The sequence below is a fragment of the Saccharomonospora sp. NB11 genome (genome assembly GCF_015910535.1).
Taxonomy (GTDB): domain Bacteria; phylum Actinomycetota; class Actinomycetes; order Mycobacteriales; family Pseudonocardiaceae; genus Saccharomonospora.
Genome location: NZ_JACBJG010000002.1, coordinates 57,672 through 171,818 on the forward strand (window position 1 = coordinate 57,672; position 114,147 = coordinate 171,818).

A 114,147-nucleotide genomic window follows, 5' to 3' on the forward strand; every position below is an offset into this window, starting at 1 on the left:
TCACGGGCGTTGGTCACCTCGGGCGCCGAGTACTCGGGGTGGGCGTGGTCGACATAGAGGCGGGCGCCGTTCGTGAGGATCACGTTGGCGGCACCGAGGTCCTCCATGTCGGGGTCCTGGTTCTGCTGGGTCGGTCCGGCGAGGTCGAACCCTCGCGCGTCGCGCAACGGCGACTCCACCTCGTAGTCCCATCGAGCCCGCCGGGCTCGGGGGATGTCCGCAGCCGCGGCGTAGGCCAACACCACCTGGGTGGACGTCAACACCGGGTTCGCTGTCGCGTCACCCGGGACCGCGATCCCGTACTCCACCTCGGTTCCCATGATCCGGCGCATATCTCAAGCCTACGGGGCATGAGCCCGAAAGCCCCGCCGAAAAGCGGTCGCGGACGGATAACGGCGCGATTCCCTCCGCCGCCGTGGAGTTGTCCGTGGCTCGCCTCAACGCCACGCCAACGACGACCGGTCCGCCCAGTACCGGGTGGGCGACACCGCCGTCGCGCCGAGCGCGTCGAGCTCGTCCGCGGACAACTCCACGGCGGTCCCGGCCAGATTGGCCCGGAGTTGCTCCACGCTCGCGGGACCGCACAGGACGACGTCGGCCCACGGCTGGGCGTACACCGCCGCGAGCGCCACCGCGTCGGCCCCCACCCCGTGGCGGCGAGCCACCTCGGCGACCGCATCGGGCGGGTCCACGGCCAGCCTGCCGTTGGCCAGTGTCTCCTTCACCTGCACCAGCGCACCCGCCTCGTGGGCCTCGCGCAGGGCGGCACCCACCGAAGGCTCCAGGAGATTCCAGGTCGACTGCACGGCGGTGAACACCGGGCTGCCGTCGACCCGCAACGCCAACGCCCTGCGAACGGTGTCCGCCTGTCGTGGCCCCGAGGTGGAGAATCCGACGCGCACTCCCTCGTCGGTCAGCGCCGCGAGCGCCGCCAGCAGAGCGGGGTCGTCGAACAGCGGGCTGTCCGGCGTGAGCGAGTGGACCTGGTACAGCGACACCGCGTCGCCCAGCAACGAGCGGGTCTGCGACCACTGTTCGCGGAAGCGGGCCAGCGAGTGTTCCTTCACCTCGTGGACGTCGGCGTCGAGCCGCCAGCCTCCGACGTAGGCATAGCCCCACTTGCTCGACACGACGACGTCGTCGGGCCGGCGCGCCTCCAGCCACCCGGCGAGGAACTCCTCGGCCCTGCCGCAGGACCTGGCGACGTCCACCCGACGCACTCCCGCGGTGTACGCGGCGTCCAGCACCGCGAACGTGCGCTCCCGCAGAGCCTCGACGTCACGCCGGGCGGGCAACACCGCGTCGCGGCCGAGGTTGATGTAAGCGGGCCTGCCGATCGCGGCGAGACCCACGGCCGTGCGTGCCAGGGTGTCCATGGCCGCCACCGTAGTCGGCCTCGACGTCACCTGTTGCCCATGCGGCGTCGCATGAGTTCGAGGAACTGCTCGGACGACAACACCTCGCGGTGCAGCTTCTCCAGCCGTGCCGCGGGGGCGCGCACGTAGCCCTTGCCGAACACCGGCGCGATCTGGCGCAGGCTCGCACCCGCCTCGCGGGCGGCGAGCAGCGCCCAGTCGGAGGCGTTCGCACAGGCCGTGGACGCCTGGCGCAATTGACCCAGAAGGTCGATGAGGGCGGGCGCGTCCAGCTCTCCCGAGCGCGCCGCCTCGGCGGCCTGTTCCAGCCACTCCAGGACGTCGGCCGCCGTGACGGGAGCCCTCAGTGATGGTTCGCCGGTCGCGGAGACGGGCGTCGAGTCCTCTGCCATGAGCCGAAGCGTATAGGACGTTATACGGACAGCATCGGTGCGACACACCGGCCACACGAAACGGGGCTCCCGCGGCGAACCCGAAGGCCACCGCGAGAGCCCCGCACACGGATCAGAGGTACTGGCCCGTGTTGGTCGCCGTGTCGATCACGCGGCCCGACTCCTGGTTCTTGCCCGTGACCAGGGTGCGGATGTACACGATGCGCTCGCCCTTCTTGCCCGAGATCCGTGCCCAGTCGTCCGGGTTCGTCGTGTTGGGCAGGTCCTCGTTCTCGGCGAACTCGTCGACGATGGCGTCCAGCAGGTGCTGCACCCGCAGCCCCGGCTGGTCGGTCTCCAGCACCGACTTGATCGCCGACTTCTTCGCCCGGTCCACGATGTTCTGGATCATCGCGCCGGAGTTGAAGTCACGGAAGTAGAGCACTTCCTTGTCCCCGTTGGCGTACGTGACCTCCAGGAACCGGTTCTCGTCGGTCTCCTCGTACATGCGCTCGACGGTGTTCTGGATCATCGCGTCGATGGTCGCCTGCCGGTCGCCACCGAACTCCCGCAGATCGTCGGCGTGGATCGGCAGGTCGGGCGTCAGGTACTTCGAGAAGATGTCCTTCGCGCCCTCGGCGTCCGGACGCTCGATCTTGATCTTCACGTCGAGTCGGCCCGGGCGCAGGATCGCCGGGTCGATCATGTCCTCGCGGTTGGAGGCGCCGATGACGATGACGTTCTCCAGCCCCTCGACACCGTCGATCTCCGACAGCAACTGGGGAACGATCGTGGTCTCCACGTCGGACGACACACCGCTGCCCCGAGTCCGGAAGATCGACTCCATCTCGTCGAAGAACACGATCACCGGAGTGCCGTCGGACGCCTTCTCCCGCGCCCGCTGGAAGATCATCCGGATGTGCCGCTCGGTCTCGCCCACGAACTTGTTGAGCAGCTCCGGCCCCTTGATGTTGAGGAAGTACGACTTCGCGTCCGCCTCGCCCCGGGCCGCGGCCACCTGCTTGGCGAGCGAGTTGGCCACCGCCTTGGCGATCAAGGTCTTGCCGCATCCCGGAGGGCCGTAGAGCAGCACGCCCTTGGGCGGGCGCAACTGGTACTCCGTGTAGAGGTCGGCGTGGAGGAACGGCAGCTCGACCGCGTCCCGGATCTGCTCGATCTGCCGGAACAACCCACCGATGTCCTCGTACCGCACGTCGGGGACCTCCTCCAGCACGAGGTCCTCGACCTCCGCCTTGGGCACCCGCTCGTAGGCGTAGCCGGCCTTCGAGTCGACGAGGATCGAGTCGCCCGACTTGAGGGTCTGCTCGGCCAACGGGTCGGCCAGCCACACCACCCGTTCCTCGTCGGCGTGACCGACCACGAGAGCGCGAGCGCTCCCGCCCTCGGTGTCGGGAGCCAGCAGTTCGCGCAGGGTGCACACCTCACCCGTGCTCTCGAAGCCGCCGCTCTCGACCACGGTCAACGCCTCGTTGAGTCGGACGCTCTGCCCACGCCGCAGCTCCTCGACGTCCACGGAGGGAGAGACGGCCACGCGCATCTTCCGACCCGAGGTGTACACGTCGACGGTGTTGTCGTCGTAGGCGCCGACGAACACGCCGTAACCGCTGGGAGGTTGCGCGAGTCGGTCGACCTCCTCACGTAGCGCGAGAAGCTGGCTCCGCGCCTCGCGCAGAGTCTCGACCAGCTTGTTGTTGCGCTCGGTGAGCTGGCTCACCCGCTCGTTCGCCTCGGCCAACTGCTGCTCCAGCAGTCGGCTCTGGCGGGGCGAGTCGGTGAGCTTGCGGCGGAGCAGCGCCACCTCCTCCTCGAGAAAGCGAATCTGACGCGCCTGCTCGCTCGACGGGATGTCCGTGCCTCCGGCTCCGCTCATCTCTGAAGAGTCGGCCTCCTCGTGCCGACCTCCGGGAAGGTCGTGTTGCATTTCGGCACCTCCTCGGAATGCATTTCTTTCCACGGTACCGGCGATCACCGACATGAAAAGCCCTATCCGCGTTCCGGGATCGGCGCGTCGTCCGGTTGCGGCGGAGTACCCGCTCACGCTCGGCGCGACTCCGCCGTGCCGGGCTCATCCGCATGTCACAACGCCGGTGACACCACGTGACCGAACGGTTCGGCGGGAGTAGACCGAACGAGATTCCCACACCCGGGCGTGTAAAAAATGCGTTTACTCCCTTCTTTAGGATTCTTCAGACCCGCCGGCCACACGGCGGCGCGATCCAGGAAGGGACGACGTGACTTCTCCTCCACCTCAGTACCCGGGCGGCCAGGGCTGGTCGGACCCGTCGGGCGGCTTCGGCCAGCAGGGCCAGCCCGAGCAGCAGGGCTACGCCCAGCCCTATTCCGGCGGCTACCCGCAGCAGCCCGGGTATCCCCAGCAGGGTTTCCCGGGGCAGGGCTACCCCGGCACCGACCCTCAGTTCGCTCAACAGGGCCAGCCCGGGCAGCAGGGCTACCCGGAGCAGGGCCAGTTCGCCCACCCGGGCCAGCCCGGACAGCAGCCACCCGGTGCCTGGAACGCGGCACCGCAGTTCGGGCAACAGCCCGGAGGCCCGGCACCGAAGAAGAAGACCGGCCTCATCGTCGGCATCGTCCTCGCGGTCGTGCTTCTCGTCGGTGGTGGTGTCACAACGGTCCTGCTGCTGAGCAATGGCGGAAGCGACGAAGACCAGGTCAACGAGCTCGCGGACGAGATGGTCTCCGCCTTCAACTCGCGAGACTTCGCAGCGGTCGAGGGCATGCTGTGCGGCGGCTTGGACAAGGAGCCCAACGTTCCCGACGGGGTCACGATGCAGCGCAACGGTGAGCCGACGATCAACGGAGACACGGCGAAGGTCCCCATGACCTTGAGCGACTCGACTCACCGTGAGGACGGGGAACTCAAGGCTTACAAGCAGAACGGCGACTGGTGTTTCGACATGTGACGACACGGTGATCGTTGCGTGTCGCCATAGTCGGGTCGAGGACCGAGCTCTCGGAGTTCCCGCGCCGCCGGCCACCGGACACGCTCTCGGCAGGCCTTCCGCCTGCCTCGAATGTGTCGGGTGACCGGGAGTGCCGGCTCAGCCTCGGCTCGGCCTGCGCTGCGGACGGGGCGGCGTGACCCCGTCCGCCAGCCGCCGGGCGGTGACGAGAAAGGCCGTGTGTCCGATCATGCGATGCTCCGGGCGCACGGCCAGCCCCACCACGTGCCACGGGCGGACCAGCGACTCCCACGCCTCGGGCTCGGTCCAGCACTTCTGCTCGCGCAACGCCTCGACGAACGTCGACAGCTGCGTCACCGTGGCCACGTAGCCCACCAGCACGCCGCCGGGGACGAGCGCCGCCGACACGGTCGGCAGCACCTCCCACGGCGTCAGCATGTCCAGCACGACACGGTCGACCTCGCCGGTGTGCGAGGCGAGGTCGGCGACGTGCAGGGTCCAGTTCGCCGGGCGCTCGCCGAAGAACTTCTCCACGTTGCGCACGGCGTGCTCGGCGTGGTCGTCCCGCACCTCGTACGACGTGACGCTGCCTTCCGGTCCGACGGCACGGAGCAGCGAGCACGTCAACGCACCGGAACCCGCTCCGGCCTCCAACACGCGGGCGCCGGGGAAGATGTCCCCCCACATCACGATCTGGGCGGCGTCCTTCGGGTAGATGACCTGCGCCCCGCGCGGCATCGACAACACGTAGTCGGGCAACAGCGGCCGCAACGCGAGGTACGAGGTCCCCTGCGTCGAGGTGACCACCGATCCCTCCGGCGCCCCGATGAGCGCGTCGTGCGACACCGCTCCCCGATGCGTGTGGTACTCCTGTCCCTCCGCCAGGACGATCGTGTAGTGCCGTCCCTTCGGATCGGTCAACTGCACCCGGTCACCCGCGCGAAACGGCCCTGCTGACACCGCACCTCCAGTCCACACTCGCCCGCGATCGTGGGCGAGAACCGCTCGCGATCGTCGCAGATCCGGCGAAACGGGGTCTCACCCGGTCCGGAACGGACGGACAGTGCTCGTCCCGTGTCCCTCCGGCGCCGTGAGAGCGCTGTGCAGGTCCTCCAGACACAGCACCCCCGTCGGCCGTCCTTCGCCGTCCACGACGAGGAACTGCCACGTCCCCACCTCGTTGACGTGCTGGGCGATCTCGTCGGGCGAGTCCGAGGTGAGCAGCACGATCTCGGCCCGGATGGGCTCCGCCGCCAACTCCGCGGGCGACTCCGGCTGCGCCGAGGCCAGGCGCACGGCTGCCTCCGTGTCCAGCAGCCCCGCCGCCACGCCGTCCGCCCTGACCAGCACCACTCCCCGGCCTGCCGACGCGGCGAGCGCCGCCGACACCGGGCTCTCCGCAGGCAGCTGCAGGACGGGACGCATCAGGTCGGTCACCGACAACCCCTCCGGCCACGACCTGCGGTCGTCCGACGTGAATTCGGCGGTGGCGCCCATGGCCACGAACCACGCGGTCACCACACCGACACCGAGCCGGAGCCACCGGTCGTCGCTTCCCGATGCGAGCCCCCACAGCGCCCAGACCAGCAGCCCGACGGCCACCACCGCTCCCCCGACGACCGCGACGCGAGTCCCGGCCGATCGGGTGCCGCGACACGCCCACACCCCGGCCCGCAACAGGCGGCCCCCGTCGAGGGGAAGGCCGGGCAGGAGGTTGAACACGCCCACCGCCGCGTTGGCCACCGCGCACTGGGCCACGAGGAGCCAGGTTGCCCCTCCCTCGGGCACGGCCAGCAGCAGCGCCCAGCACACCAGCGCCAACGTCAGCGACACCGCGGGTCCGGCCGCGGCGATCAGTGCCTCCTGTCCGGGCCGGCGGGGCGCGCGCACCACCTCCGACAGCCCGCCCAGCAGGAACAGCCGGACGCGACGCACCGGTACCCCGAGCCGCAACGCCACGACGCAGTGTCCGAGTTCGTGGGCGAGGACCGACAGTCCGAGCAGGACCGCGAAGGCCGCCGCCAGCACGACCGACGTCGTGACGTCGGCCTCGGGCAGCAGCGCCGACACGAGCGGCGTGTAGAGAGCGACGACGAGCAGTGATCCGAACCACCACGACGGCGCGAGCCGGACCGGGACGTCGCCCACCCGAAAGAGCAGCATGCCGCCGTCCGCGGGATGAGCACCCCGGGACCGGCCGTCGCTGTACTCGCTCGTCGCGCGCACGCCCCGAGGGTAGACCGGATCGTGTTGGACGCCCGTGATGTCCGGCGTGTCGGGCGATCCGCCGCCGGACGCGCCGGGCCACGGGCCGCGAGGATGTCGTGGGGCCCGGTTACGCTGCCCGGCATGGCGAACGGGAGTACGACCACCGGCACGGCCCCCGAGACGACCGACGCAGCCGCGGCACCACGCACGGAGGTGCGTCGCCCGGCGCTGTCCCCGTCCAGGGCCGGTGACTTCAAGCAGTGCCCCCTGCTCTACCGCTTCCGCGCCGTCGACCGGCTCCCCGAGACGCCCACCAAGGCGCAGGTGCGGGGAACGCTGGTGCACTCGGTGCTGGAGCGACTGTTCGCGTTGCCCCGAGGTGACCGGACCGTCGAGGCCGCCCGCGAGCTGCTCCGTCCTACGTGGTCCGAGCTGTCCACCGAGAGTCCGGAGTGGATGGAGATCTTCACGGACGCCCGGTCGACGGAGGAGGTGGCCGAGTGGCTGACCTCGGCGGAGAAGCTGCTCGACTCCTACTTCGCACTGGAGGACCCACGCACGCTGTCGCCCGAGGCGTGTGAACTCCACGTCGAGACCGAACTGGACTCGGGAGTACGACTGCGGGGCTACATCGACCGCCTCGACGTCGCCCCCACCGGCGAGATTCGCGTCGTCGACTACAAGACCGGAGCCGCGCCGAGGGAGATCGGCGAGGCGAAGGCGATGTTCCAGATGAAGTTCTACGCCGTCGTGCTCTGGCGGTTGCGCGGCGTGGTCCCCCGGCAGCTCAAGCTGCTGTACCTGAGCGACGGGCAGGCGCTCGCGTACACGCCCGATGAACCCGAACTCGCGCGGTTCGAACGGACCCTCGAAGCGATCTGGCAGGCGATCCTGCGCGCCGGACGCACGGGAGACTTCCGTCCGAACCCGAGCAAGTTGTGCGGCTGGTGCTCGCACCAGCCGCTGTGCCCGTCCTTCGGCGGCACCCCGCCGGAGTACCCGGGCTGGCCCGAACCCGACCCCGGCGAGGAGTCGGCTCTCGATCGCGCGGACTGATCCCGCGTCGACGAACGAAAGTGACACGAAATCTGATGGAAACCTTCTACCTGTCCCGTGGTGACGGGCGTTACCTGCCGACCCAGCACACCGCCGGTCCCTGGAACCCGGACTCGCAGCACTTCGGACCGCCCTCGGCGCTGCTGGTGCGCGAGCTGGAGTCGCAACCCCACTCCGGCGACCGCGCGCTCGCCAGGGTGACGGTGGAGATTCTCGGCCCCGCACCGCTGTCGGAACTCACCGTCACGTCCGAGGTGGTCCGCTCCGGACGATCGGTCGAGCTGCTCTCGGCGACGCTCGCAGCCGACGACCGCGTGGTGGCGCGTGCCTCGGCCTGGCGGTTGGCCGTCGGCGACACGGCGGAGGTCTCGACCACCTCGATCGAGCCGCTGCCGCCCGTCGACGAGTGCCCGGAGGCCGCGTGGCCCGACGCCTGGCACGGCGGGTACCTCGACGCGATGGAGTGGCGCGCGGTACGTGGCGCCGTCACGTCCTCCGGCCCCGCCGCGGTCTGGGCACGGCAGCGGGTGGCGCTCGTGGACGACGAGACCCCGAGTCCGCTGCAACGCGTGTTCGCGGTGGCCGACTCCGGCAGCGGTGTCTCCCAGGAACTCGATCCGCGCGACTGGCTGTTCATCAACACCGAGCTGACCGTGCACGTGCAGCGCGAGCCGGTGGGCGAGTGGATCGGGCTGGACGCCGCGACCACAGTGGGGCCTCGGGGCGTGGCGACGGCGCGCAGCACGCTGCACGACGTCGACGGGCCGGTGGGAGCCGGGGCGCAGGCGTTGTTGGTCCGCCATCGTTGACCGGAGGACGACACCGCGTCACCATTTCTCCTCCGATACGGTGGCTGACTTTCGCCATGTTGATCCACTAACCTGCTCGGAGATCACGAGACGGGAGCTGGGCACTGTGCAGATCACTTCGGTGGTCAACCAGAAGGGCGGGGTCGGGAAGACGGCGCTGAGCGTCGGCACGGCCGCGGCCCTGGCCGAGCGCGGGCGACGGGTGCTGCTCATCGACCTCGACCCCCAGGGACACGCCACGACCGAGATGCTCGGGTTGTCAGAGCCGCCCCCGGAGGCGCCGAGTCTCGCCAAGGCTCTGACCAAGACCTGGCGCGGACCGATCGAGGAACTGGTGGTCCCGCACCCCCGGGCCAACGTCGGCCGGGGTGGCGCCTTCGACGTGATCCCCACCTCGCCCGGCATGTTCGACCTGATCCGGCGGTTGGACCAGTTCCGCGTGCCCGGCTGGCAACTGGCGCGAGTCATCCAGTTCGCGAACTACGACCACGTCGTCATCGACTGCCCGCCCGCGCTCGACGTGCTGACGAACAACGCGCTCGTGGCCAGTCACGGCGTGCTCGTCCCGGTGCAGCCCGATCGCACCAGCATCCGCGCCCTGCGCCTGATGCGGGAGCAGATCGGCTACCTGGAGGCGACGGTGGGCCGTCCGCCGCTGGTCTACTACGGGCTCGTGCCCGGCCTGTACCGCAGGCCGGTCTCCGCCTACGCGGCCGCGGCGCTGCGGGAGTTGGAGAGTTTCGGCATTCCGGTTTTGGCCCACGTCCCACTCGGGGTGGTGGTGAACGAGGCCGCCTCGCGCGGCACCCCGGTCACCACGTTCGCCCCGGAGACGGCTCAGGCGGCGGCGTTCCGGGAGATCGCCCGGGTCCTCGACTCGGGCGCCGCGGCCGAGGCCACGCCGCCGAATCCGCCGGAGCAGGAGTTCGTGTTCGAGGAGTTCATCGCCGAGGTGTCGAGTGCCCGCTCGGCCAACGACAGCGGGGCTCGTCGCAGGCTCTACGACCTGTTGCCGAAACGGCACCGCCCCGACTGATCCGTCGGGAACGGTGCCGTTCGGCACGCGGTTGGTCGTGCCCGCCTCAGAGGCGGCTGGCGCGGATGTCGGAGGCGAGCACCGCCCGCGCTCCGACGGCGGCGAGTTCGTCCATGATCGCGTTGACCTGCTTGCGCGGCACCATCGCCCGCACGGCGACCCAGTCGGTGTGGGCGAGCGGCGACACCGTCGGCGACTCCAGTCCCGGTGTGATGGCCGTGGCCTTCTCCAGCAGCTCCCGCGGGCAGTTGTAGTCGAGCATCATGTACTGCTGCGCGAACACGACGCCCTGCAACCGCGCGGTGAGCTGCGCGATCTTCGCCGACTTCTCGGCGCCCCGACGGTGGACCAGCACTGCCTCGGACACGCAGATCGGGTCGCCGAACGCCACGAGGTTGTGCTGCCGCAGGGTCCGCCCCGAGCCGACGACGTCGGCGATCACGTCGGCCACGCCGAGCTGGATCGAGATCTCCACGGCACCGTCCAGCCGGATCACCTCGGCCTCGACGCCGTGCCTTGCGAGGTCCTCGCGCACCAACCGCGGGTAGGACGTGGCGAGTCGCTTGCCCTGCAGGTCGGAGACCGACCATTCCCGGCCCGCCGGTGCCGCGTAGCGGAACGTGGAACCGCCGAAGCCAAGCGACAGCGCCTCCTCCACCGGTGCCCCCGAGTCGAGCGCGAGGTCACGGCCCGTGATCCCGAGATCCAGCTCTCCGGACCCCACGTAGATCGGGATGTCCTTCGGCCGGAGGAAGAAGAACTCGACGTCGTTCGCAAGATCGGGCACGGTCAGGTCGCGCCGCTCATGTCGCTGCCGGTAACCCGCCTCACCGAGCATCTCCGACGCCGGTTCTGCCAGCGCTCCCTTGTTCGGCACTGCGACCCGCAGCATGTTGGTGTCCTTCCTCACTAACCGAATTGACGCGACGCCGTCACGAGACGGCACGCATGCGTTCACTGTCACCGGTGGGCGGCACTCGCCGCCACCCGCGGACGCGAGACGGCGCTCACAGGTGGCGGTAGACGTCCTCGAGCGTGAGTCCACGGCCGAGCATGAGCACCTGGATTCGGTACAGCAGTTGCGAGACCTCCTCGGCCAAGCGCTCGTCCGACTCGTGCTCGGCGGCGATCCAGACCTCTCCCGCCTCTTCCAGGACCTTCTTGCCCTGGGCATGCACTCCCGCCGCCAGCGCCTCGACGGTGCCCGATCCCTCGGGGCGGGTGCGGGCCCGCTCGGTCAACTCGGCGTACAACTCGTCGAAGGTTTTCACGGCTAGAATCCTCGCATCCTGCGCGGCTTTCCCGTCGAGCGACCCAGGCCCCGGGAACAGAGTGCCGCAAGGCACGGTTGACTTGGCTGACGCGATCCACTTTGCTGAATTCGGCTCGTCACCGTGCGACAACGAAAGGTCGTGGTATGGAGAACGAGAGGCTTCCGGACGAGACCGTCGGCTCACAGCGCCGACACGGGCAGTTCGACGTGCGTCTACCCGACCACGTCGAGCGCATCGACCAGGACACGGAGTACTGCTCGGTCCTGTTGGACGGCGACTGGCAGAAGATCAGATTCCACGACTACGACCGGATCTTCGCTATTCCGGGACTGTACGAACAGCTATTCCACGACATTCTCGACTGCCGTTCCCCTGACGTCGTGGGCAAGCTGCTGAAAGAAGAACTGCAACGCAGCAATGTGAGTCCTTCGTCACTTCGCGTCCTGGATCTGGGGGCCGGCAATGGACTCGTCGGCGCGCAGATGCGCACTGTGGGGGCAGGGCATCTGGTGGGCGTGGACATCATTCCCGAGGCGCGGGCCGCGGCACTGCGCGATCGGCCGGAGGTCTACGACGACTACCTCGTGCTCGACATGACCGACCTGGCGGAACAGGACCGGGCCGCACTGGCACAGCACCGGTTCACCGCGCTGTCGTGCGTGGCGGCACTCGGCTACGGCGACATTCCGCCGGAAGCCTTCCGGACCGCCTTCAACTTCGTCGCCGACGGTGGCTGGATCGCCTTCACCATCAAGGATCGATTCCTTTCGGAGGAAGACACCTCCGGCTTCGCCAGGCTCATCGAACGGGCCAAGGAGACCGGGCGGCTCGACGTGCGGATGTCGGAACGCTACCGGCACCGCCGCAACGTCCGGGGTGAGCCACTGCACTACGTCGCCGTGGTGGGCAGGAAGCAGGCCGACCTGCCTGCCGACCTGCTGTCCTGACCGACGCCGTGCGGCGTCGCCGACCGGCTCAGACCGAGCGCGCGAGCGCGGTCAGAGTCGGGACGTCGACGCCCACGAGCGACGAGCGGAACACCCGACGCCGCCCGGGCGGCACCGGAACCTCGTGGGGAACGACGAGGACCGTGCAGCCCGCGGCGACGGCGGACTCCGCCCCGACCGGCGAGTCCTCCACCGCGACACACCGTGCGGGATCGACGCCGAGCAGCCGTGCCGCACGAAGGTACGGCTCGGGGTTCGGCTTGTTGAGTCCGTCCACCTCGTCGCCGCAGACCGTCACGTCGAACTTGTCGTGACCGATGGTGCGCAGGGCCAGTTCGGTGATGTCCCGCTCGGTCGAGGTGACCAGCGCGGAGGGAACACCCGCCTCGCGCACGGCGAGCAACGCCTCGTTCGCGCCCTCACGCCACGGGATCTCGTCGGCGAACAACGTCTTGACCCTGGTACGAATCCACTGGGCCACCTCGGCCACCGCCTCGTCGTCGACCGGTTTTCCGGTCACGCGCAGCAGTTCCCGGCACGTCGCCGTCATGTTCGACCCGACGAGCGCGGCTCGCTGGTCTGTCGTCAGCGTGCCGCCCAGCCACTCCACGGCCTCGTAAAGCGCGACCGTCCACAGCTTCTCCGAATCGACGAGCGTGCCGTCCATGTCCCAGAGCACGGCGGCGATTTCGTCCACAGCGGACACCTCGTCCACGTCATCTCCTCGGTCCTCGATCGATCGGCGTCGACACCGGCCACGCTGCCCGCCGACGACGTACGCCACCGCCGCACGGGCTGTGGTCGCAAGCATTCCCCGACAGCCTACGGTGATCGCCAGGGGCCGGGCCTTCGCGTCGACCCGGGGCGACGGCGCCGTGGGCCCGTCGTGGCACCGGCGAAGCCCGACGCGTGCCGAAATCACTCGCACAGCGCCGTAGGCTGGGGGACGTGAGCACGCCCTTCGACGAGACGACACAGGAGCGATCCGACCGGAAGCCGGTCATGGTGCTGGCGTTCGAGGGTTGGAACGACGCCGGTGACGCGGCCACCACCGCTGTCGAGCACCTGCAGCTGAACTGGGACGCCAAGCCTCTGGCGGAGATCGACCCGGACGCCTACTACGACTTCCAGGTCAACCGCCCCACCGTCCGCCTGGTGGACGGTGTCACGCGCCGCGTCGAATGGCCGACCACCCGGCTGGCGGTGTGTCGACCGGAGGGCTACGACCGGGACGTCGTGCTCGTGCACGGTCCGGAGCCGAACATGCGGTGGCGGGCGTTCTGCGACGAGCTCCTGGCTCACGTCGACCGGCTGGAGGTCTCCAGCGTCGTCACACTCGGTGCGTTGTTGGCCGACACGGCGCACACACGTCCGGTCCCCGTCACCGGAACCGCCTACGACGCCGACGCGGCGGCACGGTTCGGGCTGGAACGCAGCCGCTACGAAGGGCCCACGGGCATCGTGGGGGTGTTCCAGGACGCCTGTGTGAAGGCCGGGGTGCCCGCCGTCTCGGTCTGGGCCGCCGTACCGCACTACGTGTCCCATCCCCCGTCGCCGAAGGCGACGCTCGCGCTGCTGCGGAAGCTGGAGGACGTTCTCGACGTGCGCATCCCGCTCGGCGCGCTGCCGGAGCAGGCCGAGGAGTGGCAGCAGACGGTCACGGAGATGACCGACGAGGACGACGAAGTGAGCGAGTACGTGCGCAGCCTGGAGGAACGCGGCGACGCCGAACTCGTGCTGGACGAGAACAGCGGTGACAAGCTCGCGGCCGAGTTCGAGCGCTACCTGCGTCGGCACGGCCGGGGCGGCACCACCGGCGACGGCGGCACCGGGGGCCCGTCCGGCCGCTGACCGCGCGTCCGGTCAGAGCCGGTCAGAGCCGGTCAGAGCCGGTCAGAGCAGCTTGCGCACCGGCACCGCGCCCCGCGCACGACGACGCCACTCACGGGGATACCCGAGCGAGACCTCCTCGAAGCGCACCCCGTCGACCGTCGTGGTGCGCGGGATGTGCAGGTGTCCGTACACGGCGAGTTCGGCGCGGTACCGCACGTGCCAGTCCTCCGTCTCGCGCGTCCCGCACCACAACACGAACTCCGGGTAGTAGAGCGGCTCGGTGGGGTGGCGGTGCAGCGGCCAGTGCGACACCAACACGGTGCCGTGGTCGTCGGGGATCTCGGCGAGCCGCTTCTCGCTGTACTCCAGTCGTCGGGCACACCACTCCCGGCGGCTGGCGTACGGCTCGTGGTGCAACAGGTATTCGTCGGTGCAGACGACACCCGCCTCCCGCGCCTGCCGGAGCGCCTCCTCGACGGACTCCCCTTCCGCCGAGGGGGCTCGCCAGCTGTAGTCGTAGAGCACGAACAGGGGCGCCACCGTCAGCGGCCGCTCCGCGTGCGGCCACACCGGGAACGGGTCCTCGGGCGTGAGGACGTCGAGCTGCCGGCACCGTCGGACGAGTTCGCGGTAGCGCTCCTCGCCGCGGTGCTGGTCGGGGTCCTGCGCGGTCGTCCACAGCTCGTGGTTGCCGGGCACCCAGATCACGGTGGCGAAGCGTTCCCGCAGCCGGGCGAGCGTGTCGACGACGGTCCCCATCCGTTCGCCCACGTCACCGGCGACGATCAGCCAGTCGTCGGGACCTTCCGGCACGATCTGGTCGACGAAGGCTTCGTTTCCCCGGTGCGTGACGTGCAGGTCGCTGGTCGCGTACAAGTTGGGCACGCGCCCACGGTAGCCGCGCTCGACGCCGCGACGGCAGCGACGTTCGGAAAATCAGTGGCGACCCCGGCGACGTGACGTTAGAGTCGATTCCGCCATGAAGAACTGACACCGCGTCCGCACCCGCGTCCGAGGCAGCGCCCGGCGGGTGATTCCGTCTTCCCTCACGGGCCGGTGATTTCTCATGTCTTCGTCTCTCGTCATCGAGGTGCGCGACCTCTCCTTCTCCTACTCCGACCGCGTCGTCTTCGACGGACTGAACCTCACCCTCGGCGCAGGGCGCCGACTCGGCCTGGTCGGCGAGAACGGTGTGGGCAAGTCGACGCTGCTGCGGCTGCTGGCCCGGCAGGAACAACCGCAGGCGGGCGAGATCAGCGGCGGTGGGGACATCGGCTTCCTGCACCAGGAGCTGCCGTTCCCGCCCACCGCCCGGTTCTCCGACGTCCTCGACGACGCCTTGCGGGACATCCGGCAAGCCCTCGCGCGGCTCGACGTGCTCGCCGAACGGCTGCAGGACCGTCCGGACGATCCCGACCTGCTCGAGGAGTACGGCCAGGTCCTCGACTGGGCGCAGGCGCACGACGCCTGGGACGCCGACCGGCGAGCCGAGCTGGTCTGTGCCGGGCTGGGACTGTCGACGCTGGCGCCCACCCGCCCGTTGCACACGTTGTCCGGAGGCCAGCGTTGCCGCCTCGCCCTCGCGGCGCTGCTGATCCGTGCGCCCGAGACTCTCCTGCTGGACGAGCCGACCAACCACCTCGACGACGACGCGTTGGAGTTCGTCGAGAAGCACCTCGCGTCGGTCTCGGGCATCGTGGTGCTCTCGTCGCACGACCGCGTCTTCCTCGACGCGGTGTGCACCGACATCGTGGACCTCGATCCGGCGTTGGGCGGGCCCACACGGTACGGCGGTGCCTATTCCGAGTACCTGGAGTACAAGCGAGCGGAACGGGTGCGGTGGGAACAACGCCACGCCGAGGAGCAGCGGCAACTGAAGCAACTGCGCTACGACGTGCAGGTCACCGCCCGGCAGGTGGCCCCGAACCGAGCCCCGCGGGACAACGCGAAGATGGCCTACGACTTCGCGGCCGGACGGGTGCAGAAGCAGCTCTCACGCCGAGTCAGGGCCGCCCGACTTCGATTGTCCGAATTGGAGCGAAACCAGGTACGGAAGCCACCACCCCCGTTGCGGTTCAGCGGCGAGATCACCGGCGACCTCGGTGCCGGGCCCCGACGCCTTCTCGCGGCGCGCGGCGTCACCGTCGCCGGTCGGCTGGCGCCGGTGTCCGAACTGGACCTGCACCTCGGCGGCGACGGCTCCGCCACGCGGCTGCTCGTCACGGGAGGCAACGGGGCGGGCAAGTCCACCCTGCTCTCCGTCCTCGCCGGTCGACTCACCCCGGACGCGGGCACGGTCGATCGGGCCCGCGGGGTGCGGGTGGGACTGCTGGAGCAGGACGTGACGTTCCCCGATCCCTCGAAGACGCCCCGGCAGCTCTACGACGCCGCGACCGCCCACCGCGCGGTACCGACGTTGACGTCGCTGGGACTGGTCGCGCCACGGGAGATCGACCGGCCGATCGGGGCGCTGTCGGTGGGGCAACGTCGGCGGGTGGCGCTCGCCCTGCTCGTCGCCCACCCGCCGCACGTGCTCCTGCTCGACGAGCCGACCAACCACCTCTCGCTGACCTTGGCCGAGGAACTCGTCGAGGCGCTCGACACCGCGTCGCCCGCCGTGGTACTGGCCTCGCACGACCGCTGGCTCCGCCGCCGGTGGACCGGGGCGGAGCTGTCACTACGTCCGTTGTGACGGGCGCGGGTGCGCCTAGAGCACCACGCCCAGCAGCGAGTCGACCGCCGACCGCACGAGCGCGGGGGCCGTCTCGTCGCGGCCCCCGTAGCGGAGGGTCTCGTCGGCCCAGGCATCGACGGCCAGCAACGCCTTGGGCGTGTCGAGGTCGTCGGCGAGGTGGTCACGCAGCCGGTCGATCGTGGCCTCCGCAGCGGGACCCGACGGCGCCGAGGCCGCCTCCCGCCAGCGCGCGAGCCGCGCCTGAGCCTGTGCGAGCAGATCGTCGGTCCACGTCCGGTCGGTCCGGTAGTGCCCCGCGAACAGGGCGAGCCGGATCGCGGACGGGTCCACGCCGTCCGCCCGCAGCCGCGAGACGAAGACCAGGTTGCCCTTCGACTTCGACATCTTCTCGCCGTCGAGGCCGATCATCCCGGCGTGCACGTAGTGGCGCGCGAACGGATGCTCCCCCGCCAACGCCTCGGCGTGCGCGGCGCTGAACTCGTGGTGCGGGAAGACGAGGTCCGAACCACCGCCCTGGACGTCGAAGCCCAGGCCGAGACGGTTGAGAGCGATCGCGCTGCACTCGATGTGCCATCCGGGTCGCCCCCGACCGAGGCTCGTGTCCCAGGCCGGTTCCCCGGGGCGCTCGACCCGCCACAGCAGGGCGTCGAGCGGGTCACGCTTGCCCGGCCGGTCGGGATCACCGCCTCGCTCCGGGAAGAGCGTGCGCATGGTGTCCTCGTCGTAGTTCGACTCGTAGCCGAACCGACCGGTGAACGACCGGTCGAAGTAGACATCGGGGTACTCCGGATCGTCGACCCGGTAAGCAGCTCCGCTCGCCAGCAGCTTCTCGACAGCCTCGACGATCTCCGGGATCGTCTCGACCGCGCCGACGAAGTCGCGTGGCGGCAGCACACGCAGTGCTTCCATGTCCTCGCGGAAGAGCGCGGTCTCCCGAAGCGCCAGCACGACCCAGTCGTCGGAGTCGCGTTCGGCCCGCTCCAGCAACGGATCGTCGATGTCGGTGACGTTCTGGACGTAGTGGACCTCGTGACCCGCGTCCAGCCACAGTCGGTACACGAGGTCGAAGGCGAGGTAGGTCGCGGCGTGCCCGAGATGCGTGGCGTCGTACGGCGTGATGCCGCACACGTACATCCGGGCGACCCGGCCCGGCGCGGTGGGCCGACGCTGACCGGTGGCCGTGTCGTGGAGCCGCAACGGGCGTGGGCTACCGGGAACACGGGGAACGGCGACCGAGGACCAAGTCTGCATACCTCAACCCTATGCGCGTGGGTGCCTCACCGGTCCGCATGGTGGACGGGCTTCCAGACGTGCGTCACACCCTCGCGAAGCTCTTCACCGGTCGGCGCTTCCTCGGGATCGAGTATCCACTGGACGGCGAGACCGTCACAGACGGCGACGACGAACGCGGCGACCGCTTTCACCTTCGGGTCGTCGGGCGTGCTGCCGTCCCCGAGGGAGCGGGCGACGAGTTCGGCCACCGTGGCCCGACAGCGGCGGTACTGCCGCGCGAACTGCTCCCGCAACATCGGATCGCGTTCCGCCTGCGCGAGGGCCTCCAGATGTGAGACGACGAGTTCGCGCTGGGCCACGAGCCCGTCGAGCAGAGCAGACCACGCGGAGAAACCGCGTTCGGCCGTCGTGGCGTCGGGATCGGCCATCGCGACCCGGGCCAACGCCGCCGTCCACTCCTCCACCGCCTCGCCGATGGCCTCGTTGAGCAGTCCCTCCTTCGAGCCGAAGTGGTACCCGATGGAGGCGAGGTTGGTGTTCGACTCGGCCACCAGATCGCGAGCGGTGATTCGGGCGTAGCCCTTCGTGCGCAGCAGTCGGCGCGCGGCGGCGAGCAACTCTTCCCGATGACTCACGGTGTCGAGCCTACGACACGCTGGACAGCCGATTTATACGAGCGTATAAGACACTCATGGCGACCGACACCTCACGGACTGTCATCCGACTCGACGACGTCACCGCGACTCGGGAGCCTCCCGGCCCCCGCCTGCCGATGCTGGTCCAGACCATATTGTTCGGCGGGTTCCGCCGGTACTGGCTGCCGCACCTCCGACGCCGCTACGGCGAGGTGTTCCGCCTGCGCCTCTACCCGGGGCGCTCCGTCGTCCTCCTCACCGACGTCGAGCAGATCCGCGCGATCTTCGCGGGCCCGACCTCGGTGTTCCACGCGGGCGAGGGCAACGTGATCCTCAAGCCCGCGATGGGCGACCACTCCGTCCTGCTCACCGACGAGGACGTGCACCTGCGCGCCCGCAAACTGTTGATGCCCGCCTTCAACGGCGCCTCGCTGCGGGGCTACCGCGACATGATCACCGAGCTGGCGGAGGCCGAGGTACGGCGTTGGCCCGCGCACCGTCCGTTCTCCGCCCACGCCCGGACGCAGGCGTTCACCCTGGAAGTCATCCTGCGCGTGGTGTTCGGCGTGTCCGACGGCCCGCGCCTGGACGAGTTGCGGCATCTGCTCGGCAGGATCGTCGACATCGGCCCCATCCAACTGATCGGCTGGTTCAATCCGGACCTCCAGCGCACCGGCCCCTGGAAGCGGTACGCGCTCACCCAACGTCGGGTCGACGAGCTGCTGTACGCCGAGATCGCCGAACGACGCCGGGCCACCGACCTCGCCGACCGCCGCGACGTCCTCTCGCGCCTGCTCACGGTATCCGCCGACTCCGACGAGCCACCCCTGACCGACGCCGAGCTCCGCGACCAATTGATCACCCTGCTCCTGGCCGGACACGAGACCACGGCCACCGCCCTGGCGTGGACACTGCACGAGCTGGCCCGCGACCCGGACGCCCTCGCGAGAGCGACCCGAGCGGCCGACGAAGGCGACGAGAAGTACCTCGAAGCCGTGGTCAAGGAAGCCTTGCGCCTGCACCCGGTGATCTCGGAGGTCGCCCGGAAAGTCACCCGGGACATCCAGATCGGCGACATGCGCATTCCTGCAGGCCACACGGTGATGCCGTCCATCGGCCTCGTACACGCCGATCCCACCCACCATCCCGAGCCGGACCGGTTCCGACCGGAACGGTTCGTCGACGCCAACCCACCCACGGGAACCTGGTTCCCGTTCGGCGGTGGTGTGCGTCGCTGCCTCGGCGCGGGATTCTCGCAGCTCGAATCAGTCATCATGCTGCGCGCGGTGCTGAGCCGACACCACGTCACACCCGAACGACTCGCGCCGGAGTATCCCAAGGCCCGCAACATCACGACGGTGCCCGCGCGCGGAGCCCGCATCGTCACCACACCCCGCAGTTGATCACCCTTTGTGACAACTCAACCCACATAGCGTAACGACATGGTGACGTTCCCCACATAGGCTGGTGCCTTCCACGGACGCTCCGACAGGGCGCCGAGGGTCCACCGAGGTGAAAGGGGTGCGTGATGTCGACGACGAGCGCGACGGGCAGCGGTGACACGGGAACCGGCCGCTACCTGGTCCTTCTGCAGGAGGACTCGGCCGCGGCGGGGCTACGCACGATGGCACGGGTCGCGGGTCTCCGGGCAGCCAGCACGGCGGACGTCAGCAGCTTCCGCACCGCGGACGCACTGAGCGGCGCGGACGGCCTGCTCTTCCACGATCTCGGCGTCGCCGTGGTCACAGCCGCTCACGACCAGGCCGACGCGCTGCTGCGCGCCATCGCCGATCGGGGCCCCATCGCCCGGATCGAGCCGGAACGCACGGTCCACGCCTACACCGCACCGCCGGGCGAGAGCGACGAGGACACCGTGCAGGGCCGCGGCCCCACGCTGGCCGAGGCGTCGTTGACGTGGGGCCTGCGGGCACTCGGCATCGGGGACGACACCGCGACCGGTGCCGGGATCCGCGTCGCGGTGCTCGACACGGGCTTCGCGGTCGACCATCCCGACTTCGCCGACCGCGACGTCGAGGCACGGTCCTTCGTGGACGGCGAGGACGTCGACGACGGGCACGGCCACGGCACCCACTGCATCGGCACGGCGTGCGGGCCCCGCGCTCCGGAGGAAGGGCCAGGATATGGGGTGGCCCCCGGGGCCGAGATCTACGCGGGCAAGGTGTTGAGCAACGCGGGCAGCGGCACTGACGGCGACATCCTCTCCGGCATCGCCTGGGCGGTGAACAACGGATGCGCGGTGGTGTCGCTGTCGCTGGGAGCTCCGACCCAGGCCGGGGAACCGCACTCAGAGACGTTCGAGACGGTGGCCCGTCGGGCCATGCAACGCAACACGTTGATCGTGGCGGCGGCGGGCAACGACAGCGACCGCGCGGGCGGGACGATCGCCCCGATCAGCCACCCGGCCAACTGTCCGTCCGTGCTCGCCGTGGGCGCCGTCGACGCGTCGATGGCCGTGGCCAACTTCTCCTCAGGGACGGTGGACCCGAACGGTGCCGTGGACGTCGTCGGACCGGGGGTGAACGTGCACTCGAGCTGGACGATGCCCGAACGCTACAACTCGATCAGCGGCACCAGCATGGCCACGCCGCACGTGGCGGGTGTCGCGGCGTTGATCGCCGAGAAGCACGGCGCCCGGGCCTGGGAGCTGTGGGCTCGCCTCGGTCAGTCGGCGCAGCGACTGCCGCTGCCGTCCACCGACGTGGGCGCGGGCCTCGTCCAAGCCCCGTGAACCCGGCGTGTCCGCAGCTCCGGTACGCGTGTCCGCAGCTCCGGTACGCGTGTCCGCAGCTCCGGTACGCGTGTCCGCAGCTCCGGTACGCGTGTCCGCAGCTCCGGTACGCGTGTCCGCAGCTCCGGTACGCGTGTCCGCAGCTGCGACGCGAGGACGCGTACGCAGACTGCGGACACGCCGACACCCGGTGCGGACACACGTCGCTGAACCGCGGACACGATGCGAGGCGGCGGCGGGCTCCCCACCTCAGGCGCCGGCCGCCGCCTCCACCTTCGCGACGACGGCACGCTCGACCGCGTCCTTGTCCAGCCCGAGCCCGGACAGCGGCCCCGTCCCGTCCTCGTCGTCCAACAACGCCAGCAGGACGTGCTCGGTCCCGATGTAGTTGTGCCCCATGCGCAGGGCCTGCCGGGACGTCAACTCCAGGACCTTGCGGGCGTTCTGGTCGTACGGGATCAGCTCGGGCACCTCGTCCTCGCGCGGCGGCAGGACCGAGCTCACGGCCTCGCGCACCGCACTCGCGGTCACTCCCTGGTCCTCCAGCACCATGGCCGCGATCGCCTGAGGCTCGCTGAGCAGGCCCAACGCCAGATGCGCGGGGGTGATGAGGGAATTACCCGCCGCCCGCGCTTCCTCCTGCGCAGCCATGATCGTCTTACGGGCACGCGGAGTGAAGCGCTGGAACCCTTCGGACGGGTCGAGCGTCAGCGGCTCCGACTTCGGCACGAACCGTTTCTGGGCGGCCTGCTTGCTGACCCCCATGCTCCGGCCGATGTCGGTCCAGGACGCACCCGACCGCCGCGCCTGGTCGACGAAGTGGCCGATGAGGTGGTCCGCCACGTCGCCGAGGTGCTCGGCCAGCAACACCGCGTCGGAGAGCTGTTCGAGGATGTCGGGACGCGTCTTCTTGATCGCGTCGATGAGGTCGTCGAGCCGGATCGTCGGGGGCTTGATGGACTTGTCCGTCATGCGTCAACGATAGGTTGACGATCCTGCTATCGTCAACCTGGTGTTGACGCCATTCACGACGCGGACCTCGACTTCGACGAGCTGGCCGCCCGACGCGCCGCCACGAACAGTCCCAGCGCCACGATCCCGGCCACGGCCGCCACGACGGGAAGCTGCGCGAGGCCACCGGCCCCGAGCACCGCACCACCGATCGCCCCTCCCGCGGCGACACCGAGGTAGGTGCCCGACGTGTTTAACGCGAGCGCCTGCGTGGCCACCGGTCCCGCGAGCAGATGGAGCCGCGCCTGGACCGCGGGCGAGTTCCAGAAGGCGGCCCCACCCCACACCGCCACCACCGGCACCAGCAGCACGACCGGCACCGGTCGCCACGGCCAGAGCGCCAGGAGCGCCGCCATCGCGGCGACGAAGGCCGCGACCCCGGCGATCAGGGCGCGGTCCGGACCCCATCGATCGGTCGCGACACCGCCCGCCCAGATGCCGAGCATCCCCGCCGCACCCGACACCGCGAACAGCACACCACGCTGTCCCGCCCCGGCGTCGGCCAGCGCGTCGACGTAGGGCGCGAGGTAGGTGAGCACCATCATCGACCCGAGCATGAGCACGAGATTCGCCGCGAGCCCGAGGGACACGGCGGGACGCACCAGGATCGCGAGCTGCTGCCGCACGGGCAGCGCCTCCCGCACTCCCGTGCCCGGCGGGAGAACGAACCGGGCCGCCACGCCGAAGACCAGGCCCGCGACGGCCATGAATGCGAACGTCGTCCGCCACCCGAACGCTCCCCCGATCCACGTGCCCACGGGCACGCCCACGGCGATCGCGCCGGTGACCCCGAACGCCACCACCGCCACGTACCGGCCCACCCGCTCCGCCGGCGCGAGCGCGGCCGCTGTGCCGAACAGCACGGGCGTCGCCGCGGCGGCCGCCAACGCGGCGAGCACCCGCAACGCCACCAGCGTCGGATAGTCGGGCGCACCCGCGGCGAGCGCATTGGCGAGGGTGAACACCGCCGCCGCCGTGCCCAGGAGGGCACGCCCGCAGATGCGCGCGGCCCCGATCGCGATGACCGGCGAGGCGATCGCGACGGTGAGGGAGAAGGCGGTCACCAGCTGCCCGGCCACCGCCTCACTCACCGCCAGGTCGGCGGCGATCTCCGGGATGACACCGGCGATCACGTAGTCGTCGGTGTAGAAGACGAGGGCTCCCACACCGAGCACGAGAAGCCAGACGGGCACCGTCGGAGAGTACTCACCACCGCCGACGCACCGCACGCGATTTCCGTCGCTCCGGGGCGGGGACACCCGCACGCGTGCGAGAAGTGCGGGCACACGTTCGCAGAGCGCGGACACGCGTACGGGAAGTGCGGACACGCGTGCGCAAGGCGAGGACACGCCTGGGCGACGTCAGGCTCGACGGTGATGCAGGTAGTTGCTCACCACGGCAGCACCGAGGCCGTCGAGGTCGGGTGCCACCACCCGTCCCCCACCGCGCCGGGCGAGCAGCTCGACGAACGCCGTGAGTCTGGGGTCGTCGCCGAGGCGGAACACGGTGAGCGAGGCGCGGAGCCGGGCCAGTCGGTCCACTTCGGAAAGTGTCTTCGCCAGGGTGCGGGGGCTCGGCGGGTAGGAGAACTCGGCCTCGCCGTCCCCCTCCAGGTGTGCTGTCGGCTCCCCGTCGGTCACCAGCAACACCACGGGCACGGCGTCCGGGTGCCGCCTCAAATGCCGCTCGGCGAGCAGCAGTGCGTGGTGGGCGTTGGTGCCCTGTTCCCACGTACCCTCCAGCCCCACGAGCTCACCGATGCGCACCGACTGCGCGTACCGGCCGAACGTCACGACCTGCAGCGCGTCGCCGCGGAACCGCGTGGTGATCAGGTGGTGCAACGCCAACGCGGTGCGTTTCATGGGCAGCCACCGGCCCTCGGACACCATCGACCACGACGTGTCCACGCACAGTGCCACGGCCGCGCGCGCCCGATGCTCGGTCTCGGCGACCTCCACGTCGGCCACGTCGAGCCGGATCGGGCCGGAACGGTCGCTCGCCGCGGTGCGCAGCACGGCGTTGCGCAGGGTCTGCGACACGGCCCACGGTTCGCTGTCCCCGAACTCCCACGGCCGCGTGGATCCGGTGGGTTCTCCCGCCGCGCCCGCCGAGGCGGTGTCCCGTCGGCCGGTCCGGCTCCGCAGTACACGGACGACGTCGGCCAGCGCCGTCTCGCCGAGTCGGCGCAGCGCCCTCGGCGTCAGGCGTAGCGTTCCGTCGGGAGCACGCTCGACGACGCCCTGTTCCCGCAACGCTCGTTCCAGTTCGGACAGTCGGCGCGCTGCGACACCGGCGTCCGGTCCAAGCTGCTCCTCCAACGCCTCAATGTCGATGTCCTCCAGCCGAGCCCCCGGATACGACTGGGAGAGCTGCTCGGCCAGCGCGTCGAGCTCCGAGAGATCGGTCATCGCACGGACGCCGTCGGCCAGCCCCAGCGGGTCGTCGCCACGGAAGCGCTCGGCCGACGTCCAGTCCTGGCCGGGGCGCAGGTCGCGCAGCAGCGAGTCGAGCTGCGCCACCTGCTGCGCGATGCGCGGGTCCCCGAACGCCTGTGCGGAGAGCTCGGCCAGTTCCTGTCGCTGCTCGGGGGTCATCGAGTTCAACGTGCGCTGGGCCGCGGAGGCCCGGCGCGCGAGCACGTCCACCAGCTCGTCGATCGTTCGCGGGTTCTCGGGGAAGAACTCCCCGTGCCGTCGCATGAACTCGGCGAATCGTTGCTCCACGTCGCCGTAGCCCTGGGCGTGCGCGGCGAGGAGAGCGTTGAGGTCGGCGAGCATGCGACCGACCCGCTCGACGTCCTCGGGCGAGGTGGACCGCAGGGCGTCCTTCATGCCCTCGAACCGCGACTGCAACAACTGCTGGCCCAGCAGCTCCCGGATGCGTTCGTAGTCCCGTCGACCGGTCTCGGTGGCCCACTCGTAGTCGGCGAGTTCGCTGACGGCGGCAGCCGTGCCCGAGGGCAGCGCATCCAGTTGCGCCTCGCGGAATCGCGCCTCATCGGACGGGTCGGCGAACGCGGCACGCCGCTCGGCCGCCACCGCCTCGTCCAGCAGGCGTCGCACCTCCTGGAGCGTGCCGTCGAGGCGGTGCCGACGCTGGATTTCGGACCGCCGCTGCCAGAGTCGACGGGTCAGCTCGTCCAGTCCCGGCGTCGACCGGGTGCCACGACGCAGCAGTTCGTCGAGCGCCGCACGCGGCGACGCGCCCGCCATCACGTCGGAGCCGAGCGCGTCGACCGCTTCCCGCAAGTCCGGCGGCGGAGCCAGCGGATCGGGACCGCCGTGGTAGGGACCGTACGAATAGGACTCGGCCATACCCGCTCCTCGCTAGGGGCCGTACACCGCGGTGGAGCCGTCGACGTCCTTGGCGACCCGGCGGGCCAGGTACAGCGATTCGAGCGCGAGCTCCACAGCGGACGCCAGGCGTGGGGCGGGCTCGTCGGCCGAGACGCCCGCTCGCTGCGCCACCTCGTGCAGCACGGGGAGTTCCGGCAACGCGGCGAGCAGCTCGGCACCGGTGACCCGCTCCCCGGTGGCGACGAGGTGCCCGTCGGCCACCGCGTCGGCGAGAGGTCGCAGGTCGAGGCCCGCGAAGAGTTCGCGGGCGGTCTCCGCGACGGCCCGTCGCAACAGATGCACCAGGTGTTCGTTCTCGCGCCCTTCCTCGCCAGGCTCGAACTCGATCTTGCCGCGCACCACGTCGGGGACGGCGTCGAGATCGATCGGCCGGGCCACGGCGGGTCGCTCCCCCGTGAGCGCCGAACGTCGGAGCGCGGCGGCGGCCACGGTCTCGGCCGCGGCGACCGCGAACCGCGCCGACACTCCCGATCGCTGGTCCACCACCGTCGAGTCGCGCAGGTTGCGGACGAACCGCGCCAGCACCGACACCAGCGGGTCGCCGACCTCGGCCACGAGCCGGGCCTCCTGCCGCACCACGTTCACCTCGGCGGCGACGTCGAGCGGGTAGTGAGTCCGCACCTCGGCTCCGAAACGGTCTTTGAGCGGCGTGATGATGCGCCCGCGGTTCGTGTAGTCCTCGGGGTTGGCGGTGGTGACCAGCAGCACGTCCAACGGCAGCCGGAGCGTGTACCCGCGGATCTGGATGTCGCGTTCCTCCATCACGTTCAGCAGCGCCACCTGGATCCGCTCGGCGAGGTCGGGCAGCTCGTTCACCGCGACGATGCCCCGGTGGGCCCTGGGCACGAGGCCGTAGTGGATGGTCTCGGGATCGCCGAGACTGCGGCCCTCGGCGACCCGGACGGGGTCGACGTCGCCGATCAGGTCACCGACGGAGGTGTCCGGGGTGGCGAGTTTCTCGGTGTAACGGGCCGACCGGTGCAACCACGCCACGGGCAGCTCGTCCCCCAGTTCCTCCGCGCGGCGACGCGACACGGGCGTGATCGGGGCGAGCGGGTGTTCGGCGAGTTCCGAGTCCTCGATGACGGGGGTCCACTCGTCGAGCAGCCCGGCGAGCGTGCGCAGCAGGCGGGTCTTTCCCTGCCCCCGCTCACCGAGCAGGATCACATCGTGCCCGGCGAGCAGTGCCCGTTCGAGCTGAGGCAACACGGTGCGGGAGAAACCGACGATCCCCGGCCACGGATTCTCCCCGGCGCGCAGGGCAGCCAGCAGGTTCTCGCGGATCTCGCTCTTGACGCTCCGGGGCCGGTACCCGGCAGCACGTAGGTCACCCGCCGTGCGGGGCAGGTCCGCGGGAGGGGAAGGCGAGATCGAGGACTGTGGAGACGTCACGACATCGACGCTACTGCCGCCCTCGCCACACGTCGACGTCGACCCGCGGCCGGTAGGCTCGATCCTCGTGTGTTGTCCCAGTGCGACTCTCGCCGTGTGGTCGTCGGCCTGGCTGTCCGGCTCGGCCGCGCCCGACGACGTGCTCGACGCCCTCGCGGTGTGGGGTGAGGCCCATGAGGTGGTGGCTCACGACTCGGCGACCGCCGCAGCCTTCGACGTCCCGGTGGACGGCGAGGGTGCCGCCCCGCCGGCACGGTTGCTCGCCTCGCTCCGGACGCTGGGCATCACCGACGGACGCCTGGTGCTGCCCGTGGCGGGCGACGTCCGGGGACTCGGCGCGGGCGGACCGTTCGCCTCGGCGGCGTTGCGCGCGGGTGAGGCGCTGGTCTTCGCCGACCTCGGATTCGGGGTCGTGCCCCGTCACCTCGCGGAAGGGCTGTGGCGCTGGACCGTGTACGCGCTGGCCGACCATCCGACCACCGGACGGCCCGTGCCGGAGTACGTGCCGCTCGGCGAGGCGGAACACGGCCTCACGGATGCGGTGCGGGACAGCGCGGGAACGTTGCAGGCGTTGGACGTGGCCCGCGAGCGTCCCGGTGTCCGGGCGGAGTTGGCGGCCCGGTTGCGGGCCCGCCCCAGGCCGGACTGGCCCGCGGGCATGCCCGGTCGAGCACTGCGGGTGCTCCAGCGGGCCGAGGAGGTCGCGGCGATCCTGGACCTCGCGAAGGCCGACGAGCCGGGCGGCGCGGTCTCGGCGTCCGGGGCCGCCCGTCGCGCACAGGCATTGCGTCCGCTCGACGACGCGGTACGCCGGGCCCGATGCGCCGCCGTGAACGAGTCGGTCCGCCTGCTCACCCGGACCTCCGAGTCGTCCTGACCGGATACTGCGGTCGACCACACCCCGGTGTGCGGTCGACCCCATGGGAGTGAGCGTCCGATCTGCCTAGCGTCACGCGGGTGATCGCACGACATGTTCCTCGGCGGCTCGCCGCCGGACTTCTCACCACACTCACCGTGGTGCTCGCGGCATGGGTGTCCATCGCCGCGGAGAGCAGCGTCCCACCACCGAGAGGGAAGGACGCCTCACCTGAGGTCTTCAGCGCCGAGCGCGCCCTCCAGCGACTGCGGGACATCGCCACCACCGCCCGCCCCATCGGAAGCCCGGAGAACCGCCGAATCGAGGACACCCTCGTGCGGCGGCTGAGCGAGCTCGGGCTGTCGGTCGAGGTCCAGCGCGCCGTCGGAACGCGCACCGCCGCCGGGCTCGCGACGTTCGGTCGGGTGGACAACATCGTGGCCACGCTGCCCGGCACCGACCCGACGGGAGTGGTCGTGCTCGCCGCACACCACGATTCGGCGCCGATGGGGCCGGGTGCCGCCGACGACGGGGCCGCTGTCGCCGCCGCCGTCGAGACCGCCCGCGCACTGGTGGACGGCGGCAAGCCGCTCCGTAACGACCTCGTCGTCCTGGTGACCGACGGCGAGGAGGACGGCGCGCTGGGGGCCGGCGCCGCCGTCCGGCACCCCGCGCTCGCCGGGCGGACCGGCGTGGTGCTCAACTTCGAGGCGCGGGGCGTCGCGGGTCCCTCGACGTTGTTCGAGACGTCGGAGGGCAACGCCGCCCTGGTGAGGACCGTGCACGACGTCGTCCCCCACACCCGTGGCAACTCCGCTCTCGTCCAGCTCTACCGGCTGCTTCCCAACAACACCGACCTCACGCCGTTGACGCGGGCGGGTCTGGCCGGGCTGAACTTCGCGTTCTTCCACGACGCGTCGCGCTACCACACCGCGCAGGACACGGTGGACCGGCTCGACCCGGCGAGCCTGCAACACCACGGCACCACCATGCTGGCCCTGGCCCGCGCGTTGGGCGACACCGACCTCACCACGGTCACCGCCTCGCACGACGCCACGTACTTCTCGGTGTTCGGCCTGACGGTGCGGTACCCGGGCGCCGTGGCCGTGCCGCTCGCGGTGGGCGCCTGCGCGCTGGTGGTGCTTCTGGGCTGGCTCGTCCGACGCCGACGGCAGGCCACCGTGCCGAGGATGCTGCTCGGTGCCGCCTCCGCCGCCGCGCCGATCGTCGTCGCCGCGGTGTCGGCACAGGCGCTGTGGCAGGTGCTCGTGTCGTTGCGGCCCGGCTACGACCTGATGGGCGGACTGCTCCACGCCCCACGCGCCTTCGAGTTCACCCTGCTGGTCCTCACCGCCGTGAGCCTGCTCGGCTGGTATTTCCTCCTTCGCCGGAGGTTGGGTCCCGCCGCTCTCGTGACGGGCGCGTTGTGCTGGCCCGCCGCGCTCGGCGTCGGCCTCGGGCTGTTCGCACCGAACGCGGCCTACGTGTTCACCGTGCCCGCCGTCGTGTCCACGCTCGCGGCGATCGCCGCACTCACCGTGGCACGGCGTCCGTCGCACTCGCTGCTCATCCTCGTGATCGCAGCGTGCCTCACGACCGCCGTGCTCGTCCCGATGGCGCACACCGCTCTGCTGGGCATGGGACTCGCGCTCGCGGGCGTGCCCGCCGCACTCCTGGCCGTGTGGGGTCTCACCCTGCTCCCCCTGGCCGAACGATTCCTGCCACGCGCGGAGCGTCGTCCGGGACTTGGCATGACCGTCGGTGTGCCGGTGGTCGCGGTGCTCCTCGTCGTCGCGTCGATCCCTGTGGGTCTGGCCGCGAACGACTCGACCGCGGACAACCCCGTCCGCTCGCATCTGGCGTACGTCCTCGACGCCGACACGGGCGTGGCGAGATGGGTGAGCGGCGAGCACGAGCCGACAGGCTGGACCCGCCGACACGTCGTGGACCGTGACCTGTCGGGGCTACCGCCCGGGTACGCCCGCGGCGAGCTCTGGACCGGTCCGGCACCCGGGCTCGACGTCGACGGACCGGATGTGAGGTTGTCCGCGCGCACTGCGGACACCCTCACCCTGCACATCGACTCGCCCCGCGACGCGACGTCGGTGATCCTCCGGTTCGACCGACCGATCGCCGAGGTGACGGCGCGCGCCGGAACCGCACCCCCGGCCATGGTCCGCGTCACCGGTGTCCGGGCGAACACCTGGCCGGGCGAGGTGCGGTTCCGCGACCTACCGGAGTCCGGCGTGGACCTCACCGTGCGTACTGCGTCGGACGGCCCGACCCGGGTGACCGTCGTCGACGAGACCCGCGGCCTCGACCCGGTCCCCGGGTTCACCCCGCGTCCACCGGACGTCGTCGCCGGGACGCGAGAGGACGGTGACGTCGTCGCGGTGGCGCGGACCTACGAGTTCTGAGCCCCGGCCGCCGCGGGGCGCCGGGTGGGCTCGCAGCATCGCGTCGCACACGGTGCCCCGTTGGCGGTGTCGCCGCCCGTCGTGAGCGTGGAGAGCTTGCGGACGGGCGCGCCGTCGGTCTGCTCGCGCACGAGCTCCACGACGAGTTGCGCGAACCTCGGGTCGGAGTTGGGCGTGGCCGACCGCGCGAAGCCCATGCCGAGTTCCTCGGCCTTCTCCGCGGCCTCGTTGTCGAGGTCCCAGATCACTTCGAGGTGGTCGGACACGAAACCGATCGGGCAGCACACCACCGCGCGCACACCGTCGCCGTGCAGCGCCTCGATGTGGTCGACGATGTCCGGCTCCAGCCACGGCACGTGCGGCGAACCGGAACGCGACTGCCACACGACGTCGTAGGTCTCGACGCCCAGCTGCTCGGCCACGAGCCGCGACGCCTCCGCGACCTGGCGCGAGTAGCGGTGGCCGCCCTCCTCCGGAGGACCCGACGCGGCGTCGGCCGCCGTCGGCACCGAGTGGGCGACGAACACCAGCCGCGTGTCGCGGTCGCCGACCTGCTCGTACGCGGCGCGCACGGCGTCGGCGTTGGCCTCCACGAACAGGGGGTGGTCGAAGAACTGGCGCAACTTCACCAGCTGCGGCGCCTTCTCCCCCACCGCGGCCCGCGCCCGCAGAATGTCCTCGTCGTACTGGCGGCACGCCGAGTAGCCGCCGTAGGCGCTGGTGGCGAACACGAGGGCGCGCTTGACGCCGTCGGCAGCCATCCGCGCGACGGCGTCCTCCACCATGGGATGCCAGTTGCGATTGCCGAAGTAGACGGGCAACTCGACGCCCTGCGCGGCGAGTTCACGTTCCACCGCCGCGATGGCCTCGCGGTTCAGCCGGTTGATCGGGGACACCCCACCGAAGTGGTGGTAGTGCTCGGCGACCTCGGCCAGCCGCTCCCGCGGTACGCCGCGTCCGCGGGTCACGTTCTCCAGAAACGGCATGACGTCGTCCGGTCCCTCCGGCCCGCCGAACGACAGCCACAGCAACGCGTCATAGTTCACGACCTCATCCTCTCGCCGTCGAGAACCGGACGCAGACCGGGGTCGACCGGTCGGGACGCGCGTCTCACTTTCCGTGTCCGACCACCGATCCCGGCTGTCCCGGACGCGCGACGGGGCGCCCACCAGCACGGTGAGCGCCCCGTCGAGTCGGTCACTGACCGGTGGCGTGGAAGCCGCCGTCGACCATCACCATCGAACCCGTGGTGGCGGGCAGCCAGTCGGACAGCAGAGCGCAGATGCTCTTCGCGACCGGAGTCGGGTCGGTGGTGTCCCACCCGAGCGGCGCGCGGCTGTCCCAACCGTCCTCCAGCTCGGTGAAGCCGGGAATCGACTTGGCGGCCATCGTCTTCACCGGACCCGCCGAGATCAGGTTCACGCGGATGCCGTGCTCACCGAGGTCGCGGGCGAGGTAGCGGTTGACCGACTCCAGCGCCGCCTTCGCCACGCCCATCCAGTTGTAGGCGGGCCAGGCCACCCGGGCGTCGAAGTCCATGCCGACGATCGAGGAACCACGGCCCAGCAGCGGCAGCACCGCGGCGGCGAGCGACTTGTAGGAGTAGGCCGAGATCTGGACCGCGGTGGTCACGTCCTCGACGGGCGCGTCCATGAACGGTGCACCGAGGCAGGTCGCCGGCGCGAAGGCGATCGAGTGCAGGACCCCGTCGAGGCCGTCCACGTGCTCCCGCACCCGGTCGGCGAGCGTGTTCAGGTGCTCCGCGTTCTGCACGTCCAGCTCCAGCACCGGCGCGGGCTCGGGGAGTCGCTTGGCGATGCGCTCCACCAGGGACATCCGGCCGTAACCGGTGAGCACCACCTGCGCGCCCTGTTCCTGGGCCACCTTGGCGGCGTGGAACGCGATCGACCTGTCGGTGATCACTCCCGTGATCAGCAGCCTCTTGCCTTCGAGCAGTCCGGACACAGCAGTCCTCCAGTTCGGGGGTGTAGGGGAGTTCGAGACGACGCGTCAGTGGCCGTCAGTGGCCGTCAGTGGCCTCAGTGGCCTCAGTGGCCGTCAGTGGCCCATGCCGAGGCCACCGTCGACGGGCAGGACCGCACCGTTGACGTAGGCGGCCTCGTCCGAGGCGAGGAACCGCACGGCGCGCGCCACGTCCGCGGGCTCGCCGTAGCGGCCCGCCGGAATCTGGGCGAGCGCGGCGGCGCGCTGCTCGTCGGTCAGCTCGTTGGTCATGTCGGTGACGATGAAGCCCGGAGCCACGACGTTGGCGGTGATGTTGCGCGAGCCGAGTTCCCGCGTCAGCGAGCGGGCGAGCCCCACGAGACCCGCCTTGCTGGCGGCGTAGTTGACCTGCCCCGCGCCACCGCTGAGGCCGATGACCGAGGAGATGAACACGAACCGACCGAACTTGGCCCGCAGCATTCCGCGCGACGCCCGCTTCGCGACGCGGTAGGCGCCGGTGAGGTTCGCGTCGACAACGCGCGTGAACTGGTCCTCGCTCATGCGCATGAGGAGCGTGTCCTCGGTGATCCCGGCGTTGGACACCAGCACCTCGACCGGCCCCTGGTGCTCCTCCACCTGCTTGAAGGCGGTGTCGATCTGCTCGGAGTCGGTGACGTCGGCCTGCACGCCGAACAACCCGTCGGGGGCACCCGAACCGCGGTGCGTCACCGCCACCCGGTGACCTGCGTCGGCGAGTTCCCGCGCGATCGCCAGTCCGATACCGCGATTGCCGCCCGTGACCAGAACGGACCGTCCCACGTGCCACTCCTCGTGCGCGAAGTTCGTCAGTCTGCCGCGCCGAGGTTAGCCGTTGCGCCGCAGCCCACTGCGGCAGGGATCACTACCGACGAGTACGGGTGGCCCCCGCGCGGCACCCGGAGGGTGGCCACGACACAATCGGGCTCGTGTTCCGGATCGTGTTCTTCCACCCCGAGATCCCAGGCAACACCGGAAACGCGATCCGGCTGGCCGCCAATACCGGGTGCGAGCTGCATTTGATCGAGCCGCTCGGCTTCTCATTGGAGGACCGCTACCTCCGCCGTGCCGGTCTCGACTACCACGACCTCGCCCCCGTGCGGGTCCACCGCGACCTCGCCGCGGCCTGGGAGGCGTTGCAGCCCGACCACGTCTACGCGTTCTCCACGCGCGCGCGGCGCAAGCACACCGACGTGGCCTACGCCGAGGGCGACGTGCTCCTCTTCGGCCCCGAGTCGGTGGGCTTGCCGGACGAGGTGCTGGCCGACGAGCACATCACCGACCAGCTCCGACTGCCGATGCTGCCCACGTCACGGTCGCTGAACCTCACGAACACGGCGTCGATCGCCGTCTACGAAGCCTGGCGTCAACACGACTTCCGCGGCTCCGGTGCGCCGACCTCCTGACGCACCCGGCGCACCCGCTACGGGAGGCGCTGGCCGATCAACAGCGAGCTCGCCGCAGCCGCGACCAACGCGATCGTGCCGAGCGCGACCCACGGCCTGCTCGCGTCGACCTCCTTGGTCTCGTAGCCGATCTGCTCGCCGAGGTCGTCGTAGACCTTCTTGAGCTCCTCGGCCGTGGCGGCCTTGTAGAAGTCCCCGCCGGACAGTCGGGCGATCTCCTTCATCGACGTGTCGTCCACCTCGACGGGCACCCGCTTGCCCTCGATCTCCACGCTGCCGTACGACGTGCCGAACGAGATCGTCGTGACGGGGATGTTCTTCTGTTTCGCCACACCGGCCGCGGTGAACGCGCCTCGGGGCGCGTACTCGTCCTGCGGCACGGTCTGCTTGCCGTCGGTCATCAGCACGATGTGCGCGGGCGGCGGTCCCTCGGCCCCGCCCACCACGGCGGAGAAGCTCTCGATCGACTGGATCGCCGCGAAGATTCCCTCACCGGTGGCCGTGGACTGCGCCAGTTTCAAGTTCTCGATCGCGTGCACGACACCCTCGCGCTCGGTGGTGGGGGCCACGAGCACCGTCGCGGTTCCCGCGAACGAGATGAGCCCGAGGTTCACGCCCGGCGTGAGGTCCTCCGCGAACGACCGGGCCGCGTCCTGCGCCGCCCGCAGGCGGGTGGGCTGGACGTCCGTGGCCTCCATCGACAGCGAGACGTCGATGACCAGCATGACGGTCGCGCGGTTGCGGGGAACCTTCTCCTCGGCCGTGGGACCCGCGAGCGCGAAGGTCAGCACCAGCAGCGACACCGCGAGCAGGGCGGCGGGCACGTGCCGGACGCGCCCCTGGCTGCGGGGCGCCACCCGGTCGAGCAGCTCCAGGTTGGTGAACCGCATGATGCGCTTGCGGCGCGTCCGCAACGCGAACACGTACCCCGCGACCAAGGCCGCGAGCACGAGCAGCAGCAGGAACCACCACGGGGCGGAGAAGCCGGAGACGCTCATGAGGCCGCCCCCGACCAACCACGCTTGCGGCCCACGACGAACCGGACGACGTCGGCGATCCAGTCGGAGTCCGTCCTCAGCACGAGATGTCCGGCTCCCGCCTTGCGGATCGCGCGGGCGACCTCGCGCCGATGCGCCTCGGCCGCGGCCGCGAACTCCTTGCGCAGCAGGGCCGACGTCCGCACCTCGCGTTGCTTGCCGGTCTCGGGGTCGGCGAGGACCACCGAGCCCACCTCCGGCAGGTCGACGTCGCGAGGGTCGAGCACCTCGACGGCCAGCAGTTCGTGCCTCGCCGACAGGGCCCGCAGCGGGCGCTCCCAGGTCAGCGGACCGAGGAAGTCCGACACGACGACCGCGAGGCCCCGGCGTCGCGGCGGCCTGCGCAGCTTGTCCACGAGCGTGGCGAGGTCACCGCGCGTTCCCTCCTCGGCGCGCGGCAGCGTCGCGACCCGGCGCACGAGGTCGCGGGCGTGGCCGAGCCCGCCCCGGGGCGGGATGCGGACGGTCTCGTCGCCGTTGGACAGCAACGCCCCGATCCGGTTGCCGCCCCCGCCGGTCAGATGCGCGACCGCTGCGGTCGCGCACACCACGAGGTCCCGCTTCTCACACGCGGCCGTGCCGAAGTCGAGGCTCGGTGAGAGGTCCGCGACGATCCACGTCTCCAGCTCGCGGTCTGCCACCGTCTCGCGGATGTGCGGAGTGGTGGTGCGGGCCGTGACGGCCCAGTCCATGCGCCGCACGTCGTCACCGGGCTGGTAGGGACGCGCCTCCCCCGGCTCGGAACCCGGGCCGGGCACGAGGCCCAGGTGGTTGCCCTGCAGCAGTCCGTCGAGCCGCCTGCGGACGTCGAGTTCCAGCGTGCGCAGCCCGGCCTCCAGCCGGTCGCCGCGCAGAATCGGCGGCGCCCAGTCGGGCCGGTCCGCCCTGGCGTCGTGTCGCTGTGTCATGGTCGCCCGCTACCTGCCGGGCACACCTGCCGGGACGGCGGGCCCCGCGCCCGGCGCCTGCGGACGGGCCGAGACCTGGGGCAACGGAACCGCCTGCAGGATGCGGTTGACGATGTGGTCCAACGGCACGCCGTCGGCGAGCGCGTCGTAGGAGAGCACGAGCCGGTGCCGGAGGACGTCGGGCACGATGTCGACCACGTCCTGCGGCAGCACGTAGTCCCGGCCACGCACCAGAGCCAGCGCGCGGGCACCCGAGATGATGCCCAGGCTCGCGCGCGGCGACGCACCGTAGGACACCCACCCCGCGACGTCGGTGAGGCCGTGTTCGGCGGGCTGGCGGGTGGCGAGCACGAGGCGCACGACGTAGTCCACGAGCGCGTGGTGGACGAACACCTGGGAGGCCACGTCCTGCAAGCGCACGAGTTCGTCGGGGCTGAGCACCTGCTGCGGCTCCGGCGGGGTCACCCCCATCCGGTACACGATCTCGCGCTCCTCCTCCGCCGTCGGGTACTCGACGACGATCTTGAACAGGAACCGGTCGCGCTGGGCCTCGGGCAGCGGGTAGACGCCCTCGTTCTCGATGGGGTTCTGCGTGGCGAGGACGAGGAACGGGTGCGGCATCGGGAAGGTCTCGCCGCCGATGGAGACGTGCCGCTCGGCCATCACCTCCAGCATCGCCGACTGCACCTTCGCGGGCGCGCGGTTGATCTCGTCGGCGAGCACGAAATTGGCGACGACCGGCCCCAGCTCGACGTCGAACTTCTCGCTCGACTGCCGGTAGATGCGGGTGCCCAGGATGTCCGCGGGCACGAGGTCCGGGGTGAATTGCACCCGGGAGAAGGACCCTCCCACCACACGGGCGAACGTCTCGACCGCGAGCGTCTTCGCGACACCGGGCACACCTTCGAGCAACAGGTGCCCCTTGGCCAGCAGCCCCACCAACATGCGCTCGACGAGCCGGTCCTGCCCCACGATCACGCGCTTGACCTCGAACACGGTGCGCTCCAGCAACTGCGCATCCCGCGCCGGGGTGCCGGGCTCGGTCACACCTACCTCCTCGCTGGCGACCTGTGGTGCGTGCCCCGTGACCGTACCGGTTACCGGAGTGCGTCTGATCACGACCGTGTCCCGCCCAGCAAACACCTCCGCCGGTGTGACGGCTGTGAAGCTCGATCAGGGGCGCAGGTCGTCCGGGCGGTCCACGTCGTGCGCCTCTCCCGCCAGCGCCGGGACCTCCACAATGGACGACGTCCCCAGGGTGCCACGCACCGACGCGTTCCGGGAATCGGCAGGCACGGCCGTGTACAGCGCCCGGCTGCGCCAGACACCGACGAGCCACTGACGCCGCCCGTGCTCGTCGACGAGGAGGGCCCCGTCCGCTGGGGGCGAGGACGTGTGCAGGGCGTGGCACAGTCGGGTGATCGTGGACGACGTCACCCCGGCCAGGTCGGCGGCGAGCACGGCCACGATGTCGACGTCGGCGGCGAGCACGAACAACCCGGCCGACAACGCGGCCACCGGACCCGAGCCCGCCGGGTCCTCCCGCGTCCAGCGGACGTCGTCGAACCCCGCCCGGCGAGGGCCGACGACCACGACCGGGTCGGCGTCACCGAGCGCCGTGATCACCCGGCGCAGCAGGGGGACGCCACCGACACGCAACATCGCCTTGTCCACGCCACCCATCCGGCGTGCCGCGCCGCCCGCGAGCACGACACCGGCCAGCCGCGGGGCGCGGGCGTCGCTCACTACTCCACCAGTCGGGTCACGTAGGGCATCAGTCCGGCGTAGCGTACCGGCGTGACCCGGACGGTGCCGCCGGAGTACGGGGCCTCCACCATCTGCCCGTCCCCCAGATACAGGGCGACGTGGTGGATGGTGCCGGGTCCCCAGAAGAGCAGGTCACCACGCCTCATCTGCGACGACGGCACCTTCCGCCCCGCGTTGTACTGGTAGCCGCTGTAGTGCGGCAAGATGGTGACCGGGGCGAAGGCGTAGATCATCAAACCCGAGCAGTCGAAGCCGATCTTGCGGTAGTCGCCGTGGCTGTCGGCGACACCTCCGTCGCGGATGCCGTAGGTGGGTCCGTGGACGTTGCCGCCGCCCCAGGCGTAGGGCACCCCGACCTGGGACAGCGCGCGGGCCACCACGGTCTCCACGAGGTCGCCCGTGGCGCTCGTCCCCGCGGTCACGGCGGGCGCCGTGCTCGGAGGGCTGGTCGCCTGCACGACGCGGTCGCGTTGCGCCTCCAGGTCGCTCACGGTCTCGCGCGCTTCGGTCAACTCGGCCTCGACCCGGCGTTTCTCCTCCTCGATCGCGGCCAGCAGCTCTTCCTGTTCCTCGGCCGCCCACACCGCTTCCTCCGTCGCCGCGTCGGCGATGCTCGCCGCCCGCTCGGCCTCGGCCCGCCGCTCCCGCGCCTCCGACAGGGTCTCGCGCGCGGCCACCTCGGCGTCGGCCGCCTCGGCGAGGGCGTCCTGCAGGCGCGTGAGCGTCCCGAGATGCACCTCGCCCACGGCGCCCAGCAGTTGCTCTCGCTGCAACAACTCCTGGGGGCTGTCGGCACCGAGGTAGGCGCCGATCGACCCGATCGTCGCGCCCTGCCGGAAACTGCCGTCGACGAAGTCGTCGAAGGCTCGGCGCGCCGAGTCACGTCGGTGCCGCGCGACGTAGGCCCGCTCTGCGGCGCGCTCCGCGGCGTGTTCGGCCCGCTCGGCGTCGCGGACCGCGCGGTCGTAGTCGACCCACGCCTTGTTCGCGGCCTCGCGCCGGCGTCCGACCTCCGCGTACAGCTCCGCCAGGTGGGCCTCCACGTCGGCGAGTTCGTCGGCGAGCCGGTCCACGTCCTCGGTCCGGCGCTCGACGTCGGCCTCCGCCGCGCGCAGGTCGGCGTCGTCCGGACTCCCCGGCGGCACCGCGGCGGCCTGACCTCCACAGAGCAGTGCCCCGAGCACGGCTACGATCAGCACGCTCCGGCGCCTCGAACCCCCACGTCGGGAAGAACACGCACTGTGCACAGTCGACTCACCTCCGTACTCGCACAGTGCCACGGCGTTCCCCCGACCACCACGCGCACCAGGCGAAACGGTGGTTCCTCGCTCAGGTTTCCGGCGACCGGGCGACCCCGGGTGCCCGAACCAGGTGAGTCGCGGGTCCGCGCGCGGGAGGGCCCGACGCGGGTCTCGGACAAGGGATCGAGGAGGGATCGCATGAGATCGCCGGTTTCCGGAGCGCCCGCGAGTCGCGCGGTGATCGCGTGGAGCGCGATCGCCACGGTCGGACTTCTCGTGGCCACCGTCGGCACCTTCCTGCCGTGGCTGCGCTCCGGCTCCGTGGACCGCGACAGCTACGCCACGGCGGCGCTGCTCGACCACCTGCTGAGCCTCGACCCCGCCCTGGAACTGGCGCTCCGCGCGTGGAACGGCGTCGTGATCGCCGCCAGCGGCTGCGTGATCCTGTTGGCGCTGGGCCTGTGGCGCACCGGAGCGAGCCTTGTCATCGTGACAGCGGTCACAATCGGAACCGTGGCGGCGTTGATCACCATCCAAGGCGGCGACGTGATCGGGCTGGTCGGCATCCACGACCTCGGCCCGATGACCTCGACCGTCGGCTCGGCTCTCGCTCTCTTCGGCGGGCTCGGGCTGTTGTTCTCGGCCCGACGCAGCACGGCGGCACTCCACAGCGACCAGACCCAGGACAGGTGACAGCAGTGACGACGCCGGAGTACGGCCACCAGCACGGCCCGCAGTTCGGCCAGCAGGGGCCCCAGCATGTCCCCGACCCGAATGCGCCCACCGGCGCACCGGCACCGTACGGCTACCCCACGAACCAGTTCCCGCAGAGCCCGTACCCGCACTCCACGCCCGTCACCCAGCCGGGCATCGTGCCCCAGCAGCCGGAACCGGAGAACAAGGGACGCAAGCGCGGGATCGTCGTGGGCCTGGTGATCGCGCTCGTCCTCGCTCTGGGAGGCGGCGCGACGTGGTGGGTGCTCTCCGAGCGCGCCTCGGTCGCCTCGGGCGCGAGCAGCCCGGAGGAGGCCGCGGAACGACTGCTCACCGCCGTGGGCAACGGAGACCTGCTCGGTGCGGCCCAGTCACTCGCCCCCGGCGAGGCGTCGGTGCTCGGTGACCAGCTCCAGGAGGCCTTCACCGAGTTCCGGCGGCTGGGAATGCTGAGCCAGGACGCCGACCCCGCCGCGTTCTCGGGCATCACCTTCACCGCCGAGAATCTGCAGTTCGACCCGGCGGCAGCCGAACGGATCAACGACCGGGTCACCGTCGCGAAACTGACCGGCGGCACGTTCACGCTCGACGCGGACCTCACCAAGCTCCCGCTCGCGCCGGAGTACCGCGACGCCCTGGTCGCCGCCGCGCAGGCGGACGGCAAGCCGACGGCCGAGAAGGCGAGTGTCGACGTCGCCACCCTGGTGAAGCAGACGGGCTCCCCGATCCGCATCGCGACCGTGAACGTCGACGGCGAGTGGTATCCGAGCCTGTTCTACACAGTGGCCGACCTCGCGCTCGGGGACGCGGGCATGGACTGGCCGTCGACGTCCATCCCGGCTCGCGGCGCCGACTCGCCCACCGACGCCGTCCGCGACCTGGTGCAGGCGGCCCTCGACGCCGACGTCCAGCGCGTGATCGAACTGCTGCCGCCGGACGAGATGGGCGTGGCGCACGACGTGGGCCCCCTGCTGGTGCAGGCGGCGAAGCTGAAGGGCGCGAGGCCGAGCGGCGTGCGCATCCTCGACCTGCAGACCGAGAACTCCGACGTCACGGGCGGAACGTTGGCGACCATCACGGCGCTGGAGGTGGACATGCAGGGACAGGGACGATTCTCCTTCAGCAAGAACGGCGACTGCTACCGCGTCGAGATGGCAGGCCAGAGCAAGCAGCTCTGCGGTGCCGACCTCGCCGCGGCGGTGGTCGCGAACGCCGACTCTGGCACCTCGCCCGAGACGCTGGAGCGCATCACCGGAGTGCTCGCCGCGCAGGGCGTCGGCCTGGTCACCACCGAGGTCGACGGCAAGCACTACGTCAGCCCGCTGCGCACGGTCGGCGACCTCGGCATGCGCCTGTACCGGGAGCTGACCCCGGAGGACTTCAAGGCGATGCTGGAATTCAACTGACCTGACGGAGATCACGGGCCCGGCACCGACGCGGTGGCGGGCCCGTCCGCTATCCTGACCTTGACCGGAAAAAGGACAAGCGTACGGTTTAGTGGGCAGGGCTGGAGGAAGCTCATCGCCGCGGGCGCTGCGGATGTCTCGGGGGTGGGTGACACTCGACCTGCTCCTACCCGAACAACCGCCGCCACTGGAGTGAACGTGACTGCACCCGCCAGCAAGAACAGCTTTGGCGCCCGCGACACGCTCCAGGTCGGTGACGCCTCGTACGAGGTGTTCCGCCTGGACAAGGTCGAGGGCTCGCAGCGTCTGCCCTACAGCCTGAAGATCCTGCTCGAGAACCTGCTGCGCACCGAGGACGGCGCCAACATCACCGCCGAGCACATCCGCGCGCTCGGCTCGTGGGACCCGAAGGCCGACCCGTCCATCGAGATCCAGTTCACCCCGGCTCGCGTGGTGATGCAGGACTTCACCGGCGTGCCGTGCGTGGTGGACCTCGCCACGATGCGTGAGGCGGTCACCGAGCTCGGCGGCGACCCGGACAAGGTGAACCCGCTCGCGCCCGCCGAGCTGGTCATCGACCACTCCGTGATCATCGACGTCTTCGGCCGCGCCGACGCCTTCGAGCGCAACGTCGAGATCGAGTACGAGCGCAACCGCGAGCGCTACCAGTTCCTGCGCTGGGGTCAGAACGCCTTCGAGGAGTTCAAGGTCGTTCCCCCGGGCACCGGTATCGTGCACCAGGTCAACATCGAGCACCTCGCGCGCACCGTGATGGCCCGCGGCGGCCAGGCGTACCCGGACACCTGCGTGGGCACCGACTCGCACACCACGATGGTCAACGGCCTCGGTGTGCTGGGCTGGGGCGTCGGCGGCATCGAGGCCGAGGCCGCCATGCTGGGTCAGCCGGTGTCGATGCTCATCCCGCGCGTCGTCGGCTTCAAGCTGACCGGTGAGATCCCCGCGGGCGCCACCGCCACCGACGTGGTGCTGACCATCACGGAGATGCTGCGCAAGCACGGTGTGGTGGGCAAGTTCGTCGAGTTCTACGGCGAGGGCGTCGGCGCGGTGCCGCTGGCCAACCGCGCGACCATCGGCAACATGAGCCCCGAGTTCGGCTCCACCGCCGCGATCTTCCCGATCGACGACGAGACCCTGCGCTACCTGAAGCTGACCGGCCGCTCGGAGGAGCAGCTCGCGCTGGTCGAGGCCTACGCCAAGGAGCAGGGCCTGTGGCACGACCCGAGCCGGGAGGCCGAGTACTCCGAGTACCTGGAGCTCGACCTGTCGACCGTGGTGCCGTCGATCGCCGGCCCGAAGCGTCCGCAGGACCGCATCGAGCTGAGCGCCGCCAAGTCGTCGTTCCGCGCGACGCTGCCCGACTACGTCACCGACGCCTCCGGTGAGGAGACCACCTCCCTCGTCGACGAGGCCTCCGAGGAGTCCTTCCCCGCGAGCGACGCCCCCGGCTACATCGCCGACGGCGTCCAGGAGGACCAGGGCGGCGCCCCGGCGCACTCGGCCGCCAACGGCGCGAACGGCCGTCCGACCAAGCCGGTGAAGGTGACCTCGGCCGAACGCGGCGAGTTCGTGCTCGACCACGGCGCCGTGGTGATCGCCTCGATCACGTCGTGCACCAACACCTCGAACCCGTCGGTGATGCTCGGCGCCGCACTGCTCGCCCGCAACGCCGTCGAGAAGGGCCTGTCGGTGAAGCCGTGGGTGAAGACCTCCATGGCCCCCGGTTCGCAGGTCGTCACCGACTACTACGACAAGGCCGGTCTCTGGCCGTACCTGGAGAAGCTGGGCTACCACCTGGTGGGCTACGGCTGCACCACCTGCATCGGCAACTCCGGCCCGCTGCCCGAGGAGATCTCGGCCGCGGTGCAGGAGAACGACCTCACCGTCGTGTCGGTGCTGTCGGGTAACCGGAACTTCGAAGGCCGGATCAACCCCGACGTCAAGATGAACTACCTGGCGTCGCCGCCGCTGGTCATCGCCTACGCGCTGGCCGGGACGATGGACTTCGACTTCGAGACCCAGCCGCTCGGTCAGGACCAGAACGGCAACGACGTCTTCCTGCGCGACATCTGGCCGTCGCCGCAGGAGATCCAGTCCACGATCGACTCGGCGATCACGCAGGAGATGTTCACCAAGGACTACGCCGACGTGTTCGACGGCGGCGAGCGGTGGAAGTCCCTGCCCACCCCCGAGGGCAAGACCTTCGACTGGGACGCCGAGTCCACCTACGTGCGCAAGCCCCCGTACTTCGAGGGCATGACCGCGCAGCCGGAGCCCGTCACCGACATCGCGGGCGCTCGCGTGCTCGCGAAGCTGGGCGACTCGGTGACCACCGACCACATCTCCCCGGCCGGTGCGATCAAGGCGGACTCCCCCGCGGGCCGCTACCTCACCGAGCACGGCGTCGACCGCAAGGACTTCAACTCCTACGGTTCGCGTCGCGGCAACCACGAGGTGATGATCCGCGGCACCTTCGCCAACATCCGACTGCGCAACCAGCTCCTGGACGACGTGCAGGGCGGCTACACGCGCGACTTCACGCAGCCCGGTGGCCCGCAGGCGTTCATCTACGACGCCGCGCAGAACTACGCCGCGCAGAACACCCCGCTGGTGGTGCTCGGCGGCAAGGAGTACGGCTCCGGTTCGTCGCGTGACTGGGCGGCCAAGGGCACGCGCCTGCTGGGCGTGCGCGCCGTCATCGCCGAGTCGTTCGAGCGCATCCACCGTTCGAACCTCATCGGCATGGGCGTGATCCCGCTGCAGTTCCCGGAGGGCTCCTCCGCCGACTCGCTCGGCCTCGACGGCACGGAGACCTACGACATCAGCGGCATCACCAAGCTCAACGAGGGCGAGACCCCGAGCACGGTGCACGTGACGGCCACGAAGGACGACGGCAGCAAGGTCGAGTTCGACGCGGTCGTGCGCATCGACACCCCGGGTGAGGCGGACTACTACCGCAACGGCGGCATCCTGCAGTACGTGCTGCGGAAGATGACGAACGCCTGATCCGCGGATCTGGTCGACACGGCGGCCCATCACCTTCGGGTGGTGGGCCGCCGTGCTGTCGAGAGGAGAGTTTCCCGTGCCGGAGATCCTGGTGGCGGGCGCGGCCGTCTTCGCGGGGGCGTTGGTGCAGGGTTCCGTCGGCTACGGCATGAACCTGCTTGCCGCACCGCTGCTGGCTCTGGTGGATCCGCGGCTGGTTCCCGTGCCGTTGCTGATCGTCGCGTTGGCCCACGCCGCGCTGGCGCTGGCGCGGGAGTACCGCGACGTCGACTGGCGGGGTGTCGGGTTCGTGGCGGTGGGACGGCTGCCGGGCACGGCGTTGGGGGTCCTGGCGGTCGCGTCGCTCACCGAACGCGCGTTCTCGGCGGTCGTGGGCGTGGCCGTGCTGGTGTGCGTGCTGTTGTCGGTGGCGGCGTGGACGCCGAGGCCGACCTCACGGGCGCTGGTGGTGGCGGGCGTGGCGAGCGGGACGTTCGGCACGGCGTCGTCGATCGGTGGGCCGCCGCTCGCCCTGCTCTATCAACACGAGTCGGGGCCGCGCATCCGCGCCACGCTCGCGGCGTGCTTCGCGGTGGGGTCGTCGGTGTCGCTGGCGGCGCTCGCCGTCGCGGGGCAGATTCAGCTCGACCACCTCACGACCGTGCTGTGGTTGTCGCCCTTCCTCGTCGCGGGTTTCCTGGTCTCCGGGCCGGTCCGCCGTCACCTGCACGGCACCCGGATGCGGGTGGCGGTGCTCGCCGTGGCCGCGGTGAGCGCGCTCGCTCTCCTGGTCCGCAGCGCCGTGGGCTGAGCACGCCGACGCTCCGCGCGTCACGACGGGACGAAGTCCAGTACGAACACGGGCAGTTCCCGGCCCGCCCACTCGCGTTCGGCGCCGTAGCCGGGCCAGTGTCGCAACAGTCGCGGCCACAGCCGCTCGTACGCCGCACCCGTCACCTCCCGAGCCCGCACCGGCCTGGTCCTGCCGCCGATCGTCACGGTCGCCTCGGGTCGCGCGCGCAGGTTGTGGACCCAGGCAGGGTCGCGCGGCCTGCCCCAGTTGGACCCCACCACCACGACCGCGCCCGGCAGCGGCAGGCACAACAACTGGACCTGCCTCGGCACGCCACTGCGGCGTCCCACGGTGGTCAACCGCACCGTCGGCACTCCCGCCACCCGCAACAGGGTCACGCGCCCCGACGTGAACCGGTGCAGGACTCGATCGGCACGCACGATCAGCGGGGCCAGGCGCATGACCCAGCGGCGCGATCCGAGGAATCGCGCCAGGGCCACGCGCGCGGACATGTCAGTCGCGGACCTGTGCCAGGCTCAGCCCGAACCGCTGTTGCGCGTCGGTCCACCAGCGCCGTACCACGAAACCCGCGTCGGTCAGCTCGGCACGCACGCCCTCGGGGCGGAACTTGGCCGAGATCTCGGTGCGGACGTACTCGCCGTCCTCGAAGTGCACCGTGAGGTTTGCGCCGGGAATCCGCACGGTCATCGGGTGACGAGCCCGTAGCCGCATCTCGATCCACTCCCGCTGCGCATCCCAGTGCGCCTCGTGGTCGAACGCGGCCGGGTCGACGTCCGCGCCGAGGCGGGTCCGCAGCACGTGCAGGACGTTGCGGTCGAACTCGGCCGTGACGCCCTGGGAATCGTCGTAGGCGGCCACGAGCGTGTCGACGTCCTTGACCAGGTCGGTGCCGAGCAACAGCCACTCCCCCGCCGACAGCACCGACCGCACCGAGGTGAAGAACTTCGCACGCTCGCCCGGCAGGAAATTGCCGATCGTGCCACCGAGGAAGGCCACCAACCGCGGTGCGGTGCCGGGCAGGAAGTCCAGGTGCTCGGTGAAGTCCCCGACGACACCGTGGACGGCCAGCCCCGGGTACTCGGCGGCGATGGCGTCGGCCGAGGCCGCCAGCGCCGTCTCCGAGACGTCGAGGGGCACGAACCGACGCAGTGTCCCGTGCGCGATGCCCGCGTCGAGCAGCAGGCGGGTCTTCTCGCTCGACCCCGACCCCAGCTCCACCAGCGTGGTGGCGGACGTGACGGCGGCGATCTCGGCGCTGCGGGTCGCGAGGATCTCCCGCTCGGCACGAGTCGGGTAGTACTCCGGCAGCGTGGTGATGCGGTCGAACAGCTCGCTGCCCCGCGCGTCGTAGAGCCACCGGGAGGGCAACCACTTGACCGGAGCCGACAGCCCCTCCCGAACGTCGTGCCGCAGCGCCTCCGTCAGCTCCGCGCCGTCGCGATGGACGTCGATCGACACCTCGCTCATGTCCGACCGTCCCCTTCCGGTTGTCCGATCTTCTCCATCTCGTACGTCGTGGTGGTGTCATCGGCCCGATGCGCCACGAGCAGTCCGCCGTCCGGCACGGGTCGCCACTGCGATTCCTCGTCGCAGGGTTCGGAGGCGACGAGGACCCCCGGCCCGTCGGAGCGCACCCACAGCGAGTGCGACCAGGCGGTGGCCACGAGCACGTCCCGTCCGACGAGCAGCAGGTTGAGCCGCGAACCGGGAGCGGTGGCCGCGACACGCACGACCAACTCCCGCACCACGTCGGCCGGGTCGACGTCCTCGCGCAGCGCGTTCCGCAACCACGCCCACAGCAGCGCCGAGTCCGTCGGTGCGTCGAGGCGCAGCAGGTCGACCGTGGGCACGTCCTCGGCGAGCCCGACGACGGACTCCGGCCAGCCGAACACCACGCCGTTGTGGCTGAACAACCAGTCGTCGTCGCCGAACGGCGCGCACGCGCTCTCGCTGACGGGCATCCCCGCCGTGGCCGATCGCACGGCCGCGAGGAACGCCGTCGACCGCACGGGCCGGAGCAGCCGGTCCAACCCCGGGTCCGTCCACACGGGACACGCACGTCGGTATCGGGTCGGGTATCCGTCGTCGGCGAACCACCCGACCCCGAACCCGTCGACGTTCACCGTGCCACCGCCGCGCGTGTCCTTCGGCGCGTACGACTGCACCGCCAGCGAGTGCGGCGCACGCAGGACCACGTCGGCGGGCGCGCCGGCCGGCCCGAGATAGGCGAGGTGCCTACACACCGGCGGCACCGGGTCGCACGTCGCGGGCACACCGGAATCCGGCGAAAATCTGCCTGCGGACGGGGAAGTCCCAGTTGCGGAACGTCCCCCGCACGGCAACCGGGTCGCTGCCGAACGAGCCGCCCCGCAGCACCTTGTACGTCGAGCCGAAGAACACCTCGGAGTACTCCCGGTACGGGTAGGCGACGAATCCCGGGTACGGCAGGAAGTCGCTGCTCGTCCACTCCCAGACGTCGCCGATCAACTGGTGCACCCCCAACGGCGACGCGCCTCGGGGGTACGCGCCCACCGGCGCCGGACTCAGGTGCCGCTGGCCCAGGTTGGCGTGGTCTGGCGTCGGGTCCTCGTCGCCCCACGGGTAGCGCCGCGACCGACCGCTGGCCGGGTCGTGGCGTGCGGCCTTCTCCCACTCCGCCTCGGTCGGGAGCCGCTTGCCCGCCCACGCCGCGAACGCCTCGGCCTCGTGGTACGAGACGTGCACGACGGGCTCGTCGGGCGGAACGGGCTCGTCGACGCCGAAGCGCCGTCGCCACCACCGGCCGTTCTCCCGCCGCCAGAAGCGAGGTGCCGTGATGTCGTGCTCGCTGCGGTAGGCCCACCCCTCGGCACTCCACCATCGTGGATCGCGATAGCCACCGTCGTCGACGAACTCCGCGTACCGGCCGTTGGTCACCGGCGTCGTGTCGATGGCGAAGGCGTCGACGAACACGTCGTGCACGGGTTGCTCGTTGTCCAGCGCCCACGGCTCGATCGACGTGCCCATCGCGAACGGACCCGCCGGGACGACGACCTCCTCGGGCAGGTCGTGCACCACCTCGGGCGGTGGTGGGGGCGCGTGGAGGACGGGCTCGCCCCGCCGTAGCTGGTGGGTGGCAAGCATCGTCTCGTCGTGCTGCTGTTCGTGCTGGGCGACCATGCCGAACGCGAACGCGTGCCGCGTGAGGTCGTCGCCCCGCAGCGTCGTCCCGGCCAGCACGTCGAACGCCTTGTCCCGCACCTCCGACACATACCGACGCGCCTCGTCCGGGCCGAGCAGCGGAAGCTCGGGGCGTGTCGACCGAGGGTGCTGGAAGGCGTCGTACAGGTCGTCGATGTCCGGGCGCACCGGCTCCCTCCCGCCCACGTCGCGGACGAGCCAGATCTCCTCCTGGCTTCCGACGTGCGCCAGGTCCCACACCAGCGGCGACATCAGCGGGGAGTGCTGCGCGACCAGCTCTCCGTCGTCCACGGCGTCGGTGAGCGCGGCGCTGCGCCGCCGCGCCCGCTCCAGCACCTCGGCGGTGTAGGTCCGCAACCCCTCCTCCGACAACGCGTGGAGCGGATGACTCGCCTCGTCGACCTCGGCGGGACGCATGATGCCCGGGTCGTGGTGGACGCTGGTCATGGGCGTCACTTCCTTCCCCCTCCTCGCCACCGTCGCTCGACGGCGTCGGCGAGGTCGGTGATCGTCTGGTCGGGCAGGTCGAGGTTCGACAGAGCCTCACAGCCGAGTTCGGCCACCACGCGGGCCGTGGCACGGAGGGCGGGGTCGGCCAGTCCGTGCCGGGCGGCGACCTCCCACCGCTGCGAGACGGGCTCGCAGACCGCCAACACCGAGTCCGCAGTGGACGGCGTGGACAGCAGTGCCGCGAGCAGCGCCACGGGCACCGTCCATTCCCGCACGGGCTGGGCGTCGAGGTAGCGGATCTCCAGGTGCCCGTGAGGCCGGACGGGCGGGAACAGCGTCGTGAGGTGGTACGCCAGGTCGCCGAACGTCGGCCGGGGCCACGCGGCGGCCTCCCCCTCGGCCTCGATCCAGTCGGCGAAGCTCAGCTCCGTGGGCACGTCCCACGAATCCCCCGGTTGCCGCCTCACCAGCAACGGCGTGTCCAGCGCCCGCGTCGCCCATCGGGCGGCCGGGTCGGCACACGGCGTCGCCGCGACGGTGCGGCACGGTTCGGTGTCCATCACGGCCCGCCACCGCGCCGACGCGTAGCCGGTGTCGTGGCCCGCGTGTCGCGACGAGTTGGCGAAGAGCGCCAGCAGCACCGGCCCGAGCGCGTGTGCCGCCGCCCAGCGGCGTGGCGCGTCGCGTGGCTCCCCGGTGTCGACGCACACCTGCAACGCGGCCGTGCTGCACATCATCGTGATCCCGCCCGTACCGCGCGGCGCGAAGCGACGTTCCATGGCCGCGTAGCGCGGGGTCGTCAGCAGTCGTCTCGGCGTCCGGAAGGCGTCCAGGGCCTCGGGGGCGAGCCGCAGCCCCGAGGCGGCGAGCCGGTCGGCGACGTGCGCGAGGTCGGCGTCGACCGCGTCGACGAGCGAACGGAACGACGAGGCGGGCGCGGAGGAGACCTCGACCTGTCCCCCGGGTTCCACGGTGAGAGCGGACCCGGCGGGAAGCGGGAGCGCGGGACTGTCGGGGACGAGAGAGCGGGGGGCGTGGGGGCCGAGAGCGGCGGCCAGGCGGGAAGCGGTCAGCGGGAGGGTCGGGTCGGTGACGTCGTGGACGAGATACTCCAGTTCGACGCCGAGCAGTCGCGGTGGACCGTGCTTGAAGCACACCGAGGCGACGTAGGCCTCGCCCTCCGCTCGGTCGGACACCGTCCGCGCCGCGATCGCCTCGGCCTCGACGGTCGACTCCGGTCGCGCCACGGGCATCGCTGTCATGCCGCCCTCCCCATGCGTCGCCTGACCCGTCACGTCCGTGCGCGGACGTCAAGGAGGGGATACGACACTTCCGGGTGGGTGAAACCTGTCAGCCCGGGACCGTTGCCGAGGCACCGAGGCCGAGATCGGCCGCCGCGGCGCGCACGGCGTCGATCACCAGCCGCAACGCCGGTCGGCGCTGGGCGGTTCTGCGGTAGGCCACGGAGACGGTCCGCATCACCGGCGTCGCCAGCGTGACGATGTCGACCCCGGACGGTCGCAGCGTCAGTCCCAGGTCCGACACGAGCGTGACCCCGAGCCCGGAACTCACCATCGCCATCGCCGTCGCCTGTTCCTCCACCTCGTGGGCGATCGTCGGCTGGAAACCGAAGCGCTGACACGCCACCCGCACGGCGCGCCCGAACTGGCTGCGGGGACTCGCGAGGATCCACGGTTGGTCGGCGAGGTCCGACAGGCTGATCGAGCTCGCCGGGGCGGTCGCGGCGGGCAGGGCGGCGTACAGGCGCTCCACGGCCACCGCGACCCGCTCCAGCCCGGGGTCCCAGGGAGTCGGCGCGTCCGTGTAGTCGATGACGAACGAGAAGTCCAGCGAACCGTCGCGCACGGCGTCGGCCGTCTCCTCCGGCGCGAGTTCCCGGGTGCGGACTTCGATGCCGGGGTGGTCCTCGGCGAGCGAGGCGAGCGCGCTCGGCAGCAGTCCGGACGCCACGGACGCCCACACCCCCGCGGTCAGCCGCACCGACTGCGTTTCCTGCGCCTCCTCCAGCGCGACGGTCGCCCGTTCCACCGCGGCCAGGATCTCCTCGGCGTGTTCGGTGAGCAGCATCCCGAGTTCGGTGAGCTGCACGCGCCGCCCCAGCCGTTCGAAGAGCTTCGCGCCGACGTCCCGCTCCAACTGCGCGAGCTGCTGCGACACGGCGGAGGCCGTGTAGTGCAGTGCCGCCGCCGCGGCGGTGATCGTGCCCCTGCGGTGCAACTCCCGCAGCATCCGCAACCGATGCACCGACAGCTCCATGCACCAACACTAAAGGCAACCGTGCATGGTTCTTAACTGGACGTGAACAGGGCCCCGACCTCAGCCTGTGAGTACGCGCCACCCAGGCGCCGACGAGTAGCCGGGACGACCGGCCAGGCGTGACGAGGAGGGGTCGAGTGGGTTCCGAGTACGGTGCCGAACCGCTGTTGCGACTGACGTGGACGGACCCGGTGACGGGCGCGCACGGCTATCTGGTCGTGCACACCCTGGTCTCCGGACTGGCGACCGGCGGGACACGCATGCGGGCCGGGTGCACTCTCTCCGAGGTCGAGGACCTCGCCCGAGGTATGGCCGCCAAGACGGCGACCTTCGACCTGCCCGTCGGCGGCGCCAAGGGCGGTATCGACTTCGACCCGAAGGACCCACGCGCCCGGGGCGTGTTGACCCGGTTCTGCCAGGCGATGCGCCCGTGGCTGGACGCGCACTGGGTGACGGCCGAGGACCTCGGTGTTCCGCAGTCGCTCATCGACGAGGTGTTCGCCGAGCTGGGACTCGGGCAGTCATACCACGCGGCCATCCAGCGCTCCGCCGACCCGGAGCGCACCCTGCGGCGCGTCCACGCCGGATTGTCCGCTCCGGTGCCGGGCGGCCTGCTGCTCGGCGACGTGATCGGCGGCTACGGCGTGGCTCAGGCTTGTCTCGGCGTGGTGGCGGCCTGGCGTCAGGACCCCGCCGAGACGACCGTCGCCGTGCAGGGCATCGGCACGATGGGCGGTGGCGCCGCGTGGTACCTCCACGAGGCCGGTGTCCGTATCGTGGCCGTCGCCGACGCGGCCGGGACGCTGTACGACCCGAACGGCCTCGACGTGCCTGCGCTGTTGGAGGCGCGGGACCGCTACGGGGAGATCGACCGGGACCGCGTGCCCGCGCACGTCCGGCGGCTGCCGCGTTCGGCGGTGATCGCGACGGAGGCGGACATCCTGGTTCCCGCCGCCGTCTCGTACGCGTTGACCCCGGACAACAGCTACGACGTGCGGGCGTCCGCCGTCGTCGAGGCCGCCAACGCCGCGACCACGCCGGAGGCCGAGGCCATGCTCGCCGCGCGTGACATCCCGGTCGTCCCCGACTTCGTGGCCAACGCGGGCGCCGCGGCGTGGGCGTGGTGGCTGATCCTCGGGCAGGTCGGTGCCGACCCGACCGACTCGTTCGCGAAGCTGCGGTCGGAGATGCAGGCGAAGGTGGCACTGCTCCTGGCAGCCTGGCAAGACGACCGGGTGCTCCCCCGACGGACCGCGCTGGAGTTCGTGACGGCGAGGCACACGACCACGTCGACGCCCGATCAGGTGCTCACCATCCCCTGATTCAGGGAACGCCGTCACAGTACGTACGTACGGATTGCGAATACGCAGGGTAGCTGCCAAGATCGTGGGATGCCACGGGTCAGTCAGGACCACCTCGCGGCGCGCCGTCGACAGATCCTCGACGGCGCCCGCGTGTGCTTCACGCGATACGGCTACGAGGGCGCCACGGTCCGACGGCTGGAGGAGGCCACCGGCCTGTCCCGCGGGGCGATCTTCCACCACTTCCGCGACAAGGACTCGCTGTTCCTCGCCCTGGCCGAGGACGACGCCCGGCGCATGGCCGACGTCGTCGCCGAGCAGGGCCTGGTGCAGGTCATGCGCGACCTGCTGGCGAACTCCGGCGACCACCCCGCCGACTGGCTCGGCACCCGGTTGGAGGTGTCCCGGCGACTGCGCACCGACCCCGAGTTCCGCGCCCGCTGGGCCGAACGGTCGCAGCAGTTGACCACGGCGACGCGCAAGCGCCTGCTGCGGCAGAAGGACGCGGGAATCCTGCGCGACGACGTGAGCGTCGACGTGCTCACGTCGTACCTGGAACTGGTTCTCGAAGGCCTCGTGTCGCACCTCGCGATGGGCCTGCCCGCGGACGACCTCGAACCCGTGCTGGACGTCGTCGAGGAGAGCGTCCGCCGACACCGAGGGCAGTCCGGCGAGCCCTTGACCACCGGCGACGACATCGGCGCGGAACAAGACATCCCGGACGTCCGTTGAGCGTGGTTAAGATAGCGCCACGTCGACCGCCACTCGATATGGAGGAGTGACCACACTCGTGCGCGATGCGCAGTCACCCGGAGACAGTACCGAGCCGGGTGGCGAACCCGGCTGTCCCCACTCCACCGACCACCCTGACCACGGCGGTGTCCTCTGATGGACATCCTGCTCACGGTTCTCGGCGTCTTCTTCGTCATTCTGCTCACCGTCGGAACGGGTCTGGCCGTCGCGGCCGAGTTCTCCCTCACCACGCTGGAACGCAGCACGGTCGAGTCGAACGTCCGACAGGTCGGTGACAAACGCTCCAAGATCGTCCTCAAGGCCCACCGGACGCTGTCGTTCCAGCTCTCCGGCGCGCAGGTGGCCATCACCCTGACCACGCTGGTCACCGGTTACGTGGCCGAACCCCTGCTCGGCCGCATCGTCCGCCCGATCCTCACGGGCCTCGGCATGTCCGAGTCCGCCGCGGCGGGGACCTCGCTGGTGATCGCGATGTTGCTGGCCACCTCACTGTCCATGGTGATCGGCGAGATGGTGCCGAAGAACCTCGCCGTGGCCCAGCCGCTCAAGACGGCGCGCGCGGTCGCCGGTTACCACACGCGGTTCTCGATGCTGTTCCGCTGGCTCATCAACCTGATGAACAACAGCGCGAACTGGGTCGTCCGCAAGATGGGCATCGAACCGCAGGAGGAGCTGCGGTCGGCGCGCTCCCCTCAGGAGCTCGGGTCGATCGTGCGCGCCAGCGCCGAAACCGGGACGCTCGACCTCTCCACCGCCCAGTTGCTCGACCGCTCGCTGCGGTTCGGCGACCGCAACGCCGGTGAACTGATGACGCCCCGAGTCCGGCTCGAAGCCCTGCACGTCGACGACACCGTGACCGACATGGTGTCGCTCGCGCGTCGGACGGGCTTCTCGCGCTTCCCCGTCTACCGCGAGGACCTCGACGACGTCCAGGGAACGGTGCACGTCAAGCAGGCGTTCACCGTGCCCGCGTCCGAACGCTCGTCGACCCCGGTCGGGTCGCTCATGCGCCCCATGCCGACCGTGCCCGAGTCGCTGCCCGGGGACGCGGTGCTCGACCGCTTGCGCGACTCACGGTTCCAGCTCGCGATCGTGGTCGACGAGTACGGCGGCACGGCCGGACTCGTGACGCTGGAGGACGTGGTCGAGGAGATCGTCGGCGACGTCCGCGACGAGCACGACACCCGCGAGGAACCGGCGTCCCAGCAGCTCAGCGCCCACAGTTGGGTCGTGTCGGGGCAGCTTCGGGACGACGAGGTGCTCGACGCCACCGGGTTCCGCATGCCCGAGGGCGACTACGAGACCATCGCCGGGCTGCTCCTGGAGCGACTCGGTGAGATCCCCGAAGTCGGCGCGACGCTGGACATCGACGGGTGGCAGCTCGAGGTCACCGGCATGGACCGGCACCGCATCTCCGAGGTCACCGTGCGACACCGGGAGGCGGCGTCGTGAACGACTGGCTGTCCATCTCCCTGATCGGCGTGCTGTTGCTCGCCAACGCGTTCTTCGTCGGCGCCGAGTTCTCCCTCATCTCCTCGCGCCGCGACCGTCTCGAAGCGCTGCTCGAGCAGGGCAACGCCCGCGCCAGGATCGTGATCAACGCGAGCAAGCACGTGTCGTTGATGCTGGCGGGCGCCCAGCTCGGCATCACGGTCTGTTCGCTGCTCCTGCTGCAGTTCGGCGAACCCGCTGTGGCACACCAGCTCGAACTCGCGGTGAGTGCCCTCGGCGTGCCGCTGCCGACCTACGTCGTGCACGCGGTGGCCTTCACTGTGACGCTGGTGGCGCTGACACTGCTGCACGTGCTGATCGGCGAGATGGTGCCCAAGAACCTCGCCATCGCCGAGCCCGAGCGGCTCGCGCTGTGGCTGGTGCCGGTGCACGTCGGCTGGGTGCGGCTCACGAGGCCGTTCATCTGGGCCCTCAACGGCATCGCCAACGGCATTCTCCGCCTCGGCAAGATCGAGCCGAAGGACGAGGTCGAGACGGGGTACACGTCGGCCGAACTGGCCGCGCTCCTGCGGGAGTCGCGGCGGGAGGGCCTCCTGGAGCAGGCCGAGCACCGCAGGCTCAGCCAGACGCTGTCGTCCGTCGAGAAGACCGTCGACGACGTGCTCGTGCCCCTGGACGACCTCACCACGCTGCCACCTCGACCGACGGTCGGTGACGTGGAGCAGGCGGTGTCCTCCACCGGCTTCTCCCGGTTCCCGATCCGCGCCACGGACGGCAGGCTGACCAGCTACGTCCACGTCAAGGACATTCTCGACCAGCTCGACGGCGACCCGTCCGCCGTCGTCCCCGACACGAAGACCCGCAGGCTCACGCAGCTCGCGTGCTCGGCGAAACTGGACGAGGCGTTGTCGGCGATGCGGCGTGAAGGCAGCCATCTCGCGATGGCGGTCGACACCGAGAGCACGGTCGTCGGCATCGTGGCGTTGGAAGACCTGTTGGAGGAGTACGTGGGCACCGTCCGCGACGGCACTCACGTCACGGGACGACCATGAGCGACACCCACCTCCTGCCGGAGCACGAGTGGCAGGCCAGACAGGACGCGCACGAGCGCCGGATGCGGACGTGGACGGAGCCGCACCGACGCCGCCGTTCCCGCGGCGAGAAGCATCCCGTGATGGACTTCCTGTTCACGTACTACTCGTTCGCTCCGGCGAGGCTGGAACGGTGGCAGCCGGGCCCGGGGGTCACCCTCGCCGGTCCGGCTGCCCGCCGGTTCCTCGACCGCCCCGGCTACCGCGAGACCGACGACGGCGTCACCCTCGACACCACGGCTCTTCCCGACCGTGTCGTACGCACGGTCCGGCAGACGCTGACGCTGTTGGAGGCCGTGCACGGTCGTCGGGCGCGCGTCGACTGCTTCGGGCTGCACGAATGGGCCATGGTCTACCGCACGGAGCCGGAGCAGGTGCGGCACGCCCAGGTGCCGTTGCGACTGGGTCACGCGCGCACCGACGAGGTCGTGGAGTCGTTGGACGTGCGCTGCAGCCACTTCGACGCCTTCCGCTTCTTCACCCCGGAGGCCCGGCCGCTCAACCGGTTCTCCCCGACCCGCCAGACCCAGCCGGAGCTCGATCAACCGGGGTGTCTGCACGTCGGGATGGACCTGTACAAGCACGCCTACAAGCTCGATCCGTTCGTACCGTCGGAGCTGTTGGGTGACTGCTTCGCATTGGCCGCCGACATCCGCGAACTGGACATGCGGGCCAGCCCGTACGACCTGTCGTCCTACGGCTACTCCCCCGTCCCGATCGAGACGCCGGAGGGACGCGCCGCGTACGCGCGAGCACAGGCCGAGTTCGCCCGTCGGGCGGCGCCGCTGCGGCAGCGTCTCATCGAACTGTGCCGCTTCCTGCTGACCACAACGAGCACTCCACGTTAACTCAAATCACAGTTTGATCACGCAATCCCCTGATAGAGTGATCACGTTTTGGTCTCGCACACGTAGTGTCACGAACGGGGGGATACGGGAGATGGGACGGCACGCTCGCCACAGAGCCGGGCACGCGAACTCGGAGGCACCGCAGTCGGTGACCGCGACGGGAACGCACCGCGCGGTGGGCCGTCGCCGTGGCGTCGCAGCGTGGCCCATCGCCTGCCTCGTGCTGGTCGGCCTCCTCGTCGCCGGTTGGTTCGGATGGAACTGGGCCGACGGCGTGCTGGAGAGCCGTGCCGCGGCCGAGGTCGCGAGCTGTCCGCAGGGTGACGCCACAGTGCGCGTCGCGGTCGATCCCGCCCTGGAGGAGCCCGTCGCCACCGCGGCGGATCGCTGGAACCGCGAGGGCACGATCGTGCGGGAGCACTGCGTGCGGGTGGACGTCCACGCCGTGCCCTCCGAGGAAGTCGAGGCCGTTCTGCTCGACTCCGCCGAGCCCGCCTCGATCGGTGGCTACCCCACGGCCTGGCTCCCGGACGCCGCCGAGCGGATCGACCGGCTCGCCGCGGACCGCCCCGAGTTGATCGGTTCGTCGGGGTTGACCATCGCGTCGAGCACCGAGGGCGAGCATCGCTTCCTCGCGGTCGCCGGACCCCACACCGGCGAGGTGGAACAGCACGCCGCCCAGTCGTTCCAGAAGTTCCTTCTACGACCGGCTCAGCAGGACGTCTTCCGCGCCGCCGGACTCACGCCTGCGAACGCCTGACCTCGGGGCCCCGGCGCCACGTCGCGCGGCACTTCCCGCCGCAGGCGTTCGGCGACACCGGACCGACGGCGTCAGCCCGTACGACGGGCGTTGCGTCGCTCGGACAGTTCGTCGGGGACGTTCGCCTCGATCTTCCCGCCGTCGGCTCGCTCGGCGGGGAACTCGTGCAACGTGCCCGTGATCTCCTGCATCGCGTTGCTCACCGCGATACCGAACACGCCCTGCCCACCCTGGAGCAGATCCACGATCTCCTCCGGTGACGTGCACTCGTAGACGGTCGCACCGTCGGAGAACAACGTGACCCGCGCGAGGTCCCGCACTCCCCTGGCGCGGAGGTGGTCCACGGCGACGCGAATGTTCTGCAGCGAGACACCCGTGTCCAGCAGTCGCTTGACGATCTTGAGAACGAGAAGGTCCTTGAACGAGTACAGTCGTTGCGAACCGGAACCGTGCGCGGTGCGAATACTCGGCGTCACCAGTTTCGTCCGCGCCCAGTAGTCCAGTTGCCGGTACGTGATCCCGGCGATCTGACAGGCGGCCGGACCGCGGTAGCCCACCAGTTCGTCCGGCAACGAGCTGTCGGGGAACAACTCCCCTTGCTCACCGGCCACACTCGCCGGACTTTCGTCGACCACCCATGCCTCCTCTCGCCCGGCATTACGCCGGCAGCGAAACAAGACCGCCGATCCCGGGCCGGAACCGACCGGTTACGACAATCCCGCCACTTCGGATCGCTTCACCAGCGTAATCACAACGGCGCGATTCACATCCTTCCCGACGGTAAGCCCGCCCGGCACGCCGGTCAACGCGACGCGCGGACCACAGGGTGAGCTGCTCGTCTCCGTGACCCTCTCGACATCTTTTACTTACACGAGTTACTCTATTACTCATGCAAGTAAAAGATGAATTCGGTGCCGGTCTCGGACTTAGTCACACCGAAGCCACTCGCCGTGCACAAATCATCGACGCCACCGTCGACGTCATCGCGGAGCTGGGTTTCGCGAAGGCATCGTTCGCCCGCATCATCGAGAAAGCCGGGCTCAGCAGTACGCGGATGGTCTCCTACCACTTCGCCGACAAGCAGGAACTCATGACCGCGACGCTGATGGCGCTCATCGACCACCACGATCGCTACGTCTCCGAACACACGATCACCGACGCGGGCAGAGCGACGCTCGTGCGATCGTTCCTCGAGGTCGAGATCGCCTACCTCGCCGCCCATCCACGGCAGGTGCTCGCCCTCAAGGAGATCGCGGCGAACGCGCGGGGCGCCGACGGGTCACCGATGTTCGATCTCGTCATGCACGATCTGCGGGTCGGTCGGCTGGCTCGGCAACTGACTCAAGGACAACGAGAGGGACAGTTCGCGGAGTTCGATCCCGAGATCATGGCGAGAACGATCCGGCACGCCCTGGACGGGCTGGCGCAGCAGCTCGTCGCCGACCCGAACCTCGACCTCGACCGCTACGCGGCCGAGTTGACGGCCTTGTTCGACAGGGCCACGGCACGACCCTGACGGCGGCTCAGGTGTCGGCGCCGCGGAAGTCCTCGGGGGACACCGAGTCGAGGAACTCGCGGAACTTCTCGACCTCGTCCTCCTGCTCGTCGGGAATGATCAGCCCAGCCTCCTCCAACACCGAATCCTCGGCGTGGATGGGCACCCCGACACGCAGCGCGAGCGCCACCGAGTCGCTCGGGCGGGCCGACACCCGGACGTCACCGTCGAACACGAGCTCGGCGAAGAACGTACCTTCGCTCAGATCAGTGATGACGACTTGCTGAAGTTCCCGGCCGAGCGCGCCGATAATGTCCTTGAGCAAGTCGTGAGTCAGCGGTCTCGCAGGCCGGACGCCCTGCTGCTCCAGGGCAATGGCCGTCGCCTCCACCGAGCCGATCCAGATCGGCAGGTACCGCTCACCGTCGGTCTCCCGCAGCAGCAAGATCGGCTGATTCGCGGGCAACTCGACCCGGACGCCGACGACGCGCATCTCGCTCATCGGGCTTCGCCTCCCTCTCCTGCGCGCGGGCCGCAGCGCTGTCAACGAGGTTCCCGCGCCGACTGTTCTCGACGCTACCCGTCATCAGGGCGCTGTGCTCGTCGCGAAACGTGTTGTCCTCCACGGCTCTGTTGCGAACCGTTCATCTACGGTACGGCATTCGAGGGGCCGTGTAGACCCGCCGATCTGGGACGTCATCAACCCGACACATCGACACTGTCGGTCACCCACACGAGTCTACCCACCGGTCACTCCGCGAATCCCGGTCTTGACGAGCAAGGTGTGCAGCGTGACCGACAACGCGGCGAGTTCGTTGACCAGTTCGTCGCCCCGGGCCTTCGCGTCCGCGTCGCGTTGCCGATAGACCGGAGCCACGATCTGTTCCACGAGCCCCACCTCACGGTCGGCCGACGCGCGGAAGGCCCGCAGGTGTCGCGGCTCGATGCCGTAGTCGCTCATGGCCTTCACGGTGCGGGCGATGCGCACCGCGTCGGTGTCGTAGAAGCCCGCGGCCGTCGGCTTGACGAGACCGTACTGCCGGAGCTCGTCCAACATGGCCTCGTCGATCCCCGCCTCGCGCAGCAGGTCGCTCTGCGTCAACCGTGCCGCCGCGTCGGGGTCCGTGGCGAACTCCTCGGGCCCGGGCGCACCCGGCACGTGGTCACCGTCGTCGACCGACGTGATCGCCACCAGCTTGCGCGGCAACCGCGGGACGGCGGAGGCGACACCGTTTCCCCGGTCGGCCGCGTCGAGCTGTTCCTTGATCACCCGAAGCGGCAGGTAGTGGTCCCGCTGGGCCGCCAGGACGAACCGCAGACGTTCCACGTCGGCGGGTCCGAACTGGCGATAGCCGGACGGCGTGCGGGCAGGCCGGACAAGCCCCTCGGATTCGAGGAAACGAATCTTGGAGATCGTCACGTCAGGGAAATCGGGGCGCAACTGCGCCAGCACCGCCCCGATACTCAACCCCTCTCGCTGTGGCCGCCCGGCAGCCGTCACTGTGCCCCCTGACCCCCGTGACCGGGACCGGTCAGGAAGACGAGGCGGAACTTGCCGATCTGCACCTCGTCGCCGCCCGACAACACGGCCTGGTCGACCGGCTCCCGGTTCACGTACGTGCCGTTGAGGCTGCCCACGTCGATCACCACGAATTCCCCGCCCTCGCGGCGGAATTCCGCGTGCCGACGCGACACGGTCACGTCGTCGAGGAAGATGTCACTGTCCGGGTGCCGCCCCGCGCTCGTCGTGTCGCGGTCGAGCAGGAAGCGCGAACCCGCGTTGGGGCCCCGCTTCACCACCAGCAGTGCGGAGCCGGTCGGCAGCGCGTCGACGCCGGCGTCCCGCGGCTCGACCGCAGGCGCCTCGTGGCCCTCTGCCTCCGACAGGAAGTCGGCCCGAAAAACGGAGGTCCGCTCCGGAGACTGCTCCGGGGGAACACCGGGCCCGTCGTTCGTGCTCACCGCAAGCTCTCCTTACGCACTGGAGTGTCGTTCTCGTAAACGTGGTGTAGTCAACGTACCGTGTCGGAGGCGCCCACAGTGCCGGGGCTCCCGCATCAGTTGTCGATCACACGTCGGCAGTCGGCGGCGGCGAACAGGGTGTCCTCGACCGCATCGTGCGAGCCTCCTTCCCACGCCCTCCATGATCCACCTGAGAGGCCCCCGAGCACAACGTGGAACGAGGAGTGCGGGCGTCAGGCGGTTCGGTGACGCAGGACCGCGCGCGCGATCTGCCACAGGTACAGCGCGCCCGACCACAGGTAGAGAACGACGCCCCACACCGTGAACGCGTAGGCGAACGGCCGCGCCACCTCGGCGACGGTGCCGGCCGCGTCGTGGGTCAGCAGCTGCAGCGGCAGCGCGTACATGAGGACGAAGGTCGCGCCCTTGCCGACGTAGGTGACCTCCGGCGGCGCGAAACCGTGACGCCGCAACACGAGCAGGCCGAGACCGACGACGAGTTCACGGCCGACGAGGAGGGCGACGACCCACCAGGGCACGATGCCGCGGAGCAGGAAGGCGAGCAGGGCCGCCGCGATGTAGAGGCGGTCGGCCGCGGGGTCGAGCAACTGGCCGAGTCTCGTCGTCTGGTCGAGCAACCGGGCCAGTTTGCCGTCGAGCCAGTCGGTGACACCGCTGACGACCAGCAGGGCGAACGCCCAACCGTCCTCCTCCGGCCCCAACAGGAGCCACAGGAACACCGGGACACCGGCGAGCCGGAGGAGGGACAGGAGATTGGGGATCGTCGTGAGCTGCCGCAGCAACGACGGCTCACCGTCCGTCGCGCCGGCCGACCGGGCTTTCGTCACCCGACCACCGTATCTGGCGGCAGCTCACCCCGATCACGAGGAGCGGTGGTAGCTCCAGCCCTGCCTCCGCAGGGCCTCGTTGGTGAGAGCCTGGGGTCGGCCCTGGTGATCGACACCCATCCATCGGGGTCTGCCCGATCCGCTTTCGAGGACGTAGGGGCGGCCGCGACTCCACACGACCGTGCACGGAGTGGTCGGCGGACACGGCGTGTCGGGGGACTCGGGAGCAGGCTCCGTCGAGTCGGCGACGGCCGTCAGGGACGGCGCGCTCGCCCCGGCTCGGTCGATGGGAACGTCGGTACGGCTGTCCTCTTCGGCACTCATAGCACCCTGCACTCGCTCTCGGTGAAACATCACCTGTGGGATTACCTGTGAGCGACACCTCACACCTTCGCGCGAGATGTCGCTCACATTCCCATCGGCGCAGCGCACCGAATCGTTAGCAGTTCGTTCACCGAACGTGTCGCTCGGTCGAGTGAATCCGACGGTCGAGGTCTTGCCCGACCGCTCGCCGTCCCTCCCGCCTCAGCGGTTCTTCAGGGACGGGAAGTCCTCCTCGCGGAACTCCCCGGCGGGTCGGCCGTCCGTCCTGGCGTGTTCCCGGCCCCGCAGCTCGACCCTGCGGATCTTGCCCGAAATGGTCTTCGGCAGCTCGGCGAACTCGAGTCGCCGGATCCGCTTGTACGGCGCCAGGTTCTTCCTCGCGAACGCGAGGATGCTCTCCGCGGTCTCGGCGGTCGGTTCGGCCCCGTTCGCCAACACCACGTACGCCTTGGGCACCGAGAGCCGGATCTCGTCGGGAGCGGGAACCACGGCCGCCTCGGCCACCGCCTCGTGCTCCAGCAGGACGCTCTCCAACTCGAACGGCGAGATGCGGTAGTCGGAAGACTTGAAGACGTCGTCCGTGCGCCCCACGTACGTGACGTAGCCGTCGTCGTCGACGGTGCCGACGTCCCCGGTGTGGTAGTAGCCGCCCGCGAACGCGCTGTCGGTGCGCTCCTCGTCGCCCGCGTAGCCGGTCATCAGTCCGACGGGCCGGCTGCTCAGATCGAGGCAGATCTCGCCCTCGCGCGCGGGCCCTCCGGTGACCGGGTCGACCAGCACCACGTCGAAACCGGGCACGGGCCGCCCCATCGAACCCGCCTTCACGGCCTGCCCCGGCGTGTTGGCGATCTGCACGCTCGTCTCGGTCTGGCCGAACCCGTCGCGGATCGTCACCCCCCACGCCTGGCGCACCTGCTCGATGACCTCCGGGTTCAACGGCTCGCCCGCGCCCACGACCTTGCGCGGTGGGTTCCGCAGGCTCGTCAGGTCCGCCTGGATGAGCATGCGCCACACCGTCGGCGGGGCGCAGAAGCTCGTCACCCCGCAGCGGTCGATCTGCTCCATCAGCCGGTTCGCGTCGAAGCGCCCGTAGTTGTAGAGGAAGACGGTGGCTTCGGCGTTCCACGGCGCGAAGACGTTGCTCCACGCGTGCTTGGCCCAGCCGGGGGACGAGATGTTGAGGTGCACGTCGCCGGGTTCGAGGCCGATCCAGTACATCGTGGACAGGTGGCCGACGGGGTACGAGACGTGGGTGTGCCGCACGAGCTTCGGCTTCGCCGTCGTCCCCGACGTGAAGTACAGCAGCAGCGGGTCGTCGGAGCGGGTCGGCCCGTCCGGGGTGAACACCGCCTCGCTCGTCGCGGAGTCGGCGAACGACTCCCAGCCCGCCACCCGCTCACCCACCGCGATGCGCGTGTAGTCGCCCTCCACCTCGGCGAACGTCGCGGTGTCGGCGTCGCGGACCACCACGTGCCTCGCACCGCCCCGGTCCACGCGGTCGCGCAGGTCGGCGGCGCCCAGCAACGTGGACGCCGGGATGATCACCGCGCCGAGCTTGACGCACGCCAGGATGGTCTCCCACAGCTCGACCTGGTTGCCGAGCATGAGGATCACCCGGTCGCCGCGCCGCACCCCCAGGCCACGCAGCCAGTTGGCCACCTGGTTCGACCGGCGGGACAGCTCGGGGAACGTCCAGCGGTTCTCCGAGCCGTCCTCCTCCACGATCCACAGAGCGGGCCGCTGAGCGTTGCGGTCGTCGGCGGCGATGCGGTCGAACCAGTCCAACGCCCAGTTGAACTCGTCGAACCGGGGCCAGGCGAACTCCCGGCGGGCCGCCTCGTAGTCCTCCCGATGCGTCAGCAGCAGGTCACGCGCCTGCCGGAACGCCTCGTACGCCTGCGTGGAAGCCGTGTCGGCATCGTTGCCCACCGGTCGTTCGCCTCCCTCACTCGCCGCGGAACTCGGGCTCCCGTCGTTGCAGGAACGCCTGCACCGCCTCGTTCAGGTCGTGGCTGGGCAGGAACGCGGCGTTCCAGGTCGCCACGTACCGCAACCCGGCATCGACCTGCTGTTCGGTGTTGACGGAGAGTACGTCCTTCACACCTTGGACCACCAGAGGTGGATTCGACGCGATCTCCTCGGCCATCGTCCTGGCCGCGTCGAGGGTCGCCTCGCGGTCGGGGTAGACGTCGTTGACCAGGCCGATCCGCTCGGCCCGGGCCGCGTCGATGTCCCTGCCGGTGAAGGCGAGTTCCCGCAGGTGGCCCTCGCCGATGATCGTGGCGAGCCGCTGCAGGCTGCCCATGTCGGCGACGATGGCGACGCGCACCTCGCGCACGCTGAACTTCGCGTCGGCGCTCGCGACCCGCACGTCGGCGGCGGCGACGAGATCCAGGCCGCCGCCGATGCACCAGCCCGCCACGGCAGCGATGACCGGCTTGCGCACCCGGGCCACCGCCGTGATCGAGTCCTGCATGCGCCGCACCTCGTCGAGGAACTCGCGACGCGGCCGGGCGAGGGCGTCACCGCTGAGGTACTCCGCCCACGACGGCAGCATGGCGGCGAGGTCGAGCCCGTACGAGAAGTTGCGGCCCTCACCGGTCAGCACGATCGCGCGGACCTCGGGGTCGCGGTCGAGTTCGCCGAACGCGATCGGCAGTTCGCGCCAGAAGTCGGGGCCCATCGCATTGCCCTTGCCGGGGCCGAGCAGAGTCACCTCGGCGACGTGCCCGGTGCGCTCGACGCGGAGGGAGACGTACTCGCCGATCTGGGTTGTGGGTTCGCTGCCAGTCATGGCTGTCATCCTGGCCCACGCCACGGGGTCCACGGCAGGCAGTGAGAGCCACGTCGCTTCGGTCGGCCGACGGCCGTGTCACGCCCCGGGCCGCACCGCGTCGGTCGCCAGTCCGGCGACCGGGCCGACGACCACCACCGCCGGGGGACGCAGCCCCGCGTCCGCCACGGCGCGCGCCACCGTCGCGAGAGTGGACCGCACCACGCGTTCACCGCGCAGCGTGCCCTCCTGCACGACGGCCACCGGAGTGTCGGCCGGACGTCCCGCCGCGACGAGAGTGTCCGCGATGACCGCGAGCCGTTCGAGGGCCATCAGCAGCACGACGGTGCCCCGCAGCCTGCCGAGCGCGTCCCAGTCGACCAGCGACCGCTTGTCGCCCGGTGGGACGTGTCCGGACACGACGACGACGTCGTGGGCGACACCGCGATGGGTCACCGGCACGTCCGCCACGGCGGGCACCGAGAACGCGCTCGTCACCCCCGGCACCACCGTCACGGGTACGCCGGCCTCGGCGCACGCCTGGAGTTCCTCGAAGCCACGGCCGAAGACGTACGGGTCGCCGCCCTTGAGCCGGACCACGAAGCGGCCGGCGCGGGCATGCTCGATCAGCGTGCGGTTGATGGTCTCCTGCGCGGCGGCCCGACCGTACGGGATCTTCGCCGCGTCGACGACCTGCACGTGCGGCGACAGCTCGTCCAGCAGTTCGCGCGGCGCCAGCCGGTCGACCACGACGACGTCGGCCCGCGCCAGCAGCCGTCTGCCGCGCACCGTGATGAGCTCCGGATCGCCCGGCCCGCCACCGACCAGTGCCACGCCCGGCGTCGGGGCGGCCACGGGCTCGTGGCCGGGGTCGGCGAGCGCGGCGGTGCGCAGCGCGTCGAGGATCGCGTCGCGCACGGCGGCCGACCGTCGTGGGGAACCCCCGGACAACACGCCCACCAGCAGGCCGTCGTGGTCGCCGGTCGCGGGCGTGACGGCGCTGCCTCGGCTCGCCGCGTCGGCACGCACGCAGAACACCCGGCACTCCTCGGCCTCGGCGGCGACCGCCGCGTTCACGTCCGGGTCGTCCGTGCACGCGAGCGCGTACCACGCACCGTCGAGGTCGCCGTGTCGAAAGGGGCGCGCGTGCCAGACCAGCTCGCCCGCGTCGGCCAGGGCCTGCACCGACGGCGTGGTCCGCGGTGCCACGAGTCGCACCACGGCGCCCGCGGCCAGCAGGCGGGGCAGCCGGCGCTGTGCGACCGTGCCGCCACCCACGACGACGACCTCGCGGCCACGGAGATCGAGTCCAGCCAAGTAGTGCTGCTCGTGCGGCATGGGCCACAGCTTGCCGCCGACGGGGTGCGTGCGGCGGGTGCCGTGGCGTGGGTCTCGCCCGGGCGGGGTGGCCGTCTCACGCTTCGGGACGCAGCAGGTCCAGCATCGCGGTGTTGCCGAACATCCTCGCCGTGTCCAGCGCCGACGGCTGCCCCGCGGCGGGGTCGGCACCGGCGTCGAGAAGCGCCTTCACGATCTCCGGCTCGTCCTTGAAGACGGCTCCGGCGAGCGGGCTCTGCCCCCGGTCGTTGAGCCGGTTCGGATCGGCTCCGCGTTGCAGCAACGCGCGCACGGTGGCGACGTGACCGTGGTACGCGGCGAGCATCACCAACGTGTCGCCCTTGTCGTTGGTGAGGTTGGGCGACACCCCGGCGTCGACGTAGGCCGCCAACGTCTCGCTCTGCCCCTCGCGGGCGAGCGCGAAGACCCGGGCCCACAGTTCGAGCAGTTCCTCCGGCTCCTCGGCGGGGTCGGTCATGGTCCCAGCGTGCCACGCGGCAACGCGTTCCTCAGCGCACGAGCCGACCGCGTGTGGTCTGCGCCCGCCCCTCGGTGGACGCGGCGCTACCATGCACCGAACCGACGGGACGCACCCACGTCGTCGACCACTGGAAGCGGAGATGCCGGGCACCGAGCGCACCTGGGCGGGCACGACGCTCGCCGACCGGAGAGCCACCCGCCGTCGGCGGCTCCTCGATGCGGGCCTGGACCTTCTCGGTGGGGCCGACGGCGCCGTGGTGAGCGTGCGGGCGGTGTGTCGCACCGCGCGCCTCACCGAGCGGTACTTCTACGAGAACTTCACCGACCGGGACGACTTCGTCGTCGGCGTCTACGACCACGTCGTGTCGCTCGCGCACCAGGTGCTGGTCGACGCGGTCGAGCTGGCCGGACCGCAGCCCCGCCAACGGGCCGAAGCCGCGGTGTCGGCGTTCGTCACCCTGGTTCTCGACGATCCGCGCAAGGGGCGGGTGCTCCTGCTCGCCCCGTTCGCGGACCCCGCGCTGCGCAACGTCGGTGTGCAGCGGTTGCCGATGTTCGCCGACCTCGTGCGCGAGCAGCTATCGGACCGGGTGGACGAGGCGGATCGGACGATGACGGCCACCGCGCTGGTGGGCGGGGTGGCCAACCTGTTCGTGGCCTATCTGAGCGGGACGCTCGACGTCCCGCGGGAACGGCTGACCGCCCACTGTGTCCGGTTGGTGCTCGGCGCGGAGGCCCTGCACTCGTGACGTCCCCGCCGCGGTGGGCACAGACCGCGACGGGAACGTACACGAACTGCGGACACGTGTACGCGGAGCGCGGACACGAGTGCGCAGGCTGAGGACACGCCGGTGGGCGTCAGGCGGCGCCCAGCAGGTGTTCGAAGGCCAGTTGGGACAGTTGCGCGTAGGCGTAGCCACGGCGGCCCGCCGCCTCGGCGTCGAAGGTCTCGAAGGCGGTGCGGTCGGCCAGCAGGTCCGCCGGGGACTCGCCCTCACCCAGCGTGGGCTGCGAGAGTTCGGTGACGCGCGAGCGCTCCAGCGCCTCGGCCACTCGCGGGTCGGCGCGGAACGCCCTCGCCCGCTCCCGCAGCAGCAGGTACGAGCGCATGCAGGCCGCGGCGCTCGCCCACACGCCCTCCATGTCCTCGGTGCGCGGCGGCTTGTAGTCGAAGTGCCGCGGGCCGTCGTAGCCGCCGTGTTCGAGCAGGTCGACGAGGAAGAACGCGGAGAGCACGTCGCCGTGACCGAATACCAGGTCCTGGTCGTAGCGCGGACCGTGCTGGCCGTTGAGGTCGATGTGGAACAGCTTGCCCTGCCACAGGGCCTGACCGATGCCGTGGACGAAGTTGAGCCCCGCCATCTGCTCGTGGCCGACCTCGGGGTTCACGCCCACGAGCTCGTGGTGCTCCAGCGTGGAGATGAAGGCAAGCGCGTGCCCGATCGTGGGAAGCAGGATGTCACCGCGCGGCTCGTTCGGCTTCGGCTCCAACGCGAGTCGCAGGTCGTAGCCCTGGTCGATCACGTACTGCGCCAGGGTGTCGATGCCCTCGCGGTAGCGGTCCATCGCGGCGGCCACGTCCTTGGCCGCGTCCGTCTCGCTGCCCTCGCGACCGCCCCACAGCACGTAGGTCTTCGCGCCGAGCTCGGCGGCGAGGTCCATGTTGCGCATGACCTTGCGCAACGCGAACCGGCGAATGTCACGGTCGTTGTTGGTGAGCGCACCGTCCTTGAACACCGGGTGGGTGAACAGGTTGGTGGTGGCCATCGGCACGACCAGCCCGGTCTCGTCGAGCGCGGCGCGGAACCGCTCGATGCGCTTGGCTCGCTCGCCGTCGTCGCTGCCGAACGGAATGAGGTCGTCGTCGTGGAAGGTCACGCCCCACGCCCCGAGCTCGGCCAGCCGGTGTACGGCCTCGACGGCGTCGAGCGTGGGCCGGGTGGCCTCGCCGAACGGGTCGTTGGCCCGCCATCCCACCGTCCACAGGCCGAAGCTGAACTTGTCCTCCGCCACGGGTTCACCGACCACGCTGTCCTCCCGCTCTCCGGGTCGTAATAGTTCGAGCACTGAACTTATGCGGGCACCCCGCCGCGGTCAAGCGTTTGGTTCAACGACTGAACGAATACGATGGTCGGGTGAGCGACAGCGGTCCCGCAGGCCAACACACCGTCCGACGGCACAACTCGGCGCTCGTGCTCGACGCGATCGCGAGCGCGCCGGGCGTGTCGCGCGCCGGTGTCGCCGCGCGCACCGGACTCACCAAGGCCACGGTGTCGACCGTGGTCGACCGCCTGGTCACCGCGTCGCTCGTCCGCGAACACGGCCAGGAGCGCCGCAGTGGACCCGGACGTCGCGGCACCTCGCTGTCCCTGTCCCCCGACGGACCGTGCGGGCTCGGCGTGGAGATCGGCGTGGACTACCTGGCCACCTGCCTCGTCGGGCTGACCGGCGAGGTGCGGGGCGAGTGGACGCGACACCGGGACAACCGGGACCTCCCACCGGAGCAGGTGCTCTCGCGCGTCGCCGACGCGCTCGCCGAGGCCCTCGCGGACGCGCGGCGACAAGACGTCACCGTGGCGGGTGTCGGCGTCGCGGTGCCGGGCCTGGTCGACACCGCGAGCGGACGCGTCACCGTCGCCCCCAACCTCGGCTGGCAGGACGTCGACCTCGCCGCCGAGATGCACACCCGGACGCCCGAGCTGCCCGGGCAGCTCGTCGTCGGCAACGAGGCCAACCTCGCCGCCGTGGCGGAGCTGCACGCCCTGCGCCACGAACCGGCGAGTCCGTCCAGTTTCGTGCACGTCTCCGGCGAGATCGGCATCGGTGCGGGCATCGTGCTCGACGGCACGCTGTTCGACGGACTGCACGGCTTCGGCGGCGAACTCGGCCACTTCCCCGTGCAGCCGCGCGGGCCTCGATGTTCGTGCGGCGCGCGGGGGTGCCTCGAACGGCTCGCGGGCAAGGACGCCGTGCTCGACCGTGCCGGAGTCGACGACGTGGACGCGCTGGTGGCGGCGCTCGACGCGGGCGACTCCACGGCCCGTGCCGCGGTGCGGGCCGTGGGCAGGGTCCTCGGGTCCACGTTGTCCGCCGTGGTGAACCTTCTCGACGTGCCCACGATCGTGCTCGGCGGTGTCTACGCGCGGCTGCACCCGTGGCTGAGCGAGCCGCTGTCCGCCGAACTCGGTGACCGCGTGGTGGGCGCACCACGACGCCGGGTGGAGGTGCGGCGTTCGGTGCTGGGCGGTGAGGCGGCGGTCCGCGGAGCCGCGGCCGCCGCTCTGCGGACCGTCCTCACCGATCCCGACGCCTACGTCCTGCGCGCCCGTCAGGCCGAGTCACGCACCACCAGTTCGGTCGGCAGCAGGATGGACGGAGGCAACGGCTCCTCCCCCGCCAGTTGAGCCAGCAGGCGCCACGTCATCGTGCGCCCGAGTTCCTCCACCGGCTGCCGCACCGTCGTCAACGCCGGGGTCGCCATGGTCGCCAGCACCGAGTCGTCGAAGCCGACCACGGCCACGTCGTCCGGCACGCGACGACCCCGCGCCGCCAACTCCCGCAACGCTCCCACGGCGATCAGATCGGCCGCCGCGAACACCGCGTCGACGTCGGGGTGTGCGTCCAACAACCTCGCCATGGCCTCGGCTCCCGCCTCGACGGCGAAGTCGCTGTGGACGACGGCGTCGGTGGCGAGACCGGCCTCCGACATCCCTCGTCGCCAGCCGGCGAGCCGGTCGATCCCCACCGCCATGTCACCGGGACCGGCGAGCGTGCCGATCCGGCGACGCCCCCGCTCCACCAGGTGCCGAGCGGCGGAGAGCGCCCCGGTGAAGTTGTCGGCGTCCACGTAGGGCACTCCCCCGGTGAGCGGACGTCCGCCCGTCACCACCGGCAGGCCCGCCTCCGCGAGACGGCGGGGCAGCGGGTCCTCGCCGTGCATGCTCACCACCAGCGCACCGTCGACGTGGCCGCTGCACAGGTACTTCTCCAGCCGCGCGCCGTCGTCGTCCTCGGCGAGCATGGTGAGCACGAGCTGTCGACCGCTGCCCGACAGTCCGGCGTGGACTCCCCGGAGGACGCCCGCGAAGAACGGGTCGGTGACGACCCGGTCCCCGGGTTCGGAGACCACCAACGCGATCGAGTTGGTCCTGCGGGTGACCAGACTGCGCGCGGCCTCGTTGGGCACGTAGCCGAGCGTCTCGATGGCTCGGGTGACCGCCTCCCTCGCCCGCCTGCTCACCCCCGGCGCGTCGTTGATCACCCGGGAGACGGTCGAGCGGGAGACCCCGGCGGCCTTCGCCACCTCCTCCAGGGTCGGCGCGCCACGCTGCTCGACCGCCACGTCCCCGGGATCGGTCATTCTCGTCCTGCCAAACCGTTGTCCGCCATCACTCGCGAATACCATGCAGCACTCGCCTTCGGCGTGCGGCGTTGGGTCCCGTAGTCGACGTGCACGAGCCCGAACCGCTTGGCGTAGCCCTCGCCCCACTCGAAGTTGTCGAGCAGGGACCAGTAGAAGTAGCCGCGCAGGTCGACGCCCTGCTCGATCGCCCGGTGGGCGGCCCGCAGGTGCTGCTCGACGAACGCGATGCGGTCGGGGTCGTCCACGCGGCCGTCCGCGCCGACGACGTCGGCGTAGGCCACCCCGTTCTCGGTGATGTAGAGCGGCACCCTCGGGTAGTCGGTGTGCAGGTGCACCAGCAGACCGGTCAGGGGCTCCGCGTTGACGTCCCAGCCCGAGTCCGTCTGCGGCAGTCCTCGCTTCGGGAAGGCGACGCGCTCGACCCCGACCCACTCCGACGGTCGCCGCACTTCCCCTTCCGGGGTCGCTGCCACGTGGAGGTCGCGGTAGTAGTTCACGCCGAGGAAGTCCGTACCGGCGATGACGTCCTCGTCGCCCTCCCGCACGACGTCCCGCAGCCCGAACGGCTCCAGGTCGGCGAACACGTCCTCCGGGTAGCGACCCCGCAGCACCGGGTCCAGGAACAGCCGGTTCTGCACGCCGTCCACCCTCCGGGCCACCTCGCGGTCCTCGGCGCTGTCCGGGTCGGCGGCCGACACCGGGAAAAGGTTGAGCGTGATCCCGACCTGGCTGTCGCTTGCGCTGGACCGCACGGCGTCGGCTCCCAGCCCGTGGGCCAGCAGCAGATGGTGCGCGGCGGCGACGGCGGACTCCGGCTCGGTGCGGCCGGGGGCATGCCGGCCGGTGGCGTAACCGAGGAACGCCGAACACCACGGCTCGTTCAACGTGGTCCACGTCCTCACCCGGTCACCGAGCCGATCGAGCACGGCGGCGGCGTAGTCGGCGAACCGGTAGGCCGTGTCCCGGTTCGCCCACCCGCCGCGTTCCTCCAGCGCGTTCGGCAGATCCCAGTGGTACAGCGTCGGCCACGGCAGGATGCCCGCTTCCAGCAGTGAGTCGACCAACCGCTCGTAGAAGTCCAGCCCGGCAGGGTTCACCTCGCCGCCGTCCGGACGCACCCTCGGCCAGGCAACGGAGAATCGGTAGACGCCCACCCCGAGCTCACGCATGAGAGCGACGTCCTCAGGCATCCGGCGGTAGTGGTCCGCCGCCGGGTCACCCGTGTCGCCGTTGGCCACCGCGCCCTCACGCTCGCAGAACGCGTCCCAGATGGACGGTGACCGGCCGTCGGCGGTGGTCGAGCCCTCCACCTGGAACGCCGCCGTCGCCACACCCCACAGGAATCCCTCCGGGAACGTCACGGGCTTCACGTCGCCGTTCACAGCTTCCACAACCTCCACTAAGGACTCCTTGGGTTCGTTGGTCGTCGACACCTGCTACCCCTTCACCGCACCTTGCATGATCCCGGCCACGATCTGGCGGCCGAGCAGGAAGAACACGATCAGCACGGGGACCGTCGCCAACGTGGTGCCCGCGAGCACCAGCGAGTAGTCCACGTAGTAACCGCTCTGCAACTTCTCCAGCGCCACCTGCACCGTCGGGTTGTCCGGCCCCAACGCCACCAACGGCCACAGGAAGTCGTTCCACGACGTCATGAACGTGAACATCGCGAGGAACGCCGCGGCGGGCCGCACGGCGGGCAGACACACGTGCCAGAACACCCGGATCATCGAGCAGCCGTCCACCCGGGCGGCCTCGATCAACTCATAGGGCAGGGCGCTCACGGTGTACTGCCGCATCCAGAACACCCCGAGCGCGGTGACCAGGTTCGGCACGATCACGGCCTGCAACTCGTTGGCCCAACCGAGTTCGGCCATCGCCATGTACAGCGGGATGATGCCGAGTTGGGTCGGCACCGCCAGGGTCGCCACCACGAAGAGGAACAGCGCGTTGCGCCCCTTGAAGCGCAGCTTGGCGAACGCGAACCCGGCGAGGCTGGAGAACAGCACCGTCGAGATCGTCACCGAGCCCGCCACGATGACGCTGTTGCCCAACGCCTTCCAGAACGGCACCGTGTCGAACACGCGCGCCGCGTTGGCGAAGAAGTTCCCGCCGGGCACCAGCGGAGGGATCTGCTCGGTGAGCATCGAGCTGTCCCGGCTGGCCACGAGGAACGACCAGTAGAACGGGAAGATCGAGCCCAGCACGAACGCCGTGAGCAGGCCGTACACCCAGATGTTCGGACGCCCCGGTTGGGCGAGGCGCCTGCGTCGACGACTCGGAAGGACCGTGGTCATCGCTCACCTCCCGTCGACGCGATCCGACGGGTCAGCATGAAGTTGATCAGCGCGATGCCGATGACGAGGAGGAACAACACCCACGCGATCGCGGAGGCGTAACCGAGGTCCTCCCGCTCGAAGGCCGCCTGGTACAGGTACAGGGTGATCGTCTGGAACTGGTGGGTCGAACCACCGTTGTTCGACCCCGGCATGGCGTCGAACAGCTTGGGTTCGGTGAAGATCTGCAACCCGCCGATGGTCGAGGTGATCACCACGAAGATCAGCGTCGGACGCAACATCGGCAACGTGACGCTGACGAAGCGGCGGATCGCTCCCGCACCGTCCACGACGGCCGCCTCGTGCACCTCTTTCGGGATGGCCTGCATCGCCGCCAGCACGATCAACGCGTTGTAGCCCGTCCACCGCCAGTTCACCATGACGGCGATCGCCACGTGGCTGGCGAACCGATCGGCCTGCCAATCCACCCGGTCGAGGCCCAGCAGTTCGAGGACTCCGTTCACCAGCCCGTACTGCGGGCCGAACAGGTTGGCGAAGATGATGCCCAACGCCACCAGGCTCGCCACGTACGGCATCAGCACGGCGACCCGCCACCCGGTGGGGAACCGCACGCGCGTGTTCAACAGGGCCGCGAGCAGCACCGCGATGATGATCTGCGGAACGCTGGAGACCAGGAAGATGCTCAGCGTGTTGGTGAGTGTCGTCCAGAACTGCGAATCACCGAGCAGCGTCGCGTAGTTGCCCAGCCCGAGGAACGTCGGATCGTCCTCGATGAGTTCCCAGTCGAACAACGACACGTAGGCGGTGAACAGGAGCGGGAACAGACCGACGACACCGAAGATGACGAAGAACGGCGCGACGTAGAGGTACGGCGAGTACCGGACGTCCCACCGGCTCAACCGGTCGCGCAGGCTCGGACGCTCCGCCCGGGCCGGCGAGCCCGTGGGCTCGTCCGGCTCCGGGTCGTCCGGCGCGGTCGCCGGAACGGGGGTCGACTGAGTCACGGTCGCTCCCCGTCACGACGCGATCTGCTTGGCGGCGTTGACGAACCGCTCCCACCCCTCGTCCGGCGAGGTGCCCTGCTCCACCGCCTGCAACGCGGGACTCAACGCGTTCTCCTGGATCTTGCCGTCCCCCGGGCCCTTGTACTGGGCCTGCCCGATCCGCTTGGCCTGCTCCGCGAAGAGCTCCCCCATGGGCGGGCCGTCGAAGTAGTCGTTCTCGGCCGCCAGCAACTCCGGCGACTCCAGTGCCTCGACCTGGCTCGGGAACACCCCGGCCGCCTTGAACGCCTTGATCTGCTGCTCCGGCGCGGTCAACCACGCCGCCAACGCCGCGGCCTCCTCGGGGTGTTCGCTCTGCGTCGGCACAGCCAGGTACGACCCGCCCCAGTTGCGCGGTCCACCCGGGAACGCGTCGGTGACGGCCCACGCGCCCGCGAGGTCCTCACCCGCCTGTTCCTCGATCACCCCGAGCATCCACGAGGGGCACGTCTTGGTGGCGAACGCCGACTGCGTGAAGCCGCTGTTCCACTCGTTCGAGAACGCCACCAGACCCGCCGACTGACCACGCGCCACCGCGTCGGTCACCTGGTCCCAGTTGCGCTTGATCTCCGGGTTCGTCTCGATGGTCAACCGGTCCTGCCGGTCGAAGTAGCCGACGTCGAGCTGGTTCTGCATCGCGTTGAAGACCTGCGCCGCCGAGTCGAACCACGCGACGCCGTCGACGCGCGACACGAACTCGTCACCCGCGGCGAAGTAGCTGTCCCAGGACTCGAACAGCTCGGCCACCTCGTCCGGTTCGGACGGCAGGCCGGCCTGCTCGAAGAGGTCCTTGCGGTAACACATCGCGAGCGGACCGATGTCGGTGCCGTATCCGATGAGCCTGCCGTCCTTGTCGAGAGCGGCCTCGTACTTCCAGTCGAGCCAGCGGTCGGGCCCGGCGTCCTCGGGACCGATCTCGCGCAGGTCGTGGAAGCGGCTCGATTTGTCGAGCACCTCGGGCAGGTGCGCCTCCTCGACGGCCACCACGTCGTCGAGGCCCGATCCCGCGCCGAGTTTGGTGAACAGCGCCTGGTGGTACGGACCGCCCTGCCCGGTCTCGTGGACCACGATGTCGATCTCCGGGTGCAGGCGCTCGTACTCGGCGTACAGCTCGTCGTATCCGAACTCGTTGAACGTCGAGATGCTGATTTGGATCTTGCCGTCACCGGCAGCGTCGTCGCCTCCGCAGGCCACGGTCATCAGGCCGACCGCCGCGACGGCGGACGCGGTGGCGAGAACACGTCGGACAGGTCTGGAGCGGAACAGGTGGTGTCGCACGATGACCCCTCGTTGGGTTGGGCTGCACGTTTTTGGGAGCGCTCCCAGTCAGTTCGGGAGCATGGACCTCCCGCCGCCTCGTCGTCAATGGTCGACGACCAGGTCGTTATCAAAAACTGCATCGGGATCACTCGGAGAGAAGCGAAACTTTTCGAGAGCGCTCCCAACTTGGAGGCGTCATGCACGCCGACGACACCCGACAGGTTCCGACGACGCCCGCGCTCGGGAGACGACAAGGAGCGACCGTGAGCACCCCGTCACGGTCGCGCGCCGCAGCGCCGATCAGGGCCGCAGCAGTACCTTCACCGCGCCCGCCGCGGGGTCGGAGACCGTCCGCAGTGCCTCGTCCACCTGCTCCAGAACGAACTCGTGCGTCACGATCCTGCCCGGGACGAGCGTGCCGACGGCGAACGCGCGCACCGCGTGCACCCACGCGCGCGCCGGAGCGCCGAACACCGTGTGCAGCGTGAGCTGGCCCGTCACGAGCGCGCGGCTGCTCACGACGTCCTCGTCGTCGGGGATGCCCGTGAGCACGACCCGGCCACCCCGTCGGGCCAGACGGACGGCCGCGGCGGCGGTGCCGGTACGCCCGGCGGCCTCCACCACCGCGTCGAACGTCCCGGCCAGTTCCTCGACGTCGTCCGGGGCGACCAACCGATCGGCCCCACAGGCGAACGCGAGGTCGACCCGCGTGGCGTCCGGATCCACGACGACGAGTTCGCCCGGACTGTGCGCCCGCAGCAGTTGTGTGGCGAGCAGACCCAACGTTCCTCCGCCGACGACGGCGACCCGATCGCCCTGCCGCACGTCGACCCGCAGGCAGGCTTCCGCCGCACAGGCCGCGGGTTCGAGTCCCGCCGCCGAGCGCAGGTCGGAGCCCGGGGGCAGAACGTGCAGGAGCCGTGCCGGAACCCGCAGCCAGTCCGCCCACGCGCCGTCCTGGGTGAAGCCGGTCTCGTCGTAGGCGCTCTGACACACGGTAGGCTCGCCGCGTCGACAGGCCGCGCAACTCTGACAGGACCGAAACCCTTCCGCCACCACGGAACGCCCGACCAGCCCGGAGTCCACACCGGACCCCACGGCCACCACCGTGCCGGACCACTCGTGCCCGGGAACGACCGGGTATCGCGAGTACGTCGCGGGACGCGTGCCACGGACGAGGTCCACGTCCGAACCGCAGATCCCGGCGTAGGCGACGCGCACCAGCACCTCGCCCGCGCCCGGCCGGGGGCGGTCGACCGCGACGATCCGCACGGTCTCCGGCCGTTCGAGCCGCACGGCGCGATACGGCGTCTCGGTGTCGTCGTCCCGGTCGGCAGGCGTGGTCATGCGCTCTCCTTCGCGTCGGAATCGGCGGGCACGGCTGGTGTCGGTCATCCCGCGAACGAGGCGGTGGGCAACCCCACCACGCCGGGTCGGCAGTGGAAGAGCGCTCCGGCACTCGGTTGTTCGCCGTCGGCGACGCCCTGCCGCGAGGTGGTGACGTACAGGTCGGCCAGGTCGGGGCCGCCGAAGGCGCACGCCGTCACGCGCGTCGGGCCCACCTCGATCACCTCGTCGAGACGCCCTCGCGGCGTGTACCGGTGCACGGCTCCGCCACCCCACAACGCCACCCACAGCCCGCCGTCGGAGTCGAGGGCCAGGCCGTCGGGCACGCCGTAGCGCTCCTCGACGCGGACGACCGTGCGCCGGGCGGAGAACCGTCCCGTCTCGGGGTCGACGTCGAACGCGTCGACGCACCCGGTCGGCGAATCGACGTAGTACACGGTGTCGCCCTCGGCGTTCCACGCGATGCCGTTGGACACCGTCACCCCGGTGAGCACGACGTGCGTGGAGCCGTCCGGGTCGAGCCGATACAGCGTGCCGCGACCGGGAGCCTCGTCGTAGGCCATCGAGCCGCAGTGGAACCGGCCCTGGCGGTCACAACCGCCGTCGTTCATCCGAACCGTCGGGTCGTCCCACAGCGGCGGCAATTCCGTCACCGCTCCCGTCTCGGGGTCGGTCAGAGCGAAGCCTCGCTCCACCCCCACGACGAGTCCCCCTCCGACCCGAGGTCGGATCGCAGCGGCCACTGTGGACACCCGCTGCCGCTCGATGTCGCTCTCGCCGGGAACCCAGCTCAGCACGTCGCCGCGCAGCAGGTCGACCCAGCGCAGGCGCTCGGCGGCGGCGTCCCACACGGGACCCTCACCGTGGTCGGTGCAGACGTCGGTCACCTGCTCGGCTCGGGACACCGCCACACCCCCGTACTCGACGACGTGCTCCCGCCGCGTCGGGTCCACGTGCGCGGCAGGCGGAATCCCAGTGTTAGCGCTAACATCATCGCGGTCAAGCCGACGTCGCTCACGTCCGATCAGCCGCTGTCTCACCGTCGTCCGCGTCGCCGTGGGTGTGGTGAGCGCTCACCAGCCACGCCACACCGGAACCACCGCCGAGCCGGAGCCCGCCCGGCGGTAGCGTCGAGGTGAAACCGACATGCCGGAGGTAGGAATGGCGCGGAACGCACCGGCGACCCCCAGGCGCCCCGCCGTGATGGCCGACGTCGCCAGACTCGCCGGAGTGTCCCAGCAGACGGTCTCCCGCGTGCTCAACCAACACCCGTCCGTGGCACCCGGGACCCGGACTCGGGTACTCGCGGCCATCGAGCAGCTCGGATACCGCCCCAATTCCGCCGCCCGCGCGCTGGCCTCGAAGCGCACCCGACTCATCGGCGTGGTCGGCTTCGACACGTCCCTCTACGGACCCGCGAGCACCCTCGCCGGACTCGAACAAGCCGCCCATCGCGCGGGCTACTTCGTGAGCGTGGCGAGCCTGCGCGCACCGGACGGCGATGCCGTGCAGCAGGCGTTGCAGCGGTTGACCAGTCAATCCGTGGAAGGCGTCGTGGTGATCGCGCCGCAGCGGGCCACCGTGGACGCGCTGGCCGATGCGCCCGACGACCTACCGCTCGTCGTCGTGGAGGGCGGCGACGGCGACGGTCGCCCCGTGGTGTGCGTCGACCAGGTGGCCGGGGCGAGGCTCGCGACCCGCCATCTGCTCGACCAGGGCGCGCCGACCGTGTGGCACGTCGCGGGTCCGAGCGGCTGGCTGGAGGCGCAGAACCGGGTCACCGGCTGGCGCGAGGAACTTCGAGACGCGGGCGTGGCGGCACCGGAACCACTGCGTGGCGACTGGAGCCCCGCCTCGGGCTACTCCGCGGGGCAACTGCTGGCCGAGCGTTCCGACGTGCGGGCCGTGTTCGTGGCCAACGACCAGATGGCACTCGGGCTGCTCCGGGCCTTCCACGAACGCGGGGTGTCGGTGCCGGACGACGTGCTCGTCGCCGGTTTCGACGACGTGCCGGAATCGGCCTACTACACGCCCCCGCTCACCACGGTGCGCCAGGACTTCGACGCCGTGGGCCGCCGCAGCATCGACCTGCTGCTGGACCTCATCGAGACCGCGTCCACCGGGGTGGCCGAGCCGGGCACGAAGCCCCGCGTCGTGACGGTGACGCCCGAACTCGTGGTGCGGCAGAGCAGCATCGGTCACCCCCGACGCCGCCGTAGGTGAGCGCTCACATCCAGTGACCGCACCTCGCCCTCCAGCACGACTCGGTTCCGTGCTTGCCACCTTGACGGGTGACATGTGAGCGTTCACACTGATCGCTCGGTGACACAGCTCACCCGACGGCGGAGCTCTCGGCGCCCGGTCCCACGACGCGACCAGGAGGAGGAGCAGTGCTCAGGAAGTTGGTGGCCACGGCAGCCGCCGTAACACTCTTCGGCGCACTCACGGCCTGCGGTTCCGGCGGCTCGTCCGGCTCGGCCGACGACACGATCGTCATGGGCTTCGCCCAGGTCGGCGCGGAGAGCGGCTGGCGCACGGCGAACACGAAGTCGGTGCAGGAGGCGGCGGAGCGCGCGGGCATCGAACTCAAGTTCTCCGATGCCCAGCAGAAGCAGGAGAACCAGATCAAGGCGATCCGGTCGTTCGTCCAGCAGCGCGTCGACGTCATCGCGTTCAGCCCGGTGGTCGAGACCGGCTGGGACACCGTGCTGCTCGAGGCGAAACGAGCCGGGATCCCGGTCATCCTCACCGACCGTTCCATCGACTCCGACGACGAGTCGCTCTACGCGACGTTCCTCGGCTCCGACTTCGTCGAGGAGGGCCGCAAGGCCGGTGAGTGGCTCGTCGAGGAGACCGAGGGCGAGTCACGCGTCAACGTCGTCGAACTTGAGGGCACCACGGGCGCGGCGCCCGCGATCGACCGGCACACCGGCTTCGTGGAGGCGATCGAGGGCACGAACATCGAGATCATCGCCTCGCAGACCGGTGACTTCACCCGCTCCGGCGGCAAGCAGGTGATGGAGGCCTTCCTCAAGGCACACGACGACATCGACGTGGTGTACGCGCACAACGACGACATGGGGCTCGGGGCGATCGAGGCCATCCAGGCCGCGGGCAAGAAACCCGGCGAGGACATCAAGATCATCACGGTGGACGCCGTGAAGGACGGGATGCAGGCGCTCGCGGAGGGGCGGATCAACTTCATCGTGGAGTGCAACCCGCTGCTCGGCGATCAGCTCATGGAGCTGGCGAAGAAGGTCGTCGCGGGTGAGGAGGTCCCCCACCGCGTGGTCGTCGAGGAGACCACCTTCACCCAGGAGCAGGCCGCCGAGGCGCTGCCCGACCGGAAGTACTGAGCAGACCCGCTCGCCGACGCGCTCGTCCCGCCACGGACGGCGCCGTCGACCGTCGAGGACGGAGGCGCACCATGCCGGCAACCCCGAGAGCGGACTCTCCCACCGAACCGATCGTCGACATGCGCGGCATCACCGTGCGCTTCCCCGGGGTCACCGCGCTTCGGGACGTCGACTTCCGGCTGTTCCCCGGCGAGGTCCACGCCCTGATGGGAGAGAACGGCGCGGGCAAGTCGACGCTGATCAAGGCGTTGACGGGCGCGCAGACGGTGGACGCCGGAATCGTTCGGCTCGGCGGCGAGCGGGTGCGGTTCGCGAGTCCGGCCGAGGCGCAGGAGGCGGGGATCAGCACCGTGTACCAGGAGGTCACCCTGTGCTCGAACCTGACGGTGGCCGAGAACATCCTCCTGGGTCGGGAACCCCGCCGCCTCGGCGGGATCGACCACCGTGCTCTTCGGCTCCGGGCCACGACACTGCTACGGCGTATCGGCCTGGACGTCGACCCGGACTCCGTGTTGGGCGATCACTCCCTCGCCGTGCGGCAACTCGTGGCCATCGCACGAGCCGTGGCGGTGGACGTTCGCGTGCTGGTGCTCGACGAACCGACGTCCAGTTTGGACTCCGACGAGGTCGCGGAGCTCTTCCGCATCGTGCGGGTGCTGCGGGACGAGGGGGTGGCCGTGCTCTTCGTGTCGCACTTCCTCGACCAGGTGTACGAGATCTCCGACCGGATGACCGTGCTGCGCAACGGTGAGCTGGTGGGCGAGTACGCCACGGCGGACCTCGATCGCGCGCGGCTCGTCGCCGCGATGCTGGGACGGGAACTGAGCACTCTGGAACGTCTCGAACAGCGCACCGAGCAGCGGTCACCGGCCGACGCCACGACACCTCTCCTGCTCCGGGTGACAGGGCTCGGGCGGCGGGGCGCCATCGAGCCGTTCGACCTGGAGATCCGCGCGGGCGAGGTGGTGGGTGTGGCCGGGCTGCTCGGGTCGGGGCGCACCGAGCTGGCGCGGTTGCTCTTCGGCGCCGACCGTGCCGACACCGGGCGGGTGGAGATCGACGGTCGACCGGTGACGTTGCGCTCGCCGCGTACCGCGATCGCACACGGCATCGGGTTCTGCTCCGAGGACCGTAAGGGCGAGGGCCTCGTGGCCGACCTGTCGGTGCGCGACAACCTCGTGCTCGCGCTGCAGGCCGCTCGCGGCTGGGCCAGGCCGATACCCCGCCGGGTCGCCGACGAGCTGGTCGAGCGCTACGTCCGCCTGCTCGACATCCGCCCCGCCACACCCGACGCGCTGGTCGGCACCCTCTCCGGAGGCAACCAGCAGAAGGTGCTGCTCGCGCGGTGGCTGGTCACGACACCACGCCTGCTCATCCTCGACGAGCCGACCCGCGGCGTCGACGTGGGTGCCAAGGCGCAGATCCAGAAGCTCGTCTCCGACCTGGCCGCCGACGGGCTGGCCATCGTGTTCATCTCCGCGGAGCTCGACGAGGTGGTGCGGTTGGCCGACCGGGTGGTCGTGCTGCGCGACCGACGGTTGGTCGCCCAGTTGCGGGACGTCACCGTCGACGACGTCCTCGACGTGATCACCCGCGAGGGCACCGCGCCGGAGAAGGCGGCCTCATGACCGGCCACGCACGCTCCCGTCGCAACGCGCTTCGCCGTAGCCCCCTCGTGTGGCCGCTGTCGGCCCTCGTGGCGCTGCTCCTGGTGAACGTGGCGATCACCCCGTCGTTTTTCGACGTCCGCCTGCAGAACGGCCATCTCTACGGCAGCCTCGTCGACATCCTCCGCAACGGCGCGCCGACGTTGCTGATCGCGCTCGGGATGACCCTCGTCATCGCCACGCGGGGCATCGACCTGTCGGTGGGCGCGGTGGTGGCCATCGCCGGGGCGGTCGCGTGCACCACCATCACCGGAGCAAGCGATCCGAGCAGCCCCGTCACGGCGTTCGCCGCCATGGGGCTGGCGCTCGGACTCTGCCTCGTGCTCGGGGCGTGGAACGGCTTCCTCGTGGCGGTACTGGGAATCCAGCCGATCATCGCGACGCTCGTGTTGATGACGGCCGGTCGAGGCGTCGCGATGCTGATCACCGACGGACAGATCGTCACCGTCAACAACGCCACCTTCGCCGCCGTCGGAGCCGGGTTCGTCGTGCTTCCCCTCGCGATCCTGATCAGCCTGGCCGTCTTCGGGCTCGTCGCGGTGCTGACCCGGCGCACGGCGCTCGGGATGCTCATCGAGGCGGTCGGGGTGAACCCCACGGCGAGCCGCCTCGCCGGCGTGCGTTCCCGCACCATCGTGTGGACGGTGTACGTGTTCGCCGCCCTGTGCGCGGGAGTGGCCGGGCTGATGATCAGCGCCGACGTGAACGCGGCGGACGCGAACAACGCGGGCCTGTGGATCGAGCTCGACGCCATCCTGGCGGTGGTCCTCGGCGGCACGGCGTTGTCGGGCGGGCGCTACAGCCTCACCGGCACCCTCGTCGGCGCACTCCTCATCCAGACCCTGACCACCACGGTCTACACGATCGGTGTCCCGTCGGAAGTCACGCTGGTGTTCAAGGCCGTGGTGGTGCTCGCCGTGTGCCTCGTCCAGGCTCCCCGCGCGAGGGCGCTCCTGCGACGACGCGTCCGCGGCGCGGAGTCCACCGACGCGACGGAGGTGCGCGCATGACCGGCGACGTTCCCGCCCCGGCCTCGACGAACCCCGGCCGGGCTCCGGGTCTGCCACGCCGCTTCGTGCCCGTGCTCGCGACGGTGTCGTTGCTCGCCCTCGCCTTCGGTGTGGGCGCGGTGCGCTACGACGACTTCGCCACCAGTCAGGTGTTCGCGAACCTGCTCGTGGACAACGCCTTCCTTCTCGTCCTCGCGGTCGGCATGACCTTCGTGATCCTCACCGGCGGCATCGACCTGTCCGTCGGCTCGGTGCTCGCACTGTCCACGATGGTCACCGCCTCGACACTGCGGGCGGGCTGGCCGACACCACTGACGATCGTGGCCGTCCTCGTGCTGGGCACGGGCTTCGGTCTGCTCATGGGACTGGTGATCCACCACTTCGACATCCAGCCGTTCGTGGTGACGTTGGCGGGCATGTTCCTCGCCCGCGGCCTGTGCTTCCTCATCGACGTGGAGTCGATCTCGATCAGGGACGAGACCTTCCGCGGCATCGCGATGGGGGTGGTGGAACTCCCCGGCGACGTGCGCATCACCTACGGCGTCGTGGTGGCGCTGCTCGTCGTGGCCGTGGCGGCGTACGTGCTGCACCGCACCCGGTTCGGCCGCACCGTGTACGCCGTGGGCGGCAGCGAGACCTCGGCACGGCTGATGGGTCTGCCGACCGGTCGGGTGAAGGTCGGCGTCTACGCGATCAGCGGCTTCTGCTCCGCCCTCGGCGGGCTGCTGTTCGCGCTGTACATGCTCTCGGGGTACGGCCTGCACGCCGTCGGCATGGAACTCGACGCGATCGCCGCGGTGGTGATCGGCGGCACCGTGCTCTCCGGCGGGTCCGGATACGTGGTCGGGTCGGTGCTGGGTGTCCTCGTGTTCGGCACGATCCAGACGATCATCTCGTTCGAGGGCACACTCTCCTCGTGGTGGACGAAGATCGTGATCGGGGTGCTGCTGCTGGCGTTCATCGTGTTGCAGCGGGTGCTCGTCCGCCGACGGCAGTGACTCCGGGGACGCCGCTGTCGGCGCCCGCTCGCGACTCGGGCCGTCCTGCCCGACAGTGGAGCCGTGGCGAGGAAAGGAGTTCGGCCATGACGTCCGCCCGACCGATCCGCACGGCCGTCCTGGGCTTCGGCCTGTCCGGCAGGGTGTTCCACGCGCCCTTCCTGGCCTGCGACCCCGCGTACTCCCTCGACGTCGTGGTGACCCGCGACGAGGAACGCGCCGCGCAGGCCCGTGCCGCTCACCCCAAGGTGACGGTGCTTCCCGATGCCGCCACCGTGTTCGACCGGGCCGACGAACTCGACCTGGTGGTCGTCGCCACTCCTCCGGCGACCCACGTCGAACTCACCGCCCAGGCCCTCGACGCCGGGCTGCACGTCGTCGTGGACAAGCCGTTCACGCCCACCAGCGCCCAGGGCGCCGCACTCGTCGAGCGGGCCAGGCGCGCGGGACGACTGCTCACGGTCTTCCACAACCGGCGGTGGGACGGCGACTTCCGTACCCTGCGGCGACTCGTGGCCGACGGGGAGCTGGGGCAGGTGCACACCTTCGAGTCCCGGTTCGAGACGTGGAAGCCGCACGGACCGCGGGCGTGGAAGGCGCACACGCCCGTGTCACAGGGCGGCGGCATCGTCTTCGACCTGGGGGCCCACCTCATCGACCAGGCCGTCCAGCTCTTCGGCCCGGTGGAGTCGGTGTGGGCCGACGTCGCCGTGCGCACCCCTCACTCCTCCGGGGTGGTCGACGACGACGCCCTCGTCGTGCTCAAGCACCGGAACGGAGTCCGCTCGCAGCTCGTGCTGTCCTCGCTCGCGGCGCTGCCGGGTCCGCGCTTCCACGTGCTGGGTTCGTCGGCCGCGTACACGACGTGGGGCCTCGATCCGCAGGAGGCCGCGTTGCGGCAGGGCGCACTGCCCACCGACGAGGGATTCGGCCGTGTCCCGCGGGAGCAGTGGGGTGTGCTGGGGGTCGGGGACGACGTGCGGCGCGTCGAGCCGGAGCCGGGGGACTACGGCGAGTTCTACCGGCTGCTCGCGCGCGCCGTCCACGGCGAGGGCACGGTGCCCGTCGACCCGGGCGACGCCGTGGCCGTGGTGGAGCTGGTCGAACGCGTGCACGACGCAGCACGACGGTGAGTCCGGTCCCGTGCGGGGGCCGACTCGGTAATCACCTTGACGCCACGCCACGGTGGAGCAGCCTTGACACCATGACCGCCACGCGCCGTGGGCGTCTTCGTGCCCTCCTCGCCGCCGCTCTGCTCGCGCTCACCGCCTGCTCCTCGGGCGACAGGCCCTCGGACGACGCCGCTCATCCCGCCGTGGAGCCCGAACCGGGTGCTCTCCCGGTGACGATCGAGCACCGCTACGGCTCCACGACGGTCACCGACCCGCCGAGCCGGGTCGTCAGTGTCGGCTACACCGACCACGACGCCCTGCTGGCGCTCGGGGTGGTCCCGGTCGCGACCACCCGCTGGTTCGGCGACTACCCCGGCGCCGTCGGACCGTGGGCGAGGGACGCGCTCGACGGCAGTCCGGTGCCCACGGTGCTCGACGACACCAACGGCATCCCGTTCGAAAAGATCGCCACCCTGGAGCCCGACCTCATCGTCGGGGTGTACTCGGATCTCACGCGCGAGGAGTACGACGTCCTGTCCGAGATCGCGCCCACGATCGCTCCGCCGCCGGATCGCCCCGACTTCGGCGCCTCGTGGCGGGATGTGACGACGACCGTCGGCCGCGCGGTGGGCAGACCCGCCGAGGCGCGCCGCCTCGTCGCGGACGTCGACCGACGCCTCGCCGACGTCCGCGCCGAGCACCCCGACTTCCAGCGCGCCACGGCGGTGGTGGCGGCACTGTCCGACGGCTACTTCCTCTACGGTCCCTCCGACCCCCGAACCGAGCTTCTGGTCGACGTGGGCCTGTCGCCGCTGCCCGACCTGGCCGCGCTCGTGGGCGACCGGTTCGGGGCGAGTGTCGGCAGGGAGAACGCCGACGTGCTCGACACCGACGTCGTCGTGTGGCTCACCAACGACGGCGGTGCGGAGCTACGGCGCGATCCGCTCTACAACACTCTGCGCACGGCGAAGGAAGGCCGCGAGGTGTTGATCGACAACACGTCCGACTTCGGCAACGCCTTCTCCCAGGTCTCCGTGACGAGCATCCCGTACGTGCTCGACCGCCTCGTGCCGAAGCTGGAAGCGGCTCTGGACGGCGATCCGGCCACCACCGGCTGACACCGGGGACGCGCCCGGCCACAGCGAAACGGCACAGATCCGTCAATTAAGTCAAGCGCTTGACTCAACCCGCCGGGGCGCGCTTCACTGACGCGGTAGCGACTACGGAGAGGACTTGCATCGTGGCCGACAGTGAATCGGTGTTGGACTATCCGCTCCCGAATCCCGCGCCGCTGGAGCCGCCCGAAGAGTGGGCGCGGCTGCGACAGGAATGTCCCGTCGCGAGAATCAAGCTCCCGAGCGGGGACGAGGCCACACTGGTCACGCGGTACGACGACGTCAAGAAGGTGCTGGCCGACCCGCGGTTCACCCGGCAGCTCGACACCGGCGCGGGCGCGGCGCGCATCGCGGCGAACGAGTCGGGCGGGGTGTTCAACAGCTCGATGGCGTCCGCGATCCCGCAGTCCGGCCCCGGCCACCGGCGGTGGCGCACCCGGGTGGGCCGGTGGTTCACCGCCAAGCGGATGGCGGCGCTGCGTCCCCGCATCGAGGCGATGGCGAACCAGCTCATCGACGAGATGATCGACCAGGGTCAGCCCGCCGACCTCAGGGCGAGCCTGGGCTTCCCGCTGCCGGTATGGGTCATCTGCGATCTCCTCGGCGTCTCCGACTCCGACCGCGACCGCTTCTCGTACTGGTCGGACACGTTGCTGAACCTGACGAAGTACGACCAGGCCGAGATCGACGCCGCACAGGCCGAGTTCGTCGAGTACATGGCCGCCCACGTGACGGCACGTCGAGCCGACCCCGGTGACGACCTGCTGAGCTCGCTCATCACCGAGGACGCCGACGACCCGATGTCCGACGCCGAACTCGTGGCCACCGGGCGGGGCCTGCTCGTCGCGGGACACGAGACCACGGCCAACATGATCAGCAAGATGGTCGGCATGCTGCTGGCCGACCGGCGGCGGTGGGAACAGCTCGTCGCCGACCCCTCGCTCGTGCGCACGGCGGTGGAGGAATCGCTGCGCTTCGACGCCAACCCCGGCATCGGCCTGCCGCGATTCATCAGCGAGGACGTCGAGATCGCCGGGACCGTCGTGCCCACCGGCACCACGGTGATGTGCAACATGGGCGTCGCCAACCGCGACGAGACCGCGTTCACCGACGCGGACCGCATGGACCTGACCCGCAGCCCCAACCCGCACCTGACGTTCGGCGCGGGCGCACATTCCTGCCTCGGTCAGGCACTCGCCAGAACCGAACTGCAGACCACGCTGGAGGTGCTGCTGCGGCGGCTGCCCACACTGGACCTCGCAGTCGAGGCGGACGCCCTGGAGCGGGTGGAAGGGCTCGCCGTGGGAGGGTTGGCCAGGCTCCCCGTGCGTTGGTGATGATTCCTCCATGGCAGTGAGGACGATCCGGAGCGAACGGGCGAACGCCACCCGTCGTCGCATCCTGGAGACCGCGGAACGCCTGTTCGCCGAACACGGTGTCACCGCGGTCTCCAATCGACAGATCAGCGAGGCCGCGGGCCAGGGCAACAACACGGCGGTCGGGTACCACTTCGGGACCAAGGTGGATCTCGTACGCGCCATCGTGCGCCGCCACAACGAGGACATCGAGCGGCGGCGGCTCGACATGGTCGCACGTGCCGCCGGGTCGGACGATCCCCGGGACTGGGTCGCGTGCCTGGTGCACCCGGTGGCCGAACACCTCGCCGAGTCGGGCAGCCCCACCTGGTTCGCGCGCTTCGGCGCGCAGGTGATGACCGACCCCTCGCTCCGACCGATCATGTACGAGGAGACGTTGAGCTCCCCCTCACTGCTGCGCACTCTCGATGAGCTGCAACGCTGCCTGCCCGACCTGCCGGTCGAGGTGCGGTTCGAGCGCGGCGACATGACCCGGCAGCTCATCGTGCACATGCTGGCCGAACGCGAACGCGCGTTGGCGGAGCTGACCACGACCCCACGGTCCGACTGGTGCGACGCTGCCACCGGCCTGGTGGACGCCATCGTGGGCCTGTGGTCGGCTCCGTGCACCACCGGACGACGAACCGAGACAACCGACGAATCGGAGGGATGACATGAAGGTCAGTGTCGACGAGGACAAGTGCTGCGGCGCCGGACAGTGCGTGCTGCTCGCCCCGGACGTGTTCGACCAGCGGGAGGACGACGGCATCGTCGTGCTGCTCGACGCGGAGCCGGGCGAGGAACTGCACGCGGTGACCCGGGAAGCGGCCAGTGTGTGCCCCGCCGCCGCGATCACCGTGATCGAGGAATGAGCGCCCCCTCGCACGTCGTGGTGGTCGGCGCGTCGGCGGCCGGGTTGTCGACGGTCGAGGCGTTGCGGCGTCACGGCTTCGCCGGGCGGCTCACCGTGCTCGGCGACGAGCCGCACCCACCCTACGACCGACCACCACTGTCCAAACAGGTCCTCTCGGGGACGTGGCAGCCCGAACGCGCTCGCCTGCGCAGCGACGAGGTGCTGTCCGCATTGGACGCCGAGTGGCTCCTCGGTGATCCCGCCGTCGGGTTCGACGCCGCCACGCTGACCGTGCGGACCCGCTCCGGCACGACGGTGAGCGCCGACGCCGTGGTGCTGGCGACGGGCACCGTGCCACGCTCGCTGCCGGGCAGCACCGACTTCGCCGGGGTCCACGTGTTGCGGACGCTCGACGACGCGCTCGCCCTGAAGGCCGCGTTGAGCGAGGGGCGACGGCTGGTCGTGGTCGGCGACGGGGTGCTGGGGGCGGAGGTCGCCGCCACCGCGCGCATCCTCGGCGTCGACGTCACCATGGTCGGTCCTCAGCCGCGGCCACTCGCGGCCCAGCTCGGCCCCCTGGTGTCCGGGTTACTGGCCGACCTGCACCGCGAACACGGTGTCGAACTCGCCCTCGGGCACACGGTCGACGGTCTCGTCGATGAGCACGGCCACGTGACGGGGGTGCGACTCGACGACGGTCGACTGCTCCCCGCCGACGTCGTGCTCGTGGCCGTCGGCGCGTACCCGGCGACGAACTGGTTGCAGGGCAGCGGCCTCACCATCGACGACGGCGTCGTGTGCGACTCACGCCTGCGAGCAGCCGACGGCGTGTACGCGGTCGGCGACGTGGCCCGGTGGGACCACCTCGGCCTCGGCGTCTCCGTGCGACTGGAGAACCGCACGAACGCCACCGAAGCGGCTCAGGTCGTGGCGGCGAACGTGCTCGGACAGGACCGGACCTACGCGCCGATCCCCTACTACTGGACCGACCAGTTCGACACCAAGATCCAGGTCTTCGGACTGCCCTCACCCACCGACGAGTTCACCGTGGTGGACGGCGATCCCGCCGAACGTCGGTTCGTCGTCCGGTGCACCCGTGACGGCCGGACGACCGCGGTCGTCGGCTGGAGGATGCCCAAACAGACGCGGCTGCGCCGCGCGGAGCTGGTCGACAGCGTCGCCGACCCGGCCGTGCCCGCCGGCTGAGAACGACACGTCAGGAGGTATCGCAACCGTGACGAGCACCGACACGACGGACGTCGCCGCCGAGTACCCCTTGCCTCGCGCCGAGGGCTGCCCGTTCGACCCGCCTCCCCGGCTACGGGAACTGCAGGAGCGAACGAGACTCACGAAGGTGCGCCTGTGGGACGGCAAGACCCCCTGGCTGGTCACCCGCTACGCCGACCAACGCGCGCTGTTGGCCGATCCCCGGATCAGCTCCGACGTCACCAAGCCCGGCTACCCGAGCCCGGCAGCACGGTCCGGCGACGGCTCGTCGATCAGTTTCATCCTCATGGACGACCCCGAGCACGCGCGGCTGCGGCGGATGGTCACGGCACCGTTCACGGTGCGCCGCGTGCGGGCGATGCGGCCCCGGGTGCAGGCCATCGTGGACACGCTGATCGACGACCTGCTCGCGGGCCCGAAGCCGATCGACCTCGTCGAGGCGTTCGCGCTGCCCGTACCGTCGCTGGTGATCTGCGAGCTGCTCGGGGTGCCGTACTCGGACCACGACTTCTTCCAGCACCACAGCAAGGTCGTCATCCGGCGCACGTCCACCGCGCAGGAGCGCGCGACGGCCCTCGGTGAACTGGCCGCCTACCTGCATCGACTGCTGAGCGACAAGCTCGCCGAGCCCGCCGACGACCTGCTGTCCGGCCTCGCGGAGCGCGTGCGCTCGGGGGAACTCGACCACGACACCGCGGCCCGCACGGGAGTGCTGTTGCTCATCGCGGGCCACGAGACCACCGCGAACATGATCGCGCTGGGCACCGCGGCGCTGCTGGAGCACCCGGACCAACTCGCCCTGCTGCGCGACGCCGACGACCCGGCGGTGGTGGACTCGGCCGTGGAGGAGTTGTTGCGCTACCTCCACATCACCCACAACGGCCGGCGGCGGGTCGCCCTGGAGGACATCGAGTTCGCCGGACAGGTCATCCGGGCGGGAGACGGTGTCATCTTCCCCAACGACATCGCCAACCGGGACCCGGAGGCGTTCCCCGACCCCGACCGGCTCGACCTGCGCCGCGACGCCCGTCACCACGTGGCGTTCGGATTCGGCGTGCACCAGTGCCTCGGGCAGCCGCTGGCCCGGCTGGAGCTGAGCGTGGTCTACGGCACCCTCTACCGGCGCATCCCGACCCTGCGGCTGGCGACCGACCTGGACTCCGTGCCGTTCAAGCACGACGGTGCGGTGTACGGCGTGTACGAGCTGCCCGTGACCTGGTGACCCACGAAAGGACGAGTATGAAGATCACCGTCGATCAGGACAAGTGCGTCGCGTCGGGGCAGTGCGTCGTCGCGGCCGAGCGAGCGTTCGACCAGCGCGAGGAGGACGGCGTCGTGGTGTTGCTCGACGCCGAGCCTCCGGCGGAGCTGGCCGATGACGTCCGCCAGGCCGCGTCGGTCTGCCCCGCGCTCGCCATCCACGTTGCAGAGTGACTACCGCAGTGCCGTCCCGGCGGAGCCGACGAGGTCGAGTTCCGCCCGGGTCGGCAGCCCTTCCCAGTCGCCGCGGGTGGCGACGGCGAACGCACCGCACGCGGTTCCACGCGCAAGTCGTGCGTCGAGGTCGACGCCGTCGAGCCGCCCCGACAGGTAGCCCGCGGTGAACGCGTCTCCGGCGCCCACCGAGTCCACGACGGACACCCGGTGGGCGCCGACGTGCCGCGTAGTGTCCACAGTGGTCACCGATGCGCCTTCGGCGCCGCGTTTCGTTACGACCTCGGCCACGCCGTGGCGCAGCAGCTCGTCGACGCCCCCGACCAGCGCGAGTTCGTCCGGCGACCCGACGACCACCTCCGCACGGCGAGCGAGCGGGGTGAGAACCCGGGCCGCCTCGTCGGCCGACCACAGCCGCGACCGGAAGTTCACGTCGAAGGACAGCGCCGCCCCGTGTTCGGAGGCGCGCTCGCACGCCGCCGTCACGGCGTCCCGAGCCGTCGGACTCAACGCCGGGGTGATCCCGCTGACGTGCGCGAGTCGCGTCGTCGCGTCGATCGCGCCGACCACGTCGGCGGGGGCGAGTCGCGATCCCGCCGACGCCGCGCGGTAGTACTGCACCCGCGTGACGTCGGGAAGCCGCTGCTCGAACAGCACGAGCCCGGTCGGCGCGTCGTCCTCTCGCACGTACGCGGTGTCCACGTTCTCGGCCCGCAGCGTCCGCGTCACGAGCGCACCGGGCTCGTCGCGTCCCACCCGACCGACCCAGCGCACGGCGTAACCGAGCCGGGACAGTCCGATCGCGACGGTCGACTCGGCACCCGCGACCGACACCCGCGCCGTGGTACCGAGGCGCAGCAGTCCGTCCGCCCGCATCGCCACCATCGTCTCGCCCAGCGTCACGACGTCCACGACGCACTCCCTTCGCGAGTCGCCGCGACGAACGCCGCCGCGCGCTCGCGCAGCGCCGCCACGTCCCCGCCGTGCGGGGCGTCACCGGTGAGTGGACTGCCGACCCCGACGGCGCAGGCCCCTGCCGCGAAGTACCGCGGGACGGCAGCCAGGTCCACACCACCCACCGGAACCAGAGGCACGTCGGGGAACGGGTCACGCAACGCCTTCACGTGACCGGGACCGAGGCTGGCCGCGGGAAACACCTTCACGGCCACGGCTCCGGCGTCCCGCGCCGCCAGCACCTCGGTCGGCGTCAGCGCACCGGCCAGCACCGGAAGCCCGAGAGCCACGGCAGTCGTCACCCCGTCCCCGAGCGCCGGGGTGACCGCGAAGGCGGCCCCGGCGTCGTGGACACGGCGCGCGTCGTCGGCGGTGAGGACGGTCCCCGCGCCCACGGACACCTCGTCGCCCAGCACTTCCACGACGCGCGCCAGCACGGCCGGCGCGTCGGTCGACGTCAGCGAGACCTCCAGCAGCCGCACACCCGACTCCGCCAGCACCTCCGCCGTGCGCACGCACGCGTCGGGGTCGCTGCCCCGGATGATGGCCAGCAACCGCTGCCGGGTCAGCAGCTCGCGAAAGGTCATCGTCACTCCTCACGTTCCCGTCGAGCGGTGGCGGACGCCGGGTCACCGGCGGTGGTGCCCACGCCGTGCTCGGCGACGTCCCCGGTGATCTCCTCGGCGTCCTGCGCCGCCTCGGCCAGCAACGCGCGCATGGCCGTCGCCGCCGCGGCGGGATCCCGGCGCCGTACCGCGTCGACCACGGCGGCGTGACTCGGCACGGGATCGGTCACCGCGGCCTCGTGCACGAGCGCGTCCCGCAGCGAGAGCGCGGGTTCGACGACGGAGTCGAGCGCCGACACCAGCTCGTTGTGGGTGGCCCGCAACAGTGCCCGGTGCCACCGCAGGTCCGCGTCGGCGGCGGCCTCGGCGCTGCCGTGCACGGCGTCGGCCATGGCGGCCAACGCGGAGTCCAACTCGGCCAGGTCGGCCTCGGTGCGACGACGAGCCGCCAGCGCGGCGGCCTCGGGCTCGACCATCTCGCGCAGTTCCCCGAGGTCACGCAGCAGGCGCGCGGTCTCCCCGGCGTGTGCGCGCCAGCGGGTCACGTCCGTGTCGAGCAGGTTCCAGAAGCGGCGTTCTCGGACGACGGTGCCGCGCTTCTGCCGGGCCTCGACGAGCCCCTTCGCCGCGAGCACGCGCAGCGACTCCCGCAGCACGGTCATGCTCACGTCGAGCTCTCGTCCGAGGGCAGCGAGGTCGAGAACCGCGCCCTCGGGGAAGGCACCGGCCACGATCCGCCTGCCGAGGGTGGCGACGGTCTGCCCGTGCACACCCCGACCTTGGTACGCCGTCACAGGCCGGAAGTCTGATCGCGACAGGGGGCCAGTGTCAAGATTAATTACTAATTAATACGGTCCGGATCCTGTCGGACCCGCTCTCTAGCGTGTGCGGTAAGTGTTGACACAACGTCGAGGAGTGCGATGCGAACGATCAGTGCCGCGCAGCGGCGTGCCCTGCTCGGCCGACGCCACCGGCTCGCACCCGACGCGGCGGCGTCCGACCCGCTCGACGTCGCCGACAGCCTCGTGGCCATGCACAGCACCGATCCCACCACCGTGTACCTCTCCACCTGGGCACGAACGCGCGACTGTCGGCGGACGCCGTTGGAGGACGCCCTCTACACCGAGCGCAGCCTGCTCCGGCTGCTCGCCGTGCGCCGGACGGTCTTCGTCACTCCCCGCCCACTGGCCCCGCTTTTCCTGCGCGCCTGCGCGGCGGACGTGGCCGACCGTGAACGCCGCACGCTCCTCACGCTGCTCGCCGCGAGCGGTGTCGCCGAGCCGGAACGCTTCCTCAACGAGGCCCGCGACGCCGCGTTGGCCGTGCTCTCCAGCCGGTCGGAGATCGGTGCGGCCGACCTCGCCGACGCCGACCCACGCCTCGGCACCTCCGTCGTCCTCTCGCAGGGCAAGCGCTACGAGAACAGGCAGAGCGTCGCCAGCCGACTGCTCCTGCTGCTGTCGACCGAGGGTCTCGTCGTGCGCGGGCGACCGCGCGGCTCGTGGACGTCCCAGCAGTACCAGTGGTCGTCGATGCGAACCTGGCTGGGCGAGGACCTCCCGTCGATACCGGTGGCCGAGGCCGAGGTACGCCTCGCCCGGCACTGGCTCGCTGCTCACGGTCCGGCGCTGCCCGAGGACCTGCAGTGGTGGACCGGCTGGACGAAGACGCGCACCAGGACGGTGTTGACCGCGCTGCGACCCGTCGAGGTCGAGGTCCACGGCAGCACGGGGATTGACCTCCCCGACGCGGACACCGAGGTCGGGGAGTGTCCCGCTCCGTGGGCGGCGCTGTTGCCCGCTCTCGACCCGACGTCGATGGGGTGGAAGCACCGCGACTGGTACCTCGGCGAGCACGCCGAGCGCGTGTTCGACACGACCGGCAACGCCGGGCCGACGGTGTGGTGGAACGGCCACATCGTGGGCGGGTGGAGCCAGGACGGCCGGGGCGACGTCACGTACCGGCTGTTGGAGGACATCGGCTCGGACGGTGTCGCGGCCGTCGACGCCGCGGCGGAGCGGCTCACCGCCGCGCTCGCCGGAGCGCGCCTGGCGCCGCGAGGCCGACGCCGCAGTCCGCTGGAGCTGGAGATCGTGGCCTGACCTCGACCCCGTCGTCCGCGCGGTGCGGACACGAGTGCGGGACCCGCGGACACGCGTTCAAAGCTTGAGGACACGAGTGCGGGAACTGCGGACACGCCGGTCAGAGGAGGAACGCCACCGACGTGAGGATGGCGGGGAGGCTCAGCAGGGTCGTCACGAGCACGGCGTCGCGGGCCAGGGTGACCCCGTGCCCGAATCGCACGGCGTAACCGAACACGTTCTGCGCGGCGGGCAGGGCCGCACACACCACCACGGCCAGCAGATCGACCTCACGCAGGCCCAGTGCCAGGCCGAACCCCAACGCCAGCAGTGGGTGCACCACGGTCTTCAAGGTCACGACCACGGCGAGCGGCATCCGACTGTCGGGGTCCCGGCCGGGCCTGCTCGCGCCGTGCAGGGAGATTCCGAACGCCAGGAGCATGGCGGGCACGGCGAGGTCACCCAGCAGCTCCACGGGCGCGAGTACCGGCGTCGGCAGACTCACCCCGGTGGCCGTGACCACGATCCCCGCCACCGACGCGATGGCCAGCGGATTGCGCAGCGGCGCCGTGAACGCACGCCCCAGAGTCGGTCTGTTCCCCGCACGCCGGGCCGAGACGACGTCGAGCACCGTCGTGAACACCGGAGTCAGCACCGCGAGCTGGAACAACAGCACGGGCGCGACCACCGTGGCGTCGCCGAACACGTACGCCGCGACCGGCAACCCGAGGTTGCCCGCGTTGACGTATCCGCTGGCCATCGCCGCAATGGCCGTCTCGCCGGGTGGTCTGCGGCGCACCAGTCCCACCGGCACGTACAGCAGACAGGCCAGTGAGCTGGTCACGGCGGTGACGAGCAGGTTCGCCGAGAACACATCGCTGACGTCGGCCCGCGCGAGCGTCGTGAACAGCAGGGCCGGGCTCGCCACGAAGAAGGCGGTACGCGACAACACCTCGGTGGCAGCGGGACCCAGCACGCCCGCTCGCCCGACGGCGTAGCCGACGACGACGACACAGGCGAGGACGAGGAAACCTTCGATCACGCCGCTCATGTGGCTGTCACGAAGCGACACCGTAGAGCTGTGACGGCGGTCAATCGGGGGCGGGTGCGCGTCGCGGCAGTCGTTACGACGGCCCCCGGGCGGGAAGCCTTCGGGCATGCGCGACGACGCGTCCCCTCCTCCGGAGCCACTCGCAGCGGTGCCCCGGCAGCACCGAGCGGAGGGCCGGCACGCCCGTGACCAGGAGGTTCCGGCGCACTTGTCGGCAGGCGCCCGCAGCAGGCCCGCGAGAGCCGTCGACGAGGTCCCGACCGATCTGCTCGCCCGACGCGACGCGCTCGCCGACAGCGCCGACCGACACCTCGAGCCCTCGACCGACAACCGCAGTCGTGACCGACGACACGTGCGGACAGGCTCGACCGACGACCGCGATCCGTGAACCGACGACACGTGCGGGACAGGGAGGTCCCATGGTTCGTCCCGATCCAGCAGCCCCTCGCCGCCTCGTCGTGGGTTACGACGGCTCGGCGGCGGCCGAGCACGCCTTGCGCTGGGCTCTGTCGGAAGCGGCGTCCCGTGGCGGTGAGGTGTCGGTGATCGCGGTGCGCGAGCGGGAGGAGGCGCTTCCCGGCACGTCCTACGCCCTCCAGCCCCACGGCGTGCGCCCTCGACTCGACGAACGACAGGTGCGCGACCGGCTGCACGACGTGGTGTCGCGTGCGGTGCCGCCCGAGGTGCCGGTCACGGAGACGGTCCGCACGGGCGATCCCGCCACCGTGTTGGTCAACGCCTCGGCGGAGGCGGATCTCCTCGTCGTCGGCCGACACCGGCACGGGGCGGCGTCGGAAGTGCTGCTCGGCAGCGTCGCGGCGAGTTGCGTCCGCCGCGCCCGTTGTCCGGTGGTGGTCGTCCCCACGCAGGGTGACTGACGCCTGGCTGGTGAGCGCGGGTCAGTCCGACCGAGGCTCGGCCTTGCGCCCCTGCGAGGCGCGCCGGACGGCGAGCCCGATCGGGACCACGGAGATCACCAGGACCACCGCACCGGCGCCGAGGGCCGTCGCCGCCACCTTCGGCAGCGCGGGCACGGTCGCGCCCACCTCGGCCCGCACGCTCACGCCCGGGACCTCGTCCTGATCGACCACGACGAGCACCCAATCACCGGTCGACACCGTCGTCTCCACGGACTGCGTCCCGCTCCCGGTCGCCGACTCCACCCAGATGTCCACCGACTCCGGCGGCGGGGGCGGTCCCCCGGAGTACACGGTCTCGGTGCGCACCCGGTCGCCCGTGACGTCGCGTACGACCGCGTGCCCAGTTCCGGACAGGTAGCGGGCCGCGTCCTCGGCCGACGCGATACCGAGGAACACGCTGCGCTCCGGCTCCAGGGGTGTGACGCTCACGCGCACGTCACCGAGTCCATCCCCGACCTGGTCAGCGACCCCGCCTGCGAACCGCATCGGCTCGGTCCGCACGGCGTCGGTGTTGGTGGCGAGCGTCGCGGAGGCGGTGAGGTAGCCGTCGGCGTCGCGTTCGTTGCGGTCCACCCACAACGCCACCGCACCGCCGATCAGCAGCCCGATCCCGGCGAACGCCAGGAGCGCACCCACGACCACCGAGACGACTCGGCCCGGCGTCCAGCCTCCGGGGCCGTCGGGTTGCCGCTCCGGTACGGACGTGCCCTGCTCGTCACCACCCTGGTGGAGGCGGAACGGCGGGTACCGGTCGGTGAGCAGTCCGACGTAGGCGCCGACGCGGAGCGCCCAGCGGTCCATCCCGAGAACGAAGTCGAAGATCGAGGTCGGGTAGCGGCCGGTGAACAACAGGGCCACCGCCGCGAAGAACACGAGCACCCCGACCAGCCCGACACCGCTCCAGCCACGCACCGTGGTCTGCCACCCGAACCACGCTCCTCCGCCGACGAAGAAACCCACGACGAGGTAGTGCGGGAAGGCGAGCAACCACTTGACGAGCACGAGACCGCGCGACAACCGCTCCGGGTAGTCGACCTCCAGCCGGGCGGGATAGTCCGGGACGTCCGCGAGAGTGAACGGCGGGTAGCGGTCGGTCCCCAACGCACCGTAGGTGTAGTAGTGCACGCGCCACGCCCAGCGGAGCACCCCGACGTTGAAGTCGAACAGCACGCGGGGATACCGGGCGGTGACGAGGATCGCCACGAAGGCCACGAGGGTCAGCACCACGAAGGTGATCCAGAGCAACGCCAGAACCACGTAGTGCGGGAGCGCGAGCAACCACTTGACCAGCCAGAGCCACCGCGACAGCGGGGTGTCGAGTCGCCCGTGGACCCGGATCGGCTCCGTCGAGGGTGTCGTCATCGGATCGACCTCTCGTTCGTGTCACCGGGACCGCCGCGCCACGACCACGACGACAGCCCACGGCCCGTCCGTCGTCGAGGCGCCGGCCGGTCACCACGGTGCCCAGAGTCCCCGCCCCACGGTCGACGGGCCATGGTCCGTCGGCCCCCGCTCCGGGGTCCTAGGTCCCCGGAGGCGCGCCGTCGACGCGGGAACGGGTGGTCGCCGATCCGATCGCGACCACCCGGGCGCGGCCTATTCGACGACCATGCGGACGGGCGTGCCGAGTTCGACCGTGCGGCTCACGGTGCACAGCTTGTCGTGGGACAACGCGACCGTGCGCGGCAGCATGGCCCGCGCGGCGTCACCCTGTTCGCCCTCGGGGAAGCGGACCCGGAAGGTCACCGAGAGGTTTTCCATCCGGTTGCCCGACTCGGGGTCGGACACTTTGTCGCCCGCCACCGTCACGACGAACTCGTCGGGTTCCGTGCGACGGCTGGTGGCGACGTCGGTGTCGATCGCGGTGCAGCCACCGATCGCGGCGAGCAGCAACTCCACCGGACTGAACTCGTCGTCGCCGCTGCCGAACCGGATGCTGGCACCACGACCGTTGTGCGCCACGTAGTGACCCGCGGACTCGCGCTCGACCCGTACCGACCTGCCAGATGTCGTCATGGCGTCGAACCTACCGGGATGCCGTCCCTCAGGGGCGAGGGATGTTGCGCAGGTTCGACCGCGCGAGCTGGATCATGCGGCCGACACCGCCCTGCAGCACCATCTTGCTCGTCGCCAACGCGAAGCCGGTGAGCTGCTGGCCGGTGATGCGGGGCGGGATCGACAGCGCGTTCGGGTCGGTCACCACGTCGAGCAGGGCGGGTCCGTCGTGGTCGAGGACCTCGCGCAGCGCCGCGCGTACGTCGCGGGGGTCCTCGACGCGGACACCGTGCGCGCCCGCGGCTCTCGCGATGGCCGCGTAGTCGGTGTCCGGGTAGGTGGTCGCGTGCGGGGGCAGCCCGGCGACGAGCATCTCCAGGTCGACCATGCTGAGCGACGAGTTGTTGAACACCACGACCTTCACGGGCAGTCCGTAGTGGACGATGGTGAGAAAGTCTCCCATCAGCATGGAGAACCCGCCGTCACCGGCCATGGCGATGACCTGCCTCGCGGTGGACGGCAACTGCGCGCCGATGGCCTGCGGCATGGCGTTGGCCATCGACCCGTGCGTGTAGGAGCCGATCATCCGCCGTCGCCCGTTGGGGCTGAGGTAGCGGGCGGCCCAGACGTTGCACATCCCCGTGTCCACCGTGAAGATCGCGTCGTCGGCGGCTTCGTCGTCGAGCACCGCCGCGACGTACTCGGGGTGGATGGGTTTGTGCCGCTCCACGTCGGTGGTGTAGGCGGACACGACGTTCTCCAGCATGTCGGCGTGCTTGCGCAACATCCGGTCGAGGAACCGCCGATCGGTCTTCCGCCGCACGCGCGGCGTCACGGCCCGCAGCGTCTCCTTGACGTCCCCGCACACGCCGTGGTCCAGCCGGGAGCGTCGCCCCAACGCCTCGGGCCGGATGTCGACCTGTGCAATGCGCACGTCGTCGGGCAGGAACGGCCGATACGGGAAGTCGGTGCCCAACAACAGCAGCAGGTCGCACTCGTGCATCGCCTCGTAGGCGGCGCCGTAACCGAGCAACCCCGACATGCCCACGTCGAACGGGTTGTCGTACTGGATCCACTCCTTGCCGCGCAATGCGTGCCCGACGGGCGCGAGGACCTTGCCCGCGAACTCCATGACCTCGTCGTGTGCGTCGGCGACTCCGCGCCCGCAGAACAACGTCACCCGCTCGGCCTCGTCGATCAGCTCCACGAGCCGGTCGACCTCCGCCTCCCCCGGCCGCACCGTCGGACCGCCGGTCGCGAGCGCCATCTCGGTGCGACGCCGCGGCGCGTCCATCCCGGCCACGTCACCGGGCAGGACGATCACCGACACGCCCGCCCTGCCGATCGCGGTCTGGATGGCGATCTGCGCCGTCTGCGGCATCTGATCCGGCGTCGACACCATCTCCGAGTAGTGACTGCACTCGGCGAACAACCGGTCCGGGTGCGTCTCCTGGAAGTACGACGTCCCGATGTCCTCGCTCGGGATGTGCGCGGCGATGGCGACCACGGGAGCCGAGCTGCGATGCGCGTCGTACAAGCCGTTGATCAGATGCAGGTTGCCGGGGCCGCAGCTCCCCGCGCACGCCGTCAACTTGCCCGTGATCTGCGCCTCGGCACCGGCGGCGAAGGCCGCCACCTCCTCGTGCCGCACCTGCACCCACTCGATCTTCGGGCTCCGGCGGACCGCGTCGGTCACGGGGTTGAGGCTGTCGCCCACGACGCCGTACATCCGCTCCACACCGGCCTGCACCAGCATGTCCACCACCTGCTCGGCGACCGTCTGGTTGGCCATGCGCACTCCCTCTCCACCGACGCTCACTCCCGCCGAGAGGTAGCCCTTCGGCGAGCAAGTGAAACGTGGGATCGGGCGCGGAGAGCGATCTTGTCCATCGACTCAGTCACCTGTTGAGCCCATTGCGAAACGATCAACACACTCCGTAACGTCAAAACCAGGAGACATCGGAAAAACCGGTACGACACCTGGGGTGACGCGTGCGGGAAGCTCCAATACTGAGAATGCTCGACACACCGGGATTTCTCGAAGTTCACTCCACGGAGGAGCTCGCGGAGCACGTCCACCGAATCCGGGCGGACAAGGCACGTCGTGACGAAAGTTTTCGATTGGGCAAGCGACCGGAACCCGTGCACCTCCCCTTCTCGAAAGGATTCGAGACCAGGCCGGTCGAGGTCCTCCACGAACTGGGGGTGGCCACCAGCTTCTTCCGAGAGAGCCCCTTCGCCGACATCGCACATCTCTGGGCACGGTTCCGGTACTGCGGAACGCTCGGAACCAATCAGAGCAGGAAACTCGTCCTCGCCCACACTCCCGAGGACGTCGTCTACCACCACAAAATGACGCAATCGGAACAACTGGGCGTGGGTTTCGCTCTCGTGATCGCGAAACGCCTTCTCGCACGCTGGTATCCGGAGTTCCGGTTCCAGGCCATCGACGCCGAAGTGGCATTGAAAGCGGGGTACATCCAGCGAGTCGGCCGAGTCGTTCCGACGAAGATCTCGAAGAAGCGTCCGGACTACTTTCTCGTCGGACACAACGCCAGAGGCACCAAGGTCAAGATCTTCGTCCTGGAGTGCAAGGGCACCCACGAGGACAAGACCTTCCTCCACGGACAACTCGCCAAGGCATGCGTTCAGGTGCAGACCATCGAGATCGGGGAGAAGAAGCCGAGATCACTGATGATCGCATCGCTGCTCAAGCGAGACGGCATCTCGTCGTACGTCTTGGACCCGCCTGGCGAAGAGGACCTCTGGTCCGGGGAGGAAGCAGACGTTCCCGAGCTTCTCGACGGGGAACCGGGAGAAGCGACGCTCACCGCCCGCCAGCCCACGTCGAACGACTTGGTCGCCGACTCTCCGGAGCAGTCGGCTCAGCACGCCGTACCAGCACAGGACGCCGACACACCGAGGCTCGACGATCTCGACGGTGCCAAGGAGCCGGCGTCCGCGCCGGAGATCGTACGCATCGCCGACAGCGATCGCCCCTGGTTCCTCGGTGTCCTGGCCAGATCCGCAGCAGCGTCGGCCTTGATCTTCGCAGGCGACGTCGCCGACGCACGTCGCTACACGACCCCGCGTCAGCGTTCGACACACGTTCCCGAGGGCAACGAGCAGGAACTCTTCCCGGCCGACGACTTCCGAGACCCTCCCCCCGACACCGCACTGTCGACCTACCGACTCCCGAACGGCGCGACCTTCGAGGGCCGCTCGTACACGGCCCCGTTGTGGGGACACAAAGTCCTCCGGGTTCGCTGTGGACTGGAGAGCACGCTGTATCGCCAGCTACGAGAGGGCAAGGTCGCCCGATACTGGCGACTCACCCGCGGCATCACGCGCCGACTCGGCCTGGGAAACGGGCCTTCGACCAGCGACCACGTCATTTCGATCGGCGGGGCCGGAACGGTCATGGCGATCGACATCGAGAATCAGTGACTCGCGTCCACGCCCTGCGCGCGAGACCGATCAGCCGCCGAAGAGCGCGCGCCACTCCTCCAGCGAACGGGGCCGGAAGACGACGTTCTCGCGGCGCACGTGGGACAGCGACGCAGACGGCTCGGCGGAGTACCAGTGCCCCGGATACACCACCGGGTCGCCCGGCAGATTCGCCAACCACTGGAGGCTCCGATACATCGCGTCGACGTCCCCGCCGGGCAGGTCGGTGCGACCGCAGCCGTCCAGGAACAGCGTGTCACCCGCGATCAGCGCACCGTCGAGCAGAAAGCACTGACTGCCGGGCGTGTGGCCGGGGGTGTGCAGCAGGCGCAGCGAGACGGCGCCGACGTCCAGCCGGTCGTCGTGGTCGTGGGCGACGAGGTCGGTCTTCGACACGCCCGTGGTGCGGCGGACCCACTCCAGTTCCTCCGCGGCGACGTGGATGGGCACCGACACCCGTGCGAGCAGCTCCGCCACACCCGGCAACGAGAAGCCGAGCAGGTCACCGCCGACGTGGTCGGGATGGTGGTGGGTCGCCAGCACCCCCACCAGGCGCATGTCGTCGTCCGAGAGCACGGCCAGCAGGTCGTCGACCGCGTAGGCGGGGTCGACGACCACGGCCTCGCGGGTCTCGCGGTCGCCGATCAGGTACGCGAAGTTGCGCATCTGGGTGGCAACCGGGTCACCGACGGCGAAGTCCCGGCCGGACAGCAGTTGCCGGAAATACAGGCGCTCGGACATGGGCGCATGGTAGCCGTCCGGTGCCCGGCGCTCGCAGACACGCGTGCGGGAGGTGCGGACACGCGTGCGTAGACGGCGGACACGCTGCGGGAGGATGGGCGCATGGACGGGACTGTGCTGGTGCTGGGCGGACGCAGCGAGATCGGGATGGCCGTGGCGACCCGGCTGGCCCGACAGGGCGCCCGGTCGTTCGTGCTCGCCGCGAGGCGCAGCGGCGACCTCGACGACGAGGAACGCGCGCTGCGAGCGGCGGGAGCGACGACCGTCGCACGGGTGGAGTTCGACGCGGACGAGTTGGACTCCCACGCGCGGGTGCTGAACGACGTCGTCGCCCGCCACGGGCCCCTCGACGTCGTGGTCACCGCGTTCGGCATCCTCGGGAACCAGGCCCTGGCCGAGCGCGACGCCGCCCACGCGGTGTCCATCGTGCACACCGATTACGTGGCCCACGTCAGCGTGCTCACCCACCTGGCGAACCTGCTCCGGGAGCAGGGACACGGCACGCTGGTCGTCTTCTCGTCGGTGGCGGGCGTGCGCGTGCGGCGCGCCAACTACGTCTACGGCTCGGCGAAGGCCGGCCTGGACGGCTTCGCGTCGGGGCTCGCCGACGCCCTGCACGGCAGTGGCGTGCGGCTGCTGCTGGTGCGGCCCGGGTTCGTCATCGGCCGGATGACCCGGGGCATGACACCCGCGCCGTTCTCCAGCACGCCCGACTCGGTCGCCGACGCCACGGTGGCCGCCCTCCGCTCGGGTCGGCACACCGTGTGGGTGCCCGCAGTGCTGCGGCCCGTCTTCGGACTCATGCGACTGCTCCCCCGCCCGATCTGGCGGCGGCTGCCCCGCTGAGCACGTCGCCCGCCCGAGCGCCCCGGTCACTCGGGCGGGGCGAACAACTCGCTCGGGCGCCGATGCGGGCTCGTCGGGACCTCGCCCGACGGCCTGCCGACCCGCATGAGCACCTGCGGATACGCGTCCAAGGACAGGCGGTCGGCGAAGCGGCGTCGCGCCTCGGACAGGTGCAGCGGCTGGGTCTGCACGGCGGCGACGAGTCCGCGTCGGACCGCCCCCAACCACACCTGTTGCATCACCATCCCGGCGCGCACGTGCGCGAGCCTGCCGTCCTCGCCCGTGGCGAACACCAGCACCGTCTCCTCCGCCAGCCGTCGGGCGAGCACCGCGCGGTCGGGCAACGCGGTGCGGACCCGCACGAGGCCCGCCCAGGGCAGCGAGGTGGACGGCAACGCACCGCTCGCGAGCCCGACCCCGTGGGAGCGTGACCGCTCGTCGCGGATCGTCCAGATCGCCAACTCCCGCTGGTATCCCTGGTCGTTCTTCAGCACCGCGCCCGCGTAGTCGAGCAGTTCGGCCAGCGCGTCGACGTCCTCATCCCCGACGAGGGGCCGGACGTGCACGTCGTCCCCGCTCGCCTCCGCCGCGAGGTCGGCGACGTCCTCGCTCGACAGCTTCGGGCCCGCGAACGGCTGCCGATAGCTGTGGCGGCGGGCGATCGCGGTGTAGCGGTGCAGGTCGTTCTCGTGGGGTCGCCCCGGGCCCTCGACGCTCAGCCGCGCCACGAGGTCGGAGTCGGGTCCGTCGGGCAACAGCCACAACCGGGGCCGCAACGACAGCACACGCGCGGCGATCTCCAGGTTCGCCGCCGCCGCACCGCACGAAATGGACCGATCGCGGTCGTCGGGATCGTGGTGCGGCAGCGTGAGATCGGCGCGTTCGAACAGTTTCGCCTCGCCGTCGGGCAGCTCCAGCCGCCACGGCTGGATGTTGTGCACCGACGGTGCTCGCACGATCGCCCTCGCGAGCACGTCGGTCTCGCCGGCCGACCACTCGCGCTTCGTCATGATCCCACGATCCTGCCGCCGCGACGCCGGTGTCATCCGTCGAAGAGCCCGTGATCGAGGGCCGAACGGCCTCACCGGGTCCCGTCTCCCCGAACGCCGTCGAGTGCTGCGGCGTCCTCGGGACGGACTTACGCTGCCGACATGACCATCGGTGTCTTTCTCGTCGACGACCACGAGATCGTGCGACGGGGCCTGGCGGACCTGCTCGACGACGAACCGGACATGCGGATCGTCGGGGAGGCGGCGTCGGTGGGTGAGGCGCTCACGCGCATCCCGACGGCGGGAGCCGACGTCGCCGTGCTGGACGTGCGGCTGCCGGACGGCAACGGCGTGGAGCTGTGCCGGGAGCTGCTGTCCACCGTCGACGGGCTGCGGTGCTTGATGCTGACCTCGTACCACGACGATGAGGCACTGTTCAACGCGATCATGGCGGGCGCGTCGGGGTTCGTGCTGAAGCAGGTGCTGGGCTCCGATCTCGTGTCGGCCGTGCGCACCGTCGGCTCGGGCGGGTCGCTGTTGGACAGCAAGACGACCTCGGCGCTGATGAATCGCATCCGCAAGGAACGTGCCGACGCCGATCCCGTCGCCGAACTGTCGGAGCAGGAACGCGCGGTGTTCGAGTTGATCGGCGAGGGACTCACCAATCGTGAGATCGCGGCCCGGCTGTTCCTCGCCGAGAAGACCGTGAAGAACTACGTGTCCCGGCTGCTGGGCAAGCTCGGCATGCGGCGCCGCACCCAGGCGGCCGTGCTCGCGACGGAACTGCGCAAGCAGAACGCGAACCGGTTCCCGAAACAGGGCTAGAGCGGGACCCGCCACACGACACAGGCTCCGCCTCCGGGTTCGTCGCGCACGACGAGTTCGCCGCCGCATTGGCGCGCCCGCTTGTCCATGTTCTCCAGACCGCTGCGCCGGACCCCGGGGGGAATGCCCACGCCGTTGTCGGCGACCTCGATCGTCAGGTCCCGCTCCGAGGTCTCCACCAGGATCCGGATCGCGTCGCCGTGGGAGTGCCGCAACGCGTTGCTCAGCGCCTCCCTGAGGACGGCTTCCGCATGCTCCCCCACCTGTGGTGAGACGAGGGTGTCGACGGCGCTCGACAACTTCATCGTGGGCGCGACGTCGCTCTGCGCGGTGAGCTGTACCACGACGTCGAGCAGCCGACGGCGCAGGCTCGGCTCCTCGACGGTCGAGGCGTGCAGGTCGAAGATCGACGTGCGGATCTCCCGCACGGTCGTGTCGAGCTGTTCGACCGCCTGCTCCACCCGCATCCGCGCGTGCGCGTCGTCGATGCGACGCAGCGTGCCCTGCAGGCTCATGCCGGTGGCGAACAGGCGCTGGATGACGTGGTCGTGGAGGTCCTGCGCGATGCGGTCGCGTTCGGCGAGCACGTCGAGCAGCCGCTGACTGCGTTGCTTGTCCGCGAATTCCAGGGCCACGGCGGCCTGGTCGGCCAGCGACGTGAGCATGGGCAGGTCGTCCTGGGTGAACGGCGGGGCGCTCTTCGGTCGCACGGTGAGCAGCGCCCCGCCGGTGCCCGCGGCGCCCATGAGCGGCAGCACGGCGCCAGGCCCGAGCGCGGCGGAGCCGACCGCGGGGTCGTCCGGCAACGCCGCCGTCAGTTCGGGGAACAGGCGCGGGGTCCCCTCCCGCATGGCCTCCGCGACGGCGGAGTCACCCCGGACGTCGACGGCCAACCTCGTCAGGGCGGAGACTTCCTCGACCGACACGCTCGCCGACACGACGTTCGAGGTCTCGTCGGTCGCGAGCAGGATGACCGCGTCCTGGGCCTCGGCCAGCTCGCACACCCGCCGTACCACGAGCCGCAGCGTCGCCTCCACCGACGCGCCCTCCAGCAGTTCCCCGTTGATCTCGGCCACGGCGCTGAGCCAGCGCTCCCGTGTCCGGGACTGTTCGAACAGGCGCGCGTTGTCCACAGCGACTCCCGCCGCGGCGGCGAGGGTCTGCAGGACCACCTCGTCGTCGGAGGTGAACTCCGCACCGCCGCGCTTCTCGGTCAGGTAGAGGTTGCCGTACACCTCGTCGCGCAGCCGCACGGGGACCCCGAGGAAACTGTGCATGGGCGGGTGGTGCGGCGGGAAACCCACCGACGCCGGATGCCGGGTGAGGTCGGGCAACCGGACCGGGCGGGGGTCGTCGATGAGCAGCCCGAGCAGTCCCTTCCCCTCGGGCAGGTGCGGCATGCGGGCGATGCTCTCCGCGTCCATCCCCACATGCAGGAACTCCGCCAGCCCGTCGCCGTCCTCGTCGAGCACGCCGAGCGCCCCGTACCGGGCGTCGACGAGTTCGGTGGCAGCCTCCACGATGCGCTGCAACGTGGAGTCGAGTTCGAGCCCGGACGCGACCGCGAGCACCGCGTCGAGCAGGCCCTGGAGCCGGTCTCGGGTGCGCACGATCTCGCCGATACGGTCTTGGACCTCGCGCAGCAGCTCGTCGAGCCGTAGACCGGCGAGAGCCCGCGTCCGGGGACGATCGGCGCCGCTGTGCGCGCCCGCAGACTCCTCGGCTGTCATCGACTTTCTCCGGTTGAGGGACAGGGCACCTTCGTGTTCCCTGGTCGGCGGCCTTTCAAGCACGCTCACCGGGCGATGGCCGACCGAGCACGAGCAGCGACTGCGGGCTACCGTCCACGCCCGCGTGCCTCACCATGCGCTGGCGGAATTCGCGCATCTCGAACGGCTCCACCACCGGGGACGCGGTGAGCCCGAGCGCCGTGGCGGAGAGCCAGGCCCGCTGCAGGGTGACGCCCGCGACGAGCTGGCCGCGTCGACCGTCGGTCGCCGTGACGACCAGCAATCCCGGTTCGAGGCCACGTTTGCGGTGAGCCGCGACGACCGCCGATACCGGGACGATCTTCGCGTCGGCCGTCTCGGCCGCCCGCACGATCGCGTCGCGGAGGGCAGGATCAAGAGCCTCGGGGTCACGGGGGTCGAGGGCGGTACTGTGCCGACGCTGCTCGAACACGGCCCGGTACTGGCCGACGTCGACCGCGGACGGGCGGTGTCGACGGCTCGCGACCACGGTCGCCACCAGCTCCGCCCGGTCGGGATCGCCGAAGAGCACCACCTCCGGAGTCCACCCCAGCACCCGGACGGTGCACGCGAGGACGGTCAGCGCGCAGCCGCACGCGACGACGCCGTTGCGGTTGGCCCCGGCGTGCCCGCGCAACGCGGACGGCAGGTTCTCGAAGATCTCGACCCGCCGGCCCTCCATCCGGATGCGCCACGGCTCGGCGAGCCCGCACCGGTAGGCGTGGGTGCTCGCGCGGGACAGCACGCTCTTCTCCTGCTCCGACCAGGTGTGGCCCGCGAGCGAGAGAACGGGTGGCTCGACGGTCATCGACCTCACCTCTCGCCGTCGAGGCCGCGCACGACCTCGTGCAGCTCACGGCGGGGCGTCTGCGCGCCGGGATGGCCGTACCCGATGCGCAGTGCCGCCTGTGGATGGTCCGTGCCCCCGAGCATCGTCCGCAGTTCCTCCCGAGTGGACGGAATCTCCAGTGGTTGGGCGAGGAACGACGCCTGCAGTCCGTGGGCGGTCACGGTGAGCAGGACGCGTTGCAACGCCTGTCCCGCCCGCACCGCGTCACGGCGGGTGTCGCCCGGGCTGGTGAGCACTGCGACGAGTGGCTGACGTTCGAACTCGCGCGCCACCCGGCCTGCCGCGCCCACGTACTCGCGCAACGCCAACGCGGTGCCCTCCAGGCTGCGCGGTCCTCCCGCCGTCAGCGGCACCCCGTCGCGTCGCTCGCCGTGGTGGCTCCACGCCTGCAGTTCGGCGAGGAACGCCGGGTCCTGACGCTGCACGTGGTCCGCCCGCCGCAGCAGCGCGGCGAACGCGTCGAACGCGGCGGGCTCGGTGAGCAGGACCAACCGGGCGCCCTCCGCTCGTGCCGCGCGGAGCAACCCGTGCCGCACCACCGACGGCACCGGCGTGTCCACGAACGGCCGACGATTCGTGTGCCGCGCACCGATGGCGTCGGCGAGTCGGGCGTCCTCGGCGGCCGGGCCGCGGCCGAGGCCGACCCGGACGGTGGCGAGCAGCTCGGGCCGGGTCCGCTCCGGCAGGATCGACACCGCGCACGCCGTCCGGTGCCGGGCCAGCTCCAGCCGGATGTTCAGCACGGCGGCACCGCAGGACAGCACGGCCTCCCTACCGTCGGGATCGCTCACCGCGAGTACCCGGCGCTCGTCGAGCAGCACGTCGATCTCGTTGCCCCGCACCTCGAACAGCCACGGTTGGGTGTTGTGCGGCGAGGGCGCTCGGGTGCCTGCCCGCAACGCGTCCGCGACGGTCGTGGTGAGAGCGCCGGGTGCGAGGTCCGTCATGGCGTCGAGTGTGCGGGCGAGCCACCCCGTCGGGACACCGGCGCTCGCCCCGTTCCGACAGGGTCTTTCGTCCCCGTTTCGACACGCGGGACCTCCGACTCTTTCCGGCAGCGCGGCCCTCCGGGAAGGCTGACGCCATGCCCGGTGACGCCCCGGCCGACGGCACGATCGTGGTCGGCATCGACGGTTCCCCCGCGTCGCGTCAGGCGCTGCGGTGGGCCTGCTACCAGGCCGAGATCACCGGCGGCAGCGTCCTGGCCATGTCGGTCAGGGAGGAGGCCGCGTTCCTTCCGGGATCGGAGTTCGCGTTGCGCACCCGTGGCTCCTGGCGCGACGACGACACCGTGCGCGCGGCCCTCCACCGGGCGGTGAGCCTGGTCAGCACGTCGGCGCCCGTGCGCGAGCGCGTCGTCACCGGTGAACCCGCGGACGAGCTGCTGGCCGCGGCCAACGAGGCCGATCTGCTCGTGCTCGGCACCGACGGCCACCGGGGGTTGAGCGCCGTGCCGCTCGGCAGCGTGGCCGTCGAGTGCGTCCGGCGGGCCGTGTGTCCGCTCGTGCTGGTGCCCGCCGCCCCGGCGCGCTGACCCACACAGTCCGATGTGGACGCAACGGGTCAGTCGTCGTCGCGGAGCCGATGCTCGACCGTCGCCCGCACCACCCCCGGGACCGACTCGGCGAGGACCGTGGCGACGTGCCGGTCGGTGGCGTCGTCGTGGTCGTCCAGGACGGTCACGGTGCCACCGTCGACCGTGACGTGCCAGCGATCGGGGCCGCCGTAGATCATGAGCCGTCGCCGGACGTCGCGCGCGATGTCGGCGTCGTCGCGTGACAACGCGCGCACGACGTCGCTGCGAGTCACGATCCCGACCAGCTTCGTACCCGCGAGCACCGGCACCGCCCGCAGATGGCCCTCCAGCAGCGTGCCCACCAACTCCGCCACGTCCGCGCCCTGCTGCGTGCACGTGGGCGAGCTCGTCATGACCTCGCCCACCGTCTCCGGCACCGGCGTGGTGGTCCGGTCGGTGCGGTACCGGGCATCCGGAGGAACCCGGTCGGCCACGACGTCGGCCTCGGTGACGATGCCGACCACGCGGTCGGAGTCGTCCACCACGGGCAGCGCGGTGAAGCCGTGCTCGGCCAGCAGGCGGGTCGCGCGCTTCACCGAGTCGTCCGGGGAGACCGTGACCACCGGGCTGGTCATGATGTCCTTGGCGCGCATTCACTCCCCCGACCGAATCACGGCGACCGGACACGGCGCGTGAGTGACCAGTGCCTGACTCGTGGAGCCCAGCAACATCCCGCGGAATCCGCTGCGTCCCCGGCTGCCCACCACCAGCAGGCGCGCGGTGCGGCCGTGGTCGAGCAGGGTCCGCACCGGACGGCCCCGCACGACGGCAGTGTCGACGGCGACGTCGGGGTACTGGGTCCGCAGCGGCGCGACCTGCTCCGCCAACGCCGCCCGCTCCCCCTCCTCGATCTCGGCGGGATCGACCCGCAATGGGTAACGCGGGACGGCCTCGTCGAGGAAGATGCCCCGCCAGGTGCGCACGACGGTCAGCGGAGCACCGTGCTGGGCCGCCTCGTCGAAGGCGAACCGCAACGCCGCGGTACTGGCCTCGGAGCCGTCGACACCGACCACGACGGGCGCTCCGGCGTCGAGCGGTCGTGGCGCCGCCCGCACGACCACCACCGGCGAGCGGCCGTGGCCTGCGAGACCGACGGCGACGGAACCGACGAGCATGCCGGTGAAGCCGCCGAGACCGCGCGAGCCGAGCACCGTCATCCGCGCCCGGCTCGACTCCTCGACGAGGGCGTTCACGGGTTCGGTCTCGGCGAGGACGGTCTCCACCGACACGTCGGACGACACCGCCGCCGCGGCTGCCCTGGCCTCCTGCAACCACTGCCGTCCCTGGTGTCGCATGCCCTCCCGCAGTTGCGCGAACGTGGCGGCGAACTCGGGATACCCGTACATGGGCACCACGTAGGCGTGGACGAGCCGCAGGTCGTCGCCGCGCACCACTGCTTCCGCGGCAGCCCAGCGGACGGCCTCGAGCGCCGACTCCGACCCGTCGACGCCCGCGACGATCGTGCTCATGGTCCGGTCTTCTCCCGACGTCGGTTGCGGCTGTGGGTCTGCGTCCTGGTTCCCCGTGGCACCACGAGCACCGGACACGGGGCGGACCGGGCCAGCGCGTGACTCGTCGATCCGAGCAACCGACCGCTCATCTCCCGGTGGCCGGTACTGCCGACGACGAGAAGTTGCGCCGACGCGGCGTGGCGCAGCAGCGCGTCGGTCGGCCGGTTCCGCGACACCACACGCTCGACCTCCACCTCGGGATACCACTCGCGCATGCCGGCCAGTCGTTCCGCGAGTGTGATGGCCTCGGCGGTCGGTCCCTCACCCCAGGGCCCCTCGGTGTGGTGGTGGAACAGCCCGCGTCTCGATCCGCTCGCCGCGTGCACGGCGATCAACGGCGCCTCGCGCAACGCGGCTTCCTCGTAGGCGACGACGACCGCCTCCACGCTGGTGGGCGAGCCGTCCACCCCCACCACCACGGGGCCTTCGCCCGGTGGGCGGGACCGACCTTGCGACCAGCGGACGACGGCGACCGGGCACGGAACGTGCCCCATCAGTCCCGCCGCCACCGCACCCAGACGCCCGTGGTCCTGGGGCGGATGGCCGCCGATGACGGTGCATGCCGCCTGTCGGGCGCGCTCGGCCAGCACCGAGACCGGGTTGCCGACGACCAGTTCGGTGCCGATCTCCAGCGACGCGCCGCCCACCTCCTCGGCCACCTCGCGCGCCCGCTCGACCCAGGACCGCGCCTCGGTCTCCAGGGTCAGGAAGTGGTCGGGCGGCATCCCGATCCCCGTGCCGTACGGCGTGGGCGAGTGCATCGCCGCCACGAGCGACAGCGATCGATGGCGTCTCGCGGCGGTCGCCGCCGCCCATTCCGTCGCGTGCAGTGCCGGTGTGCCACCGTCCACGCCCACCACCAGACCGGTGGATGCACTCTCACCCGTCATGCCGCAGCTCCCTCACGATCGGTCTGCTGCTGACCAGGGTGACCGGAGGCGAACCCGTCGGACAGGAGTCGAAAGCCCCCTCGCCCGCACGGCGAACACGACCGCCGCCTCCGGTCAGGGCCGTTGGACTCTGCCCCGGCGGCCTCGGGGACGGCGACGATCGTGGCGTGCCGGGGACGACGAGGGACGCGACATGACGCTCGTGCTGGGCGTGAACGGTTTCGGCCGCGTCGGACGGGCACTCCTGCGCTGTGTCCTCGCCCGTCCGGAGGACGCCGAACCCGTCGAGGTGGTCGCCGTGAACGACCCCGCCGACGTGGAGACCCTCGCCTACCTGCTGGAGTACGACTCGACGTACGGGCGGTTGGCCGAGTCCGTGCACGTGCGGGGACGAACGTTGTGCGTCGGGCCGCACCGCATCGCCATGACCCGGGGCGAACGCCCCGGTGCGGTGGACTGGCGACGGTCGGGCGTCGACGTCGTCGTCGAGACGACCGTGCCCGCCGCGGCCCGCCGGGACGCGGCGGCCCACCTCGACGCGGGCGCGCGCAAGGTGGTCGTCGCCGGGTACCACCCGGACGCCGACGCCACCATCGCGGTGGGCGTCAACGACGACGACTACGACGTCCGGCGTCACCACGTCGTGTCGGCCGCGTCCGGCACCGCGCAGTGTGCTGCCGTGATGTTGTCGGTGCTGCACCGCGCGTTCGGTGTCCGTCACGGCGTGCTGACCGCCATCCACAGCTACACGGCCGACCAGTCGCTGTTGGACCAGCCGCACCGGGACCTCCGAAGGTCCCGCTCGGCGGCGGTCAACATCGTTCCCACGTCCACGGGCGCGCCCCGCTCACTCGGTGCGCTGCTGCCCGAGTTCGCCGACGCCACCGAGGCGGTGGCCGTTCGGGTTCCGGTGGAGGACGGCTCGCTCGTCGACCTCACCGCCGTGGTCCGCTCGCCCGTCACAGTCGGCCAGGTCAACCGCGCCTTCGCTGACGCCGCCGCGACGGGTCGCCTGCGGTCGCTGCTGCGGTACACGGAGGTCCCCGTGGTGAGCCGGGACGTCGTGGGCTCGCCGGAGTCCTGTGTGTTCGACGCGGGCCTGACCACCACGTGTGCCGGACTGGTGAAGGTCTTCGGGTGGTACGACAACGAGTGGGGCTACGCCCACCGTCTGCTGGAACTCGCCGAGTTGCTCAACCCGGGAGGTCCGTGATGCCGTGTCGTCGGTTGGGGCGCGTGGCCGGAGTCCCGGTGGAGGTCCATCCCTCCGCCGCCGTGCCGCTCGTGGTGTTGACGTCGTTGTTCGCGCTCGGCCTGCTGCCGGTCGCTGCCCCGGGGGCCACGGCGGCGTCGTACTGGTTCGCGGGTCTCGGCGTCGCGCTCGCGTTCGCCGCGAGCCTGCTGCTACACGAACTCGCCCACGCCGCTCTCGCCCGCCGATACGGCGTCGGCACCCGCCGCATCGTGCTGTGGTCGTTCGGTGGAGCGGCGGAACAGACCGCGCCGCTGCCCCATCCTCGCGCCGACGCGGTCGTCGCCGCGGCGGGACCGCTCGTCAACGCCGCGATCGGGCTCGTGTGCTGGACGGTCGCCCTCGTCGTCGCCCCGTTCCTGCCGCCCACCCCGCTCGCCGCACTGCTGTGGCTGGGGGCGGCGAACCTGGTGGCGAGTGTCTTCGCGTTGCTGCCGGGCGCGCCGCTGGACGGCGGGCGCCTGCTGAGGGCGCTCGTGTGGGCCCGGACAGGCGACCGGGACTCGGCCGACCGGACGGCGCGGCGCTGGGGTCGGGCGCTCGGAACGCTGCTGCTGTCCGTCGGTTCCGCCGTGGTGATCCTCTTCGGACAGTTCGTGGGCGTGTGGTTCGCCGTCGCCGGTTGGGGACTCTGGGCACCGCGGACGATCGGCGGGCCGGAACCGGACCCCGAAGCCCTCACGTCCTGAGAACGACGCGGGGTTTTCCGCTCGTTCCGGGGTATGCCCTCCACGACCGCGCGAGCACCGCACGAGGGAGGCCCGGATGAGCAGTCCGTACCGTGTCGACTCACCGATCGTGGTCGGTGTCGACGACACGGAGGCAGCCATGCGAGCCGTCCGCTGGGCGGCCATCACGGCGGTGAAGCACCGCGCACCACTACGGCTGGTCCACGCCTCCGGATTCACGGACCCGTACCTGATCGGGTTCACCGTGCCGCCACCGGAGATGTTCCGGGAGGATCTGCAGGAACGACAGCGCCAGGCATTGCGCACCGCCGAGGACATCGCCTCCCGACTCGACGTGCCGTCGGTGGAGGCGACGTTCGTGAGCGACGCGGCGATCCCGTACCTGCTGCACGCCTCCCACCAGGCACGCATGGTGGTCGTCGGGTCGTCGGGCCGGACGGGGCTGGCCGGGCTGATGGTCGGCTCGACCACGCTGGCCCTGGTGTCGCACGCCCACTCGCCCGTGGTGTCGGTGCGGCGCGACTACCCCGACGCCGTCGCCGACGACCGGCGTCCGGTCGTGGTGGGCGTCGACGGCAGCCCGTTGAGCGAACGGGCGGTCACGCACGCGTTCGCCGAGGCGTCGCGGCGCGGCGTGGCGCTCGTCGCCGTGCACACCTGGAGCGACACCTCCACGGCGATGCTGGAGGAGCGGCGATTGCTGACCGACTGGGAACCCATTCACGAGTACGAGACCCGGGTGCTGGCCGAACGACTCGCGGGCTGGCAGGAGGAGTACCCGGACGTCCACGTGGAACGGCACGTGGTGAAGGATCGACCCCGCCACGAGCTGATCGAACGCAGCCGCGAGGCACAGCTCGTCGTCGTGGGAAGCCGGGGCCGGGGCGGGTTCCGTGGCATGCTGCTCGGCTCGACCAGCCAGGCGCTGATCCATCACGCCGCGTGCCCGGTGATGATCGTGCGGCCGGACAAGCA

The 114,147-nt window shown here is 70.8% G+C and carries 111 protein-coding genes (2 of these 111 running past the window's edge); 48 read left to right on the plus strand and 63 right to left on the minus strand.

Going from position 1 to position 114,147, the window contains the following annotated elements; translation table 11 throughout:
• The 4 genes from dop to arc all read right to left on the minus strand — a co-directional run.
• Positions 1-332 carry the beginning of a depupylase/deamidase Dop gene (dop, locus tag JAV51_RS02570; protein ID WP_197318975.1) on the minus strand. 1,171 nt of this gene lie to the left of the window's left edge, so 332 of the gene's 1,503 nt are visible here — the first part of the coding sequence; it begins with the start codon at positions 330-332; the stop codon falls past the left edge of the window.
• 105 nt (positions 333-437) lie between these two features.
• Positions 438-1,376, minus strand: a complete 939-nt coding sequence (locus JAV51_RS02575; protein WP_197318976.1) for an aldo/keto reductase — start codon at positions 1,374-1,376, stop codon at positions 438-440.
• 26 nt (positions 1,377-1,402) lie between these two features.
• Positions 1,403-1,768, minus strand: coding sequence for a hypothetical protein (locus tag JAV51_RS02580; protein WP_197318977.1), 366 nt, complete (start codon positions 1,766-1,768; stop codon positions 1,403-1,405).
• Between the two features lie 112 nt (positions 1,769-1,880).
• The gene (arc, locus tag JAV51_RS02585) at positions 1,881-3,689 is read right to left on the minus strand and encodes a proteasome ATPase (RefSeq protein ID WP_197318978.1); all 1,809 of its coding nucleotides are present in this window, start codon (positions 3,687-3,689) and stop codon (positions 1,881-1,883) included.
• 310 nt (positions 3,690-3,999) lie between these two features.
• On the opposite strand from arc, the gene JAV51_RS02590 reads away from it, so the two are divergent.
• Positions 4,000-4,689 (plus strand): hypothetical protein, encoded by a 690-nt coding sequence (locus tag JAV51_RS02590; RefSeq protein ID WP_197318979.1) that lies wholly within the window; start codon positions 4,000-4,002, stop codon positions 4,687-4,689.
• Positions 4,690-4,827: 138 nt separating this feature from the next.
• On the opposite strand, the gene JAV51_RS02595 is transcribed toward JAV51_RS02590, so the two are convergent.
• Together JAV51_RS02595 and JAV51_RS02600 are read right to left on the minus strand one after the other, a co-directional pair.
• A complete protein-coding gene (locus JAV51_RS02595; RefSeq protein WP_197318980.1) occupies positions 4,828-5,649 on the minus strand; it encodes a tRNA (adenine-N1)-methyltransferase in 822 nt (273 codons plus the stop codon).
• Positions 5,650-5,727: 78 nt separating this feature from the next.
• Positions 5,728-6,852, minus strand: a complete 1,125-nt coding sequence (locus tag JAV51_RS02600; RefSeq protein ID WP_197319325.1) for a site-2 protease family protein — start codon at positions 6,850-6,852, stop codon at positions 5,728-5,730.
• A 186-nt stretch (positions 6,853-7,038) separates the two neighbouring features.
• Here JAV51_RS02600 and JAV51_RS02605 point away from each other — a divergent pair, with 186 nt between their 5' ends.
• The 3 genes from JAV51_RS02605 to JAV51_RS02615 all read left to right on the plus strand — a co-directional run bounded on the left by JAV51_RS02605 (position 7,039) and on the right by JAV51_RS02615 (position 9,798).
• Positions 7,039-7,953: a RecB family exonuclease gene (locus JAV51_RS02605; RefSeq protein ID WP_197318981.1), complete on the plus strand. Its 915-nt coding sequence runs from the start codon at positions 7,039-7,041 to the stop codon at positions 7,951-7,953.
• A 32-nt stretch (positions 7,954-7,985) separates the two neighbouring features.
• Positions 7,986-8,762, plus strand: a complete 777-nt coding sequence (locus tag JAV51_RS02610; protein ID WP_197319326.1) for a thioesterase family protein — start codon at positions 7,986-7,988, stop codon at positions 8,760-8,762.
• Positions 8,763-8,868: 106 nt separating this feature from the next.
• A complete protein-coding gene (locus JAV51_RS02615; protein WP_197318982.1) occupies positions 8,869-9,798 on the plus strand; it encodes a ParA family protein in 930 nt (309 codons plus the stop codon).
• Positions 9,799-9,844: 46 nt separating this feature from the next.
• Here JAV51_RS02615 and hisG read toward each other — a convergent pair whose 3' ends face one another.
• Positions 9,845-10,690 carry an ATP phosphoribosyltransferase gene (gene hisG / locus JAV51_RS02620; RefSeq protein ID WP_197318983.1) on the minus strand — a complete coding sequence of 282 codons (846 nt, stop codon included), beginning with the start codon at positions 10,688-10,690 and terminating at the stop codon, positions 9,845-9,847.
• Between the two features lie 115 nt (positions 10,691-10,805).
• Positions 10,806-11,069, minus strand: a complete 264-nt coding sequence (locus tag JAV51_RS02625) for a phosphoribosyl-ATP diphosphatase (protein ID WP_197318984.1) — start codon at positions 11,067-11,069, stop codon at positions 10,806-10,808.
• Positions 11,070-11,215: 146 nt separating this feature from the next.
• Between JAV51_RS02625 and JAV51_RS02630 the strand changes: the two genes are divergently transcribed.
• The gene (locus tag JAV51_RS02630; RefSeq protein ID WP_197318985.1) at positions 11,216-12,019 is read left to right on the plus strand and encodes a class I SAM-dependent methyltransferase; all 804 of its coding nucleotides are present in this window, start codon (positions 11,216-11,218) and stop codon (positions 12,017-12,019) included.
• Positions 12,020-12,047: 28 nt separating this feature from the next.
• Here the strand turns inward: JAV51_RS02630 and JAV51_RS02635 are convergent, their stop codons facing one another.
• On the minus strand, positions 12,048-12,734 hold the full coding sequence (locus JAV51_RS02635; protein WP_197319327.1) for an HAD family phosphatase: 687 nt from the start codon (positions 12,732-12,734) through the stop codon (positions 12,048-12,050).
• A gap of 233 nt (positions 12,735-12,967) precedes the next feature.
• On the opposite strand from JAV51_RS02635, the gene JAV51_RS02640 reads away from it, so the two are divergent.
• Positions 12,968-13,870, plus strand: a complete 903-nt coding sequence (locus JAV51_RS02640; protein ID WP_197318986.1) for a PAC2 family protein — start codon at positions 12,968-12,970, stop codon at positions 13,868-13,870.
• Between the two features lie 42 nt (positions 13,871-13,912).
• Here JAV51_RS02640 and JAV51_RS02645 read toward each other — a convergent pair whose 3' ends face one another.
• Positions 13,913-14,737: a metallophosphoesterase gene (locus tag JAV51_RS02645; RefSeq protein WP_197318987.1), complete on the minus strand. Its 825-nt coding sequence runs from the start codon at positions 14,735-14,737 to the stop codon at positions 13,913-13,915.
• A 181-nt stretch (positions 14,738-14,918) separates the two neighbouring features.
• Here JAV51_RS02645 and JAV51_RS02650 point away from each other — a divergent pair, with 181 nt between their 5' ends.
• A complete protein-coding gene (locus tag JAV51_RS02650) occupies positions 14,919-16,544 on the plus strand; it encodes an ABC-F family ATP-binding cassette domain-containing protein (RefSeq protein WP_197318988.1) in 1,626 nt (541 codons plus the stop codon).
• A gap of 15 nt (positions 16,545-16,559) precedes the next feature.
• Here the strand turns inward: JAV51_RS02650 and mshC are convergent, their stop codons facing one another.
• Positions 16,560-17,798: a cysteine--1-D-myo-inosityl 2-amino-2-deoxy-alpha-D-glucopyranoside ligase gene (gene mshC, locus JAV51_RS02655; RefSeq protein WP_197318989.1), complete on the minus strand. Its 1,239-nt coding sequence runs from the start codon at positions 17,796-17,798 to the stop codon at positions 16,560-16,562.
• A gap of 26 nt (positions 17,799-17,824) precedes the next feature.
• The gene (locus JAV51_RS02660) at positions 17,825-18,415 is read right to left on the minus strand and encodes a TetR/AcrR family transcriptional regulator (protein WP_197318990.1); all 591 of its coding nucleotides are present in this window, start codon (positions 18,413-18,415) and stop codon (positions 17,825-17,827) included.
• 56 nt (positions 18,416-18,471) lie between these two features.
• Between JAV51_RS02660 and JAV51_RS02665 the strand changes: the two genes are divergently transcribed.
• Both JAV51_RS02665 and JAV51_RS02670 read left to right on the plus strand, forming a co-directional pair.
• Positions 18,472-19,818 (plus strand): cytochrome P450, encoded by a 1,347-nt coding sequence (locus JAV51_RS02665; RefSeq protein WP_197318991.1) that lies wholly within the window; start codon positions 18,472-18,474, stop codon positions 19,816-19,818.
• A gap of 125 nt (positions 19,819-19,943) precedes the next feature.
• The gene (locus JAV51_RS02670; protein ID WP_197318992.1) at positions 19,944-21,164 is read left to right on the plus strand and encodes a S8 family serine peptidase; all 1,221 of its coding nucleotides are present in this window, start codon (positions 19,944-19,946) and stop codon (positions 21,162-21,164) included.
• A gap of 249 nt (positions 21,165-21,413) precedes the next feature.
• Here JAV51_RS02670 and JAV51_RS02675 read toward each other — a convergent pair whose 3' ends face one another.
• The 4 genes from JAV51_RS02675 to JAV51_RS02690 all read right to left on the minus strand — a co-directional run bounded on the left by JAV51_RS02675 (position 21,414) and on the right by JAV51_RS02690 (position 26,923).
• Positions 21,414-22,136 (minus strand): Clp protease N-terminal domain-containing protein, encoded by a 723-nt coding sequence (locus JAV51_RS02675; RefSeq protein WP_197318993.1) that lies wholly within the window; start codon positions 22,134-22,136, stop codon positions 21,414-21,416.
• Between the two features lie 53 nt (positions 22,137-22,189).
• The gene (locus JAV51_RS02680) at positions 22,190-23,368 is read right to left on the minus strand and encodes an MFS transporter (protein WP_197318994.1); all 1,179 of its coding nucleotides are present in this window, start codon (positions 23,366-23,368) and stop codon (positions 22,190-22,192) included.
• 168 nt (positions 23,369-23,536) lie between these two features.
• Complete coding sequence (locus JAV51_RS02685; protein WP_197318995.1) at positions 23,537-25,489, minus strand: VWA domain-containing protein; 1,953 nt, start codon at positions 25,487-25,489, stop codon at positions 23,537-23,539.
• 12 nt (positions 25,490-25,501) lie between these two features.
• Complete coding sequence (locus tag JAV51_RS02690) at positions 25,502-26,923, minus strand: ATP-binding protein (RefSeq protein ID WP_197318996.1); 1,422 nt, start codon at positions 26,921-26,923, stop codon at positions 25,502-25,504.
• Positions 26,924-26,990: 67 nt separating this feature from the next.
• Between JAV51_RS02690 and JAV51_RS02695 the strand changes: the two genes are divergently transcribed.
• Positions 26,991-27,800: a hypothetical protein gene (locus JAV51_RS02695; RefSeq protein ID WP_197318997.1), complete on the plus strand. Its 810-nt coding sequence runs from the start codon at positions 26,991-26,993 to the stop codon at positions 27,798-27,800.
• 80 nt (positions 27,801-27,880) lie between these two features.
• A complete protein-coding gene (locus tag JAV51_RS02700) occupies positions 27,881-30,196 on the plus strand; it encodes a M20/M25/M40 family metallo-hydrolase (RefSeq protein WP_197318998.1) in 2,316 nt (771 codons plus the stop codon).
• On the opposite strand, the gene JAV51_RS02705 is transcribed toward JAV51_RS02700, so the two are convergent.
• From JAV51_RS02705 to JAV51_RS02715, 3 genes are all read right to left on the minus strand, one after another.
• Positions 30,184-31,242 (minus strand): ferrochelatase, encoded by a 1,059-nt coding sequence (locus JAV51_RS02705; protein ID WP_197318999.1) that lies wholly within the window; start codon positions 31,240-31,242, stop codon positions 30,184-30,186. The genes JAV51_RS02700 and JAV51_RS02705 overlap by 13 nt on opposite strands.
• Positions 31,243-31,393: 151 nt before the next feature.
• The gene (fabI, locus tag JAV51_RS02710) at positions 31,394-32,161 is read right to left on the minus strand and encodes an enoyl-ACP reductase FabI (RefSeq protein ID WP_197319000.1); all 768 of its coding nucleotides are present in this window, start codon (positions 32,159-32,161) and stop codon (positions 31,394-31,396) included.
• 93 nt (positions 32,162-32,254) lie between these two features.
• Entirely contained in the window at positions 32,255-32,959 is a 705-nt protein-coding gene (locus JAV51_RS02715; RefSeq protein WP_197319001.1) for a beta-ketoacyl-ACP reductase, read from the minus strand.
• Positions 32,960-33,105: 146 nt separating this feature from the next.
• Here JAV51_RS02715 and JAV51_RS02720 point away from each other — a divergent pair, with 146 nt between their 5' ends.
• On the plus strand, positions 33,106-33,582 hold the full coding sequence (locus tag JAV51_RS02720) for a tRNA (cytidine(34)-2'-O)-methyltransferase (RefSeq protein WP_197319002.1): 477 nt from the start codon (positions 33,106-33,108) through the stop codon (positions 33,580-33,582).
• Positions 33,583-33,599: 17 nt separating this feature from the next.
• Here the strand turns inward: JAV51_RS02720 and JAV51_RS02725 are convergent, their stop codons facing one another.
• The 5 genes from JAV51_RS02725 to JAV51_RS02745 form a co-directional block, all read right to left on the minus strand.
• Positions 33,600-34,580 carry a VWA domain-containing protein gene (locus tag JAV51_RS02725; RefSeq protein ID WP_197319003.1) on the minus strand — a complete coding sequence of 327 codons (981 nt, stop codon included), beginning with the start codon at positions 34,578-34,580 and terminating at the stop codon, positions 33,600-33,602.
• Positions 34,577-35,527 (minus strand): DUF58 domain-containing protein, encoded by a 951-nt coding sequence (locus tag JAV51_RS02730; protein WP_197319004.1) that lies wholly within the window; start codon positions 35,525-35,527, stop codon positions 34,577-34,579. Before JAV51_RS02730 ends, JAV51_RS02725 begins: the two co-directional genes overlap by 4 nt.
• A 9-nt stretch (positions 35,528-35,536) precedes the next feature.
• The gene (locus tag JAV51_RS02735; protein WP_197319005.1) at positions 35,537-36,574 is read right to left on the minus strand and encodes a MoxR family ATPase; all 1,038 of its coding nucleotides are present in this window, start codon (positions 36,572-36,574) and stop codon (positions 35,537-35,539) included.
• 126 nt (positions 36,575-36,700) lie between these two features.
• The gene (locus JAV51_RS02740) at positions 36,701-37,273 is read right to left on the minus strand and encodes a molybdenum cofactor guanylyltransferase (protein WP_197319006.1); all 573 of its coding nucleotides are present in this window, start codon (positions 37,271-37,273) and stop codon (positions 36,701-36,703) included.
• A complete protein-coding gene (locus JAV51_RS02745; protein ID WP_307845715.1) occupies positions 37,273-38,493 on the minus strand; it encodes an NlpC/P60 family protein in 1,221 nt (406 codons plus the stop codon). The genes JAV51_RS02740 and JAV51_RS02745 overlap by 1 nt, the downstream gene beginning before the upstream one ends.
• A gap of 240 nt (positions 38,494-38,733) precedes the next feature.
• On the opposite strand from JAV51_RS02745, the gene JAV51_RS02750 reads away from it, so the two are divergent.
• From JAV51_RS02750 to JAV51_RS02765, 4 genes are all read left to right on the plus strand, one after another.
• Entirely contained in the window at positions 38,734-39,228 is a 495-nt protein-coding gene (locus JAV51_RS02750; RefSeq protein ID WP_197319008.1) for a hypothetical protein, read from the plus strand.
• A complete protein-coding gene (locus JAV51_RS02755; protein WP_197319009.1) occupies positions 39,225-40,655 on the plus strand; it encodes a flagellar basal body protein FliL in 1,431 nt (476 codons plus the stop codon). Before JAV51_RS02750 ends, JAV51_RS02755 begins: the two co-directional genes overlap by 4 nt.
• Before the next feature lie 198 nt (positions 40,656-40,853).
• Positions 40,854-43,679, plus strand: a complete 2,826-nt coding sequence (locus JAV51_RS02760; RefSeq protein WP_197319010.1) for an aconitate hydratase — start codon at positions 40,854-40,856, stop codon at positions 43,677-43,679.
• Positions 43,680-43,755: 76 nt separating this feature from the next.
• Positions 43,756-44,469 (plus strand): sulfite exporter TauE/SafE family protein, encoded by a 714-nt coding sequence (locus JAV51_RS02765; protein ID WP_197319011.1) that lies wholly within the window; start codon positions 43,756-43,758, stop codon positions 44,467-44,469.
• Positions 44,470-44,489: 20 nt separating this feature from the next.
• Here JAV51_RS02765 and JAV51_RS02770 read toward each other — a convergent pair whose 3' ends face one another.
• The 6 genes from JAV51_RS02770 to JAV51_RS02795 form a co-directional block, all read right to left on the minus strand.
• Complete coding sequence (locus JAV51_RS02770; protein WP_197319012.1) at positions 44,490-44,963, minus strand: nitroreductase family deazaflavin-dependent oxidoreductase; 474 nt, start codon at positions 44,961-44,963, stop codon at positions 44,490-44,492.
• Between the two features lies 1 nt (position 44,964).
• Complete coding sequence (gene egtD, locus JAV51_RS02775; RefSeq protein WP_197319013.1) at positions 44,965-45,939, minus strand: L-histidine N(alpha)-methyltransferase; 975 nt, start codon at positions 45,937-45,939, stop codon at positions 44,965-44,967.
• A complete protein-coding gene (gene egtC / locus JAV51_RS02780) occupies positions 45,936-46,715 on the minus strand; it encodes an ergothioneine biosynthesis protein EgtC (protein ID WP_197319014.1) in 780 nt (259 codons plus the stop codon). The genes egtD and egtC overlap by 4 nt, the downstream gene beginning before the upstream one ends.
• A complete protein-coding gene (egtB, locus tag JAV51_RS02785; protein WP_197319015.1) occupies positions 46,708-48,099 on the minus strand; it encodes an ergothioneine biosynthesis protein EgtB in 1,392 nt (463 codons plus the stop codon). The genes egtC and egtB overlap by 8 nt, the downstream gene beginning before the upstream one ends.
• A gap of 5 nt (positions 48,100-48,104) precedes the next feature.
• Complete coding sequence (gene egtA, locus JAV51_RS02790) at positions 48,105-49,364, minus strand: ergothioneine biosynthesis glutamate--cysteine ligase EgtA (RefSeq protein ID WP_197319016.1); 1,260 nt, start codon at positions 49,362-49,364, stop codon at positions 48,105-48,107.
• Between the two features lie 88 nt (positions 49,365-49,452).
• The gene (locus JAV51_RS02795) at positions 49,453-50,379 is read right to left on the minus strand and encodes a LysR family transcriptional regulator (protein ID WP_197319017.1); all 927 of its coding nucleotides are present in this window, start codon (positions 50,377-50,379) and stop codon (positions 49,453-49,455) included.
• Between the two features lie 137 nt (positions 50,380-50,516).
• Between JAV51_RS02795 and JAV51_RS02800 the strand changes: the two genes are divergently transcribed.
• The 6 genes from JAV51_RS02800 (at position 50,517) to JAV51_RS02825 (ending at position 56,584) form a co-directional block, all read left to right on the plus strand.
• Positions 50,517-51,701: a Glu/Leu/Phe/Val dehydrogenase dimerization domain-containing protein gene (locus JAV51_RS02800; protein ID WP_197319018.1), complete on the plus strand. Its 1,185-nt coding sequence runs from the start codon at positions 50,517-50,519 to the stop codon at positions 51,699-51,701.
• Between the two features lie 69 nt (positions 51,702-51,770).
• A complete protein-coding gene (locus JAV51_RS02805; protein WP_197319019.1) occupies positions 51,771-52,412 on the plus strand; it encodes a TetR/AcrR family transcriptional regulator in 642 nt (213 codons plus the stop codon).
• Positions 52,413-52,568: 156 nt separating this feature from the next.
• The gene (locus JAV51_RS02810) at positions 52,569-53,885 is read left to right on the plus strand and encodes a hemolysin family protein (RefSeq protein WP_197319020.1); all 1,317 of its coding nucleotides are present in this window, start codon (positions 52,569-52,571) and stop codon (positions 53,883-53,885) included.
• On the plus strand, positions 53,882-54,937 hold the full coding sequence (locus tag JAV51_RS02815; protein WP_197319021.1) for a hemolysin family protein: 1,056 nt from the start codon (positions 53,882-53,884) through the stop codon (positions 54,935-54,937). The genes JAV51_RS02810 and JAV51_RS02815 overlap by 4 nt, the downstream gene beginning before the upstream one ends.
• Positions 54,934-55,824: a 3-methyladenine DNA glycosylase gene (locus JAV51_RS02820; RefSeq protein ID WP_197319022.1), complete on the plus strand. Its 891-nt coding sequence runs from the start codon at positions 54,934-54,936 to the stop codon at positions 55,822-55,824. Before JAV51_RS02815 ends, JAV51_RS02820 begins: the two co-directional genes overlap by 4 nt.
• A gap of 91 nt (positions 55,825-55,915) precedes the next feature.
• Positions 55,916-56,584: a hypothetical protein gene (locus JAV51_RS02825; RefSeq protein ID WP_197319023.1), complete on the plus strand. Its 669-nt coding sequence runs from the start codon at positions 55,916-55,918 to the stop codon at positions 56,582-56,584.
• A 71-nt stretch (positions 56,585-56,655) separates the two neighbouring features.
• Here JAV51_RS02825 and JAV51_RS02830 read toward each other — a convergent pair whose 3' ends face one another.
• Complete coding sequence (locus JAV51_RS02830; protein WP_197319024.1) at positions 56,656-57,219, minus strand: MerR family transcriptional regulator; 564 nt, start codon at positions 57,217-57,219, stop codon at positions 56,656-56,658.
• A 254-nt stretch (positions 57,220-57,473) separates the two neighbouring features.
• Between JAV51_RS02830 and JAV51_RS02835 the strand changes: the two genes are divergently transcribed.
• Positions 57,474-58,100 (plus strand): TetR/AcrR family transcriptional regulator, encoded by a 627-nt coding sequence (locus tag JAV51_RS02835; protein WP_197319025.1) that lies wholly within the window; start codon positions 57,474-57,476, stop codon positions 58,098-58,100.
• A gap of 7 nt (positions 58,101-58,107) precedes the next feature.
• Here the strand turns inward: JAV51_RS02835 and JAV51_RS02840 are convergent, their stop codons facing one another.
• From JAV51_RS02840 to JAV51_RS02880, 9 genes are all read right to left on the minus strand, one after another.
• The gene (locus JAV51_RS02840) at positions 58,108-58,581 is read right to left on the minus strand and encodes a bifunctional nuclease family protein (protein WP_005439071.1); all 474 of its coding nucleotides are present in this window, start codon (positions 58,579-58,581) and stop codon (positions 58,108-58,110) included.
• A gap of 237 nt (positions 58,582-58,818) precedes the next feature.
• The gene (locus JAV51_RS02845) at positions 58,819-59,580 is read right to left on the minus strand and encodes a MerR family transcriptional regulator (RefSeq protein ID WP_197319026.1); all 762 of its coding nucleotides are present in this window, start codon (positions 59,578-59,580) and stop codon (positions 58,819-58,821) included.
• Positions 59,577-60,041: a glycogen accumulation regulator GarA gene (garA, locus tag JAV51_RS02850; protein ID WP_197319027.1), complete on the minus strand. Its 465-nt coding sequence runs from the start codon at positions 60,039-60,041 to the stop codon at positions 59,577-59,579. Before garA ends, JAV51_RS02845 begins: the two co-directional genes overlap by 4 nt.
• Positions 60,042-60,274: 233 nt before the next feature.
• Complete coding sequence (locus tag JAV51_RS02855) at positions 60,275-60,889, minus strand: CDP-alcohol phosphatidyltransferase family protein (RefSeq protein WP_197319028.1); 615 nt, start codon at positions 60,887-60,889, stop codon at positions 60,275-60,277.
• 33 nt (positions 60,890-60,922) lie between these two features.
• Positions 60,923-61,213, minus strand: a complete 291-nt coding sequence (locus JAV51_RS02860; protein WP_197319029.1) for a hypothetical protein — start codon at positions 61,211-61,213, stop codon at positions 60,923-60,925.
• Positions 61,214-61,414: 201 nt separating this feature from the next.
• A complete protein-coding gene (locus JAV51_RS02865; protein WP_197319030.1) occupies positions 61,415-63,142 on the minus strand; it encodes an AMP-binding protein in 1,728 nt (575 codons plus the stop codon).
• 16 nt (positions 63,143-63,158) lie between these two features.
• Positions 63,159-64,007, minus strand: a complete 849-nt coding sequence (locus JAV51_RS02870; RefSeq protein ID WP_197319031.1) for a crotonase/enoyl-CoA hydratase family protein — start codon at positions 64,005-64,007, stop codon at positions 63,159-63,161.
• 78 nt (positions 64,008-64,085) lie between these two features.
• A complete protein-coding gene (gene cobA / locus JAV51_RS02875; RefSeq protein WP_197319032.1) occupies positions 64,086-65,324 on the minus strand; it encodes a uroporphyrinogen-III C-methyltransferase in 1,239 nt (412 codons plus the stop codon).
• A 76-nt stretch (positions 65,325-65,400) separates the two neighbouring features.
• Entirely contained in the window at positions 65,401-65,802 is a 402-nt protein-coding gene (locus JAV51_RS02880; RefSeq protein ID WP_197319033.1) for an ankyrin repeat domain-containing protein, read from the minus strand.
• Positions 65,803-65,944: 142 nt separating this feature from the next.
• On the opposite strand from JAV51_RS02880, the gene JAV51_RS02885 reads away from it, so the two are divergent.
• Positions 65,945-66,553 carry a TetR/AcrR family transcriptional regulator gene (locus JAV51_RS02885; protein ID WP_197319328.1) on the plus strand — a complete coding sequence of 203 codons (609 nt, stop codon included), beginning with the start codon at positions 65,945-65,947 and terminating at the stop codon, positions 66,551-66,553.
• A gap of 109 nt (positions 66,554-66,662) precedes the next feature.
• Here the strand turns inward: JAV51_RS02885 and xylA are convergent, their stop codons facing one another.
• Entirely contained in the window at positions 66,663-67,832 is a 1,170-nt protein-coding gene (gene xylA, locus JAV51_RS02890; RefSeq protein ID WP_197319034.1) for a xylose isomerase, read from the minus strand.
• 107 nt (positions 67,833-67,939) lie between these two features.
• Here xylA and JAV51_RS02895 point away from each other — a divergent pair, with 107 nt between their 5' ends.
• Positions 67,940-69,208, plus strand: a complete 1,269-nt coding sequence (locus tag JAV51_RS02895) for an ROK family transcriptional regulator (protein ID WP_197319035.1) — start codon at positions 67,940-67,942, stop codon at positions 69,206-69,208.
• On the opposite strand, the gene JAV51_RS02900 is transcribed toward JAV51_RS02895, so the two are convergent.
• From JAV51_RS02900 to JAV51_RS02930, 7 genes are all read right to left on the minus strand, one after another.
• Complete coding sequence (locus JAV51_RS02900) at positions 69,133-70,164, minus strand: LacI family DNA-binding transcriptional regulator (protein WP_197319036.1); 1,032 nt, start codon at positions 70,162-70,164, stop codon at positions 69,133-69,135. The genes JAV51_RS02895 and JAV51_RS02900 overlap by 76 nt on opposite strands.
• A complete protein-coding gene (locus JAV51_RS02905; protein WP_197319329.1) occupies positions 70,161-71,528 on the minus strand; it encodes a GH1 family beta-glucosidase in 1,368 nt (455 codons plus the stop codon). Before JAV51_RS02905 ends, JAV51_RS02900 begins: the two co-directional genes overlap by 4 nt.
• 75 nt (positions 71,529-71,603) lie before the next feature.
• Positions 71,604-72,464 carry a carbohydrate ABC transporter permease gene (locus JAV51_RS02910; protein WP_197319037.1) on the minus strand — a complete coding sequence of 287 codons (861 nt, stop codon included), beginning with the start codon at positions 72,462-72,464 and terminating at the stop codon, positions 71,604-71,606.
• Positions 72,461-73,468 (minus strand): carbohydrate ABC transporter permease, encoded by a 1,008-nt coding sequence (locus JAV51_RS02915; RefSeq protein WP_197319038.1) that lies wholly within the window; start codon positions 73,466-73,468, stop codon positions 72,461-72,463. The genes JAV51_RS02910 and JAV51_RS02915 overlap by 4 nt, the downstream gene beginning before the upstream one ends.
• A 12-nt stretch (positions 73,469-73,480) precedes the next feature.
• Positions 73,481-74,785 (minus strand): ABC transporter substrate-binding protein, encoded by a 1,305-nt coding sequence (locus JAV51_RS02920; protein ID WP_197319039.1) that lies wholly within the window; start codon positions 74,783-74,785, stop codon positions 73,481-73,483.
• Positions 74,786-75,067: 282 nt separating this feature from the next.
• Positions 75,068-76,114: a zinc-binding dehydrogenase gene (locus tag JAV51_RS02925; RefSeq protein WP_197319040.1), complete on the minus strand. Its 1,047-nt coding sequence runs from the start codon at positions 76,112-76,114 to the stop codon at positions 75,068-75,070.
• A gap of 44 nt (positions 76,115-76,158) precedes the next feature.
• A complete protein-coding gene (locus tag JAV51_RS02930; RefSeq protein ID WP_197319041.1) occupies positions 76,159-77,019 on the minus strand; it encodes an SMP-30/gluconolactonase/LRE family protein in 861 nt (286 codons plus the stop codon).
• A 256-nt stretch (positions 77,020-77,275) separates the two neighbouring features.
• On the opposite strand from JAV51_RS02930, the gene JAV51_RS02935 reads away from it, so the two are divergent.
• The 13 genes from JAV51_RS02935 (at position 77,276) to JAV51_RS02995 (ending at position 90,241) form a co-directional block, all read left to right on the plus strand.
• The gene (locus JAV51_RS02935) at positions 77,276-78,337 is read left to right on the plus strand and encodes a LacI family DNA-binding transcriptional regulator (RefSeq protein ID WP_197319330.1); all 1,062 of its coding nucleotides are present in this window, start codon (positions 77,276-77,278) and stop codon (positions 78,335-78,337) included.
• Positions 78,338-78,504: 167 nt separating this feature from the next.
• Positions 78,505-79,470, plus strand: a complete 966-nt coding sequence (locus JAV51_RS02940) for an ABC transporter substrate-binding protein (RefSeq protein ID WP_197319042.1) — start codon at positions 78,505-78,507, stop codon at positions 79,468-79,470.
• A 71-nt stretch (positions 79,471-79,541) separates the two neighbouring features.
• On the plus strand, positions 79,542-81,098 hold the full coding sequence (locus JAV51_RS02945) for a sugar ABC transporter ATP-binding protein (protein WP_231641178.1): 1,557 nt from the start codon (positions 79,542-79,544) through the stop codon (positions 81,096-81,098).
• Complete coding sequence (locus JAV51_RS02950) at positions 81,095-82,147, plus strand: ABC transporter permease (RefSeq protein ID WP_197319043.1); 1,053 nt, start codon at positions 81,095-81,097, stop codon at positions 82,145-82,147. The genes JAV51_RS02945 and JAV51_RS02950 overlap by 4 nt, the downstream gene beginning before the upstream one ends.
• Positions 82,144-83,145, plus strand: a complete 1,002-nt coding sequence (yjfF, locus tag JAV51_RS02955; RefSeq protein ID WP_197319044.1) for a galactofuranose ABC transporter, permease protein YjfF — start codon at positions 82,144-82,146, stop codon at positions 83,143-83,145. The genes JAV51_RS02950 and yjfF overlap by 4 nt, the downstream gene beginning before the upstream one ends.
• An 86-nt stretch (positions 83,146-83,231) precedes the next feature.
• Complete coding sequence (locus JAV51_RS02960; protein WP_197319045.1) at positions 83,232-84,278, plus strand: Gfo/Idh/MocA family oxidoreductase; 1,047 nt, start codon at positions 83,232-83,234, stop codon at positions 84,276-84,278.
• 71 nt (positions 84,279-84,349) lie between these two features.
• Positions 84,350-85,375: an iron-siderophore ABC transporter substrate-binding protein gene (locus JAV51_RS02965; protein ID WP_197319046.1), complete on the plus strand. Its 1,026-nt coding sequence runs from the start codon at positions 84,350-84,352 to the stop codon at positions 85,373-85,375.
• A gap of 122 nt (positions 85,376-85,497) precedes the next feature.
• Positions 85,498-86,709: a cytochrome P450 gene (locus tag JAV51_RS02970; RefSeq protein WP_197319047.1), complete on the plus strand. Its 1,212-nt coding sequence runs from the start codon at positions 85,498-85,500 to the stop codon at positions 86,707-86,709.
• A 10-nt stretch (positions 86,710-86,719) separates the two neighbouring features.
• Positions 86,720-87,400 (plus strand): TetR/AcrR family transcriptional regulator, encoded by a 681-nt coding sequence (locus tag JAV51_RS02975; protein ID WP_197319048.1) that lies wholly within the window; start codon positions 86,720-86,722, stop codon positions 87,398-87,400.
• A 1-nt stretch (position 87,401) separates the two neighbouring features.
• Positions 87,402-87,599 (plus strand): ferredoxin, encoded by a 198-nt coding sequence (locus tag JAV51_RS02980; protein ID WP_197319049.1) that lies wholly within the window; start codon positions 87,402-87,404, stop codon positions 87,597-87,599.
• The gene (locus tag JAV51_RS02985) at positions 87,596-88,786 is read left to right on the plus strand and encodes an NAD(P)/FAD-dependent oxidoreductase (protein ID WP_197319050.1); all 1,191 of its coding nucleotides are present in this window, start codon (positions 87,596-87,598) and stop codon (positions 88,784-88,786) included. The genes JAV51_RS02980 and JAV51_RS02985 overlap by 4 nt, the downstream gene beginning before the upstream one ends.
• A 28-nt stretch (positions 88,787-88,814) precedes the next feature.
• Entirely contained in the window at positions 88,815-90,029 is a 1,215-nt protein-coding gene (locus JAV51_RS02990; protein WP_197319051.1) for a cytochrome P450, read from the plus strand.
• 17 nt (positions 90,030-90,046) lie between these two features.
• Positions 90,047-90,241, plus strand: coding sequence for a ferredoxin (locus JAV51_RS02995; RefSeq protein ID WP_197319052.1), 195 nt, complete (start codon positions 90,047-90,049; stop codon positions 90,239-90,241).
• On the opposite strand, the gene JAV51_RS03000 is transcribed toward JAV51_RS02995, so the two are convergent.
• The 3 genes from JAV51_RS03000 to JAV51_RS03010 are packed head-to-tail and all read right to left on the minus strand — an operon-like array spanning position 90,242 to position 92,555.
• Positions 90,242-91,126 (minus strand): sugar kinase, encoded by an 885-nt coding sequence (locus JAV51_RS03000; RefSeq protein ID WP_231641247.1) that lies wholly within the window; start codon positions 91,124-91,126, stop codon positions 90,242-90,244.
• Positions 91,127-91,140: 14 nt separating this feature from the next.
• Positions 91,141-91,782, minus strand: a complete 642-nt coding sequence (locus JAV51_RS03005) for a bifunctional 4-hydroxy-2-oxoglutarate aldolase/2-dehydro-3-deoxy-phosphogluconate aldolase (RefSeq protein WP_197319054.1) — start codon at positions 91,780-91,782, stop codon at positions 91,141-91,143.
• A 2-nt stretch (positions 91,783-91,784) separates the two neighbouring features.
• Positions 91,785-92,555: a FadR/GntR family transcriptional regulator gene (locus JAV51_RS03010; RefSeq protein ID WP_197319055.1), complete on the minus strand. Its 771-nt coding sequence runs from the start codon at positions 92,553-92,555 to the stop codon at positions 91,785-91,787.
• 126 nt (positions 92,556-92,681) lie between these two features.
• Between JAV51_RS03010 and JAV51_RS03015 the strand changes: the two genes are divergently transcribed.
• On the plus strand, positions 92,682-93,863 hold the full coding sequence (locus JAV51_RS03015) for a winged helix DNA-binding domain-containing protein (protein ID WP_197319056.1): 1,182 nt from the start codon (positions 92,682-92,684) through the stop codon (positions 93,861-93,863).
• Between the two features lie 100 nt (positions 93,864-93,963).
• Here the strand turns inward: JAV51_RS03015 and JAV51_RS03020 are convergent, their stop codons facing one another.
• Positions 93,964-94,893: an AEC family transporter gene (locus JAV51_RS03020; RefSeq protein ID WP_197319057.1), complete on the minus strand. Its 930-nt coding sequence runs from the start codon at positions 94,891-94,893 to the stop codon at positions 93,964-93,966.
• A gap of 106 nt (positions 94,894-94,999) precedes the next feature.
• Between JAV51_RS03020 and JAV51_RS03025 the strand changes: the two genes are divergently transcribed.
• Together JAV51_RS03025 and JAV51_RS03030 are read left to right on the plus strand one after the other, a co-directional pair.
• On the plus strand, positions 95,000-95,281 hold the full coding sequence (locus tag JAV51_RS03025) for a hypothetical protein (RefSeq protein ID WP_197319058.1): 282 nt from the start codon (positions 95,000-95,002) through the stop codon (positions 95,279-95,281).
• Between the two features lie 31 nt (positions 95,282-95,312).
• The gene (locus tag JAV51_RS03030) at positions 95,313-95,771 is read left to right on the plus strand and encodes a universal stress protein (RefSeq protein WP_197319059.1); all 459 of its coding nucleotides are present in this window, start codon (positions 95,313-95,315) and stop codon (positions 95,769-95,771) included.
• Positions 95,772-95,792: 21 nt separating this feature from the next.
• Here the strand turns inward: JAV51_RS03030 and JAV51_RS03035 are convergent, their stop codons facing one another.
• The 3 genes from JAV51_RS03035 to JAV51_RS03045 all read right to left on the minus strand — a co-directional run bounded on the left by JAV51_RS03035 (position 95,793) and on the right by JAV51_RS03045 (position 99,600).
• Positions 95,793-97,175: a DUF4389 domain-containing protein gene (locus tag JAV51_RS03035; protein ID WP_197319060.1), complete on the minus strand. Its 1,383-nt coding sequence runs from the start codon at positions 97,173-97,175 to the stop codon at positions 95,793-95,795.
• 234 nt (positions 97,176-97,409) lie between these two features.
• The gene (locus JAV51_RS03040; RefSeq protein WP_197319061.1) at positions 97,410-97,829 is read right to left on the minus strand and encodes an OsmC family protein; all 420 of its coding nucleotides are present in this window, start codon (positions 97,827-97,829) and stop codon (positions 97,410-97,412) included.
• A 28-nt stretch (positions 97,830-97,857) separates the two neighbouring features.
• Positions 97,858-99,600, minus strand: coding sequence for a pyruvate dehydrogenase (locus JAV51_RS03045; RefSeq protein ID WP_197319062.1), 1,743 nt, complete (start codon positions 99,598-99,600; stop codon positions 97,858-97,860).
• A gap of 329 nt (positions 99,601-99,929) precedes the next feature.
• Between JAV51_RS03045 and JAV51_RS03050 the strand changes: the two genes are divergently transcribed.
• Positions 99,930-101,255, plus strand: coding sequence for a hypothetical protein (locus JAV51_RS03050; RefSeq protein ID WP_197319063.1), 1,326 nt, complete (start codon positions 99,930-99,932; stop codon positions 101,253-101,255).
• Positions 101,256-101,285: 30 nt separating this feature from the next.
• Here JAV51_RS03050 and JAV51_RS03055 read toward each other — a convergent pair whose 3' ends face one another.
• Positions 101,286-101,996, minus strand: a complete 711-nt coding sequence (locus JAV51_RS03055; RefSeq protein ID WP_197319064.1) for an MBL fold metallo-hydrolase — start codon at positions 101,994-101,996, stop codon at positions 101,286-101,288.
• Between the two features lie 102 nt (positions 101,997-102,098).
• On the opposite strand from JAV51_RS03055, the gene JAV51_RS03060 reads away from it, so the two are divergent.
• Positions 102,099-102,842, plus strand: a complete 744-nt coding sequence (locus JAV51_RS03060) for an SDR family NAD(P)-dependent oxidoreductase (protein WP_197319065.1) — start codon at positions 102,099-102,101, stop codon at positions 102,840-102,842.
• A gap of 26 nt (positions 102,843-102,868) precedes the next feature.
• On the opposite strand, the gene JAV51_RS03065 is transcribed toward JAV51_RS03060, so the two are convergent.
• Positions 102,869-103,852 (minus strand): nitroreductase family protein, encoded by a 984-nt coding sequence (locus tag JAV51_RS03065; protein ID WP_197319066.1) that lies wholly within the window; start codon positions 103,850-103,852, stop codon positions 102,869-102,871.
• A gap of 141 nt (positions 103,853-103,993) precedes the next feature.
• Here JAV51_RS03065 and JAV51_RS03070 point away from each other — a divergent pair, with 141 nt between their 5' ends.
• Positions 103,994-104,656 carry a response regulator transcription factor gene (locus tag JAV51_RS03070; RefSeq protein ID WP_197319067.1) on the plus strand — a complete coding sequence of 221 codons (663 nt, stop codon included), beginning with the start codon at positions 103,994-103,996 and terminating at the stop codon, positions 104,654-104,656.
• Here JAV51_RS03070 and JAV51_RS03075 read toward each other — a convergent pair.
• From JAV51_RS03075 to JAV51_RS03085, 3 genes are read right to left on the minus strand one after another with little or no spacing between them, the layout of a single operon-like run.
• Positions 104,653-106,386 (minus strand): GAF domain-containing protein, encoded by a 1,734-nt coding sequence (locus JAV51_RS03075; RefSeq protein WP_197319068.1) that lies wholly within the window; start codon positions 106,384-106,386, stop codon positions 104,653-104,655. The genes JAV51_RS03070 and JAV51_RS03075 overlap by 4 nt on opposite strands.
• A gap of 55 nt (positions 106,387-106,441) precedes the next feature.
• Positions 106,442-107,212 carry a hypothetical protein gene (locus JAV51_RS03080; RefSeq protein WP_197319069.1) on the minus strand — a complete coding sequence of 257 codons (771 nt, stop codon included), beginning with the start codon at positions 107,210-107,212 and terminating at the stop codon, positions 106,442-106,444.
• 5 nt (positions 107,213-107,217) lie between these two features.
• A complete protein-coding gene (locus JAV51_RS03085; protein WP_197319070.1) occupies positions 107,218-108,201 on the minus strand; it encodes a nitroreductase family protein in 984 nt (327 codons plus the stop codon).
• Positions 108,202-108,338: 137 nt separating this feature from the next.
• Here JAV51_RS03085 and JAV51_RS03090 point away from each other — a divergent pair, with 137 nt between their 5' ends.
• Positions 108,339-108,788 carry a universal stress protein gene (locus JAV51_RS03090; protein ID WP_197319071.1) on the plus strand — a complete coding sequence of 150 codons (450 nt, stop codon included), beginning with the start codon at positions 108,339-108,341 and terminating at the stop codon, positions 108,786-108,788.
• Positions 108,789-108,817: 29 nt separating this feature from the next.
• Here JAV51_RS03090 and JAV51_RS03095 read toward each other — a convergent pair whose 3' ends face one another.
• Genes JAV51_RS03095 through JAV51_RS03105 form a run of 3 tightly spaced genes read right to left on the minus strand, consistent with a single transcriptional unit; the run spans position 108,818 to position 111,231 of the window.
• Positions 108,818-109,423: an HPP family protein gene (locus JAV51_RS03095; protein WP_197319072.1), complete on the minus strand. Its 606-nt coding sequence runs from the start codon at positions 109,421-109,423 to the stop codon at positions 108,818-108,820.
• Positions 109,424-110,299, minus strand: coding sequence for a universal stress protein (locus JAV51_RS03100; RefSeq protein WP_197319073.1), 876 nt, complete (start codon positions 110,297-110,299; stop codon positions 109,424-109,426). It abuts the gene before it with no gap.
• Positions 110,296-111,231 carry a universal stress protein gene (locus JAV51_RS03105; protein WP_197319074.1) on the minus strand — a complete coding sequence of 312 codons (936 nt, stop codon included), beginning with the start codon at positions 111,229-111,231 and terminating at the stop codon, positions 110,296-110,298. Before JAV51_RS03105 ends, JAV51_RS03100 begins: the two co-directional genes overlap by 4 nt.
• A gap of 193 nt (positions 111,232-111,424) precedes the next feature.
• On the opposite strand from JAV51_RS03105, the gene JAV51_RS03110 reads away from it, so the two are divergent.
• The 3 genes from JAV51_RS03110 to JAV51_RS03120 all read left to right on the plus strand — a co-directional run.
• Entirely contained in the window at positions 111,425-112,444 is a 1,020-nt protein-coding gene (locus JAV51_RS03110) for a type I glyceraldehyde-3-phosphate dehydrogenase (protein WP_197319075.1), read from the plus strand.
• A gap of 38 nt (positions 112,445-112,482) precedes the next feature.
• A complete protein-coding gene (locus JAV51_RS03115; protein WP_307845716.1) occupies positions 112,483-113,172 on the plus strand; it encodes a site-2 protease family protein in 690 nt (229 codons plus the stop codon).
• Positions 113,173-113,248: 76 nt separating this feature from the next.
• On the plus strand, positions 113,249-114,147 hold the 5' portion of the coding sequence (locus JAV51_RS03120) for a universal stress protein (protein WP_197319077.1). The gene runs 25 nt beyond the window's last position; 899 of the gene's 924 nt are visible here — the first part of the coding sequence; the start codon lies at positions 113,249-113,251; its stop codon lies off the right edge, out of view.

Bases quoted from the DNA above. Each gene is read 5' to 3' on its own strand.
- JAV51_RS02575 (WP_197318976.1), bottom strand. From the start codon at position 1,376: ATGGACACCCTGGCACGCACGGCCGTGGGTCTCGCCGCGATCGGCAGG.
- JAV51_RS02580 (WP_197318977.1), bottom strand. From the start codon at position 1,768: ATGGCAGAGGACTCGACGCCCGTCTCCGCGACCGGCGAACCATCACTG.
- arc (WP_197318978.1), bottom strand. From the start codon at position 3,689: ATGCAACACGACCTTCCCGGAGGTCGGCACGAGGAGGCCGACTCTTCA.
- JAV51_RS02600 (WP_197319325.1), bottom strand. From the start codon at position 6,852: ATGCTGCTCTTTCGGGTGGGCGACGTCCCGGTCCGGCTCGCGCCGTCG.
- JAV51_RS02605 (WP_197318981.1), top strand. From the start codon at position 7,039: ATGGCGAACGGGAGTACGACCACCGGCACGGCCCCCGAGACGACCGAC.
- hisG (WP_197318983.1), bottom strand. From the start codon at position 10,690: ATGCTGCGGGTCGCAGTGCCGAACAAGGGAGCGCTGGCAGAACCGGCG.
- JAV51_RS02630 (WP_197318985.1), top strand. From the start codon at position 11,216: ATGGAGAACGAGAGGCTTCCGGACGAGACCGTCGGCTCACAGCGCCGA.
- JAV51_RS02650 (WP_197318988.1), top strand. From the start codon at position 14,919: ATGTCTTCGTCTCTCGTCATCGAGGTGCGCGACCTCTCCTTCTCCTAC.
- mshC (WP_197318989.1), bottom strand. From the start codon at position 17,798: ATGCAGACTTGGTCCTCGGTCGCCGTTCCCCGTGTTCCCGGTAGCCCA.
- JAV51_RS02665 (WP_197318991.1), top strand. From the start codon at position 18,472: ATGGCGACCGACACCTCACGGACTGTCATCCGACTCGACGACGTCACC.
- JAV51_RS02670 (WP_197318992.1), top strand. From the start codon at position 19,944: ATGTCGACGACGAGCGCGACGGGCAGCGGTGACACGGGAACCGGCCGC.
- JAV51_RS02675 (WP_197318993.1), bottom strand. From the start codon at position 22,136: ATGACGGACAAGTCCATCAAGCCCCCGACGATCCGGCTCGACGACCTC.
- JAV51_RS02685 (WP_197318995.1), bottom strand. From the start codon at position 25,489: ATGGCCGAGTCCTATTCGTACGGTCCCTACCACGGCGGTCCCGATCCG.
- JAV51_RS02725 (WP_197319003.1), bottom strand. From the start codon at position 34,580: ATGAGCGTCTCCGGCTTCTCCGCCCCGTGGTGGTTCCTGCTGCTGCTC.
- JAV51_RS02730 (WP_197319004.1), bottom strand. From the start codon at position 35,527: ATGACACAGCGACACGACGCCAGGGCGGACCGGCCCGACTGGGCGCCG.
- JAV51_RS02750 (WP_197319008.1), top strand. From the start codon at position 38,734: ATGAGATCGCCGGTTTCCGGAGCGCCCGCGAGTCGCGCGGTGATCGCG.
- JAV51_RS02770 (WP_197319012.1), bottom strand. From the start codon at position 44,963: ATGTCCGCGCGCGTGGCCCTGGCGCGATTCCTCGGATCGCGCCGCTGG.
- egtD (WP_197319013.1), bottom strand. From the start codon at position 45,939: ATGAGCGAGGTGTCGATCGACGTCCATCGCGACGGCGCGGAGCTGACG.
- egtB (WP_197319015.1), bottom strand. From the start codon at position 48,099: ATGACCAGCGTCCACCACGACCCGGGCATCATGCGTCCCGCCGAGGTC.
- egtA (WP_197319016.1), bottom strand. From the start codon at position 49,364: ATGACAGCGATGCCCGTGGCGCGACCGGAGTCGACCGTCGAGGCCGAG.
- JAV51_RS02795 (WP_197319017.1), bottom strand. From the start codon at position 50,379: ATGGAGCTGTCGGTGCATCGGTTGCGGATGCTGCGGGAGTTGCACCGC.
- JAV51_RS02805 (WP_197319019.1), top strand. From the start codon at position 51,771: ATGCCACGGGTCAGTCAGGACCACCTCGCGGCGCGCCGTCGACAGATC.
- JAV51_RS02810 (WP_197319020.1), top strand. From the start codon at position 52,569: ATGGACATCCTGCTCACGGTTCTCGGCGTCTTCTTCGTCATTCTGCTC.
- JAV51_RS02820 (WP_197319022.1), top strand. From the start codon at position 54,934: ATGAGCGACACCCACCTCCTGCCGGAGCACGAGTGGCAGGCCAGACAG.
- JAV51_RS02825 (WP_197319023.1), top strand. From the start codon at position 55,916: ATGGGACGGCACGCTCGCCACAGAGCCGGGCACGCGAACTCGGAGGCA.
- JAV51_RS02835 (WP_197319025.1), top strand. From the start codon at position 57,474: ATGCAAGTAAAAGATGAATTCGGTGCCGGTCTCGGACTTAGTCACACC.
- JAV51_RS02840 (WP_005439071.1), bottom strand. From the start codon at position 58,581: ATGAGCGAGATGCGCGTCGTCGGCGTCCGGGTCGAGTTGCCCGCGAAT.
- JAV51_RS02860 (WP_197319029.1), bottom strand. From the start codon at position 61,213: ATGAGTGCCGAAGAGGACAGCCGTACCGACGTTCCCATCGACCGAGCC.
- JAV51_RS02870 (WP_197319031.1), bottom strand. From the start codon at position 64,007: ATGACTGGCAGCGAACCCACAACCCAGATCGGCGAGTACGTCTCCCTC.
- cobA (WP_197319032.1), bottom strand. From the start codon at position 65,324: ATGCCGCACGAGCAGCACTACTTGGCTGGACTCGATCTCCGTGGCCGC.
- JAV51_RS02880 (WP_197319033.1), bottom strand. From the start codon at position 65,802: ATGACCGACCCCGCCGAGGAGCCGGAGGAACTGCTCGAACTGTGGGCC.
- JAV51_RS02885 (WP_197319328.1), top strand. From the start codon at position 65,945: ATGCCGGGCACCGAGCGCACCTGGGCGGGCACGACGCTCGCCGACCGG.
- JAV51_RS02900 (WP_197319036.1), bottom strand. From the start codon at position 70,164: ATGACCGATCCCGGGGACGTGGCGGTCGAGCAGCGTGGCGCGCCGACC.
- JAV51_RS02910 (WP_197319037.1), bottom strand. From the start codon at position 72,464: ATGACCACGGTCCTTCCGAGTCGTCGACGCAGGCGCCTCGCCCAACCG.
- JAV51_RS02925 (WP_197319040.1), bottom strand. From the start codon at position 76,114: ATGACCACGCCTGCCGACCGGGACGACGACACCGAGACGCCGTATCGC.
- JAV51_RS02935 (WP_197319330.1), top strand. From the start codon at position 77,276: ATGGCGCGGAACGCACCGGCGACCCCCAGGCGCCCCGCCGTGATGGCC.
- JAV51_RS02945 (WP_231641178.1), top strand. From the start codon at position 79,542: ATGCCGGCAACCCCGAGAGCGGACTCTCCCACCGAACCGATCGTCGAC.
- JAV51_RS02950 (WP_197319043.1), top strand. From the start codon at position 81,095: ATGACCGGCCACGCACGCTCCCGTCGCAACGCGCTTCGCCGTAGCCCC.
- yjfF (WP_197319044.1), top strand. From the start codon at position 82,144: ATGACCGGCGACGTTCCCGCCCCGGCCTCGACGAACCCCGGCCGGGCT.
- JAV51_RS02960 (WP_197319045.1), top strand. From the start codon at position 83,232: ATGACGTCCGCCCGACCGATCCGCACGGCCGTCCTGGGCTTCGGCCTG.
- JAV51_RS02965 (WP_197319046.1), top strand. From the start codon at position 84,350: ATGACCGCCACGCGCCGTGGGCGTCTTCGTGCCCTCCTCGCCGCCGCT.
- JAV51_RS02975 (WP_197319048.1), top strand. From the start codon at position 86,720: ATGGCAGTGAGGACGATCCGGAGCGAACGGGCGAACGCCACCCGTCGT.
- JAV51_RS02980 (WP_197319049.1), top strand. From the start codon at position 87,402: ATGAAGGTCAGTGTCGACGAGGACAAGTGCTGCGGCGCCGGACAGTGC.
- JAV51_RS02985 (WP_197319050.1), top strand. From the start codon at position 87,596: ATGAGCGCCCCCTCGCACGTCGTGGTGGTCGGCGCGTCGGCGGCCGGG.
- JAV51_RS02995 (WP_197319052.1), top strand. From the start codon at position 90,047: ATGAAGATCACCGTCGATCAGGACAAGTGCGTCGCGTCGGGGCAGTGC.
- JAV51_RS03000 (WP_231641247.1), bottom strand. From the start codon at position 91,126: ATGGTGGCGATGCGGGCGGACGGACTGCTGCGCCTCGGTACCACGGCG.
- JAV51_RS03005 (WP_197319054.1), bottom strand. From the start codon at position 91,782: ATGACCTTTCGCGAGCTGCTGACCCGGCAGCGGTTGCTGGCCATCATC.
- JAV51_RS03015 (WP_197319056.1), top strand. From the start codon at position 92,682: ATGCGAACGATCAGTGCCGCGCAGCGGCGTGCCCTGCTCGGCCGACGC.
- JAV51_RS03020 (WP_197319057.1), bottom strand. From the start codon at position 94,893: ATGAGCGGCGTGATCGAAGGTTTCCTCGTCCTCGCCTGTGTCGTCGTC.
- JAV51_RS03025 (WP_197319058.1), top strand. From the start codon at position 95,000: ATGCGCGACGACGCGTCCCCTCCTCCGGAGCCACTCGCAGCGGTGCCC.
- JAV51_RS03030 (WP_197319059.1), top strand. From the start codon at position 95,313: ATGGTTCGTCCCGATCCAGCAGCCCCTCGCCGCCTCGTCGTGGGTTAC.
- JAV51_RS03035 (WP_197319060.1), bottom strand. From the start codon at position 97,175: ATGACGACACCCTCGACGGAGCCGATCCGGGTCCACGGGCGACTCGAC.
- JAV51_RS03040 (WP_197319061.1), bottom strand. From the start codon at position 97,829: ATGACGACATCTGGCAGGTCGGTACGGGTCGAGCGCGAGTCCGCGGGT.
- JAV51_RS03045 (WP_197319062.1), bottom strand. From the start codon at position 99,600: ATGGCCAACCAGACGGTCGCCGAGCAGGTGGTGGACATGCTGGTGCAG.
- JAV51_RS03055 (WP_197319064.1), bottom strand. From the start codon at position 101,996: ATGTCCGAGCGCCTGTATTTCCGGCAACTGCTGTCCGGCCGGGACTTC.
- JAV51_RS03060 (WP_197319065.1), top strand. From the start codon at position 102,099: ATGGACGGGACTGTGCTGGTGCTGGGCGGACGCAGCGAGATCGGGATG.
- JAV51_RS03065 (WP_197319066.1), bottom strand. From the start codon at position 103,852: ATGACGAAGCGCGAGTGGTCGGCCGGCGAGACCGACGTGCTCGCGAGG.
- JAV51_RS03070 (WP_197319067.1), top strand. From the start codon at position 103,994: ATGACCATCGGTGTCTTTCTCGTCGACGACCACGAGATCGTGCGACGG.
- JAV51_RS03075 (WP_197319068.1), bottom strand. From the start codon at position 106,386: ATGACAGCCGAGGAGTCTGCGGGCGCGCACAGCGGCGCCGATCGTCCC.
- JAV51_RS03080 (WP_197319069.1), bottom strand. From the start codon at position 107,212: ATGACCGTCGAGCCACCCGTTCTCTCGCTCGCGGGCCACACCTGGTCG.
- JAV51_RS03085 (WP_197319070.1), bottom strand. From the start codon at position 108,201: ATGACGGACCTCGCACCCGGCGCTCTCACCACGACCGTCGCGGACGCG.
- JAV51_RS03090 (WP_197319071.1), top strand. From the start codon at position 108,339: ATGCCCGGTGACGCCCCGGCCGACGGCACGATCGTGGTCGGCATCGAC.
- JAV51_RS03095 (WP_197319072.1), bottom strand. From the start codon at position 109,423: ATGCGCGCCAAGGACATCATGACCAGCCCGGTGGTCACGGTCTCCCCG.
- JAV51_RS03100 (WP_197319073.1), bottom strand. From the start codon at position 110,299: ATGAGCACGATCGTCGCGGGCGTCGACGGGTCGGAGTCGGCGCTCGAG.
- JAV51_RS03105 (WP_197319074.1), bottom strand. From the start codon at position 111,231: ATGACGGGTGAGAGTGCATCCACCGGTCTGGTGGTGGGCGTGGACGGT.
- JAV51_RS03110 (WP_197319075.1), top strand. From the start codon at position 111,425: ATGACGCTCGTGCTGGGCGTGAACGGTTTCGGCCGCGTCGGACGGGCA.